The organism is Streptomyces sp. Y7 (assembly GCF_043195415.1).
Classification (GTDB): domain Bacteria; phylum Actinomycetota; class Actinomycetes; order Streptomycetales; family Streptomycetaceae; genus Streptomyces.
The window spans coordinates 569,489-681,009 of sequence record NZ_JBIDDQ010000001.1 but is presented as its reverse complement, the minus strand read 5'-3'; the positions used below and the strand labels follow the sequence as shown (position 1 = coordinate 681,009).

General features: G+C 72.7%; 110 protein-coding genes and 2 pseudogenes (2 of these 112 running past the window's edge). 51 read left to right on the top strand and 61 right to left on the bottom strand.

The window, feature by feature from the left end:
• The 16 genes from ACGFW6_RS02860 to ACGFW6_RS02785 all read left to right on the top strand — a co-directional run.
• Positions 1–1,088, top strand: partial view of a glycoside hydrolase family 27 protein gene (locus tag ACGFW6_RS02860; RefSeq protein ID WP_393503962.1) — the 3' portion only. 1,030 nt of this gene lie to the left of the window's left edge; the window shows 1,088 of its 2,118 coding nt (coding positions 1,031–2,118); its start codon lies off the left edge, out of view; its stop codon occupies positions 1,086–1,088.
• Between the two features lie 114 nt (positions 1,089–1,202).
• Positions 1,203–2,489 carry an ABC transporter substrate-binding protein gene (locus tag ACGFW6_RS02855; RefSeq protein WP_393503959.1) on the top strand — a complete coding sequence of 429 codons (1,287 nt, stop codon included), beginning with the start codon at positions 1,203–1,205 and terminating at the stop codon, positions 2,487–2,489.
• Position 2,490: 1 nt separating this feature from the next.
• Positions 2,491–3,426, top strand: a complete 936-nt coding sequence (locus ACGFW6_RS02850) for a carbohydrate ABC transporter permease (protein WP_393503956.1) — start codon at positions 2,491–2,493, stop codon at positions 3,424–3,426.
• Positions 3,426–4,274 (top strand): carbohydrate ABC transporter permease, encoded by an 849-nt coding sequence (locus ACGFW6_RS02845; RefSeq protein WP_393503953.1) that lies wholly within the window; start codon positions 3,426–3,428, stop codon positions 4,272–4,274. The genes ACGFW6_RS02850 and ACGFW6_RS02845 overlap by 1 nt, the downstream gene beginning before the upstream one ends.
• Positions 4,271–6,361, top strand: coding sequence for an alpha-galactosidase (locus ACGFW6_RS02840; protein WP_393503950.1), 2,091 nt, complete (start codon positions 4,271–4,273; stop codon positions 6,359–6,361). The genes ACGFW6_RS02845 and ACGFW6_RS02840 overlap by 4 nt, the downstream gene beginning before the upstream one ends.
• Positions 6,362–6,425: 64 nt before the next feature.
• Positions 6,426–7,199 carry an SDR family NAD(P)-dependent oxidoreductase gene (locus ACGFW6_RS02835; RefSeq protein ID WP_393503947.1) on the top strand — a complete coding sequence of 258 codons (774 nt, stop codon included), beginning with the start codon at positions 6,426–6,428 and terminating at the stop codon, positions 7,197–7,199.
• 43 nt (positions 7,200–7,242) lie between these two features.
• The gene (locus ACGFW6_RS02830) at positions 7,243–7,983 is read left to right on the top strand and encodes a FadR/GntR family transcriptional regulator (RefSeq protein WP_393503944.1); all 741 of its coding nucleotides are present in this window, start codon (positions 7,243–7,245) and stop codon (positions 7,981–7,983) included.
• Positions 7,980–9,125 (top strand): galactonate dehydratase, encoded by a 1,146-nt coding sequence (gene dgoD, locus ACGFW6_RS02825; protein ID WP_393503941.1) that lies wholly within the window; start codon positions 7,980–7,982, stop codon positions 9,123–9,125. The genes ACGFW6_RS02830 and dgoD overlap by 4 nt, the downstream gene beginning before the upstream one ends.
• 5 nt (positions 9,126–9,130) lie before the next feature.
• A complete protein-coding gene (locus tag ACGFW6_RS02820) occupies positions 9,131–9,976 on the top strand; it encodes a hypothetical protein (RefSeq protein ID WP_393503938.1) in 846 nt (281 codons plus the stop codon).
• Positions 9,967–10,599: a bifunctional 4-hydroxy-2-oxoglutarate aldolase/2-dehydro-3-deoxy-phosphogluconate aldolase gene (locus ACGFW6_RS02815; protein WP_393503935.1), complete on the top strand. Its 633-nt coding sequence runs from the start codon at positions 9,967–9,969 to the stop codon at positions 10,597–10,599. Before ACGFW6_RS02820 ends, ACGFW6_RS02815 begins: the two co-directional genes overlap by 10 nt.
• The gene (locus tag ACGFW6_RS02810; RefSeq protein ID WP_393503933.1) at positions 10,596–11,489 is read left to right on the top strand and encodes an SMP-30/gluconolactonase/LRE family protein; all 894 of its coding nucleotides are present in this window, start codon (positions 10,596–10,598) and stop codon (positions 11,487–11,489) included. The genes ACGFW6_RS02815 and ACGFW6_RS02810 overlap by 4 nt, the downstream gene beginning before the upstream one ends.
• A gap of 157 nt (positions 11,490–11,646) precedes the next feature.
• A complete protein-coding gene (locus ACGFW6_RS02805) occupies positions 11,647–12,666 on the top strand; it encodes a sugar kinase (protein ID WP_393503930.1) in 1,020 nt (339 codons plus the stop codon).
• Between the two features lie 54 nt (positions 12,667–12,720).
• Positions 12,721–13,011, top strand: coding sequence for a hypothetical protein (locus ACGFW6_RS02800; protein WP_393503927.1), 291 nt, complete (start codon positions 12,721–12,723; stop codon positions 13,009–13,011).
• A gap of 104 nt (positions 13,012–13,115) precedes the next feature.
• Entirely contained in the window at positions 13,116–13,625 is a 510-nt protein-coding gene (locus ACGFW6_RS02795; RefSeq protein ID WP_393503924.1) for an SRPBCC family protein, read from the top strand.
• Entirely contained in the window at positions 13,622–14,680 is a 1,059-nt protein-coding gene (locus tag ACGFW6_RS02790) for an LLM class flavin-dependent oxidoreductase (protein ID WP_393503921.1), read from the top strand. The genes ACGFW6_RS02795 and ACGFW6_RS02790 overlap by 4 nt, the downstream gene beginning before the upstream one ends.
• Positions 14,677–15,180 (top strand): winged helix-turn-helix transcriptional regulator, encoded by a 504-nt coding sequence (locus ACGFW6_RS02785; RefSeq protein ID WP_393503918.1) that lies wholly within the window; start codon positions 14,677–14,679, stop codon positions 15,178–15,180. The genes ACGFW6_RS02790 and ACGFW6_RS02785 overlap by 4 nt, the downstream gene beginning before the upstream one ends.
• 16 nt (positions 15,181–15,196) lie before the next feature.
• On the opposite strand, the gene ACGFW6_RS02780 is transcribed toward ACGFW6_RS02785, so the two are convergent.
• Positions 15,197–16,609 carry a M1 family metallopeptidase gene (locus tag ACGFW6_RS02780; protein ID WP_393503915.1) on the bottom strand — a complete coding sequence of 471 codons (1,413 nt, stop codon included), beginning with the start codon at positions 16,607–16,609 and terminating at the stop codon, positions 15,197–15,199.
• Positions 16,610–16,658: 49 nt separating this feature from the next.
• Between ACGFW6_RS02780 and ACGFW6_RS02775 the strand changes: the two genes are divergently transcribed.
• Entirely contained in the window at positions 16,659–17,207 is a 549-nt protein-coding gene (locus tag ACGFW6_RS02775) for a YciI family protein (RefSeq protein WP_393503912.1), read from the top strand.
• Positions 17,208–17,211: 4 nt separating this feature from the next.
• On the opposite strand, the gene ACGFW6_RS02770 is transcribed toward ACGFW6_RS02775, so the two are convergent.
• From ACGFW6_RS02770 to ACGFW6_RS02760, 3 genes are all read right to left on the bottom strand, one after another.
• A complete protein-coding gene (locus tag ACGFW6_RS02770) occupies positions 17,212–18,543 on the bottom strand; it encodes a cytochrome P450 (protein WP_393503909.1) in 1,332 nt (443 codons plus the stop codon).
• A gap of 274 nt (positions 18,544–18,817) precedes the next feature.
• Positions 18,818–20,428 carry an MFS transporter gene (locus ACGFW6_RS02765; protein WP_393505058.1) on the bottom strand — a complete coding sequence of 537 codons (1,611 nt, stop codon included), beginning with the start codon at positions 20,426–20,428 and terminating at the stop codon, positions 18,818–18,820.
• Positions 20,429–20,671: 243 nt separating this feature from the next.
• Positions 20,672–21,268, bottom strand: a complete 597-nt coding sequence (locus tag ACGFW6_RS02760) for a TetR/AcrR family transcriptional regulator (RefSeq protein WP_393503906.1) — start codon at positions 21,266–21,268, stop codon at positions 20,672–20,674.
• A gap of 184 nt (positions 21,269–21,452) precedes the next feature.
• On the opposite strand from ACGFW6_RS02760, the gene ACGFW6_RS02755 reads away from it, so the two are divergent.
• Positions 21,453–22,376: an NAD(P)-dependent oxidoreductase gene (locus ACGFW6_RS02755; RefSeq protein ID WP_393505056.1), complete on the top strand. Its 924-nt coding sequence runs from the start codon at positions 21,453–21,455 to the stop codon at positions 22,374–22,376.
• A gap of 52 nt (positions 22,377–22,428) precedes the next feature.
• Here ACGFW6_RS02755 and ACGFW6_RS02750 read toward each other — a convergent pair whose 3' ends face one another.
• From ACGFW6_RS02750 to ACGFW6_RS02730, 5 genes are all read right to left on the bottom strand, one after another.
• On the bottom strand, positions 22,429–23,649 hold the full coding sequence (locus ACGFW6_RS02750; RefSeq protein ID WP_393503903.1) for an RNA polymerase sigma factor: 1,221 nt from the start codon (positions 23,647–23,649) through the stop codon (positions 22,429–22,431).
• A 7-nt stretch (positions 23,650–23,656) separates the two neighbouring features.
• Positions 23,657–24,010: a YciI family protein gene (locus ACGFW6_RS02745; protein ID WP_393503900.1), complete on the bottom strand. Its 354-nt coding sequence runs from the start codon at positions 24,008–24,010 to the stop codon at positions 23,657–23,659.
• Entirely contained in the window at positions 24,007–24,501 is a 495-nt protein-coding gene (locus tag ACGFW6_RS02740) for a VOC family protein (protein ID WP_393503897.1), read from the bottom strand. Before ACGFW6_RS02740 ends, ACGFW6_RS02745 begins: the two co-directional genes overlap by 4 nt.
• A gap of 125 nt (positions 24,502–24,626) precedes the next feature.
• Positions 24,627–25,268 (bottom strand): response regulator, encoded by a 642-nt coding sequence (locus tag ACGFW6_RS02735; RefSeq protein ID WP_393503894.1) that lies wholly within the window; start codon positions 25,266–25,268, stop codon positions 24,627–24,629.
• Entirely contained in the window at positions 25,265–26,470 is a 1,206-nt protein-coding gene (locus tag ACGFW6_RS02730; protein WP_393503892.1) for a sensor histidine kinase, read from the bottom strand. Before ACGFW6_RS02730 ends, ACGFW6_RS02735 begins: the two co-directional genes overlap by 4 nt.
• Positions 26,471–26,702: 232 nt before the next feature.
• Here ACGFW6_RS02730 and ACGFW6_RS02725 point away from each other — a divergent pair, with 232 nt between their 5' ends.
• From ACGFW6_RS02725 to ACGFW6_RS02705, 5 genes are all read left to right on the top strand, one after another.
• Positions 26,703–27,272, top strand: a complete 570-nt coding sequence (locus tag ACGFW6_RS02725) for a heme-binding protein (protein ID WP_393503890.1) — start codon at positions 26,703–26,705, stop codon at positions 27,270–27,272.
• Between the two features lie 201 nt (positions 27,273–27,473).
• The gene (locus tag ACGFW6_RS02720) at positions 27,474–29,339 is read left to right on the top strand and encodes a serine/threonine-protein kinase (protein ID WP_393503887.1); all 1,866 of its coding nucleotides are present in this window, start codon (positions 27,474–27,476) and stop codon (positions 29,337–29,339) included.
• A 90-nt stretch (positions 29,340–29,429) separates the two neighbouring features.
• On the top strand, positions 29,430–30,284 hold the full coding sequence (locus ACGFW6_RS02715; protein WP_393503884.1) for an ABC transporter ATP-binding protein: 855 nt from the start codon (positions 29,430–29,432) through the stop codon (positions 30,282–30,284).
• Positions 30,281–31,267, top strand: coding sequence for an iron-siderophore ABC transporter substrate-binding protein (locus ACGFW6_RS02710; protein ID WP_393503881.1), 987 nt, complete (start codon positions 30,281–30,283; stop codon positions 31,265–31,267). The genes ACGFW6_RS02715 and ACGFW6_RS02710 overlap by 4 nt, the downstream gene beginning before the upstream one ends.
• Before the next feature lie 4 nt (positions 31,268–31,271).
• Complete coding sequence (locus ACGFW6_RS02705) at positions 31,272–33,338, top strand: iron ABC transporter permease (protein WP_393503878.1); 2,067 nt, start codon at positions 31,272–31,274, stop codon at positions 33,336–33,338.
• Here the strand turns inward: ACGFW6_RS02705 and ACGFW6_RS02700 are convergent.
• The 3 genes and pseudogenes from ACGFW6_RS02700 to ACGFW6_RS02690 form a co-directional block, all read right to left on the bottom strand.
• A pseudogene (locus tag ACGFW6_RS02700) lies at positions 33,336–33,467 on the bottom strand (methyltransferase); the annotation flags it as partial. The gene ACGFW6_RS02705 and the pseudogene ACGFW6_RS02700 overlap by 3 nt on opposite strands.
• A gap of 129 nt (positions 33,468–33,596) precedes the next feature.
• Positions 33,597–35,255, bottom strand: a complete 1,659-nt coding sequence (locus ACGFW6_RS02695; RefSeq protein WP_393503875.1) for an allantoin permease — start codon at positions 35,253–35,255, stop codon at positions 33,597–33,599.
• 150 nt (positions 35,256–35,405) lie between these two features.
• Positions 35,406–36,245 carry a class I SAM-dependent methyltransferase gene (locus ACGFW6_RS02690; RefSeq protein ID WP_393503872.1) on the bottom strand — a complete coding sequence of 280 codons (840 nt, stop codon included), beginning with the start codon at positions 36,243–36,245 and terminating at the stop codon, positions 35,406–35,408.
• Positions 36,246–36,451: 206 nt separating this feature from the next.
• On the opposite strand from ACGFW6_RS02690, the gene ACGFW6_RS02685 reads away from it, so the two are divergent.
• Positions 36,452–36,889, top strand: coding sequence for an ATP-binding protein (locus ACGFW6_RS02685; protein WP_393503869.1), 438 nt, complete (start codon positions 36,452–36,454; stop codon positions 36,887–36,889).
• Between the two features lie 71 nt (positions 36,890–36,960).
• On the opposite strand, the gene ACGFW6_RS02680 is transcribed toward ACGFW6_RS02685, so the two are convergent.
• From ACGFW6_RS02680 to ACGFW6_RS02665, 4 genes are all read right to left on the bottom strand, one after another.
• Positions 36,961–37,245: an ATP-binding protein gene (locus ACGFW6_RS02680; RefSeq protein WP_393503866.1), complete on the bottom strand. Its 285-nt coding sequence runs from the start codon at positions 37,243–37,245 to the stop codon at positions 36,961–36,963.
• A 307-nt stretch (positions 37,246–37,552) separates the two neighbouring features.
• Positions 37,553–37,924, bottom strand: a complete 372-nt coding sequence (locus ACGFW6_RS02675) for a PRC-barrel domain containing protein (RefSeq protein WP_393503863.1) — start codon at positions 37,922–37,924, stop codon at positions 37,553–37,555.
• A 44-nt stretch (positions 37,925–37,968) separates the two neighbouring features.
• Positions 37,969–38,196: a DUF5133 domain-containing protein gene (locus tag ACGFW6_RS02670; protein WP_393503861.1), complete on the bottom strand. Its 228-nt coding sequence runs from the start codon at positions 38,194–38,196 to the stop codon at positions 37,969–37,971.
• 3 nt (positions 38,197–38,199) lie between these two features.
• Entirely contained in the window at positions 38,200–39,045 is an 846-nt protein-coding gene (locus ACGFW6_RS02665; RefSeq protein WP_393503859.1) for a SigB/SigF/SigG family RNA polymerase sigma factor, read from the bottom strand.
• A gap of 371 nt (positions 39,046–39,416) precedes the next feature.
• Here ACGFW6_RS02665 and ACGFW6_RS02660 point away from each other — a divergent pair, with 371 nt between their 5' ends.
• Complete coding sequence (locus ACGFW6_RS02660) at positions 39,417–40,292, top strand: RNA polymerase sigma factor SigF (RefSeq protein WP_393503856.1); 876 nt, start codon at positions 39,417–39,419, stop codon at positions 40,290–40,292.
• 527 nt (positions 40,293–40,819) lie between these two features.
• Here ACGFW6_RS02660 and ACGFW6_RS02655 read toward each other — a convergent pair.
• Positions 40,820–41,290, bottom strand: coding sequence for an ATP-binding protein (locus ACGFW6_RS02655; protein WP_393503853.1), 471 nt, complete (start codon positions 41,288–41,290; stop codon positions 40,820–40,822).
• A gap of 353 nt (positions 41,291–41,643) precedes the next feature.
• On the opposite strand from ACGFW6_RS02655, the gene ACGFW6_RS02650 reads away from it, so the two are divergent.
• Entirely contained in the window at positions 41,644–42,027 is a 384-nt protein-coding gene (locus ACGFW6_RS02650) for an STAS domain-containing protein (protein WP_393505054.1), read from the top strand.
• Positions 42,028–42,275: 248 nt separating this feature from the next.
• Here ACGFW6_RS02650 and ACGFW6_RS02645 read toward each other — a convergent pair whose 3' ends face one another.
• Positions 42,276–42,719, bottom strand: a complete 444-nt coding sequence (locus ACGFW6_RS02645; protein WP_393503850.1) for a MarR family winged helix-turn-helix transcriptional regulator — start codon at positions 42,717–42,719, stop codon at positions 42,276–42,278.
• 197 nt (positions 42,720–42,916) lie between these two features.
• Between ACGFW6_RS02645 and ACGFW6_RS02640 the strand changes: the two genes are divergently transcribed.
• The 6 genes from ACGFW6_RS02640 (at position 42,917) to ACGFW6_RS02615 (ending at position 48,725) form a co-directional block, all read left to right on the top strand.
• Positions 42,917–44,095, top strand: a complete 1,179-nt coding sequence (locus tag ACGFW6_RS02640; RefSeq protein ID WP_393503847.1) for a PP2C family protein-serine/threonine phosphatase — start codon at positions 42,917–42,919, stop codon at positions 44,093–44,095.
• A gap of 62 nt (positions 44,096–44,157) precedes the next feature.
• A complete protein-coding gene (locus tag ACGFW6_RS02635; protein ID WP_393503844.1) occupies positions 44,158–45,054 on the top strand; it encodes an STAS domain-containing protein in 897 nt (298 codons plus the stop codon).
• Positions 45,051–45,473, top strand: a complete 423-nt coding sequence (locus ACGFW6_RS02630) for an STAS domain-containing protein (protein ID WP_393503841.1) — start codon at positions 45,051–45,053, stop codon at positions 45,471–45,473. Before ACGFW6_RS02635 ends, ACGFW6_RS02630 begins: the two co-directional genes overlap by 4 nt.
• Positions 45,470–45,913 carry an anti-sigma regulatory factor gene (locus tag ACGFW6_RS02625; protein WP_393503838.1) on the top strand — a complete coding sequence of 148 codons (444 nt, stop codon included), beginning with the start codon at positions 45,470–45,472 and terminating at the stop codon, positions 45,911–45,913. The genes ACGFW6_RS02630 and ACGFW6_RS02625 overlap by 4 nt, the downstream gene beginning before the upstream one ends.
• Complete coding sequence (locus tag ACGFW6_RS02620; RefSeq protein ID WP_393503835.1) at positions 45,913–46,986, top strand: SpoIIE family protein phosphatase; 1,074 nt, start codon at positions 45,913–45,915, stop codon at positions 46,984–46,986. Before ACGFW6_RS02625 ends, ACGFW6_RS02620 begins: the two co-directional genes overlap by 1 nt.
• Positions 46,983–48,725, top strand: coding sequence for a SpoIIE family protein phosphatase (locus tag ACGFW6_RS02615; protein WP_393503832.1), 1,743 nt, complete (start codon positions 46,983–46,985; stop codon positions 48,723–48,725). Before ACGFW6_RS02620 ends, ACGFW6_RS02615 begins: the two co-directional genes overlap by 4 nt.
• On the opposite strand, the gene ACGFW6_RS02610 is transcribed toward ACGFW6_RS02615, so the two are convergent.
• The 3 genes from ACGFW6_RS02610 to ACGFW6_RS02600 all read right to left on the bottom strand — a co-directional run bounded on the left by ACGFW6_RS02610 (position 48,716) and on the right by ACGFW6_RS02600 (position 51,321).
• Complete coding sequence (locus tag ACGFW6_RS02610; RefSeq protein ID WP_393503829.1) at positions 48,716–49,234, bottom strand: MarR family winged helix-turn-helix transcriptional regulator; 519 nt, start codon at positions 49,232–49,234, stop codon at positions 48,716–48,718. The two genes, ACGFW6_RS02615 and ACGFW6_RS02610, sit on opposite strands and share 10 nt — an antisense overlap.
• 169 nt (positions 49,235–49,403) lie before the next feature.
• The gene (locus ACGFW6_RS02605) at positions 49,404–50,426 is read right to left on the bottom strand and encodes a zinc-binding dehydrogenase (protein ID WP_393505052.1); all 1,023 of its coding nucleotides are present in this window, start codon (positions 50,424–50,426) and stop codon (positions 49,404–49,406) included.
• Between the two features lie 70 nt (positions 50,427–50,496).
• Positions 50,497–51,321, bottom strand: a complete 825-nt coding sequence (locus ACGFW6_RS02600) for an IclR family transcriptional regulator (protein WP_393503826.1) — start codon at positions 51,319–51,321, stop codon at positions 50,497–50,499.
• 50 nt (positions 51,322–51,371) lie between these two features.
• Here ACGFW6_RS02600 and ACGFW6_RS02595 point away from each other — a divergent pair, with 50 nt between their 5' ends.
• Both ACGFW6_RS02595 and ACGFW6_RS02590 read left to right on the top strand, forming a co-directional pair.
• Positions 51,372–53,084, top strand: a complete 1,713-nt coding sequence (locus tag ACGFW6_RS02595; protein ID WP_393503823.1) for an IlvD/Edd family dehydratase — start codon at positions 51,372–51,374, stop codon at positions 53,082–53,084.
• Positions 53,085–53,203: 119 nt separating this feature from the next.
• Positions 53,204–53,710, top strand: a complete 507-nt coding sequence (locus ACGFW6_RS02590; protein WP_393503821.1) for a hypothetical protein — start codon at positions 53,204–53,206, stop codon at positions 53,708–53,710.
• A 56-nt stretch (positions 53,711–53,766) separates the two neighbouring features.
• Here ACGFW6_RS02590 and ACGFW6_RS02585 read toward each other — a convergent pair whose 3' ends face one another.
• From ACGFW6_RS02585 to ACGFW6_RS02570, 4 genes are all read right to left on the bottom strand, one after another.
• Positions 53,767–54,735 carry a nitrilase-related carbon-nitrogen hydrolase gene (locus tag ACGFW6_RS02585; protein WP_393503818.1) on the bottom strand — a complete coding sequence of 323 codons (969 nt, stop codon included), beginning with the start codon at positions 54,733–54,735 and terminating at the stop codon, positions 53,767–53,769.
• Positions 54,736–54,806: 71 nt separating this feature from the next.
• Positions 54,807–55,424 (bottom strand): TOPRIM nucleotidyl transferase/hydrolase domain-containing protein, encoded by a 618-nt coding sequence (locus ACGFW6_RS02580; protein ID WP_393503815.1) that lies wholly within the window; start codon positions 55,422–55,424, stop codon positions 54,807–54,809.
• A 152-nt stretch (positions 55,425–55,576) separates the two neighbouring features.
• On the bottom strand, positions 55,577–56,749 hold the full coding sequence (locus ACGFW6_RS02575; protein WP_393503812.1) for a glycoside hydrolase family 64 protein: 1,173 nt from the start codon (positions 56,747–56,749) through the stop codon (positions 55,577–55,579).
• Between the two features lie 188 nt (positions 56,750–56,937).
• A complete protein-coding gene (locus tag ACGFW6_RS02570; RefSeq protein WP_393503809.1) occupies positions 56,938–57,834 on the bottom strand; it encodes a DMT family transporter in 897 nt (298 codons plus the stop codon).
• A gap of 133 nt (positions 57,835–57,967) precedes the next feature.
• Here ACGFW6_RS02570 and ACGFW6_RS02565 point away from each other — a divergent pair, with 133 nt between their 5' ends.
• From ACGFW6_RS02565 to ACGFW6_RS02555, 3 genes are read left to right on the top strand one after another with little or no spacing between them, the layout of a single operon-like run.
• Positions 57,968–58,684: a FadR/GntR family transcriptional regulator gene (locus ACGFW6_RS02565; protein WP_393503806.1), complete on the top strand. Its 717-nt coding sequence runs from the start codon at positions 57,968–57,970 to the stop codon at positions 58,682–58,684.
• Positions 58,681–60,081, top strand: a complete 1,401-nt coding sequence (locus ACGFW6_RS02560; protein ID WP_393503803.1) for a hypothetical protein — start codon at positions 58,681–58,683, stop codon at positions 60,079–60,081. Before ACGFW6_RS02565 ends, ACGFW6_RS02560 begins: the two co-directional genes overlap by 4 nt.
• Positions 60,078–61,934, top strand: coding sequence for a GMC family oxidoreductase N-terminal domain-containing protein (locus tag ACGFW6_RS02555; RefSeq protein WP_393503800.1), 1,857 nt, complete (start codon positions 60,078–60,080; stop codon positions 61,932–61,934). Before ACGFW6_RS02560 ends, ACGFW6_RS02555 begins: the two co-directional genes overlap by 4 nt.
• A gap of 37 nt (positions 61,935–61,971) precedes the next feature.
• Here the strand turns inward: ACGFW6_RS02555 and ACGFW6_RS02550 are convergent, their stop codons facing one another.
• From ACGFW6_RS02550 to ACGFW6_RS02540, 3 genes are all read right to left on the bottom strand, one after another.
• Positions 61,972–62,286, bottom strand: coding sequence for a DUF4326 domain-containing protein (locus ACGFW6_RS02550; protein WP_393503797.1), 315 nt, complete (start codon positions 62,284–62,286; stop codon positions 61,972–61,974).
• Positions 62,287–62,302: 16 nt separating this feature from the next.
• Positions 62,303–62,830: a PaaI family thioesterase gene (locus tag ACGFW6_RS02545; RefSeq protein WP_393503794.1), complete on the bottom strand. Its 528-nt coding sequence runs from the start codon at positions 62,828–62,830 to the stop codon at positions 62,303–62,305.
• A 96-nt stretch (positions 62,831–62,926) separates the two neighbouring features.
• Entirely contained in the window at positions 62,927–63,226 is a 300-nt protein-coding gene (locus ACGFW6_RS02540) for a putative quinol monooxygenase (protein ID WP_393503791.1), read from the bottom strand.
• 149 nt (positions 63,227–63,375) lie between these two features.
• On the opposite strand from ACGFW6_RS02540, the gene ACGFW6_RS02535 reads away from it, so the two are divergent.
• The gene (locus ACGFW6_RS02535; protein ID WP_393503788.1) at positions 63,376–64,335 is read left to right on the top strand and encodes a GlxA family transcriptional regulator; all 960 of its coding nucleotides are present in this window, start codon (positions 63,376–63,378) and stop codon (positions 64,333–64,335) included.
• Between the two features lie 27 nt (positions 64,336–64,362).
• On the opposite strand, the gene ACGFW6_RS02530 is transcribed toward ACGFW6_RS02535, so the two are convergent.
• Complete coding sequence (locus ACGFW6_RS02530; protein WP_393503785.1) at positions 64,363–65,286, bottom strand: SDR family oxidoreductase; 924 nt, start codon at positions 65,284–65,286, stop codon at positions 64,363–64,365.
• Positions 65,287–65,370: 84 nt separating this feature from the next.
• On the opposite strand from ACGFW6_RS02530, the gene ACGFW6_RS02525 reads away from it, so the two are divergent.
• A complete protein-coding gene (locus tag ACGFW6_RS02525) occupies positions 65,371–65,937 on the top strand; it encodes a TetR/AcrR family transcriptional regulator (protein ID WP_393503782.1) in 567 nt (188 codons plus the stop codon).
• A 27-nt stretch (positions 65,938–65,964) separates the two neighbouring features.
• Here the strand turns inward: ACGFW6_RS02525 and ACGFW6_RS02520 are convergent, their stop codons facing one another.
• A complete protein-coding gene (locus ACGFW6_RS02520; protein ID WP_393503779.1) occupies positions 65,965–66,963 on the bottom strand; it encodes a YhjD/YihY/BrkB family envelope integrity protein in 999 nt (332 codons plus the stop codon).
• A gap of 152 nt (positions 66,964–67,115) precedes the next feature.
• Complete coding sequence (locus tag ACGFW6_RS02515; RefSeq protein ID WP_393503776.1) at positions 67,116–68,516, bottom strand: chloride channel protein; 1,401 nt, start codon at positions 68,514–68,516, stop codon at positions 67,116–67,118.
• Positions 68,517–68,870: 354 nt separating this feature from the next.
• Between ACGFW6_RS02515 and ACGFW6_RS02510 the strand changes: the two genes are divergently transcribed.
• Entirely contained in the window at positions 68,871–69,665 is a 795-nt protein-coding gene (locus ACGFW6_RS02510; protein ID WP_393503773.1) for an SDR family NAD(P)-dependent oxidoreductase, read from the top strand.
• A 37-nt stretch (positions 69,666–69,702) separates the two neighbouring features.
• Here ACGFW6_RS02510 and ACGFW6_RS02505 read toward each other — a convergent pair whose 3' ends face one another.
• Both ACGFW6_RS02505 and ACGFW6_RS02500 read right to left on the bottom strand, forming a co-directional pair.
• Positions 69,703–71,814: a SpoIIE family protein phosphatase gene (locus ACGFW6_RS02505; protein ID WP_393503770.1), complete on the bottom strand. Its 2,112-nt coding sequence runs from the start codon at positions 71,812–71,814 to the stop codon at positions 69,703–69,705.
• Positions 71,815–71,981: 167 nt separating this feature from the next.
• Positions 71,982–72,785, bottom strand: coding sequence for an SDR family NAD(P)-dependent oxidoreductase (locus ACGFW6_RS02500; protein WP_393503768.1), 804 nt, complete (start codon positions 72,783–72,785; stop codon positions 71,982–71,984).
• Positions 72,786–72,869: 84 nt separating this feature from the next.
• Here ACGFW6_RS02500 and ACGFW6_RS02495 point away from each other — a divergent pair, with 84 nt between their 5' ends.
• From ACGFW6_RS02495 to ACGFW6_RS02485, 3 genes are all read left to right on the top strand, one after another.
• A complete protein-coding gene (locus ACGFW6_RS02495; RefSeq protein WP_393503765.1) occupies positions 72,870–73,460 on the top strand; it encodes a TetR/AcrR family transcriptional regulator in 591 nt (196 codons plus the stop codon).
• 136 nt (positions 73,461–73,596) lie between these two features.
• Positions 73,597–74,244: a nucleoside deaminase gene (locus tag ACGFW6_RS02490; RefSeq protein WP_393503762.1), complete on the top strand. Its 648-nt coding sequence runs from the start codon at positions 73,597–73,599 to the stop codon at positions 74,242–74,244.
• Between the two features lie 29 nt (positions 74,245–74,273).
• Positions 74,274–75,008: a DUF1275 family protein gene (locus ACGFW6_RS02485; RefSeq protein WP_393503759.1), complete on the top strand. Its 735-nt coding sequence runs from the start codon at positions 74,274–74,276 to the stop codon at positions 75,006–75,008.
• Positions 75,009–75,297: 289 nt separating this feature from the next.
• Here the strand turns inward: ACGFW6_RS02485 and ACGFW6_RS02480 are convergent, their stop codons facing one another.
• From ACGFW6_RS02480 to ACGFW6_RS02440, 9 genes are read right to left on the bottom strand one after another with little or no spacing between them, the layout of a single operon-like run.
• On the bottom strand, positions 75,298–75,861 hold the full coding sequence (locus ACGFW6_RS02480; RefSeq protein WP_393503756.1) for an HD domain-containing protein: 564 nt from the start codon (positions 75,859–75,861) through the stop codon (positions 75,298–75,300).
• Positions 75,858–76,724, bottom strand: coding sequence for an inositol monophosphatase family protein (locus ACGFW6_RS02475; RefSeq protein ID WP_393503753.1), 867 nt, complete (start codon positions 76,722–76,724; stop codon positions 75,858–75,860). Before ACGFW6_RS02475 ends, ACGFW6_RS02480 begins: the two co-directional genes overlap by 4 nt.
• Complete coding sequence (locus ACGFW6_RS02470; protein ID WP_393503750.1) at positions 76,721–77,962, bottom strand: alpha-D-ribose 1-methylphosphonate 5-triphosphate diphosphatase; 1,242 nt, start codon at positions 77,960–77,962, stop codon at positions 76,721–76,723. Before ACGFW6_RS02470 ends, ACGFW6_RS02475 begins: the two co-directional genes overlap by 4 nt.
• Positions 77,959–78,711 (bottom strand): phosphonate C-P lyase system protein PhnL, encoded by a 753-nt coding sequence (locus tag ACGFW6_RS02465; RefSeq protein WP_393503747.1) that lies wholly within the window; start codon positions 78,709–78,711, stop codon positions 77,959–77,961. Before ACGFW6_RS02465 ends, ACGFW6_RS02470 begins: the two co-directional genes overlap by 4 nt.
• A 5-nt stretch (positions 78,712–78,716) precedes the next feature.
• Positions 78,717–80,570 carry an alpha-D-ribose 1-methylphosphonate 5-phosphate C-P-lyase PhnJ gene (locus ACGFW6_RS02460; RefSeq protein WP_393503745.1) on the bottom strand — a complete coding sequence of 618 codons (1,854 nt, stop codon included), beginning with the start codon at positions 80,568–80,570 and terminating at the stop codon, positions 78,717–78,719.
• On the bottom strand, positions 80,567–81,691 hold the full coding sequence (locus ACGFW6_RS02455) for a carbon-phosphorus lyase complex subunit PhnI (protein ID WP_393503742.1): 1,125 nt from the start codon (positions 81,689–81,691) through the stop codon (positions 80,567–80,569). The genes ACGFW6_RS02460 and ACGFW6_RS02455 overlap by 4 nt, the downstream gene beginning before the upstream one ends.
• Positions 81,691–82,347 carry a phosphonate C-P lyase system protein PhnH gene (phnH, locus tag ACGFW6_RS02450; RefSeq protein WP_393503739.1) on the bottom strand — a complete coding sequence of 219 codons (657 nt, stop codon included), beginning with the start codon at positions 82,345–82,347 and terminating at the stop codon, positions 81,691–81,693. Before phnH ends, ACGFW6_RS02455 begins: the two co-directional genes overlap by 1 nt.
• Positions 82,344–82,778: a phosphonate C-P lyase system protein PhnG gene (locus tag ACGFW6_RS02445; protein WP_393503736.1), complete on the bottom strand. Its 435-nt coding sequence runs from the start codon at positions 82,776–82,778 to the stop codon at positions 82,344–82,346. Before ACGFW6_RS02445 ends, phnH begins: the two co-directional genes overlap by 4 nt.
• 2 nt (positions 82,779–82,780) lie before the next feature.
• Positions 82,781–83,569 carry a GntR family transcriptional regulator gene (locus ACGFW6_RS02440; RefSeq protein WP_393503733.1) on the bottom strand — a complete coding sequence of 263 codons (789 nt, stop codon included), beginning with the start codon at positions 83,567–83,569 and terminating at the stop codon, positions 82,781–82,783.
• Between the two features lie 138 nt (positions 83,570–83,707).
• Between ACGFW6_RS02440 and ACGFW6_RS02435 the strand changes: the two are divergent.
• A pseudogene (locus ACGFW6_RS02435) lies at positions 83,708–83,908 on the top strand (hypothetical protein); the annotation flags it as partial.
• Here the strand turns inward: ACGFW6_RS02435 and ACGFW6_RS02430 are convergent.
• The 7 genes from ACGFW6_RS02430 to ACGFW6_RS02400 all read right to left on the bottom strand — a co-directional run bounded on the left by ACGFW6_RS02430 (position 83,865) and on the right by ACGFW6_RS02400 (position 91,460).
• Positions 83,865–84,491 carry a hypothetical protein gene (locus ACGFW6_RS02430; RefSeq protein WP_393503730.1) on the bottom strand — a complete coding sequence of 209 codons (627 nt, stop codon included), beginning with the start codon at positions 84,489–84,491 and terminating at the stop codon, positions 83,865–83,867. The pseudogene ACGFW6_RS02435 and the gene ACGFW6_RS02430 overlap by 44 nt on opposite strands.
• A gap of 203 nt (positions 84,492–84,694) precedes the next feature.
• On the bottom strand, positions 84,695–85,597 hold the full coding sequence (locus ACGFW6_RS02425) for a hypothetical protein (protein ID WP_393503727.1): 903 nt from the start codon (positions 85,595–85,597) through the stop codon (positions 84,695–84,697).
• Positions 85,598–85,921: 324 nt separating this feature from the next.
• On the bottom strand, positions 85,922–87,100 hold the full coding sequence (locus ACGFW6_RS02420; RefSeq protein WP_393503724.1) for a DUF2306 domain-containing protein: 1,179 nt from the start codon (positions 87,098–87,100) through the stop codon (positions 85,922–85,924).
• A 113-nt stretch (positions 87,101–87,213) separates the two neighbouring features.
• Complete coding sequence (locus tag ACGFW6_RS02415; protein WP_393503722.1) at positions 87,214–87,747, bottom strand: PadR family transcriptional regulator; 534 nt, start codon at positions 87,745–87,747, stop codon at positions 87,214–87,216.
• Between the two features lie 107 nt (positions 87,748–87,854).
• On the bottom strand, positions 87,855–89,621 hold the full coding sequence (gene phnE, locus ACGFW6_RS02410; RefSeq protein ID WP_393503719.1) for a phosphonate ABC transporter, permease protein PhnE: 1,767 nt from the start codon (positions 89,619–89,621) through the stop codon (positions 87,855–87,857).
• A gap of 4 nt (positions 89,622–89,625) precedes the next feature.
• Complete coding sequence (gene phnC, locus ACGFW6_RS02405) at positions 89,626–90,429, bottom strand: phosphonate ABC transporter ATP-binding protein (protein ID WP_393503716.1); 804 nt, start codon at positions 90,427–90,429, stop codon at positions 89,626–89,628.
• A 71-nt stretch (positions 90,430–90,500) separates the two neighbouring features.
• On the bottom strand, positions 90,501–91,460 hold the full coding sequence (locus tag ACGFW6_RS02400) for a phosphate/phosphite/phosphonate ABC transporter substrate-binding protein (RefSeq protein ID WP_393503713.1): 960 nt from the start codon (positions 91,458–91,460) through the stop codon (positions 90,501–90,503).
• Positions 91,461–91,776: 316 nt separating this feature from the next.
• Here ACGFW6_RS02400 and ACGFW6_RS02395 point away from each other — a divergent pair, with 316 nt between their 5' ends.
• The 3 genes from ACGFW6_RS02395 (at position 91,777) to ACGFW6_RS02385 (ending at position 93,730) form a co-directional block, all read left to right on the top strand.
• A complete protein-coding gene (locus ACGFW6_RS02395; RefSeq protein ID WP_393503710.1) occupies positions 91,777–92,169 on the top strand; it encodes a VOC family protein in 393 nt (130 codons plus the stop codon).
• 156 nt (positions 92,170–92,325) lie between these two features.
• A complete protein-coding gene (locus tag ACGFW6_RS02390) occupies positions 92,326–92,724 on the top strand; it encodes an AQJ64_40280 family protein (RefSeq protein WP_393503707.1) in 399 nt (132 codons plus the stop codon).
• A gap of 76 nt (positions 92,725–92,800) precedes the next feature.
• On the top strand, positions 92,801–93,730 hold the full coding sequence (locus ACGFW6_RS02385; RefSeq protein ID WP_393503704.1) for a DUF1353 domain-containing protein: 930 nt from the start codon (positions 92,801–92,803) through the stop codon (positions 93,728–93,730).
• A 175-nt stretch (positions 93,731–93,905) separates the two neighbouring features.
• On the opposite strand, the gene ACGFW6_RS02380 is transcribed toward ACGFW6_RS02385, so the two are convergent.
• The 3 genes from ACGFW6_RS02380 to ACGFW6_RS02370 form a co-directional block, all read right to left on the bottom strand.
• Positions 93,906–94,574, bottom strand: a complete 669-nt coding sequence (locus ACGFW6_RS02380) for a hypothetical protein (protein WP_393503701.1) — start codon at positions 94,572–94,574, stop codon at positions 93,906–93,908.
• A gap of 158 nt (positions 94,575–94,732) precedes the next feature.
• Positions 94,733–96,436, bottom strand: coding sequence for an FAD-dependent monooxygenase (locus ACGFW6_RS02375; RefSeq protein WP_393503699.1), 1,704 nt, complete (start codon positions 96,434–96,436; stop codon positions 94,733–94,735).
• A 72-nt stretch (positions 96,437–96,508) separates the two neighbouring features.
• Positions 96,509–97,399, bottom strand: coding sequence for a PfkB family carbohydrate kinase (locus ACGFW6_RS02370; RefSeq protein ID WP_393503696.1), 891 nt, complete (start codon positions 97,397–97,399; stop codon positions 96,509–96,511).
• A gap of 155 nt (positions 97,400–97,554) precedes the next feature.
• Between ACGFW6_RS02370 and ACGFW6_RS02365 the strand changes: the two genes are divergently transcribed.
• On the top strand, positions 97,555–98,223 hold the full coding sequence (locus tag ACGFW6_RS02365) for a glyoxalase (protein WP_393503693.1): 669 nt from the start codon (positions 97,555–97,557) through the stop codon (positions 98,221–98,223).
• 36 nt (positions 98,224–98,259) lie between these two features.
• Here the strand turns inward: ACGFW6_RS02365 and ACGFW6_RS02360 are convergent, their stop codons facing one another.
• The 4 genes from ACGFW6_RS02360 to ACGFW6_RS02345 form a co-directional block, all read right to left on the bottom strand.
• The gene (locus ACGFW6_RS02360) at positions 98,260–98,691 is read right to left on the bottom strand and encodes a hypothetical protein (protein WP_393503690.1); all 432 of its coding nucleotides are present in this window, start codon (positions 98,689–98,691) and stop codon (positions 98,260–98,262) included.
• Between the two features lie 29 nt (positions 98,692–98,720).
• Positions 98,721–99,560, bottom strand: coding sequence for a DUF1206 domain-containing protein (locus tag ACGFW6_RS02355; RefSeq protein ID WP_393503687.1), 840 nt, complete (start codon positions 99,558–99,560; stop codon positions 98,721–98,723).
• A gap of 78 nt (positions 99,561–99,638) precedes the next feature.
• Positions 99,639–100,541, bottom strand: a complete 903-nt coding sequence (locus tag ACGFW6_RS02350; RefSeq protein WP_393503684.1) for a hypothetical protein — start codon at positions 100,539–100,541, stop codon at positions 99,639–99,641.
• Positions 100,542–100,660: 119 nt separating this feature from the next.
• The gene (locus ACGFW6_RS02345; protein WP_393503681.1) at positions 100,661–101,401 is read right to left on the bottom strand and encodes an SDR family oxidoreductase; all 741 of its coding nucleotides are present in this window, start codon (positions 101,399–101,401) and stop codon (positions 100,661–100,663) included.
• Positions 101,402–101,496: 95 nt separating this feature from the next.
• Here ACGFW6_RS02345 and ACGFW6_RS02340 point away from each other — a divergent pair, with 95 nt between their 5' ends.
• From ACGFW6_RS02340 to ACGFW6_RS02330, 3 genes are all read left to right on the top strand, one after another.
• Positions 101,497–102,048: a TetR/AcrR family transcriptional regulator gene (locus ACGFW6_RS02340; RefSeq protein WP_393503678.1), complete on the top strand. Its 552-nt coding sequence runs from the start codon at positions 101,497–101,499 to the stop codon at positions 102,046–102,048.
• 350 nt (positions 102,049–102,398) lie between these two features.
• Positions 102,399–104,474 carry a SpoIIE family protein phosphatase gene (locus ACGFW6_RS02335; RefSeq protein ID WP_393503675.1) on the top strand — a complete coding sequence of 692 codons (2,076 nt, stop codon included), beginning with the start codon at positions 102,399–102,401 and terminating at the stop codon, positions 104,472–104,474.
• 188 nt (positions 104,475–104,662) lie between these two features.
• A complete protein-coding gene (locus ACGFW6_RS02330) occupies positions 104,663–105,121 on the top strand; it encodes a universal stress protein (protein WP_393503672.1) in 459 nt (152 codons plus the stop codon).
• Positions 105,122–105,132: 11 nt separating this feature from the next.
• Here ACGFW6_RS02330 and ACGFW6_RS02325 read toward each other — a convergent pair whose 3' ends face one another.
• The 5 genes from ACGFW6_RS02325 to ACGFW6_RS02305 form a co-directional block, all read right to left on the bottom strand.
• Positions 105,133–105,669: a gluconokinase gene (locus ACGFW6_RS02325; protein ID WP_393503669.1), complete on the bottom strand. Its 537-nt coding sequence runs from the start codon at positions 105,667–105,669 to the stop codon at positions 105,133–105,135.
• A complete protein-coding gene (locus tag ACGFW6_RS02320) occupies positions 105,666–107,081 on the bottom strand; it encodes a glucose-6-phosphate dehydrogenase (RefSeq protein ID WP_393503667.1) in 1,416 nt (471 codons plus the stop codon). Before ACGFW6_RS02320 ends, ACGFW6_RS02325 begins: the two co-directional genes overlap by 4 nt.
• Positions 107,078–108,937: a glycoside hydrolase family 15 protein gene (locus ACGFW6_RS02315; RefSeq protein ID WP_393503665.1), complete on the bottom strand. Its 1,860-nt coding sequence runs from the start codon at positions 108,935–108,937 to the stop codon at positions 107,078–107,080. The genes ACGFW6_RS02320 and ACGFW6_RS02315 overlap by 4 nt, the downstream gene beginning before the upstream one ends.
• Before the next feature lie 376 nt (positions 108,938–109,313).
• Entirely contained in the window at positions 109,314–109,862 is a 549-nt protein-coding gene (locus ACGFW6_RS02310) for a DUF1062 domain-containing protein (protein WP_393503662.1), read from the bottom strand.
• A gap of 259 nt (positions 109,863–110,121) precedes the next feature.
• Positions 110,122–111,521, bottom strand: the 3' portion of a protein-coding gene (locus tag ACGFW6_RS02305) for an aminotransferase class I/II-fold pyridoxal phosphate-dependent enzyme (protein ID WP_393503659.1). Its footprint extends 82 nt past the window's final position; 1,400 of the gene's 1,482 nt are visible here — the last part of the coding sequence; its start codon lies off the right edge, out of view — the gene reads right to left on this strand; it ends in the stop codon at positions 110,122–110,124.

The window sequence follows — 111,521 nt, the reverse complement described above, 5'->3', positions numbered from 1 at the left end:
GCGTCCGGGTGGCCTCCGACTCCACCGGCGACGTCTACAGCAAGGACCTCTCGCGACCCGGCCGACGCGCGGTCGTCCTGCTGAACCGCTCCGACCAGCCGGCCCGGCGCACCGTGAACTTCGCCGACGCCGCGCTCGGCGGGGTGGTCGAGGTGCGCGACCTCCGGGCCCGCGCCGACCGCGGCACCCACACCGGGTCGTACACCGTCGAGGTCCCCGCGCACGGCACGGCCTTCCTGAAGCTCACCGGCGAGGACGCCCTGCCCGGTACGAGCCTCGGTGAGAAGGCCACCGCGAGCCCGGCCGTCGTACGTTCCGGCGACACGCTCGACACCTTCTTCCGCGGGCCGCGCGGGAACCTCGTCCAGCACACGGCGTCCGCCGACGGAACCGGGACCGCGCGCACGAAGGACCTGGGGGGCCCGGCGGCCGGCAGGATCCTCGGCCAGCCCTCCGTCCACGCCTCCGCGGGCGGCCGGATCGACGTGTTCGTGCGCGGCGCCGACTCCCGTGTCCACCGGCGGGTGTTCGCCGACGGCCGCTGGGGCGGCTGGCAGAACCTGGGCGGGCGGGTGACCGACGCGCCGTCGGTGGCGTTCACCGACCCCGATCACTGGACCATCGTCGCGCGCGGGGCCGACGGGCGGATCGTGCAGCGCGGGCCGGCGTCCGACTGGTCGTCGCCGGGCGCGCCGGGCGACCGGCCGGTCTACGGCAGGCCGTCCGCCGCGGTCGACGCCCAGGGCCTGCTCCATGTCGCCGTGCGCACCTCGGCCGACGACATCTGGACCCGCTCGCGGGACGCCGCGGGGGAGTGGTCGCCGTGGACCTCGCTCGGCGGGACCGTGAGCGGCAGTCCGACCCTGGTCGCCGTCGGGGACGCGGTGGTGCTGTACGCGCGGGCGGGTGACTACACGCTCTGGCAGCAGCGTCACGAAGGCGGCTCCTGGCAGGGCTGGACGAAGCGTCAGGAGTTCCCCGGCGCCGCGTTCGAAGGCGCGCTCGGGGCGGTCGCGGGACCGGGCGGGACGGTCGACGCCGTGTTCCGCGGGGTCGACGGGGACGTCCACCGGACCCAGTTCAAATAAATTAGTAATTAATCTTGACGTGGCGGAAGCGCCACGCGAACCTGGATCCGCCGCGCGCGGGCCCCCTGCCGTCAGGAGGGCAGGCCCGCCGCGGGGATCCACAGGGAGCCCTCCATGTTGAACCCGCACACCAGCCGACGGCGCTTCCTCGCCGGACTCGGCGCCACCGGCACCGCCGCGCTGCTCAGCGGCTGCGTCACCTCGACCTCCTCCTCGAAGTCCTCCTCCGACGGCGCGGTCACCCTCCAGTCCAACCTGTCCGCGCCGCAGGCCAAGGCGGCGATGCAGGACCTGGTCGCCGCCTACGGCAAGAAGGACGCCGGCGACGTCAGCCTCAACACCGTCGCGGCGGAGACCTTCCGCACCCAGCTGCCGACGTACCTGACCTCCGCCAACCCGCCGGACGTCTACACCTGGTACCCCGGCTCGGTGGCGGACGCCTACGCGAAGAAGGACCTGCTGCTCGGCCTCGACGACCTCTGGGGCTCCTCCGATCTCAAGCGCTACTCCAAGGCGCTGAACTCGCTGTGCACGTCGAGCTCCGGCAAGAAGGTCTTCGTCCCGGCCACCTACTACTGGTGGGGCATGTTCTACCGGAAGTCCCACTTCGCCAAGTGGGGCGTGCGCGAGCCGAAGAGCTGGGACGACTTCCTCGACCTGTGCGACAAGCTCAAGAGCAAGGGCGTCGCCCCGATCGGCCTGGGCGCCGGCGGCAACACCGCCTGGGTCGCCTCGGCCTGGTTCGACTACCTGGACATCCGCATCAACGGCGCCGAGTACCACCGTGAACTGCTCGCCGGAAAGCACCGGTTCGACGACCCCGAGGTCCGCAAGGTCTTCGACCGCTGGCAGGAAGTCCTGCCGTACTTCGACCCGAACGGCACCGCCGGCGCCTTCCAGGACGCCACGACCGCCCTGCTCAACGGCCGCAGCGGCATGATGCTGATCGGCACCTTCTTCGCCGACGCGGCCCCCAAGGACGCCCTCGACGACATCGACTTCTTCCGCTTCCCGGTCATCGACCCGAAGGTCCCGCTCGCCGAGGAGGCCCCCACCGACGGCTACTTCGCCAGCGCCCGCACCGGACGCGAGGACGGCGTGCTCGACCTGCTGGGCTACCTCGCCACCGCCGAGGCCCAGGAGATCTACATCAAGGGTTCCTCCGGCACCGTCCTGCCCTGCCACCCCGACGCCAAGGACGCCGGCACCCCGCTGGTGCGCAAGGGCCGCAAGCACATCGAGGAGGCGGCCGAGATCACCCAGTTCTTCAACCGCGACTCCAGCGACGCCCTCCAGCCCACCGCCGACAACGCGCTGACCAAGTTCCTCGCCAAGCCCAAGGAGATCGGGTCCATCCTCACCGACTGGCAGCGCGAAGCCGAGAAGATCTGGAACGCCTGACATGGCCGTCCTGACCGCCCCCCACCGCAAGTCCCCGGTCCCGGCGCCGTCCCGTGGCGGCCGGGCCCGGGGCCCGCGGCGCACACCCCCGCTGGTGCTCGCCTTCGTCCTCGTCCCGCTGCTCGCCGAGGCGGTGTGGGTCTTCTGGCCCGCCCTCCAGGGCTTCTACCTCGCCCTGACCAGCTGGGACGGCGTGTCGGCGCCGAAGTTCGTCGGCCTGGACAACTTCCGCGAGATGGCGGGCGACGACGTCTTCCGAGGAGCCGTCGGCCACACGGTGCTCTGGCTGGTGCTGTTCGGCGGCCTGTCCGCCCTGCTCGGCCTCGCCGCCGCGATGCTGCTCCAGCAGGAGCGGCGCGGCGTCGGCTTCTACCGCGCCGCCCTCTTCCTGCCCGTCGTGTTCTCACTGGTCGCCACCGCCCTGGTCTGGCAGGCCATCTACCAGCCCGACGGCGTCCTCAACCAGCTCCTTCAGTCCGTCGGCCTCGGCAGCCTGCGGCACGCCTGGCTCGCCGACCAGGACACCGCCCTGTACGCGGTCATCGTGCCCGCGCTGTGGCGCCAGATCGGCTATGTGATGGTCCTGTACCTCGCCGGCCTCAAGGGCATCGACCCCGCCCTGTACGAGGCCGCCAAGGTCGACGGCGCGAGCGCCTGGCAGCGCTTCCGCCATGTCACCCTGCCCCAGCTGCGCAGCGTCAACGCGGTCGTCCTGTCGGTCATCATCATCGACTCGCTGCGCTCCTTCGACGTCGTGTGGTCGCTGACCCGCGGCGGCCCCTACCACTCGTCCGAACTGCTGAGCACCTACATGTACTCGACCGCCTTCCAGTCCCTGCGACTCGGCTACGGCTCCGCCCTGGCCGTCGTCATCTTCCTGCTGGCGTTCGGCGTCATCGCCTCCTACCTCGTGCGCGCCTTCCGGGAGGCCGACTGATGTCCGCCAACTCCACCGCGCTGCGCCGCAAGCGGGCCGCCACCGCAGGATTCCACCTCTCGGCCGGCGCCCTCGCCCTGGTGTGGCTGCTGCCCATCGCCCTGGTCGTGGTGACCAGCCTGCGCTCCTTCGACGACATCGCCGCGAACGGGCTGGGCAGTTGGCCCCACTCCTTCACGCTCGACAACTTCGGCCTGGCCTGGGTCGACGGCGGCCAGCAGCGCGCCCTGATCAACAGCCTGATCGTCACCGTGCCCTGCGTGCTGGTGACGCTGGCCCTCGCGGCCATGGCCGCGTTCGCGCTCAGCCGCTACGAGATGCCCCTGCGCCGTTTCCTGCTGCTGCTCATGCTCGGCGGCAACCTGCTCCCGCCGCAGATCCTGCTGATCCCCGTCTCCAAGCTCAGCGAGCTGATGGGCGTCTACGACACCCTGCCCGCCCTGATCGGCGTGCAGATCGGGTTCGGCGTCGGCTTCTACGTCTTCGTCCTGCACGGGTTCATGCGGTCCATCCCCGCCGAGATCCAGCAGGCCGCCGTCGTCGACGGAGCCGGGCCCTGGCAGATCTTCTGGCGGATCATCCTGCCGCTGGCCCGCCCCGCCCTCGCCGCGCTCAGCGCCCTGTCCTTCACCTGGATCTTCAACGACCTGCTGTGGGCCATCACCGTACTGCGCAGCGACACCAAGATGCCCATCACCGCGGCCCTCATCGGCCTCCAGGGCCAGTACGTGTCCATGTGGAACGTGATCGCCGCCGGCTCCGTCATCGCCGCCGCCCCCACCGTCGCCGTCTTCCTGCGCTTCCAGCGCCACTTCGTGGCCGGACTGAACCTCGGAGCAGTCAAGTGACGCCGTACCAGCGCTGGACCCTGCGCACCGAGAACACCAGTTACACGGTGCGGCTGTCCCCGGACGGCCCGTGGGCCGAGCTGGACGCGTGGGGGCCGCACGGCGTGGAGACCGGGCCGTCGGCGCTCGACTGGTCCCACCGCACCCACTTCGTCACGCCCGCCGACGCCGCCCCCGCCGAGTATCTGCCGTACGGGCTGAGGCCGTTCAACGGCGCCGACCTCGTCGCGAGCCGCCCCGGCCACGCACGCGGCAGCTGGTGGACCTTCACCGGCGCCGAGGAGATTCCGGGTGCGGAGGGCGGTGACGGTCTTCGTCTGACCTTCACCGACGACGTCCTGGGCCTGCGCACCACCCTCTGCTACGCCACCGTGCCCGGCACCGACGTCCTGCACCGCTGGACCGAACTCACCTGCACGGGCACCGAGGAACTGCGCCTGGAACGCCTCGACTCGGCGGCCGTGAACGTGCCCGTCACCACCGGGGCACGGCTGACCTACCTCACCGGCCAGTGGTCCCAGGAGTTCCAGCGCACCCAACTCGCCCTGACCCGCGGCACGTTCACCATCGGCAGCACCCAGGGCGTGCCCGGCCACGCCTACGTGCCCTGGCTCGCCGTGCAGGACCTGACCACGGACGACGCCCCCGCCTACGGGGTGGCTCTGGAGTGGCCCGGCAACTGGCACATCACCGCCGAGGCCGAGCCCGGCGGCGCGATCCGGGTCCGCGCGGGACGCGTCCCGCACGAGGGGGCCGTGGTCCTGGACCCCGGCGCCACCCTGACCACACCCCGACTCGCCTGCGCCTTCAGCCCGGACGGACTCGACGGCCTGTCCCGCGTCTGGCACCGCTACGACCGCCACCTCAGCGGCGAGCGCCTGCACCGCACCCGCAAGGTGCTCTACAACTCCTGGGAGGCCACCGGCTTCGACGTCGACGCCGCCGGCCAGCTCGAACTCGCCCGGACGGCCGCCGACATCGGCGCCGAACTGTTCGTCGTGGACGACGGCTGGTTCACCGGCCGCCACGACGACACCGGTGGACTCGGCGACTGGTACCCGGACCCGGCCGCCTTCCCGCAGGGCTTCGACCGGTTCGTCGAGGACGTCCGCGGACTCGGCCTCGACTTCGGCCTGTGGGTCGAGCCCGAGGCGGTCAGCCCCGGCAGCCGACTGCACGCCGAACACCCCGACTGGGTCTACCGCATCGACGACCGGCCCGCCCGGCTCGTGCGCAACCAGCTCCTGCTCGACCTCGGCCGCACCGACGTCCAGGACTTCGTGATCGGCACCCTGGACCGGCTCCTGGGCACCTACGCCATCGGCTACCTCAAGTGGGACATGAACCGGCCGCCCACCGAACGCGGCCGCCCCGGCGCCGGGCGCGTCGACCTGGACGCCGAGCACGTCGCCGGCTACCTGCGCGTCCTGGACCACCTGCGCACCGCCCACCCCGACGTCACCGTCGAGGGCTGCGCCGGCGGCGGCGCCCGCATCGACCACATGACGCTGGCCCGCGCCGACGTCGTCTGGCCCAGCGACAACACCGCCCCGCTGGACCGGCTGAGCGTCCAGCACGGCTTCCTGCACGCCCACGCGCCGCACGTCATGAGCTCCTGGGTCACCGACGCGCCGGGCGTCTTCGACCCGCGCCCGCGCAGTCTCGCGTTCCGCTTCGTCAACGCCATGTGCGGAGTGCTGGGGGTGGGGGCCGACCTGCGCGCCTGGACCCCGGACCAGCTGGCCGAGGCCGCGCGCTGGATCGCCCGCTACAAAGAGGTCCGCGACGTGCTCCACCACGGAGAGGCACGGCTGCTCGGCTCGCCCTCCGACACCACCTGCGGTGTCCAGTACGACACCGGCGCCCGTACGGTCGTCGCCGCGCTGAGCACGGGCCGCCTCGACGGCGCGCCCCTCGTGCCCGGCCGCCCCGACCGGCTGCGGCTGCGGGCCCTGGACCCGGCGGCACGCTATCGGGACACGGCGACGGGAACCACGTACAGCGGCGCCCATCTGCTGCACTACGGGCTGCCGTTCGCCTGGAGCGCCGATCACGACGCGGATCTGGTGGTACTGACACGTGGGTGAGCCGCATATGTTTCCCGGACGGCCACTCTCCGCACCCGGAGCTCACGAAGGAGTCGACCCGACGATGGACCAGTCCCCACGCCGGCCCGGTGACCGGTTCACCGGACGCACGGCCGTGGTCACCGGCGCGGCCTCCGGCATCGGTGCCGCCACCGCCGTCCGCCTCGCCGAGGAGGGCGCCGCGGTGGTCCTCGCCGACATCGCGCAGGAGCACGGCACGGCGGTCGCCGAACGGATCGCGAAGGACGGCGGCCGGGCCCGGTTCGTACGGGCCGACGTGGCGGCCGAGGACGACTGGCGCCGGATCGTGGCCGCCGCCCACGACTTCGGGCCCGTGGACGTCCTCGTCAGCAACGCCTACACCGTCGACGTGGCCCCGGCCGACGAACTGAGCCTGGAGTCGTGGCAGCGGCAGCTGTCCGTGAACCTCACCGCGAGCTTCCTCGGCTTCCGGGCGGTCCTGCCCGACCTGCGGGAGCGGCGGGGCGCGACCGTGCTGACCTCGTCCGTCCACGCGCGCGTCGGCATCCCCGGACACCCCGCCTACGCCGCGTCCAAGGGCGCCCTGCTGTCCCTGTGCGGTCAGCTCGCCGTCGAGTACGGGCCCGAGGTCCGCGTCAACGCCGTCCTGCCCGGGCCGATCCTGACCGCCGCCTGGGACCGCGTGCCGCCCGAGGACCGCGAGCGCAGCGTCGCCGAGACGGCGGCCCGCCGCTTCGGCACCCCCGAGGAGGTGGCTGCGGCCATCGCCTTCCTGAGCGCAGGCGAAGCCTCCTTCATCACCGGCACGAGCCTCGTCGTGGACGGGGGCTGGAGCGTCGTGAAGGCCTCGGCATGACCGCCACCCCCGTCCGCACCCTTCTGCAGAAAGGCTGTACGACATGACGCCCTACGCCCGCCGCGGCGTGCACGGCCAGACCGTGGAGGCCCTCGCCCGCCGCATCCTGGGCGGTCGGATCCCCGAGGGAGCCACACTCGACCTGGTGGCGCTCCAGAGCGAGTTGGACGTCAGTCTCACCGCGCTGCGCGAGTCCCTCAAGGTGCTCGCCGCCAAGGGCATGGTCGACGCCCGCCAGAAACGCGGCACGTTCGTCCGGGCCCGCGCCGACTGGAACCTCCTCGACGCCGACGTACTGCGCTGGCAGTTCGAGGGCGCCGGCGAGGCCACCGACGCCGACCGGACACTGCTGCGCGACCTCTCCGAGGTCCGCGCCATCGTCGAACCGGCCGCCGTGCGGCTGGCCGCCGAACGCCGCACCGACGCCGACCTCGCGGCCCTGGAGGCGGCCCTGGACGCGATGGGCGGGCAGGACGGCGACCCCGGGCAGGCCGTCGAGGCCGACCTCGCCTTCCACCGCGCCCTGCTGACCGCCACCCACAACGAGCTGCTGCAGCGCATGGAGATGGTCATCGAACCGGGCCTCGCCCACCGCGACCGCATCGTGCACAGCCACCCCCACAGCGAGGACCCCGTACCGGCCCACCGCGCCGTCCTGGACGCCGTACGCGCGCGGGACGCGAGTGCCGCCGAGTCGGCGATGCGGGCCCTGCTCGTCCAGGCCGGGCGCGACCTGGACCGCATCGACGGCCCCGACGACACGAAAGGCACCGGCGGCAAGTGAAGATCACGCGCATAGAAACCTTCCTGGTACCGCCGCGCTGGCTGTTCTGCCGGATCGAGACCGACGACGGCGTCGTCGGCTGGGGCGAACCCGTCGTCGAGGGCCGGGCCGAGGTGGTCCGCGCCGCCGTGGACGTCCTCGCCGAATACCTCGTCGGGCAGGACCCGCTGCGCATCGAGGACCACTGGCAGGTGCTCAGCAAGGGCGGCTTCTACCGCGGCGGCCCGGTCCTGTCGAGCGCCGTCGCCGGCATCGACCAGGCCCTGTGGGACATCGCCGGCAAGACCTACGGCGCCCCCGTGCACGCCCTGCTGGGCGGACCGGTCCGCGAACGCGTCCGCGTCTACGCCTGGGTCGGCGGCGACGAACCCGCCGAGCTCACCGACCAGATCACCGCCCAGGTCGAGGCCGGTTTCACCGCGGTCAAGATGAACGCCGCCGGCGCCACCTCACCGATCACCACCCCGGGCGAGACCGCGGCCGTCATCGCCCGAGTAGCCGCCGCCCGCGAAGTCCTTGGCGCGGACCGGGACGTCGCCGTCGACTTCCACGGCCGCTTCACCGCCGCGAGCGCCCGCCGGGTGCTGGCCGAACTCGCGCCACTGCACCCGCTGTTCGTCGAGGAACCCGTCGTCCCCGAGCACGGCCATCTGCTGCCCGGCCTGATCGCCTCGACGCCGATCCCCCTCGCCACCGGCGAACGCCTCTACTCGCGCTCCGAGTTCCTGCCCGCCCTCACCGCCGGCATAGCCGTCGCCCAGCCCGACCTGTCCCACGCCGGCGGCATCTCCGAGGTCCACCGCATCGCCTCCCTCGCCGACACCTACGGCGCCCAGCTCGCCCCGCACTGCCCGCTCGGCCCGATCGCGCTGGCCGCCAGCCTCCAAGTGGCGTTCGCGACACCGAACTTCCTGATCCAGGAGCAGAGCCGCGGCATCCACTACAACAAGGACGCCGACCTGCTGTCCTACCTCGCCGACCCCGCGCCGTTCCGGTTCGTGGACGGCCACGCGCCCCGCAACGACGCCCCCGGTCTGGGCATCACGATCGACGACGCCGCCGTCCGCGCGGCCGACCGCTCCGGGCACGCCTGGCGCAACCCCGTGTGGCGGCACTCCGACGACTCCTTCGCCGAGTGGTGACGTAGGTGCTGACGCTCACCACCGACCCCGCGCACGGCGGGCGCTGGACGTCCCTGCGCTCGCCGTCGCGCGAATGGCTCTGGCACCGCCCGGCACCGGAACGGGACACGGCCGCACCGGGCGACGCGTTCGTGGACGCGGGCGGGCTGGAGGAGTGCCTCCCCACCGTCCGCGGCCTGCCCGACCACGGCGACGTCTGGTCCCGCGCCTGGACCCGCACCGGCGACACCGAACACGTCGCGGGCGAGTCCTTCACCCTGGCGCGGACCCTCCGCGCCACGGCCGACGGGGTGCGGGCCGACTACCTCCTCACCGCACCGGCCGGCTTCCGTTTCGTGTGGGCCGCGCACGCCCTGCTGGACCTCTCCGGGCGGGCGACCCTGCACATGACCGAGGGCGCCCCCACCCGCCTGTTCCGCGAGGCCGCCCCGCTCGTCGACGAGCCCTGGCCCGCCGACGCCCCCTGGATCACCGGCCCGTGGCCGGCACCGCACGGACTGCCGATGAACCGGCTCGGGCCCGACGACGGCACCGCGGTCGGCGCCGTCGTGGACACGCCCCTGGTCTGCGTCCACGACGACCGCGACCGGCTCGCCCTCGAACTGCGGGCGGACGGCCAGCCCGTGTCCATCGCCCTGTGGCGCAACCTCCGCGGCTTCCCGCAGCCGCACCCGTACCGCAGCACCGGCGTGGAACCCATGCTCGGGCGCGTCTTCGACCTCGCCGACGCGGGTCCCGACGATGCCGCGCGGGTACCGCCCTCCGGTGAGGTCCGCTGGCGACTGACGATCACCGGGGCCTGCCGCTGCCCCTCCAACCCCGCACCGAAGGAGCACCGTTCGTGGACCTGACAGCCGCGCTGGCCGCCCACCGCCTGGTCGCGATCGTGCGCGGCGACGACGCCGACGCGGCGCTGCGCACCGTGCTGGCCCTGGCCGAGGAGGGCGTCGAACTGATCGAGGTCTCGCTGTCCGGCAAGGACGCCCTCGCCGTCATCGAACGCGCCCGGCACGCCCTCGGCCCGGACCACCCGCTCGGCGCCGGGACCGTCCTGACCGCCGAGGACGCCCGCGCCGCGCACCGTGCCGGAGCCGACTTCGCGGTCACCCCGGGACTCGGCGACGGCGTGGTCACCGCGCAGGAGCTGGGCCTGCCGGTCCTCGCCGGAGTGCTGACACCGACCGAGATCGTCGCCGCCCGTGCCCTGGGCGTGGCCGCGCTGAAGATCTTCCCGATAGCCCAGTTCGGGGGCGCGGCGTATCTGAAGGCCCTGCGCGGGCCGTTCCCCGACGCGGCGTTCGTCCCCGTCGGCGGTGTCGACGCGGCCACCGCCCGCGCCTGCCTCGCGGCCGGAGCCCTCGCCGTCGGCGTCGGCTCGCCCCTGATCGGCGACGCGGCCGACGGCGGCGGCATCGACGCCCTGCGGGAGCGCGCCCGTCTGTTCCGCACCGTCGTGGCCGAGGGGGCGGCATGACCGCCGCTCCGCGCTCCGCGCGCCCCGACCGCCTCGAACTGGGCGAGGGCGTCCGCTGGACGGGCACGGACGTCGTCCTCGTCGACATCCTCGCCGGCCGCCTCCTGTCCGCCCCGCACGAGCCGACGGCACCCCTGCGCACCCTGGCCCGACTCCCCGTCCCGCTGGGCGCCGTGGCCCCGGTCGCCGGTCACGCCGGCACCTGGATCGCGGCGGCCGGCACCGGCATCGCCCTGCTGCACGGCGACGGCACCCTCGACTGGCTGGCCCGGCCGGAGGACGACGCCCCCGCACCGATGCGCATGAACGACGCCGTCGCCGACCCGTTCGGCCGCTTCTGGGCCGGCAGCATGAGCTACGACGCCGACGAGGGCGCCGGATCCCTGTACCGCGTCGACCGGAGCGGCACGGTCGCCCGCGTCCTGGACGGCATCACCGTCCCCAACGGGCCCGCGTTCACGCCCGACGGCGGCCAGATGTACCTGGCGGACAGCGCCCGGGGCGTGGTCCGGCGCCACCCGGTCGACCCGGTGAGCGGCGACCTCGGCGCACCCGAGGAGTTCGTGACGATCCGCGACGGCAGCCCCGACGGCATGGCGGTCGACGTCGAGGGCGGCGTGTGGATCGCCGTCTGGGGAACCGGCACCGTACGCCGTCACCTGCCCGACGGCACGCTCGACCGCACGCTGCGGCTACCGGCCGAACAGCCGGCCGGCGTGTGCCTCGCCCACGACGTCCTGCACATCACGACCGCCCGCGTGGGACTCGCGGCCCCGGGCCCCGAGGACGGTGCGGTGTTCACCGCTCGCGTGGACACGCCCGGCACCCCGACGCCGGCCTGTCGTCTCGACGCCGTCGGGCAGTCCTCGGCCCCGGGGGTTCCGGCATGACCGGCGCACCGCACATCACGACCGCCCGCGTGGCGCCGGCGGCGCCAGGTCCCAAGGAGGACGTCCTGGTCACCGCCCGCGAGGACACGCCCGGCACAGCCACACCGGCCTGTCGGATCGACGGCGTCCGGTGGACCTCCGCTCTGCGGGGTCCGTCATGACCGGCGCACAGGCGCCTGGGGTGACCACCCCCTGGCGTCCGGGTCCCGGCCCGGTCGTCTGTGTCGGTGAGACGATGGCGGCCCTGGCGCCCGATCCGCCGAGCCCGCTGCTGACCGCGGAGCGGCTGCGGCTGTCGGTGGCGGGGGCCGAGTCGAACGTCGCGATGTACCTGGCCGACCACGGCATCCCCGTCGCCTGGCTCTCCGCCCTCGGGGACGACCCCCTGGGCCACCGCGTCCGAGCCACGGTCGCCGCGTCCGGCGTCGACGTGTCGTACGTGCGCACCGACCCGCACCGGCCGACCGGCCTGCTGGTCAAGGACCCGGGCCCCGCCGGGACACGTGTGCACTACTACCGGCGCGACTCGGCCGCCTCCGCGCTCGGCCCCGGCCTGCTGGACGAGCCGCCGGTGGGCACGGCCGCACTGCTGCATCTGACCGGCATCACCCCGGCCCTGTCCGTGTCCTGCCGCGACCTGGTGGACCGGGCGCTGACCGGCGAGCCCGGCAGCCGGCCGTACGCGGTCAGTTTCGACGTCAACCACCGCGCCGCTCTGTGGCCGGACGGCATCGCCCCGAAGGTGCTGGGCGAACTGGCCGACCGGGCCGACATCGTCTTCGTCGGGCTGGACGAGGCACAGGCGCTGTGGGGTGAGCACCTGACCGCACCGGCCGTACGGGCGCGGCTCCCGCATCCGCGTGTCCTCGTGGTCAAGGACGGGGCGAACGCCGCGACCGCGTTCACCGACGCGGGCACCGTGACCGTGCCGACGCCGCGCACCACGGTGGTGGAGGCGGTGGGCGCCGGCGATGCCTTCGCGGCGGGCTTCCTCGCCGGTCTGCTGCGGGGCGCCGGCACCACCGGCGCCCTGCGGCTGGGGCACATCACCGCCGCGTCCGCCCTCCAAGTCACGGGAGACCACGGCCCGTTGCCCGACCCGGCCGAGACGGAGGCACTGCTCGCCCTGTCGACGCGGGAGTGGGCGCGACGCGCGTCGGCGTCGCCGTCGGCCTGAGCACTCCGGCGTTCGGCGCGCGTCAGCCGATTCACCCGCCTATGCTCCATTTGTGTGACGACTATCTTCCAAGAGCTGGTGGCGAAGGAGCGCGCGGCCGAGCAGGCGCACGGCCGGGTGGAGGAGCTGCGCGGGATGTACGGGCCGCCGACCCAGCAGGGTGGCTGGAGCGCCCGGCAGACCGAGACGTACAACACCGCCCTGCGGGCGTGGCGGGACCTGGCCCGGGAGGTGCAGGTCGCGATGGCCGACTACGCCAGGGAGCGGGGCGAGACGCGCGGTGACGTCGAGAAGCAGGTGCACAACGCGGTCCTGCACACGGACCGGGGCGGTGCCGGGGCGTAGCGGAGCGGGCTCCCGGCGCCCGCCGTCCCTCCTCTTGACGCAGTCAGTCTCGTTACGCAACTCTGGACGTCAATGGCGCTGGGTGCGGAAGGGGTTGGTGCGGGGTGGAGTGGACGGGCGCACGCTATGCGGACAAGCCCACGGTCGAGGTCCGGGCGTGGATCGACGCGCCGCCGGACCGGGTGTGGGAGATCGTCTCCGATGTGTCGCTGATGCCGGGCATGAGCGACGAGCTCCAGTCGGTCCACTGGCTCGACGGCGCGTCCCGGCCCGCGGTCGGCGCCCGCTTCGTCGGCCGCAGCAGGCACGAGGCCCTGGGGGAGTGGGAGACCACCTCGCACGTCATCGAGTGCGACTCCCCGAGCGTCATCGCCTGGGCCGTCGACGACCCGTCCCGGCCCGCCGCCGTCTGGCGCTTCCGGCTGGAGGGCAAGGACGACGGGACCGAACTGTCGGAGTGGATGCAGCTCGGACCCGGCCGGTCCGGGCTGTCCTTCGCCATCGACGAGATGCCGGACAAGGAGCAGAAGATCGTGTTCGTGCGCATGCGGGAGTTCGAGCGCAACATGACCGCCACCCTGGGGCACATCAAGAAGCTGGCGGAGGAGCGATGAGGACCGCGACGACGATCGAGGCGTCCGGGCTCGGTTCCTGGCGAGGGCAGGCGGACTTCGTCGCGGAGGCCGAGCGGCTCGGCCTCGACATCTGCTGGGTCGCCGAGGCCTGGGGCTCCGACGCGCCCTCCGCCCTCGGCTACTACGCGGCCCGCACCGAGCGCATGCTGCTGGGCTCCGGCGTGATGCAGGTCGGCACCCGGACGCCGGTGTCCCTGGCGCAGACGGCGATCACGCTCTCCAACCTGTCCCAGGGACGCTTCCTGCTGGGCCTCGGCCCCTCCGGCCCCCAGGTGATGGAGGGACTGCACGGCGTCCCCTTCGCCCGCCCGCTGGCCCGCGTCCGCGAAACGGTCGAGATCGTGCGGCAGGTCCTCGACGGCGGGAAGATCGACCACTCCGGCGAGGAGTACCGCATCCCGCTGCCCGGCGGGGACGCCGTACCGATGAAGCTGTCGATGCGGGCCGAACACCCCGTGCCGATCTACCTGGCCGCCCTGTCACCGGCCATGCTCCGGCTCACCGGCGAGGTCGCCGACGGCTGGCTCGGCACCAGTTTCGTGCCCGAGGGCGCGGCGGACGCCTACTTCGCCCCCCTGGACGAAGGGCTGGCCCGCGGCGGACGTGCCCGCGCCGACCTGGACGTCTGCCAGGGCGCCGAGGTGGCCTTCGCCCCCGACGAGGAGGCGCTGAGCGCCATGGTGGCCGGCCGCAAGAAGGAACTCGCCTTCAGCCTCGGCGGCATGGGTTCGGCGTCCACCAACTTCTACAACCGCGCCTACAGCCGCCAGGGCTGGGCCGACGTCGCCGCGGAGGTACGGCAGCGCTGGCAGGCCGGCGACCGGGACGGGGCCACGGCGCTGGTCACCGACGACATGGTCCTCGCGACGACGCTGATCGGCACCGAGGACATGGTCCGCGAGCGGCTGCGCGTCTGGCGCGACGCGGGCGTGGACACCGTCCGTCTGTATCCGGCCGGTGCGGATCTCACCGCCCGCCTCGACACCCTGGGCCGCGCGATCGAGCTGGTCCACGAGGTCGGGGAGCGGACATGAGCGCGCGTACGTCCTTCGCGAACTGGCCGTGCTCCATCGCACGCACCCTGGACGTGGTCGGTGACGCCTGGACCCCGCTCGTTCTCAGGGAGGCGTTCTACGGCAGCCGCCGCTTCGACGAGTTCCAGGGCGAGTTGCGGATCGCCCGGAACACGCTCACCGACCGGCTCCGCCGGCTCGTCGAGGCCGGGCTGCTGGAGAAGCGGCTCTACGAGAGCGAGCCGCCCCGTCACGAGTACCTGCTGACGGAGCAGGGCCGGGACCTCTTCCCCGTCCTCGCCGCGATGGCCCGCTGGGGCGACCGCTGGCTCGCCGGCCCCGAGGGACCGCCGATCACCCTGCACCACGACGCGTGCGGCCATGACGCGCACGCCGAGGTGGTCTGCTCCGCGTGCGGAGAGCCGATGCACGCCGACGACACCGTCGCCCGGCCCGGCCCCGGCTACCCGGACCGCCTCAAGTCCCGGCCCGACGTGCGCCGCCGTTTCTCGCTGCCGTGACGGGAGCCGGCCGTCGTCAGCGGATGCGGTGCTGCTCGAAGAAGGGGGTGAGGTCCTGGTCCGTCACGGACCGCGCGGCTCGCTCGAACGCGGCGGTGGTGGAGACGCCGTACCAGTGGTCGCGGGCGTACCGCTTCAGGAGCCGGGCCATGGTGTCCGCGCCGAGCGTGCGCTCCAGGTCCGCGAGGGCGCAGGAGCCGGCCGTGTAGACCAGGTGGTACTCGCCCCGGTGCGCGGCCCAGTACGCCATGGAAGCGGTCAGCGCCGTGCGGTCGCTCGGCCAGTCCACCTCCGACCAGCAGTCCCGGGTGTCCCAGCCGTAGAAGCGCGCGTTGGCGTACTGGGCGAAGCTCTCGTCCAGCCAGGGCGCGCCGTACTCGTCGTTGCCGACGATGCCGTACCACCACTGGTGCGCCACCTCGTGGACGACGGCACTGCCCTCGTCGGTGGTGCCGACCAGGACGAGGCCCGGGTACTCCATGCCGCCGCCGAACCCGCTGGTCATCACCAGGTCGATCTCGCCGTACGGATAGGCGCCGAACTCCCTGCCGAACCGGTCCACGGCGGCGGCGCCGTCCGCACGGGTCAGACGCACGCCCGCGGCGGAGGTCCCCGGCGCCCAGTACGACCTGACCCGCACGCCCCCGGGCGTGGTGTCCACCGCGGTACGGAACGGGCCCGCCGCCCAGGCGAAGTCCCGGACCTGCCGCGCGACGCTCACGGTGAGACTGCGTCCGGGCCGGACCGACCGGGTCGAAGTGCGGCCGGTCGCGGGGACCTTCAGACGCGAGGGGTGGTCGAGGGCGACGCGGAAGTCGCCGGCCAGGGTGTAGAAGCTCTCGCCCGTCGTGACATACGGATCGAGGTGCCACCCCTCGGCGTCGTGCACGGCGAGCACGGGCAGCGCGTTGCCCAGGAAGCGGAAGGCGCCCTCGCGACCGAAGCGGTCGTTGCGTGCGGGAACCGCGATGGCCACGTCGAAGGAGACGGACGCGCGCTCGCCGCGGGCGAGGGGCTTCGGCAGGGCGATCCGCAGCGCCGTGCAGCCGACGGTCGGCCGGCCCGCGGTGCCGCCGCGCACCCTGGACACCCGGACCGCGGGCGGCGCGCCGGTGGCGGTGCCGCACTTGTCCACGCCGTTGCCCCACAGGCGTACGTACACCTCACGCAGGGGAGCGGCGGAGGCGTTGCGGAAGGACACCCGTTGCCGGCCGGTCCAACGCGAGCCGTCCGCGTCGGCGCGCAGTGTCACCTCGTAGCGGGGCCGGTCGGGTGTCGCCGGCTCGGCGGCGCGGGCGCCGGGACCGGTCTGTGTCCCCGGTGCCGTCAGGGCCTCGGAGCCGGTGCCGCCCTGCGTCACGACCAACGCGAGAAGGACGACCAGCAGAAGAACCACGGGCCTTGACTTCCACAGGGGTAACGAGGGCATGACAGCGGATGATGCCACAAGGCGTGAAGTATTGGCCCAGACTGGGGGAATGGAGTTCTTCTGCTACCACCGTGACCGGCCCGACTCCCTGCCACTGCGTGAGCGGCTGGTGGAGGAGCACTGGTCGTACATGGACCTGTTCGACGAGCGGCTGATCGCGCGGGGGCCGACGTTCGCGGCGGACGGCGAGACGCCGACCGGCAGCGTGCACATCGTCGACCTGCCCGATGCCGCCGCCGCCCGCGCGTTCGCCTTCGACGAGCCCAACTACCAGGCCGGCGTGTACCGGGACGTGCTGCTGCGCCGGTGGCGCAACCTGCTGGGGCGCACCATGTGGGACTTCCCCGGCGGCCGCAGCGAAGGCAACCGGTACCTGGTGCTGGGTCTCGGCCCGGACGGGACGTCCGAGCCGGCCGGACCGCCCGAGGACGACGAACTCATCGCCTACGGACCGCTGCTGTCCGACGACGGCACCGTCCGGGTGGGCACGGCGGCGCTGGTGCGCGCGCCGGACGCGTCGACGGCGCGCGCCGTGCTCAAGCCCGACGTGTACGCCGATGTCGAGGTCCACGACTGGGAGTTCGGCGGCCGCCGCTGAGATTTCAGCCGGACCGCGGCAGCAGCGTCGCGGGTGTGGGGCCGTCGGGGCGGACCGTGATGCCGTACTTCGCCTTCGCGGGGGTGGCGGAGAACGCCACGACGTGGGCCGGCAGCAGATGTTCGAGCAGGACGGTCGACTCGCGGAGCGCGAACTGCATACCCAGGCAGGCACGGGGGCCGACGCCGAAGGGGAAGTAGGCACCGGTGTGGGTGGGCCGGCCGTCCGGGCTGAGGAAACGCCGCGGGTCGAAGCGCTCCGGATCCGGCCACAGTGCTGGATCGCGGTGCGTGAGGTACGGCGAGACCAGGAGGTCGGTGCCCGCCTCGACCCGGTAGCCGGCGAGGATGTCGTCCGCGGCGGCGTGGCGGGGCAGGATCCACACGGACGGGTACAGCCGCAGCGCCTCGTGCACCAGTGCCTGGATGGCCCGGCGGCGTTCCTCGGAACCCGCTTCGCCGGCGGCGAGTGCCTCCTCACGGGCCTCGGGGTGCTGATCGAGAAGCAGGTACAGCCATGTCAGGGTGCTGGCCGTGGTCTCGTGCCCGGCCGCGAGCAGCGTCACCAGCTCGTCGCGGATCAGCCGGTCGGTGTACTCGGGCCGTTCGGCGCCGGCCTCGGTCAGCACATGCAGCAGCCCCGGGCCGTCCGGGCCGATCTCCCCGGCCCGGGCGGCCTCGATCGCGTGCCGGGCCACCGCGTCGATCCGGGCGAGGTCGTCGGCGACGGCCGTCCGGGCGTCCTCCGCGTCGGCGGGCAGCGCGGGCAGCGCCGCCCCCACGGCCTCGACGGCCTCCAGCTCACGCTGGGTCTCCTCGTCGAGCGGATGGCCGGTGAGGGAGCGCCAGATGGTGTCCAGGGCGAACCAGCGCATCTCCCGCCCGACGTCCAAGGGCCGCCCGGTGCGGGCGTACTCGGCCCAGCGCTCGGCGGTGACGCGTGCCGCCTCGGTGATGCGCCGGTCGTAGCGCCGCATCCCGGTGCCCGTGAACTGGGACTGGAGCAGCCGGCGTTGCCGCTTCCACGCCTCGCCCTCGGCGGACAGCACACCGTCGCCGACCAGTAGCCGGGCGCGGTGCGAGCGCTTGACGTACTGCTCCGGGTGGCGGGCGAGCACGTGCTGGACGGCCTGCGGCTCGGTGACGAGAACGGTGCGGGCGGGTCCGATGCGGAACGCGGCGACACCGCCGACCCGTTCGCGCACCAGGGCGAGCAACTCGATGAGTTCCCCGCCCTGTGAGTGCCACCGCCGCACGAGCTCCGGTTCGGCTTCGGGCACCGGCCGGGCCGTGCCGGGCGGGTGCGGGAGGGAGCCGGTGCCGGCTTCGGTGTCCATGGTCCATCTCCTGGGTGAGCCGCCGGCAGGGGCGGCGTCGGCGCGGGCTGTCGCCACGGACTGTACGGGAGGCGCCACTTGGGGTGGCCATCGCTCCGGGGGCGGTCGGGAGCGCGGCCGGCCACCTCGGTCAGCCGGCGTCGTTCCCCGCACCTCGCGCCAGGCCCTGCGAGGAAGGCCGGCCGATGTCCCGTTCACTCCTCACGGACGCCTCTGGCCCTGCCCAGGACTTCAGGAGGCGAACTCCTGGGCTCCCGGCAGCCGTTGGACCCGGTCAGGCGTCCGCCTCGTGCGACCGCGGACTCGACCGCGGATGCGACGGTGAGGCCGTCGCCCGGTCGGAGCCCTCCGCGGCCGTCCCCGCCGCGCCCTCCGGCTCCTCCGCCTCCTTCGGCGTCAACGCGCGTCCGCCGGGGTGCCGCACGGCGCACAGGAATCCGACGCCGAGGGCGATGGCCATGCCGTAGAACACCCACTGGTTGGCCTCGGCGAAGTCCATGCGGATCGCGTTCATCGCGTTGCGCGTCACCGTCGCGGCGGGACCCGTCCCCGTGGGCGTACTGGAATCGCCCTGACCCGTGATCGACTCGGTGATGTCGTGGGCGACGTCGTCGGCGACATTCGAGGGCAGGCCCCGCGATTCCAGGGTGTTCACCACGTTGGTGTTGGTGACGTGGGTCAGGATCGTGCCGAACACCGCCAGGCCCACGCTCGCCGCGAAGTTGCGCACGGTCTGGGTGACCCCGGTGACCTCGCCGTAGGAGGGGCCGATGGCCCGGTTCACGGCGTCCGTGGACGCGGGGGCCAGGATGAAGCCGATGCCCGCGCCGGCCAGCGCCGCGTACGGCCACTGGTCGTGCATCGAGAGGTCGGTGAGCTCACCGGCCCACAGGGCGAACCCGACGGCGCCCAGGATCGTGCCCATCTTCAGCGCGGGGCGCGCGCCCTGCTTGTCGAGGATCCGGCCGCCCCACTGCGAGGCGATGGCGAACCCGGCGAAGAAGTACAGCAGGAACAGCGCCGCCTGGTTGGGCGAGGCGCTCAGCGACACCTGGGCGTACACGGACGCGAAGAAGAACAGCGGCACGAAGGCGAGCATCGAGAAGAACAGCACGGCCGCGTCCACACTGAACGCCTTGTCCCGGAACACCCGCAGATCGATCAACGGGTGCCGCACGCCCAGCTCGTAGCGCACGAACGCGACGAGGATCGCCAGACCGCCCGCGATGCAGCCCCAGGTCGCCGCGCTGTCCCAGCCCCAGGCCCACGCCTGTTGGAAGCCGAGGACGCACAGGCCCATGCCGACGGCCATCAGCACGGCGCCGGGTACGTCGAGGGTGCCGGGGCGGCGTCGGTCCGCGATCCGCGCCCAGGCGGTCAGGGCGAGTGCCACGATCGCCACGGGAACGTTGACCCAGAACACCGCGCGCCACGTCCACGCCGTCAGCCAGCCGCCCAACAGCGGTCCCAGGGCGGTCAGCGCGCCCGACAGCCCGAAGAACAGGGCCAGGGCCCGGCCGCGCCGCTCGGGTGGGAACACCGCCACCACCACGGCCAGCGCCGCGGGGAAGAGAAGCGCCGCACCGAAACCCTGCGTCGCGCGGAAGGCGATGAGCCAGCCCTGTGCCGCGTCACCCCCGGGGACACAGCCGCACAGCACCGACGAGATGACGAACACCACCGTGCCGACCACGACGACCCGGCGCGGCCCGTACAGGTCCGCGAGCCGGCCGCCCAACGCGAAGAACGCGGCCAGGGACAGCAGATAGGCGTTCACGACCCACTGCATGCCGGAAGCCGACAGACCCAGTTCGCGGACGATGTCGGGGGCGGCGATGGACACGATGGTCTGATCGATGAACGTCATCGCCACGGCGAACATCATCGCCGCCAGCGCCACGGTCTGCCGTGGTCCCGACCGGGATGCGGACGTGGTCTCGCCACGCCCTGGAGACGTGCCACTCACCCGTCCAGTCTGCGACAGACCTGCAGACGTCGCATCACCAGCCACTCGGGGGCGTGCGAGGCACTCGGTCACGCACCGCCGGCGCCCGCTCGTCGCGGACCGACGTACCGTCATGTCCCGGCGGCGGGCGCGGCCATGGCCGCGAGGGCCCGCCCGCGGGCGTCAACCCGCCTTGCTCACCGCGGCGTCGAGCAGCGGGCCGAGTTCCCGGGAGACGGTCGTCAGCGCCCTCACGTCCCGCTCCGCGCGTGCCATGAGGATCGCCCCCTCCAACGCGCTGATCATCAAGGTGGCGAGCCCCGCGGCCCGTTCCTCGGGCACGCCCATGTCCACCAGCGCGCGGCCCACCGGTCCGGACCAGGTCGCGAACGCGGCGGCCACCGCCTCGCGCGTGGAGTCCGTGGACTTCGCGCAGTCCACCGTGGCGGCCGCCACGGGGCAGCCGCCCGCGAAGCCGGCCGCCTCGTACTCGTCGGTCCACTGGCGCACCATCTGCGCGAACAGCCCGCCGGGCGTCGGCTCGGGCAGCGCGGCGAGGAAGCGGGCGACCCGGTTGCCGGCGTACCGGCCCGCCCACCCGACCGCCTCGTTGACCAACTGCTCCTTGCCGCCGGGGAAGTAGTGCTGGAGCGAGCCGCGCGGTGCCGAGGCGTGCACAGCGACCTCACGCATCCCCGTGGCGGCGACACCGTCCCGCCGGATGAGCTGGGCCGCGCTGAAGACCATCCGCTCCCGCGGCCCCCGTCCGGACACCGCCATCCCGACCTCCGTCCCCGTGCATCCGCGCTCCCGAAGCTGCCCCCACCATCCTATGACGGCGGTCATAGCAGCCGGTACTATGACCGCTGTCATAGCGGAGGTGTCCGCTACGACGCCCGACCTCGGCGTGCGCACGCGGCGGACCGCGAGCACGCCGCAGCGGCAACGGAAGCGGCGGTGCATCGTGTACGTGGGTTTCATCGGCCTCGGCGTCATGGGACAGCCCATGGCGCTCAACCTGGCCCGGGCGGGAACGCCCCTCGTCGTGTGGAACCGCAGCCGCGAGCGCTGTGAACCCCTGCGCGCCGCCGGCGCCGAGATCGCCGCGAGCCCCGCCGAGGTCTTCGAGCGGGCGGCGACCGTGATCCTGATGCTGGCCGACGAGAACGCCCTGGACACCGTCCTCGGCCGCGGCACGCCCCGCTTCGCCGCCCAGGTCGCCGGTCGCACCGTCGTCCACATGGGCACGACCGCGGCCGCGTACTCGGCCGCGCTCCAGGACGCCGTACGGGCCGTGGGCGGCCGGTATGTCGAGGCACCGGTCTCCGGCTCCCGGGGCCCCGCCGAACAGGGCGAACTCGTGGCGATGCTCGCGGGCGACGACGACGCCGTGGCGGCCGTACGGCCTCTCCTCGCGCCCATGTGCCGTGAGGCGTTCGCATGCGGCGGCGTACCGGGCGCGCTGCTGATGAAGTTCTCGGTCAACCTGTTCCTGATCACCCTGGTCACCGGTCTGACCGAGGCGTTCCACTTCGCCGACCGGTACGGGCTCGACCAGCGCCTGCTCCGGGAGGTCCTGGACGCCGGCCCCATGGCGAGCGCGGTCTCCAGGGGCAAGGCGCCGAAACTGCTGGCACGGGACTTCGCCGTCCAGGCGGCGGCGGCCGACGTCCTGAAGAACAACCGGCTGATCGCCGAGGCCGCCCGCCGGGCCGACATGGCGTCCCCGCTTCTCGACGTCTGCCACGCCCTGTTCGGTGAGACCGTCGACCTGGGACACGGCGGCGAGGACATGGTGGCCGTCCTGCACGCGCTGGAGGCCCGGACGGCGGGCGGCCACGCACCGGGAGCGGACCCGGACGCCCGGGGGAGCGGTCTGCCCGCGTGAGCGTACGAGCCGGACGCGCGGCCTTCCGCGGACCGCCGGGCGACCGGTTCCCCTAGGAGGACGCCCGTTCCTGGAGCAGCACGCGTTCGGCGGGGTTGGTGGTCAGGCCGAGCGCCAGCCGGTCCGCGTCGCGGGCCTCCTCCGGGCGGTCGAGGGCGCGCAGCAGGTCGGCCCGGGTGGCGTGGAACAGGTAGTACCGGCCCAGGTCCGGGGCGAGGGCGTCCACCTCGGCCAGGGCGGCGTGCGGGCCCGCGGTGTAGCGCAGGGCGACCGCCCGGTGGAGGCGGGTCACCGGTGACGGCGCCAAGTGGAGCAGCATGTCGTAGAGCAGCACGATCTGCTCCCAGTCGGTGTCCTCCCAGCGGGGCGCCTCCGCGTGACAGGCGACGATCGCCGCCTGGAGCTGGTACGGGCCCGGCCGCCGCCGTCGGATGGCCCGCGCCAGCAGCCCGCCCGCCGCCGCGATCGCCTCGTGGTCCCACACGGAACGGTCCTGGTCCTCCAGCCGTACCAGCGTCCCCTCGGGCGTGAAGCGGGCCGCCGTCCGGGCCCGGTGCAGCCGGATCAGCGCCAGCAGTCCGGCCGCCTCCGGCTCGGTCGGCATCAGCCGGTGCAGCAGGGCGGCCAGCCACTCGGCGTCGTCGGCGAGGTCGTGCGACTGCGCCTGCCCGGCGGTGGCGAGATAGCCCTCGTTGAACAGCAGATAGACGACGGCCAGGACCTGGGTGAGCCGGTCGCCCAACTCCTCGTCGGCGGGCACGCGGTACGGGATGCCCGCCTTGGTGATCTTCTGTTTGGCACGGGTGATGCGCTGCGCCACCGTGGACTCCCGCACCAGGAACGCGCGGGCGATCTGCGCCGTGGTCAGCCCGCACACCACCCGCAGGGTGAGCGCGATCTGCGCCTCCCGGGTGAGGGCCGGGTGGCAGCAGGTGAAAATCAGCCGCAGCCGCTCGTCGGGCACCGACACCTCGCCCTCGTCCGGCGGCCACCGCAGTTGCGCGAGCTTGCGCCGGTAGTTCTCCCGGCGCCGCAGGTGATCGAGCCCGCGCCGCCGGGCCACCGTGAACAGCCAGGCGTCCGGCCGCTGCGGAATGCCGTCCTGAGGCCAGGTGCGCAGGGCCACCAGCACGGCGTCCTGCACCAGGTCCTCGGCGGCGTCGAAGTCGCCGGTCACTCCGATCAGCGCGGCGGCCAGCCGGCCCGCGTGTTCCCGGACCACGCGGGCCAGCCGGTCGTGCGACTCGGCCGCCGGAGACGGCGATGCGGTCACGTCTCGCTCACCTCAGCGGTTCGGTCTCCACCGGGCGGATCTCGACGATCGGGCAGCCCGGCCAGGTCCGCACCATGCGCAGCGCCTCGTCGAGGTCGGCGACGTCGATCTCGGCGTATCCACTGACGACCTCCTTGCCCTCCACGAACGGCCCGTCGACCACGACCGGCTCCCCGTCCCCGAGCCGCACGGTCGTGGCTGTCTGCGGATCGCGCAGCTTCTGCCCGCCCGTGATCCTGTCGGCATGCGTGGCGAACCACTGATTCGCCCGCTCGTACGCCCGCGCCCGCTCGGCCGGGCCCATGGCCTGGAGTTCCCGGGAGAACTTCTCGTCGTCCACGAACAGCAGCACGTACTTCACGCCTGGCCTTCTTCCTGGTCGAGCATGGCGGCCATCCGCCGCTCCATCTCCTCGGGCGCCACGTCCTCCACATGCGAGGCGAGGGTCCACCAGTGCCCGTACGGATCCACGATCGACCCGTCCCGGTCCCCGTAGAACTGATCCTGCGGTGCCCGCTTCAGCGTCGCCCCCAGCTCCACGGCGCGGGCGACGACCGCGTCCACGTCCTCCACGTAGACGAACAGGAACGCCGGGCTGCCGGGCAGACCGCCGGCCGGCGGTGCCTCCGTGCCCATCATGGGCAGGGCGTCCTCGACGATCACGACCGAGTCCCCGATCTCGATCTCGGCGTGCACGATGGCACCTCCGGGGCCCGGGAACCGCATCCGCTCGGTGGCCCCGAAGACCTCGCTGTAGAACTCGAGCGCCTTCGCGGCGCCCTGGACGACCAGGCACGGGGTGACCCGGCGATAGGTGTCGGGAATCGGCTTCGGCGCGGATGTCGATGACATGGTTCGCCTCCTTGTGCGACGCGTACGCAGGGCGGGAATGCCCTGCTGCCAAGAAGACGATCGGCGGCCGGGCGGATACGACAGGCACACCGACAACATTCCCGGCCCGGGTACGCGAGCCGCCCTCAGGGCAGCAGTCGCCGCTCCTTCGCCACGGCCACCGCGCCCGCGCGGGTGTCGACACCGAGTTTGTCGTAGATGCGGCGCAGATGGGTCTTGACCGTGGCCTCGCTGATGAACAGGGCCCGGGCGATGTCCCGGTTGCCGATGCCGCGGGCGAGCTGGGCGAGGATGTCGCGCTCACGGTCGGTGAGGGAGGGGCGGGGCCGGCGCAGGCCCGCCATGACGCGGCCGGCCACCGGGGCCGACAGGGCGGTCCGTCCCTGGGCGGCGGCGTGGATCGCGGCGAAGAGCTCGTCGGGGCGCTCGGCCTTGAGCAGATAGCCCGTCGCTCCCGCCTCGACGGCCCGCGTGACGTCGGCGTCCGTGTCGTACGTGGTCAGGACCAGGACGTGCGTGGAGGCACCGGGGGAGGAGGTGAGCCGGCGGGTGGTCTCGACGCCGTCGATGCCCTCGCCCAGCTGCAGGTCCATCAGCACCACGTCCGGGCTGAGCCTCGCGGCCAGCGCGAGCGCCTCCTCTCCGGTGCCGGCCTCGCCGACGACGTCGATGTCCGGGGCGCTGTCGAGCAGGGCGAGCAGCCCGGCCCGTACGACGGCGTGGTCGTCGCAGACCAGGATGCGCACGGGAGCGGGGTCGGGGGTCATCGGGGCGCCTCCAGGGGGACGGCTGCGGACAGGACGGTGCCCTCGCCGGGCGTGGACTCGACGGTCAGGGTGCCGCCGAGCGCGCGCAGCCGGGCCCGCATGGCCGGCAGCCCGTGTCCGCGTCCGCCGTCGGGGGCGGCGGGCAGGGCGGCGGGGTCGAAGCCGTGGCCGTCGTCGGAGACGTCCAGGACGACCGCGTCGTCGAGGACCGTCAGGGTGAGGGCGGCGCCGCCGGCGCCGGCGTGCTCGCGGACGTTGGCCAGGGCGCCCTGCGCGACCCGCAGCAGGGCCGAGCGGACCCGGTCGGGCAGCTGGGGGAGCCGGCCGTCACCGTCGATGTGGACGCGTACGGTCAGATGGGCGCCGGACTCCCGCGCGGCCAGGGCGCGCAGCGCCTCGTCGAGGCCCTCGCCGCCGGCCAGGTCGGCGGGCGCCAGGTCGTGCACGAACCGCCGGGCCTCGGCGAGGTTGTGCTCGGCGACCGACGCGGCCGTGCGGACATGGGCGCGGGCCTTGTCCGGTTCGGTGTCCCACACCCGGTCCGCCGCCTGGAGCAGCATCCGCTGGCTCGACAGACCCTGGGCGAGCGTGTCGTGGATCTCCATGGAGAGCCGCTGCCGTTCGGCGAGGGTGCCCTCGCGGCGCTCGGAGGCGGCGAGTTCGTGCCGGGTGCGGATCAGGTCGTCGATCAGGACACGCTGGCGTGCGGTGTGCCGTTCCATCTGGAGGAAGACGGCGGTGGCCAGGGCGGCGACGGCCGGCGGCGCCAGCACCAGGTTGGGGTCGAAGCGGCCCGAGAGCTCCACCTGCGCGGCCACCACGAACACGGTCAGGACCGCCACGAGAGCCAGGGCCGCGCGCGGCGGCAGCGTGCGCAGGCCCGTGTAGAACAGCGGCACCGCGCACCACGCGAAGCTGGGCGCGAGCACCACCAGGACCATCCACACCGCGACGGTCAGCGCCAGCCACGCCGTGTGCCGCCCGGTGGGCCGCGGACCGGAGTCCCCGGCTCTCGGCCCCAGCAGATGGAGCGCCGCGAGCACCACGGACAGCGCGATGATCCACGGCGTACGCGGTTCGCCGGGGTGGCGCAGCAGGAAGCGCGCGAGTGCCCCGCCGAGCAGCAGGAAGAACGCCGCGTCCATCACGGCACCGAGCCACCTGGTGTCCACGGTGCTCGGTTCGTACGACCGGTTCCCCATCCGGGGCCGCCTCCCTCCCTGCTCGTCGGCGCTGAACTGGGCAAACACCTCCATTGTGGCCCGGCGCGGCCCCAGGAGGGTCAACCGATCGGATGACCCCCGTGTCGTCCGTCCCGTCACCCCGAGGCAGCCGGAACGCCGACGGTCGGGGGCCGTTTCCGGGCCGAGGGTGGAGACCGGACGAAGCGGGGCGGCAACCGGCCGCCCGTCCACCGAAGGAGTCGACCGACCCATGAACCCCGTGCACAAGAAGTTCTCCCGTCGTGCCCGCGTCGCCACCGGCGGTGCCGTGCTCGCCGTCGTCGCCGTGGCGGGCTTCGGCGCGGTGTCCGCGAACGCCTCGGCACCGGCCACGACCCCCGCGGCCGCCGCCTCGGCGACCGCGCCGGCCCGGGCCACCACCACCTCCACCCACCTCACGATCGACGCCGCCACCAAGGCCGCGCAGGCCGCGCTCGACGCCGCCGAGAAGGAGAACCAGCGCGTCACGGTCGCCGTCGTCGACCGCAACGGCAACACCGTCGTCACCCTGCGCGGTGACGGCGCCGGCCCGCAGTCCTACGAGTCCGCCGAGCGCAAGGCGTTCACCGCGGTCTCCTGGAACGCCCCCACGTCCCAGCTGACCGAGCGTCTCCAGCAGGCCCCGACCCTGAAGGACATCCCCGGCACCCTGTTCCTGGCGGGCGGTGTCCCCGTGACCGCGGGCAACGCCCCCATCGCCGGCATCGGCGTCGCGGGTGCCCCGTCCGGCGCGCTGGACGAGAAGTTCGCCCGGGCGGGCGCGGAGGCGGTCGGGCGCTGACCATCGGTCGCGCGGCGCGTCGATCTCGCGGTGGACGCGGGGCGGAGCACTCTCGGGTGCCCGCCCACCGCCCCTGCCGAGCCTCGACGAAGCTGCCGCGCAGGTCACTTGAGCAGTCCCGTCGAAAGTGACGACCCCCTGGTCCGTGCACCGGCAAGGGTCCGGCGAACGGTGTCGGTGGCGGCCGTTAAGCTCCCGCCCATGAGTGAGGGAGACAGAGGCGCCGGCAGACGGGTTGTCGACGGGCGCTTCGAGTTGGAGGCCCGTCTCGGCGGCGGCGGGATGGGAACGGTCTGGCGTGCCAGGGACCTGGTGCTGCACCGGCTGGTGGCGGTCAAGGAGGTCCGCCCGCCCGACGTGGACCTGGCCGAGTACGACCCCGAGGGCGCCCGGATGCTGCGCGAGCGCGTGCTGCGCGAAGCCCGTGCGCTGGCCCGGCTCGACCATCCGAACGTCGTCACCATCCACCACATCGTCGACGGCGGCGACGGCACCTACCCGTGGATCGTCATGGAGTTGGTCAGCGGCGGCTCGCTGGCCGACCGGCTGGCGCAGGGGCCGATGCCGCCCGCCGAGGCCGCCCGGGTCGGCCGGGGTGTGCTGGCCGCGCTGGCCGCCGCGCACGACGCGGGCATCCAGCACCGGGACGTCAAGCCCGCCAACGTGCTGCTGCGGCCGGACGGCCGGCCCGTCCTCACCGACTTCGGCATCGCCGCGATCCGTGAGACGACGACCAACCTGACCGCGACCGGTTCCATCATCGGTACGCCCGACTTCATGGCCCCGGAGCGCATATCCGGCCACGAGGGCGGTTCCGCCTCCGACCTGTGGTCGCTGGCGATGATGCTGTACACCGCCCTCGAGGGCCACCATCCGCTGCGCCGGGGCACGCCGCTGGCCACTCTCGCCGCGGTCCTCAGTGACGACGTGCCGCCGCCCGTGCGGGGCGGAGCCCTGGGCCAGGTGCTGATGGGCGTGCTCGTACGGGACCCCTCCGCACGGCCGTCCGCCGCCGAACTGGACCGCGCTCTGGCCGAGTTCGAGTCGTCCCCGACCGGCCCGGCGCCCGTGCCGGACCCGCACACCTCCTATCCGCTGAACCCGCCGACGCCGTCCCCCACCGTCTTCCCCTCGAACCCGGGGACTTCGGGGTCGTCCTCCACCGTGTCCCCCGCGTACCCGGGGACTTCGGGGTCGTCCTCCACCGTCTCTCCCTCGTACCCGGGGACTTCGGGCTCGTCCACCACGTCCGCCCCCTTCGGGGCCGCCGCTTCCACGCCGACGGCCGCCCCCGCCGGATTCGGGCCGCCTCTCCACCCCGGGCCGTACGCCCCGTTCCAGCCGGTCACCGCACCCGTGCGGGCACAGGGCCGCCGCACTCCTCACCTGCCCGTCGTGCTGGGCGTCTCCGGGACCTCCCTCGCCGGAGCCCTGGTCCTGCTGTGGTGGCTCCTGCCGCTCGGCGGCGGCTCGGGCGACTCGGGAGACTCGGGCGCCCGAAGCCCGTCCACCACCTCGGCGTCGAGGCCGACTTCGTCGTCGAGCGGTTCGTCGGAGGGGTCGTCGAGTGCCGGGGCGCCGGCCGCACAGCGGTCGCAGGACACGGACTCCGCCGAGGTGCTCACCCCGGAGGGCATCCGCGCCGCCATCAAGGCCCTGGAGAAGGAGACCGGCCGCAACCGGTACGGCGACTTCAGCGTCTACGAGGACTTCGTGTCCGCCGATGTGATGGTGGACGGCAGCGACACCAAGTACGACTCCTACACCTACTACCCAGGACGCGGCGTCGAGAAGGGCATCATCAAGAGCACGCTGGGTGGCGGCGAACAGCCCTTCACCCTCGAGAAGTTCAACTGGGACGCGGTTCCCGCGCTGCTGGCCGAGGCCGACAAGAAGCTCAACGTCAAGAACCCGGACATGCGTTACATCCTGGTGAAGTCGGACAACAGCATCTTCGACACACCGGCCCATCTGGCCGTCTACCTGTCCGACGAGTACGGCGACTCCGGCTACCTGGACGCGACACCGCAGGGCAAGGTGACCGATGTGACGCCGGCGGACGGTTAGCGGCGCGATTCGCCTTTGGCCGAAGTTCCCCTTGCGCTGTGTCACCCCACCTCTCGCGGATCGAATTTAGGTTAGGCTAACCTTTGCCGCGTGCAGGTAGGCGAAGAGACCTCCGCGGTGCGATCCCGCGGTCATGAACTGTCGGCCACGGGCGTCACCGTGGCCTACGAAGGCGTGGACGTCGTCCACGACGCGTCGTTGGCGCTGCGGCCGGGCGAAGTGACCGTGCTGGTCGGCCCGAACGGCAGCGGCAAGTCGACGCTGCTGCGGACGATCGCGCGATTGCAGCGGCCCCGGACCGCCGCGCTCGTCGTCGACGGCACCGACGGGCTGGCGCTGACCCCTCGTGAGTTCTCACGCCGGGTCGCCCTGCTGACGCAGGGGCGCCCCACGCCCAGCGGCCTGACCGTCCGGGACGTGGTCGAGTTCGGCCGCTACCCGTACCGGGGCCGCTGGGGCAGGGCGGACCCGGACGGCCCGGCCGCGGTCGGGCGCGCGCTCGCCATGACCGGCGTGGCGGACCTCGCCGACCGCGGCGCGGAACACCTCTCCGGCGGACAGCTCCAGCGCGTGTGGCTGGCCGGCTGCCTCGCGCAGGAGACCGGGGTGCTGCTCCTGGACGAGCCCACCACCTATCTCGACCTGCGCTACCAGATCGAACTCCTCGACCTCGTCCGTGACCTGGCCGACGACCACGGGATCGCCGTCGGCGCGGTCCTGCACGACCTCGACCAGGCCGCGGCCCTCGCCGACCGCGTCGTCCTGCTCGACGAAGGGCGGATCGTCGCGGAGGGCCTCCCCGAGGACGTACTGACGGCCGAGCGCCTCACCGACGTCTACGGCATCCGCATCGAAGTCGGCACCGACCCCCTCACCGGACGGCTGCGCACGCGCGCGATCGGCCGCCACCACACCCGAAGCGAAAGGCTCAGCACACCCTCATGAGACGCCTGATGATGACCGCGGCGGCCGCCACCGCCGCGGCGCTCGCCCTGACCGCCTGCGGTACCACCGAGCCCGCCGCCGACAGCGCCGACGCGAAGAAGGCCGGCGAAGGCATCACCCTCACCGACGCCTCCGGCGCCGAGGTCCACCTCGACGGACCGGCCAAGAAGGTCGTCGGCACCGAGTGGCACGAGGTCGAGCTGCTGATATCGCTGGGCGTCGACCCGGTCGGCGTCGCCGACGTCAAGGGCTACAAGACGTGGGACCAGGCGGTCCCGCTGAAGAACGAGCCCAAGGACATCGGCACCCGCGGTGAGCCCAGCATGGACACCATCGCCGCCCTGAAGCCCGACCTCATCGTCGCCAGCACCGACCTGCCGCCGGCCGCCGTCAAGCAGCTGCGCGAGGTCGCCCCGGTCCTGGAGGTGCGCTCCGCCAGCGCCGCCGACCCGATCGGGCAGATGACGAAGAACCTCGACATCATCGCCGAGGCCACCGGCACCGGCGAGCGCGCCGAGGAGATCAAGGACGCCTTCGACGCGAAGGTCACCGAGGGCAAGAAGGCCCTCGCGGACGCCGGGCTCGACGGCGCCCCGATCGCCTTCGCCGACGGCTACGACATCTCCCACCAGGTCTCGATCCGGCCCTACACCAGCGGCTCGCTGATCGGCGCCGTCAACGAGAAGCTCGGCCTGAAGAACGCCTGGACCGTCAAGGGCGACAAGGACTACGGGCTCGCCACCACCGACGTCGAGGGGCTCACCAAGCTCGGCGACGACGTGCGGTTCGCCTACATCGGCAACGACGGCGACAAGGGCAGCACCCCCTTCACCGACGCCCTCGCCAAGGACAAGGTGTGGACCTCGCTGCCGTTCGTGAAGAAGGGCGACGTCCACCGACTGCCCGACGGCATCTGGATGTTCGGCGGACAGGAGTCGATGGGCGCGTACATCGACGCCCTCGTCAAGGAGCTGACGAAGTAACACCATGGCCGTCACCGCAACACCTCCCGCCACCCGTCCGCCGACGGCCCCGTCCCGGACCGGCGCGGCCGCGGTGACGGCCGCTCTCGTCCTGCTGGTCGCGGCCCTCGCGGTCGTCGACATCACGCAGGGCACGGCCGCCGTCGGCGCGGGTGAGGTCCTCAAAGCCCTCACCGGCCGGGCCGACACCGCCGACGCCTCCGTCGTCGTCGCCTCCCGGCTGCCGAGAATGACCGCCGGACTCCTCGTCGGAGCCCTGCTCGGCATGGCTGGCACCGCGTTGCAGGCCGTCAGCCGCAACGTGCTCGCCTCGCCCGACACCCTCGCCGTCAACGCCGGCTCCTACCTGGGGCTCGGGCTGGTCGCCGTCACCGGTGTGTCGCTGCCGCTGCTCGCCTCATCCGGCGTCGCGTTCGTCGGCGGCCTCGCGGCGGCGGCCGTCGTGCTGGGCCTGTCCGGGCTCGGTGCGGGCACCGTCCGCCTCGTGCTCGCCGGCAGTGCCCTCGCCCTCGGCCTCACCGCCGTGACCGAGGCGCTGCTCCTGCTCTTCCCGCAGGAGACCCAGGGCCTGTACCGGTGGAACCAGGGCAGCATCGGCCAGAACGGGTTCGACGGCGTGCTCCAGATCGCGCCGCTCGGCGTCGTCGGACTCCTCGGGCTGCTGCTGGTCGCCCGCCGCGTCGACGCCCTGGCCCTCGGCGACGACGCCGCCCGCGGACTCGGCGTCCCGGTGCGGGCCACCCGGGTCACCGCGGTCGTCCTCGCGACGCTGCTGTCCGCGGCCGCCGTCACCCTCGCCGGCCCGATCGGCTTCGTCGGCCTGTGCGCCCCGGCCCTGGTGCGGGGCCTCGCCCGTCGGTTCCACGGGTTCGGGAGGGTGCGGGCGAGCCTGCCGGTCACCGCCCTGACCGGCGCCGCGCTGGTCCTCGGCTCGGACGTGGTGCTGCGGGCCCTGGTGCCGTCGGACCTGGCGGTCGCCGTGCCGACGGGCGTCGTCACCAGCCTCCTCGGCGCCGTGTTCCTCGTCGTGATGGCCACGCGGCTGAAGGACACGGCCGCGGCCGCCGCCCCCGACCGGCTGCGCATCCGCAGCCGGGCCGTCTTCCTGACCACCACCGCCGTCCTGGTGGCGCTGCTCGTCGGCGTGACCGTCGCCGCCGTACTGCTCGGTGACAGCAAGCTGTTGCTGGGCGACGTCGTGAACTGGGCGCAGGGCAGGGCGGGTCGGACCGTCGCGTTCGTCCTGGACACCCGCGTGCCCCGGGTACTCGCCGCGCTCCTCGCGGGCGCCGCGCTCGCCCTGGCCGGCACCCTGGTGCAGGCGGTGACACGCAACCCGCTCGCGGAGCCCGGCGTCCTCGGCGTCTCCGGCGGGGCGGCGCTCGGCGCGGTGCTGTTGGTGACGACCGTGCCCTCGGCCGGATCGTGGGGCGTCGCGGGCGCGGCGTTCCTGGGTGCCGCGATCAGCTCCGTCGTCGTCTTCGGACTCGCCGCGCGCGGCGGGTTCCAGCAGAACCGGCTCGTCCTCGTCGGCATCGGCGTCGCGACGGGCACCACCGCCCTGGTCAGCCTGCTGATCGTCCTGACCGACCCGTTCAACGCGGCCAAGGCCCTGACCTGGCTGTCCGGTTCCACCTACGGGCGGTCCCTGTCCGACGTCGCGCCGCTCGCAGCCGTACTCGCCGTGGGCGTGGCCGTCGCGGCCTTCACGCGCGTGGAACTCGACCTCGTGTCCCTCGACGAGGACACCCCGAGGCTGCTGGGGCTCGGCCTGGCCCGCGGTCGCCTGGGTTTCCTGCTGCTGAGCGTCCTGCTCAGCGCCACCGCGGTCGCCGCGGCGGGCACGATCGGCTTCGTGGGCCTCGTCGCCCCGCACGCGGCCCGGGCACTGGTGGGCCGGCAGCACGCCCGGGTGGTCCCGGTCTCCGTACTCCTCGGCGCCGTCCTGGTGTGCACCGCCGACCTGTTGGGCCGTACCGTGATCGCACCCGCCCAGCTCGGCGCCGGACTGATGACCGCGGTGATCGGCACGCCGTACTTCCTCCACCTGCTGGTGCGCAGCCGCCGCTAGCACGCGGCCGCCCGGCGGCAGCACCTCACGGCAGTGGGCGAGGATCGTGACCGCCTGCGCGTCCGTCCAGTCGTGCAGGATGCTCTTCAACAGATAGAGGCCGGAGCCTGCCGGCACGGAACGGAAGAAGTAGGGCGTCGCCGAGCAGCTCCACCACCCTCAGCCGGATCGCCGCGCGCAGGGTCTGCGCGGCCAGCTCCCGAACGCGAAAGTTCCGGCGGCCCGCCCGACAGGGCCGGCCGCCGGAAGGAGCCGGCGTCAGGCCGTGGCCGGCAGCACGTGGTCACCCGCCTTGTCCGTGCTCAGGCACAGGGAACAGACCACCGCGTCATGACCGGCGCAGGCGGTGAGGTCGGGGCGTTCGTAGGGCTGGTGGCAGACGTGGCAGTCCAGGGTGAGCGCGCTGGGGTTGCCGTCGGTGTCCAGGAGCGGCTCGGCGATGCCGTCGTCGGTGCGGCGCAGGTAGTACCGGCCCTTGGTGACGACGGCCATCAGCGGTGTGAGGACGAAGGCGATCACCGCCGCGGCGACGGGGGAGTACGGCTGGAGGGCGTCGCCCAGGGCGTGGAAGTACATCGCGATGGACAGTCCGGACGCGGCGACGAACGACACCACCCCGACCGGGTTGACGGCGTGGAGCATGCCGCGGCGGAACTCGGGCCGGAGCGGGGAGAGCTTCAGCACGTACTTGTTGACGCCGATGTCGGTGGCGACCGTGACGACCCAGGCGATGGCGCAGTTCGAGTAGAAGCCCAGGATGCTGTTGAGGAAGCTGAACATGTCGGCCTCCATCAGGACCAGCGCGAAGGCCAGGTTGACCAGGACGAAGATCATGCGGCCCGGGTAGTGCCGGGTGACGCGGGTGAAGGAGTTCGTCCACGCCAGCGAACCGGAGTAGGCGTTCGTCACATTGATCTTGATCTGGCTGATGACCACCAGGGCGACGGCGAGCGGGACGACCATCCAGGACGGCATCATCGCGTCGAAGGCGCTGCGGAACTGCTGGATCGGCTCGGGCGCGGCGGCCGGTCCGACCTCGGCGAGGATGTAGACGGCGAGGAAGACGCCGATGGCCTGCTTGAGCGCCCCGAGCACCACCCAACCGGGCCCGGCCATCACCACGGCCGTCCACCAACTGCGCTTGTTCTGCTCGGTCTTGGGCGGCATGAAGCGCAGGTAGTCGATCTGCTCGCCGATCTGCGCGATGAGGGAGAGACACACGCCCGCGCCGAGGAGTACGGACGCCGTGTCGACGCCTCCTTCGCCGTCGGTACCGGCGTAGGAGAGGAAGCGGTCGACGGTGCCGGGGTCGTTGGCGATCAGGTGGACCAGCGGCGCGACCATCAGGATCAGCCAGACCGGGGTGGTCCACACCTGGAGCTTGCTCAGCGCCTTCATGCCGTAGATGACCAGCGGGATGACCATGAGCGTGGACACCAGGTAGCCCAGCCACAGCGGGAGCCCGAGGCCGAGCTTGAGGCCCTGGGCCATGATCGAGCCTTCGAGGGCGAAGAAGATGAAGGTGAAGCTGGCGAAGATGACGCTGGTCAGGACGGAGCCGTAGTAGCCGAAGCCCGAGCCGCGGGTGATCAGGTCGAGGTCGATGTTGTAGCGGGCGCCGTAGTACGCCAGTGGGAAGCCGGTGACGAAGATGACGACGGCGGCCACGGCGATCGCGACGAGCGCGTTGCCGGTGCCGTGTGCCAGGCCGATGCCGGCGCCGATGGAGAAGTCGGCCATGTAGGCGATCCCGCCGAGGGCGGTGGTGGCCACGACCATGGGGCTCCAGCGGCGGTAACTGCGGGGCGCGAAGCGGAGGGTGTAGTCCTCCAGGGTCTCCTTGACCGCCTGGTCGGTCCCGGTTCTCGCCGGGCCGGTCGGTCCTGACGTCGTCACTCGTGACTCGGTCGTGCTCATCACGCCTCCCGGTGGGGCTGGGTGCGGGTGCTGCGGTGAAGGGGCAGCGCCGGTGATCCCACAGCCGGCCACGCTAGAAAGGTGTCGTTACCACCGGGTTTCTCTTGTCGTGAACACGATGTTTCGGAGGGGGTGGAGGCCGCGGCCGGCTCACCGTCGGCGGGACACGCCCAGTTCGATGAGGTAGCGCTTGGTCACCCGCCCGCCGTACCGCCCGTCGATCAGCCCCGCGACGCACTCCAGCAGTCCCTCCCTGGCACCGTCCGCAAGGGCCCGATGGCCGGAGTAGGTCCGCAGCACGTCCAGGTACGCCGACGTCGTGTAGGTGAGGTCCCGCTCGTAGCGACGGAACAGGGTGGGACCGAACCGGCCGCTTCCCGCCACCTCCCGGGCATGGTCCGAGCTGTCGACGTCGGCCGCCGCGGGCGGCCGCAGACCGGGCGGCGTCGCCGGATCGAAACGCTCGTAGCAGCCCTGGACCTCGGCGAAGAACTCCTCGGTGCCGCCGTTCACATGCTGCGTACGCACCACGGCCAGCGTCCCGTCCGGACGCAGTGCGTCAGCGGCCCTCGGCACCCGTACGGCCGGATCGAGCCAGTGGAACGCCGTCGCCGACACGAACACGTCGTACGGCTCCTCCGGCAGCGGCCAGTCCTCGAACCGAGCCGTTACGACGTCCACATCGGGGTACTCGTCGAGGTTGCGGCGAGCGACGGCGGCCATCCGCGCTCCCGCCTCGACGGCCGTGATCCGGCAGCCGCGTCCGGCCAGCGGCACCGTCAGCTTGCCGGTGCCGCAGCCCACCTCCAGCACGCGGCTGCGGGGGACGGTGCCCGCGAGTTCCACCAGGTCGTCGTACAACTGAATCGGATATCCGGGCCTGGCACGGTCGTACAGCTCCGCGTCCTCGTCGAAGGTCCGGCTCAGATGTGCCCGACGGGACTCCTCCGGGCTGTCGTCGCGCCGGCCGGGGGCGGTGTCGTCGGGCATGCACAGCAGGTTAGCGATCCGTGGGCGCGCCGCCCGAGACAGGGCGGGGACACCGCCGGCCGGCACCTGTGGCCCCACCCTGCAGCGGCGCCACCGAGGATCGCACCGGTTTCGTACGCGTAGCCGCGCTCAGCCTGGGAACCAGCAGCGATGGAAGCAACAACTAGTCACCACGGCCACAGCGCAGACAGGCCGAAGAGGGTGTGATGGCGACGGAATCGCGTGGCGGCGGCAAATCGTCGTCCGAGGAGACGCAGAAATGGCAGGCCACATTCGACGGGGGCGTTGGCGATGTGACCAGAGCCCGCCTGAGCGCGGAGCGGTTCCTGATGAAGCTGGAGCGCGCCTCACCACCGGCGACGCCCGAGTACCGGGACGACATCGTGCTGGTCGTCACCGAGCTCGCGGCCAACGCCGTGCAGTACGCGCCGGGGCCGATCGAGCTGACGTTGCGCAGGGCGTTCGACGGTGTACACGTGACGCTCAGTGACACGAGCACGACGGAACCGGCACCGCGGCCCTTCCACCCCGGCACCGGTCGCGGCGGCGGTATCGGCTGGTATCTGATCCAGACCTTGTGCGACGAGGTCACCGTGGTGGTGCGGGCGGACGGCAAGGACGTGCACGCTTTCCTGCCCTGGTGAGCCGCCGCCGGCCCACCGGGGCGGCTCACCGTGCCCGCGTCCAGCCCCGGAGGGCCGCCCGCCCTCCGGGGCTAGACGAGCGGCACGAACACGCTGATCGTCTTGCCGCCCTCACGGCGGCGGTCGATCTGTATCTCGCGGGCGAGCCGGAGGATCAACGGCCATCCGTATCCGCTGCCCTCGTGCGTACGGGGCAGCGTCCCGGGCCCGTAGGCCGCGGAGGGGACGGCCTCGCTGTAGTCGTGCACGCTCAGCCGCACCCCCTCGGCGAGCGGGGTCACCTCGAACCCCGCCAGACCGCCGCCGTGCCGGATCGCGTTGGCGACCAGCTCCGACACGACCAGCAGGAGATCCATGACGGCCGTCTCCCCGGCCGTGCCCGACGCGGGACGCCAACGCTCCTGGACGAGCGACCGCACATAACTGCGCGCGGCCGCCGCACTGGTGATCGGGACAGACCGGTTCCGCGCCGTGGGGTTGTCCCGTTCCGGACGGCGCTCCGCCGGCATCATGGCCGCTCGTCGGTCGGCTGCGGGATGCGCATCAGATGCCGACCGTCCCGTGCGCGCACCAAGTGGACTGCGGGTGCCGTCACTTCACCACTCCTCGCTCACTGTCGCCGCGCGCTTCGTCGTCTCGCCCGTCCGTGCCCATGGCGCTCCGCTACCCGGGCGCGTCCGAATCATGGGGCAACGAGGCATAGTAGCCACCAACGGCGGACAGGTACTCCGGATCGAGGGTCTCCCGGTCGGTGCCGAAACGCGGAGCCGCCTTGGCCTCCGCGCGGGTGCAACTCACCGTGATCACCTGGGTCTCCTCGGTGATGCCGGTGACCAGGCCGGCCGGGATCAGCAGACTCCTGCCGAACACCCAGGCGCCGGTGTCCACGATCAGATGCCGCAGGGGCGTGTCGTCGGCCTGGCGGTCCACATGACCGATGGTCCCGTCGCTCGCCTCGACGGTGTACCCGGTGAGCGTCCGTCCCTCCTGATGACCGCTGCCGGGCCGGTACGACCAGATTCTGTCGGTGCTCACATTCGTTGCCTCTCGGTGTCGTCGGGTTCTTCGCGATGGTCCGGTCAGGCGACGCCGGCCGACTCTCTCGTCGCGGCGAGGAGTTGGCGGGCCCGTTCCAGAGCCTGTCCCACTTCGCGCGTCCCGGTCGACACGCACAGCGTGTACGTCAGGTCCTGCACGCGGACCTGGCGCAGCCGGCCGGCGGCCTCCGGCCCGTCACCCTGGTGCGCCATGAGTGCCTCGTACTCCTCGACGAGTCCGCGAAGCATCGCCGGATGGGGTATCAGCACGGGTCATCCCTCCTGGGGGTGTTCGTCGCAGTCGGCACCGAGCACCTCGTCGCGCACCCGGGCGCAGCACCGGCTGATCAGCCGGGAGACGTGCATCTGGGAGATGCCGAGTTCGTCGGCTATCCGGCTCTGCGTCATGTCCTCGAAGAAGCGCAGGTACAGGATCGTGCGCTCGCGTTCGGGCAGGCGCCGAAGTCCTTCCTTCGCGGCCTCCCGGTCGACGACGACGTCGAACGCCTCGTCGCACTCGCCGATGGTGTCCGAAAGACTGAAGCCGTCCTCGCTCGACGACATCTCGGCGTCCAGGGACAGGGTGCTGAAGCTGTCGAGCGCCTCGAGGCCCGTGTTCACCTCGTCCTCGGTGAGCCCGGTGTGGGCGGCGATCTGCGCGACCGTGGGGTTGGAGCCGTCGGAGGCGGTGAGGTCGCGGCGCGCCACACGGACCTTGTTGCGCAGGTCCTGGACGCGGCGGGGGACCCGCAGGGCCCACATCCGGTCGCGGAAGTGCCGCTTGATCTCGCCGGTGATGGTGGGCACGGCGTAGCTCTCGAAGGCCCCGCGCCCGGGCTCGTACCGGTCGATCGCCTTGACCAGACCGAGGGCCGCGACCTGGCGCAGGTCCTCCAGGGACTCGCCGCGGTTGCGGAAGCGGCCGGCGATGCGATGGGCCATCGGCAGCCAGGCCTTGGCCAGCGCGTCGCGTATCGCCTCCCGCTCCGGCCCGTCGGGCAGGGCGGCGAGGCGCGCGAAGTCGGATCCGGTGTCGGGGGCGTCGTCGTGGACGCGTCCACCGGACACCCGGGAGCGGGTGGGGTGGGAGGAAGCTTGTGCGGACGTCTCAACCAGCATGAGGGAACAACTCCTGAAGCGACGTTCTCAGGGGGTCTCCGTGGGAAACGGTGCACGGGGCTCGCGGCCCCGGAGCGGTCACAGTTGTCGCACCGATTGCGCCTCCTGTCCGAAGCACGAAAACCCGCATGCCCCACGTCCGACGACGCAAACAGGGTGCGGCGAAGGACGGCGTCGACCAGGGGCGTGAGCAAACAGCCCCCCGGTGAGGGGACTTTCGCGTGGGCCATGTCCGGATTGCCCGCGTTCGAGGGCGAATTCAGGGCAGAACCCCTCCGTGTCGAGTGATCCCTGCCACTGAACAGGAGTGAGCGGCGCGAGGCCGGGCAAGCGGGCATGTGACAACTGGTTCCGGTTATGGGGAGGGCGGCATGGCAGCCGTGACGGTGGTGCAGGCGACGGCCACGGCACAGGAGGCGGTCACGACGGGCGAGGCGGAGCTGCCGCTGATCGAGGATCCGACGCGGGTGAGCCCCAAGGACGCACGCGAGCTGTCGCGTCAGTTCTTCGACCGACTGGTCATGCTTGAAGAGGGCACGCACGAATTCCAGTACGTACGCAACACCCTGATCGAGATGAACCTGTCCCTGGTGCGGTACGCGGCGTCCCGCTTCCGTGCCCGCGGGGACTCCCTGGAGGACGTCGTCCAGGTCGGGACGATCGGGCTGATCAAGGCCATCGACCGCTTCGAGGTGTCCCGGGAGGTCGAGTTCACCACGTTCGCCGTCCCGTACATCGTCGGCGAGATCAAGCGGTTCTTCCGTGACACGAGCTGGGCGGTCCACGTGCCGCGCCGCTTGCAGGAGGCGCGCGCGGAGCTGGCCAAGGCGACGGAGGAACTCAGTTCCCGCCTGGGCCGTATGCCGACCACGCGTGAGCTCTCCGAGCTGATGTCGCTGTCGGAGGAAGAGGTCATCGAGGCGCGCAAGGCCTCCAACGGCTACCAGTCCGCCTCCCTCGACGCGGCCGTCACCGGCGACGCCGAGAACGGCGAGTCCGTCCTGGCCGACCTGCTCGGCGAGGAGGACCCGTCGCTGGAACTCGTCGAGGACTTCCACTCGTTGGCGCCCCTGATCGCCGGGCTGGACGAGCGGGAGCGCCGGATCATCCATCTGCGCTTCGTCGAGGAACTCACCCAGGCGCAGATCGCCGAGCGGATCGGCGTCTCCCAGATGCATGTCTCGCGGCTCATCAGCCGCATCCTCAAGCAGCTGCGGGCCGGCCTGCTGGAGCCCGGGGTCGCCTGAGCGACCTCGATCCAAGCAGCGCGACGCAGTCCGAGATCCAAGCAGCGCGACGCAGTCCGAGATCCAAGCAGCGCGACGCAGTCCGAACGGGGCCGCGGCCGAATCGGCCGCGGCCCACCGCTGTACGGGCCACCGGCCCACCGCCGCAGGGGCCACCGGCCCACCGCCGCAGGGGTCACCGGTTCCGCCGTTCGGGCCACTCGTTGCCGTTCGCACGGGGCCACTGCTGTTCAGGCCCCCGTTGCTGTTCGGGCCGGGCCGTCGTCGGAGCCCGCGGCTTCCGACGACGGCCGCTCAGGGCCGCCTGCTGCGCCGACGCCCGCCGGGCTGCACCGACGCCCACCGATCACCGGCTCGCCCATCGGGCACCCGCTCCGCGACCCGGGCACCCGCTCCGCGACCCGGGCACCCGCTCCGCGACCCGGGCACCCGCTCCGCGACCCGGGCACCCGCTCCGCGACCCGGGCACCCGCTCTTCCATTCGGGCGCTGGCGCCACGATCCCCGGCAGCTCACGCCCCGTCGGCGTCACCCGTGTGCCGGCACCCCCGCGGTCAGCGGAATCACCGCGGTCACGCGCTTGCCGCCGCTGGGCAGGTCCGACACCAGTACGGTGCGGGACAGCCGGCACACGATCGGCCAGCCGCGGCCTCCGCAGCGGTGCCGTCCCTGCCGGTCGACCGGGTCCAGCGCCACCGGCCGCCGTCGCTCGCGATCACTTACGGACAGATACAGGTTCTGGTCCACGACCTCGGCGTCGAAGCCGGTGATGCCGCCGCCGTGCAGCATCGCGTTGGTCGTCAGTTCCGACGCCACCAGGAGGGCGTCCGAGAGGGTGTCGGGCGCGCAGTCGGCGCCCCGGGTCCGCGTCTGCTCGGACAGGACCCGTCGTACGGTCCCGCGTGCCTCGGCGGGAGAGACCGGACTGCCCGGTTCGTGCCGCCCACGGCCCACGCCCGCCGAGCTCTCGGTGACGCCGGTCCGGTAGTTCTCACTCATCCCTTCGCTCCCTGACAAAAGCGGGGAAGCGGAAGGACCCGCCGCGTGGCCTTGACGACCCCCGACCGGGCCCGAGTCCCCTGTACCCCTTCCCGTCGTGTGAGGTTTTCTCCCTGTTCGCGTGACCGCTGAGCCGGTCGGCAAACCGCCCCACCCGCATCAGGGCGCGAAAAGCGGTCGGAGATCCAACGGCTTACGGCTCGTTCGCACGTGCCCTGTGTGCTGGGGAGGTTCGGGGGTAGGCGGGCGAACGCATCGACGGAGCCGCCCCGAGAGATTTGCTCGCGCCGGTGAGGCATCGAATCTCGCCGCCGGGGCACCCGTCACTGTCGCCCGAGCCTGTGGAGGTACTTGTGTCCGTTGCCCAGAATCCCTTGTCGATCAAGGTGGAAGTGCCCCGGGAGGATGCCGTTCTGCTGACTGTCGAGGGTGACCTGGACATGGATACGGCGACCGAGTTGCAACACCACCTGGCCAACCAGCTCCACCATGGCCGCCGACATTTCCTGCTCGACATCGCCGGGGTCCCCTTCATGGACTCGTCCGGTATGAACATCGTCCTGCGGGCCTATCAGGAGGTGCGGGAGATTCCGGGAGGGGTGTACGTCATCTCTCCGACGCCCGCCGTCCGGCGGATCATGGATCTCACCGGTGTCAGCATCACGGTCCCGATCGTGGGAAGCCTCGAAGAGGCGCTCGCGACCGCGGACGCCCAGCCGACGGACCCGGAGCCGTAGGCCGCGGCGACCGGCCCCCTTCCCGGAAGCGAAGACAGCTTCGCGAAGAGGCAGTTCACCGAACGAGACCCGCACCCGCACCGAGAACAGTTGCCGTTTGACAACTATGGCCATGAGGCAACAGAGTGAGCGGGTCAAGCGCGGGAGGGGTGTGAAACGTGCCGGTCAGCAACGAGGACGGCCCGCGTCGTGGGGCAGCGGTGCGGACGCCGTACCGCCTCGGCGCCGAACGGCGGCGCGGGAGTGTCTCAGGCACTCCTGGCGCCGGCCGCCTCCTCGCTCTCGTCGCCTTCGTGGATCTCCGCGGCCGCCGCGGCGCAGAACGCCTCCAGCCCCTCCAGCAGTGCGTCGCGCTTCGTGGCGGGCATCTGCTCCAGCACGGACTGCAGCGCGGCCTCGCGCCGTGCGCGCAGCTCCGCCAGGAAGGTCCGTCCGCGCCGGCTCAGATGCAGCCGCAGCTCGCGGCGGCTGGAGGTGCTGGGCGCGCGCTCCACGAACCCCACCGCCTGGAGGCGGTCGCACAGCCGGCTGGTCGAGGGCGGCGTGGACCCGAGGGCCTCGGCGAGCATGCGCAGGTTGATGCCGTCGCTGTGTTCCAGGATGAACAGCACGCGGATCTGGGAGGCGGACACCGGCGCCGTCGACGCACGGCCCCACAGGACCTCCAGCAACTCGGCGGCCTCGGAGGTCACACGCGCCACCTCGTCCGGCCGCGGTTGCGAATACGGGGAAGTCACGGCTCCACTCTTCCAGGCTTCGCGGGCACTGTCAGCCCACCGGTTCGGGCAATACGTACAGAACACTAGATACGGACAAGAAGGACCGACGGACGGCTCCGCAGCAGCGGGTACCACGCCGTCACTGTGACAAGAATGGCGTATCCAACATCGTGAACAGATTCGTGGCAGCCGAGCGGGCGCTTCGCTCCGCGGCCCCGCACCAATTGGTGGACGCGGTGCGCGATGCCCTGTGCAACGACTACGCGGCGAAGTCCGTCCAGCTCCTGCTGGCAGACTACGGCCTGGCCACGCTCCAGCCGGTCCATCCGGCCGCGAGCGCGCCCGGCTCGGTCCCGGCGCACGGCAACAACCCGGCCGGACGGGCCTTCGGTTCCCAGGAACCGTTCGTCGAGAAGCTGACCGACGGCGAGGTGCGCCTGCATCTGCCGGTGACCGTGCGCGGCGACCGGCTCGGCGTCCTCGTCGTCACGATGCCCTCCGCCGAACGGGCCGAGGAGTGTCTGGACGAGCTCACCGACGTCGCCCAGGTACTGGCGCACGAGGTGATCGTCGCCGACCGGGACACCGATCTCTACCTGCGGGCACGCCGGACCGACCGGCTCACCCTGGCCGCCGAGATGCAGTGGCAGCTCCTGCCGGGCCGGGCCTGCGCCCGCCCCGAGTACGCCCTGGGTGCCCAGCTGGAACCCGCCTACGCGATCCACGGAGACAACTTTGACTGGTCGGCGTCCGCCGACCGCCTGATGCTCTACATCACCAATGGCATGGGCGAGGGCATCGAGGCGTCCCTGCTGACCAATCTGTGCATCAACGCCCTGCGCAACGCCCGCCGCGCCGGCCTGTCCCTCGCGGACCAGGCCGCCCTCGCCGACCAGGCCGTCTACGGGCAGTACCGCGGGGACGCCTATCTCTCCGTGCTCCTGCTCGACCTCGACCTGAGCACCGGCCGGCTCCAGGTCGTCGACGCCGGCTCCCCGCGGATGCTGCGGCTGCGCGGCCGTGGCGTGGACGCCCTGGACATCGAGGCCCAGCTCCCGCTGGGCATGTTCGAGGAGACGGACTACGTCGCCCATGAGCTGGAGATCGATCCCGGGGACCGGCTCCTCTTCGCCAGCGACGGGGTGTACGACGTCATCGCGCCCGGCGGCGAGCGGTACGGGGAGCGCGCGCTGGCCCGCGCCATCATGTCGACCAGCCTGCTGCCCGCCGCCGAGGTCCCGCGTGCCGTCCTGAGGGAACTGGCCGGTCACCGCGGCACGCCCGTGGCGGACGACGACGCACTCGTCGTCTGCCTCGACTGGTTCGGGCCGGGGCGATCGCCTGAGTGAACCGTCCAGGCGCTGCCCCGAAGGACCGTGGCGGCGCGCACCACGAAGAAGGAGGGAAGCAAGTGCCGGAGCAGCAGACGGCAGAAGGCCGTACCGGCCCGGCGGAGGAAGTGGGGAACTTCCTGCGGCTGCGTCGCGAGCAGATAGCCCAGCGCTGGGCCGATGCCGCGGTGTTCCGCACCGTGTTCACCGTCTCCCGCGACGAGGCCGTGGAAGCCGGCCGGGCCGTGGTCGAGGCGCTGGCCGCGGTGGCCGCCTCGGGGCGCGTGGAGGACTCGGAGGCGGACGGCTTCACCGTCGTACGCGAGCAGTTGGCGCGCACGGCGCACTCACGGGCCCGCGCGGGAGCCACCATCGGGCAGATCTCGGCGGAGATCGACGCGCTGCGCCCGCCCGTCACCGACCTTCTGCTCGAGGAGCTCAGCGGCATGTCCGCCGAGTACCGGCGGGAGTGCGCCACGACCCTCGTCGTGCTGATGGGCACGCTGCGCCTGGTCACGCTGGAGACGACCACGGTCTCCGGGCAGGAACTCATCAACCGCCAGCGGCTCGAAATGCTCGAGATCGCCACTCCCGTCATCAAGTTGTGGGAAGGTATCGTCGCCGTACCGCTGATCGGCACGCTCGACAGCGCCCGCAGCCAGGTGGTCATGGAGACGCTCCTGGACGCCGTCGTCGAGCAGCACGCCCGTATCGCGATCCTGGACATCACCGGGGTGCCGACCGTCGACTCGCTGGTGGCGCAGCATCTGATGAAGACCGTAGCGGCGGCGCGGCTGATGGGGGCGGAGTGCATAGTCTCCGGGATCCGGCCGGCGATCGCGCAGACCATCGTCCATCTCGGCATCGACCTGAGTTCGGTCCTCACCCGCGCCAGCCTCGCGGACGCGCTGGCCTACGCCCTGCAGCAGCAGGGCGCGCACATCGTGCCGAACGCCGCCTTCGCGGAGCCCCGGTGACCGGCGCCGCCGTCTACCCGCACGAGGGTCATGTGCCCGTGCTGCGGCTGGGCAAGGTCCTGCTGGTCACCCTCCAGGGCGACCTGTACGACAGCACGGCCGAGCGGCTCCGGCAGGACATCGGCGAGACGGTCTCCGACAGCGCGATCAGCGGAGTGGTCATCGACCTCTCCGGCGTCGAGATCGTCGACTCCTTCATGGGCCGGGTGCTCAGCGACGTCGCGGCCATGACCCGGCTGCTGGCCGCGCAGACCGTGGTGGCGGGCATGCGCCCCGCGGTGGCCATCACCCTGGTCGAACTCGGCCTGACCCTGCCGGGGCTGCGTACCGCTCTGCACACCGAGGAAGCTCTGCGCCTGCTCGGCGCGGAGGTCGCGACCCTGCCTCGCGACGGGCGCGCACGCCGGGAGAGCCCGTGACCCACAGCACCGGCAGCGTCTCGGCTCGCCTGCCGATCCACTCGGACCTCGACCTGGTCCGGGTGCGCCAGCATGTGCGGCAGATGACGGCCCGACTCGGGTTCGGTCTGGTGGAACAGACCAAACTCGTCACCGCGGCCAGTGAGTTGGCGCGCAACGCCCTCGTGCACGGTGGCGGGGGCCGGATGGAGTGCATGGAGGTCACCAGCGGCGGACTCCGCGGACTGCGGCTCGTCTTCAGCGACGAGGGTCCTGGCATCGCCGACCTGGAGCAGGCCCTGTCCGACGGCTACACCTCGGGCGAGGGGCTGGGGATGGGGCTGGGCGGCGCCCGCCGTCTGGTCCACGAGTTCTCCGTCGACAGCCATCGCGGTGAAGGCACCACCGTGACAGTGACGTCCTGGCTCTCCGGGCCGCCCCGCCCGCGCGGGGCGCTCTGATGCCGCGCGTCTGGGAGGTTCCGGTGCACGACTCGACCCGTGTACGCGACGTCCGCGTGGCGGCCCGGGACGCGGCCCGCCACGCCGGGCTCGCCGACGACCGGGTCGCCTCGGCCGAGCTCGTGGCCACCGAACTCGCCACCAACCTGCTCAAGCACGCCGGTGGCGGGCAGGTGCTCCTCGACCTCGTGGGCCCGCCCGTGCCCGTCCAGAGCGACGAGCGGATCCTCCTGCTGCAGATCATGGCCATCGACCACGGCCCCGGCATGCCCGACACCGACGCCGCCGTGCGCGACGGATACACCACGGCCGCCTCCCTGGGGGCCGGTCTCGGCACCTGCCTGCGCACCGCCGACGACTTCGGCCTGCACAGCATCCCGGGACGGGGCACGACGGCGATGGCCAGGATCGCCCCCCGCCGCGACCACGACACCGCGGGCTCGCGCCAGGGGCCGCCTCCGTTGCGGGCCGGCGGAATCAACATCCCCCTCGCGGGAGGGGAGTTCTCCGGCGACGCGTGGGCCTGCGTCCGCGCGGCCGACCGCGTGACGCTCATGCTGGCCGACGGCCTCGGCCACGGCCCCCAGGCGGCCCGCGCCTCCTCCGCCGCGGTGGCGGCACTGCGGTCCGCACCCCATCTGGCCCCGGCCGACCTGCTGCGACGCATGCACACCGTCCTGCGCGAGACCAGGGGAGCGGCTGTCGCCCTGGCACAACTCGACCTCGGCACCGGGCAGTTGGACTTCGCGGGAGTGGGCAACGTGGGGGCCCGGCTGCGCACCGGGGACCACTGGCGGGGGCTGGTGTCCTTCCCCGGCATCGTCGGCGCCCACCTCCCCGCGCGCCTGCCCCAGCACCGGGAGCACTGGAGGCACGACAGCCTCCTCGTCCTGCACAGCGACGGCCTGCCGAGCCGCTGGACTCCGGGCCCGGCCGCCGCGACCCCCTCGGCCCTCGACCCCGCGGTGATCGCCGCCTCGATCGTGCGGGACGCCAGCAGTCCGGCCCGGCCGGTACGCGACGACACCGCCGTAGCCGTACTCGGCTCCCTCGCACCGGACCGCCCCTCATGACCCGCACCTGGAACGTCCGTACCGTCACGGACGCCGCACAGGTCCGCATCGCCGCGGCCCGACTGACCGCCGCCTGCGGGGTGACCACCGTCGAGCGCACGCGTCTGGTGACGGCGCTGACCGCCCAGCTGCGGCAGTGCCTCACCAAGGGAGGCGAGTGGCGGGTCGACGCGCGGGCGGACCTGTCGCCCCTCGGGGGCGAGTTCCACATCGAGGTGGCCCCCGCGAGGCGTCGCCCGGACGACCGGCAGCCTCCCTGGCGCGCCTCCGTCCCCTGCGCCGAGGACGCGGACATCTCGCGGACCGAGCCCGCCGCCGACGACGCGACGGCCCTGGCCGAAGCCCTGTTCGGCGCCGACGAGGACGCCGCCCTGCTGCTCGACCGCCTCGACGAGCAGGAGTCGCTCGTCGCCTTCCACCGCGAGGAGCTCCACCAGACCAACCAGGGCGTCCTCGCGCTCCACGCCGAACTGGACGCCGCCGGCCGGGCCCAGCGCGAACTCTTCGACGCCGAGCAGAAGGCCCGCCAGGAGGCGGAGAAGGCCCGCGGCCGGCTCACCTTCCTGGCCGATGCCAGTGCCGCCCTCACCGCCTCCCTGAACCACGAGGCGATCGTGCGGCTGCTTCCCTCGCTGCTGGTTCCGCGCTACGCCCGCACCGTCGACGTCTGGCTGTTCGACGACGTGGACGACGCGCTGCGCGGCGGACCCCGACCGGCCGCCGCCGTCCTCGCGGCCCGCCGCGGCCGCCCGCAGTACGCCGCCGACCACCCCGGCGGCCTGCCCGGCGTCGACGACCAGCCGCCCTCCGCCCTCGACTCCGGCCGGCCCCTGCTCTGCATCCCCCTGCAGACACGCCGGGCACCCCAGGGCGTCCTCACCCTGTCGACGCCGACCCGGCGCTGGGACGCCGACGACGCCGTCATGCTCATCGAGCTCACCCGGCGGGCCAGCATCGCCCTGGAGAACGCCCGGCGCTTCGAGCACAACCGGGACATCGCCGAGACCCTGCAACGCGCCCTGCTCACCGAGTTGCCCACGACGGCGGGCCTGAGCCTGGCCGCGCGCTACCTCCCGGCCACCCGGGGCCTGAACATCGGCGGTGACTGGTACGACGCCATCCGCCAGCCCGACGGCAGCCTGATCACCGTCGTCGGGGACGTCACCGGGCACGGGCTGCACGCCGCGGTGATGATGAGCCAACTGCGCACCGCGCTGCGCGCCTACGCCGTCGACGGCAGCAGCCCCGGCCGGCTCCTCACCCGGCTGCACGAGTTCCTGCACCGTCTGCGTCTGGACCTGTACGCCACCGCGGTCATAGCCCGTATCCACCCGCAGGGGGACACGCTCACCTGGGCCGCCGCCGGTCATCCGCCACCGGTGCTGCGGGGCCCCGACGGCCGCGTGCACATACTCGACGCCAAGCCGGGCGCCATGCTGGGCATCCCGCTGAAACAGGAGATCGACGACCACACCGTGGACCTCCCGCCCGGGTCGACGCTCGCGCTCTACACCGACGGCCTGGTGGAGCGCCGCGCTCACGGGATCGACCCCGGCATCCAGCGCCTCGCCGAGGAGCTCGGCGGCTTCGACCGGGCCGAACTCGACGACGACCTGGAGGCTTCGGCCGACCGCCTGCTGCACCCGCTGCTGCACGACTCCGAACACGACGACGACGTATGCCTGTTGTTGTGCCATGTGCACGACGAGGTGGGTCGGCAGCGGGCGCCTCAGACCTGAGCGGGGTCCTCGCCGTCGGCACCGGACCCGTGACGCAGGTCCGTGCCGGGCGTCGCGGGGCCGGGCGTTCCCGCCTCGTGGACGGCGCGCAGCACCTGTTCGAGCCGCTGACGCCTCTCCGGCGGAACGGCTTCCAGAGCGTCGGCCAGGTGCGCGGACAGCCGCTCGGTGACCTCCGCGAGGAGTCTGCGGCCCTGCTCCGTGACCTCCAGGCGGACCTCACGCCGGTCGCCCGGGCGGACGTACCGCCGCAGCAGGCCCGCCGCTTCGAGCCGGTCGCACAGGCGGCTGGCGCTCGGCAGCCCCATGCCCAGGTGCTCGGCCAGGCCGGTGACATTGAGGGAGGGGCGTCGGGCCACGGCCTCCAAGGCGCGTATCTGCCGCGCCGGAAGGCGCGGGCGCACGTCGTCGACGGCTGAGAACCAGAGCGCCACCAGGTTCTTCACGGCCTCGGCGAGCTGCCGGCCCACGACGTGGGAGGGGCTGTCGGGTTCCTGTTCGCGGCACATGGTCCGTCATCCTTCTGAGACCGCGGTCAACTCCGGCCTGAGCTGCATCAGTGCAGGGGCCTACCCGAAGCGATGGAGAGTACACGGACTTAATACGACGGGCTGTCGGCCGGAGACCACACCACGGCGGGATCTATCGACTGTCGATGGATTATGATCGCTTTTCGGTTCAACCGGCGGCGGTGCTGGGGTCCACGTGAATCTTGGGGCCCGAGCCGGCGCCCTGCGGCCGCCCACCCGCCAGGACCGGGCCGACCTCGGCGAGGCTCACGGTGGCCGCCACGAGGGGCCGGGGATCGACCGCTCCCGACGCGTACGCCCCGATGGTGGCGTCCAGTCCGGGAGAGGCGGACAGGACGCCCACCGCCGTCACGTCCTTCAGGACGAGCGCGCGGGTGTCGATCCGGCTCGGCGCCGAGGCCAGCCCGATGTACACGAGCCGACCGCCCGGCTCGACCAACTCCAGTGCTCTGCCCGGCAGATGGGCGGCGTTCGAGGCGTCGACGACCGCGTCGAACGGCAGATCCGGCAGTGAGCCCTCGTCCCACACATGCGCGAAGCCCAGGGCATGGGCGAACGCGGGGGAGTGCCCGGTACGGTCCAGCAGATGCACCTCCGCGCCCGCCGCCCGCAGGAACATCGCGGCCAGCAGACCGATCGTCCCGGGCCCCAGCACGAGAACACGGTCCCCGTCGCGGGCCGCCGTCGCCCGCGCGGCGCGCAGCGCGTTGCCGCCCGGCTCCACGAGGGCGCCGAGCACGGCGTCGACCGCGTCGGGAAGGGCGTGCAACGAGGACGCCGGCACCGCGAGTCGCTCCGCCAGGGCGCCGTCCCGCGCGCCGCGGATCCCGACCTCCTGGCGCCGGTCGCACACATGCATGTCACCCCTGAGGCAGCGGCGGCAGCTGCCGCAGCCGAGCATCGTGTCACCCATGACACGCCGGCCCACCCACCCCGGGTCGACACCCTCGCCGACCGACACCACCCGCCCGGCCCACTCGTGCCCCGGCCGTATCGGATAGGCCGAATGCCCCTGGTGGAGGTAGGCCATGGCGCCGGTGAAGAACTCGACGTCGGTGCCGCACAGCCCGACCCGTTCGACCTCGACCACGGCTTCCCCGGGCACCGCGACCGGCACCGGGACGTCCCGCACCTCGTACGCGCCGGGGGCGGTCAGGACGAAGGCGCGCATGAGGTCCACCAAGGTGCTCTCCAAGCGGGTGCAGGGTACGGCGGGTGAAGCCGGTCGGGTCCGGGCCGGGTCAGCGGTACGGCTCGCCGAGCGGACCGAGCAGACCGCGGATCTCGTCGAGCGCCTCGACCAGGGCCGCGAGCGGGGTCCGGTACGCGAGCGCACTGACGCTCACCGCACCGGAGGGGGCGGTCGGAGAGGTCGGATAGACGGGAAGGGCAAGGCAGTTGACGCCCCACTCGTTCTCCTGGTCGTCGAGGCCGTACCCCCTCTCGCGGGTGACCGCCAGTTCGCGGTGCAGGGCGGCGGCCGTAACCGGCGACCGGGGCGTACGGCCGTCCAAGGGCCGGTCGCCGATCCATGCCGCCACGTCGTCCACACCGCGCAGCCGCCGGGCGAGCAGCAGCTTGCCGACGGCGGTGGTGTGGGCGGGGTTGCGCCCGCCGATCGTGGACGTCAGCCGCACGGCGCCGGTGGGCGGGTCCACCTTGGCGCGGTAGACGATCTCGCGGCCGTCGAGCACCGCGTAGTGCGCGGTCTCGCCGAACCGGTGCGCCAGCGCTTCGAGCACGGGGTGCAGCCGCACCTGTTCGGGGCGGGCCTCGTGGTGCGCGAAGGCCATCCGCAGGAACTCGTCGCCCAGTACGTAACGGCCGCGCGCCCCCTGATCGGCCAGCCCGGCCCGACGCAGGGCCCCGAGCGCCCGGTGGACCGTCGGCTTGGGACTGGCGACGACCCGGGCCAGCTCCTCCAGCCCCACCCCGTCGGGATAGCGGGCGAGCTGCCTCAGCACCGCGAGCACCCGGTCCGAGCCCACAAGGCGGTTGCCGTCGGCGGCAGTTGATCCGTCCTCGCCGAGGGCTGTCGATCCGTCGTACGTCTGCGTATGCTCCATGGCGTTCCAGACTGTAGACCTCCGTACCGACTGCCGGAAGAGGTCCCATCGTGAGGCTGCGCAGCGCACAGTGGTACGAGGGTCAGGACCGCAACGCCTACATCCACCGGGCGTGGATGCGCAGAGGTGTTCCGGGTGACGCCTTCACCGGCCGGCCGCAGATCGCCGTCGCCAACACGGCCTCCGACCTGACCCCCTGCAACGCCCATCTCGACGACGTCGCGGCCTCGGTGCGCAACGGCGTGTACGAGGCCGGCGGCATCCCGCTGGAGCTGCCGGTGGTGTCGCTGGGCGAGACGAACGTGCGGCCCACCGCCATGCTCTGGCGCAACATGGCGGCCATGGCCACCGAGGAGATGCTGCGGGCCAACCCCGTCGACGGCGTGGTCCTGTTGGGCGGCTGCGACAAGACGATCCCGTCGCTGCTGATGGCCGCCGCCTCGGTGGATCTGCCCGCGGTGGTGGTGCCCGGCGGGCCGATGCTGACCGGGACCTTCCGCGGTGCGCCGCTGGGCTGCGGCACCGACGTGTGGCGGCTGTCGGAGGAGGTGCGCGCGGGCACGCTGTCGCAGGAGCAGTTCACCCGCTCCGAGTCGGCGATGATCCGCAGCCGGGGCCACTGCAACACCATGGGCACCGCCTCCACCATGGCCCTGGTCGCCGAGGCGCTGGGCACGGTCGTGCCCGGTGTGGCCGGAACCCCCGCGCCCGACAGCCGCCTGCTGGAAGCCGCCCACCACTCCGGCCGGCTGGCGGTGGACATGGTGAGCGCCGACCGCCGGCCCGGCACGTTCCTCACCAAGGCGTCCTTCCACAACGCGATCGTCGCCCTGGCCGCGGTCGGCGGCTCGACCAACGCGGTCGTCCACCTCCTGGCCATTGCGGGCCGGCTCGGCGTCGACCTCTCCCTCGACGACTTCGACCGCGTCGGCTCCCGCGTCCCGGTCCTGGTCGACCTCCAGCCCGCCGGCCGCTTCCTCATGGAGGACTTCCACCGGGCCGGAGGGCTGCTCGCCGTTCTGCGCGAGGTCCGCGACCTGCTCGACCCCGATGCCCTGACCGTCACCGGCAAGCCGCTGGTCGACGCGCTCGGCGACGCCCCGATCTGGGACGGCGAGGTCATCCGCACCCGGGCCGAGCCCTTGGTGGCCGAGGGCGGCATCGCCGTGCTGCGCGGCAACCTCGCGCCCGACGGCGCCGTCATCAAGCCCGCCGCGGCCTCCCCGCACCTGCTGCGCCACCGTGGCCGTGCCGTGGTCTTCGACTCCATCGAGGACTTCCACGCGCGCATCGACGACCCCGCACTCGACGTCGACGCCGACTCCGTGCTCGTCCTGCGCGGCTGCGGACCCAAGGGCTATCCGGGGATGCCCGAGGTGTCGAACATGCCGCTGCCGAAGAAGCTCCTCGCGCAGGGGGTGCGCGACATGGTGCGCGTCTGCGACGGCCGCATGAGCGGCACTGCGTACGGCACGGTCGTCCTGCACGTGGCCCCCGAGGCCGCCGCGGGCGGCCCCCTCGCCCTCGTGCGGACCGGCGACGTCGTCACCCTCGACGTGGCGGGCCGCCGCATCGACATCGACGTGACCGCCGACGAACTCGCCCGCAGAACCCCGAGCGAGTCCACGGTCACCGCCTACGCCAACCCGCGGCGCGGCTGGGAGCGCCTCTACGTCGATCACGTCCTGCAGGCCGACACCGGCGCCGACCTCGACTTCCTTGTCGGGTCGAGCGGTTCGGAGGTCACGCGGGAGTCGAACTGAGCCGGCGCCGCAACACACCTGTCCGGAGTTGGCGTACAACCCCGGAGCCGGGTGAGTGGTCTCTACCACCGTACGAACCAATCAGACCTTCGGTACAACTCGGTTCAACGGGGGACCACATGAGCCTGTCCAGCACCTACCGGCGCAACCGCACCGCACGCGCCGCCACGGCCGCCGTCACGCTCCTCATGGCGGGCGCGCTCGGCGCCGCGGGGGCCGGTACGTCCAACGCCGGTACGTCCAACGCCGGTACGTCCAAAGCCGGCACGCCCGACTCGGGTGCGGCGGCGCCGCAGACGCGGCAGATCGCCTCGTCCGTCCTCGGCGGCGACTACAAGATCACACTTACCGCACTGCGCTCGCCCGAGGACGAGTTCGCCGCATCCGTGCGGCTGCAGGTCTTCACCCAGAGCGGCGGCGCCTGGAAGGAGTCCGACCGCGTCACCGTGGGCGACGTCGACGGCTGGTTCTGGTACCCGCTCACGGGCAAGGGCGCCGTCTGCGAGTTCGCGACCGCGAGCACCGAGCCGGCCCCGCTGACGGTGAGGCTGCTGATCACGCCCTCCATCGGCTGCTCCGACCCGGTCCACTACCAGGTGAGGGAAGGCCGGGTGTACGCCGGCTGACGGTCGGGAACCGCCACGGGGCGCGTCCCCGCCCCGTGGCTTGCCGCGTCCCGTCGTCAGCCGCTCGTGACCGTGGCGTGCTCGGACTCGTCGACGTGGAGGGCGAAGACGTCGGGGCGGGCGTAGTGGCCGGTCGGGTCGAAGTCGAAGCGGGCGCGGGCGAGATCGTCCAGGTCGAGTGCCGCGGTCAGGATGCCCTCCCCGTCACGCAGCGGACCGGCGAGGACCTCGCCCAGCGGCGAGACGATGACCGAGCCACCGCCGATGAGGACGGTGTCCGGCTCGTCGCCCTGAACGGGACGGAGTTCGGCGGGCAGCGCGTCGCGGCGCAGGAACTGACCGGCACTCAGCACGAAACAGCGGCCCTCCAGGGCGATGTGCCGCATCGTGGCCTGCCAGGCGTCGCGGTCGTCCACGGTCGGCGCGCACCACAGGTCGACCCCCTTCGCGTACATCGCCGTACGGAACAACGGCATGTAGTTCTCCCAGCAGATCGCCGCACCGAGCCGGGCGGCGCCGGTGTCGACCACCGGGAGGGTGGAGCCGTCGCCCTGCCCCCACAGAAAGCGTTCCGCGGCCGTCGGCATGAGCTTGCGATGCAGGCCCAGGTAGCCGCCGGGGCCGAAGAAGAGCGCCACGCAGTAGAGCGTGCCGCCCCGGCGCTCGACGGCTCCGACCACGGCGTGGCAGCCCAGTTCCCGGGTGAGCGCGGCCAGGGCGTCCACTTCGGGCCCGGGGACGTCGACGGCGGCGGCGTGGTAGCGCCGGAACAGCTCACGGCCGGCCGGTGTGCGGCTGCCGACGGAGATACCGAAATCCAGGCCCTTGGGGTAGCCGCCGAGGAACGCCTCGGGGAGCACGACGACGTCCGCTCCGCGGCCGGTGACGGCCTCCCGGACGAGCTCCTCGGCACGGCTCAGCGCGGCCTTCGTGTCGAACAGCGGGGCGGCCGCCTGGACGACGGCGGCGGTCAGCGTGGGGCGGGACGCGCCGGCCGCGGCGGTGGAGGGGCTCGTGGAGGTCATGGCGTCGACCCTAGGAAGCCGCTGATCGTCCAGCAAGCGGATCGCCCTGACCGCACCGGCGCCCGCTCAGGTCACAGGCCGGCGAGGAGGTCGTCCAGCGGTGCCGGTACGCCGTCGGCGTCGAGGGCCTCGACGAGTACCCGGCCGTAATGGATCTTGCGGCCCTTCTTCGTGCCGAGGAAGCGCCGCAACTGCTGCTGCGCGGGACGACCCTGCTGGGCCGGCTGGCACAGGAACGTGCGCAGGGCGCGCAGATCGCCCTCCGCCCGCACGAGTTCCCGCACCCGGCCGACGCCGAGCGCGCGGATGAGCTCGTCCTCCAGGTCCGCCGCGCAGACGAAGAAGTTCGGTCGGGGGCCGTCGGCGTCCGCCAGCCCCCGGCTGTAGAAGGGACGCTCCCGCTCGTCGCACAGCCCCGTCAGACGCAGGCCCAGGCCGGACGGGCCGAGGAGGCGGGCGTAGCGTCCGATGCTCATCGCACCGCCCATGGCCAGGACGCAGACTCCCTCGGCCGCCAGGTCGCGGCCGCGTCGCCGGGCGAGTGCGTCGACCGCCGCCACGTCGCTGGGGCCCTCGAGCAGGACGGCCGCGCGCACGGGCAGCTGTGCGGCCAGTGCGCGGGCGGGGCCTTCGGGGCCGCCCGCCGCCCACGCGGTGACCGCCTGCCGGAACGCCCCCATGTCAGCCATGGAACGAGTCTCCGCCCCTTTCCGGCCCTCACGCCAGGGGATTTCCTCAGGGACCCCCGCCGTCTCCGACGGGCTCCTCCCTGTCCGCGCCGACCGTGGCCCGCCCGTCACAGGTCGGGCGGACCGCCGGTCGGTGTCCGGATTCGCTCAGCTCAGTTGAAGGGATCCAGCGTCAGATACGCCTGCTGCGGATTGCCGTCATGGACGAGCGACTCGTGATTGCCGACGTCGTCGAAGGCGAACGCGTACGCCTTGCCGTCCTGCATCTGCGCGTGGATGACCCGGGCGTAGTGGTTGGTCACCCCGTCCTGGTAGAAGTTCGCGGCGGACGTGTCGGGCTGGTTGGCGTTCGACAGCAGGGTCGAACGGTTCAGGCCCGCGCACAGCGTGCGGGAGATCGGGCCGCGGACCGCGTCGTTGGGAGCGTCGAGCAGCTTGTGGCAGCCGAAGATGCTGTCCGCGTCGGGCTTCTGGAAGCTCGTGACGACCGCTCCGGAGCTGTTGGTGAAGTTCATGACGTTGCCCGAGACCCGGCCGAAGTACTTGGTGTTCGGCTGGTCGGTGAACGGCGTGACCGTCAGCGTCGTCGTGGCGTACTTCTGCCAGACCCGGTTGACGTAGTCGTTCATCACGGACGCGGGCAGGGCGCCGCTCTCCAGTCCGTGGCCGGGGGACAGGGCCCGCAGCACGGTGCCGTCGGACCGCGTCTGGATCAGACCGGCCCACCCGCCCGGCTGGGAGCGCAGTCCGTTGAGGACCGCGTTGTAGCCGCCGGACTTCAGATGGCCGGTGGTCGCCGTGCTGCCGTCCGCGCGCTGCACCCCGACCGCGTACGGCGCGGAGAACATGTCGACCTGCGTGCTGTTGAGCCACAGCCCGGCGTCGTTGAGCGTGTACTCCGACCAGTTGAACAGGATGTCGCGGTTGGGATCGCTCGGGTTCTGCACGGCCGGCTGCACGAGACCGCCGGTGGTGAGGCGGAAGTCCAGCTTGCGGCCGTAGGAGAAGTAGATCCGCCCCGAGAACTTCGGGATCCGGATCGTCGCCGACTGCCCGGCGGCCGGCCCCGTGATCGACGCGTCCGGCGCGGGCGTCGGCGGATTGCCGCCGGCCGGCCAGGCGTGGAAGGTGCCGCCCGCGTCGGCCCAGCCCTGCCGGCCGGACGAGAGCTGGGTGCCGAGGTTGTAGACGTAGACCGGCTCGTTGCGGCCGGAACTGTTCGTGATCTTCAGCGGGATGGTGTCGGGCACGGCCGCCCGTGCCGGCGTCGGCGCCGCGAGATTGAGCAGCCCGCCCAGCAGAGCGGACGCCGCTGCCGCGGCCACGAGGGGTTTCCTGAGTCTCCGTAACACTCTCGACCTCCGTGTCAGTGGGGGGACGGAGCCTGGCTGCAGTGCGTTTGAGAGCGCTCTCAAGCGTCGCGCCGAGTCAAGGACATGTCAATGAAGTGGACGCGGTTGAATGAATTGCGTACGACCGCCGGGAACGGCCGGTGCCGCTGCCGGGCGGGCGGTCACACCGTCCGGCTCTCCTCGTCCGGCGCCACCAGCGACCGGGTCAGCGGGATCCTTGACAGCGCGAGGACCCCGGCGGCGATCAGTGCCACGCCGGCGAGCTGCGGGAGCAGCCACCATCCGGTGCGGATCTCCTCCTCGTACAGGGTGATGCCGAGGGCCAGGCTCACCAGCGCGTCGCCGAGGGTGAGCGCGGGCTGCGAGGCGACGAGCGGGCCGGCCTGCATGGCGTGCTCCAGGAGGAACAGCGCGCACACGCCGGTCGCCGCGAAGCCGTACGTCTGCCAGGCGGAGAAGAAGCCCACCAGCCCCTGTTCGTCGAGGATGTGCGTGGAGGTCTTCATCAGGGCCGCGGTCACCGCGTAACTGATCGCCGTCGCGGCGCCCAGACACGCCGCCCGGGCGCGGCCCGCGGGGCGCCGGAAGGCGGCCAGGGTGAGCGCGACGACGACCCCCGCGCACACCGCGAGCGCGGGGATCCAGCGGTCCAGCTCCACATGGGTGCGATTGCCCGTGGGGGAGGCGGCGGCCAGCGCGACCCCCAGGCCGGCCACCACCACGGCCACGGCCAGCCAGCCCCCGCCCGGCAGATGACGGCGCATCAGCAGCGAGGCCACGATCAGGGTGAGCGGCAGCTCCAGCACGAACAGCGGCTGCACGACCGTCAGCGGTCCGGTCACCAGCGCCAGCGCCTGGCAGACGGCGGCCGCGATCACTGCGAGGATCCCGGCCAGCCAGACCGGGCGGCGCAGCAGATCCAGCAGCAGCCCCGCCCGGAACCCCTGGGACTGCGGCACGGTGAGCGCCGCCTTGCGTTGCAACACCGTGGCGACGGCGTTGCCCGACGCGGCGCAGAGCGCGAAGACGACGGAGAGCGTGATGTTCAGTGTGGCCACCCTTGGGATCGGTGGACGTGGGACACCGGCCGAGCATGCCGTGAACGCTCGCCGAAGCCAGGCTTATTGACGCGATGTCACTCCAGTGGTTCAGTGGCTCAGTCACTCAACCACTCAGAGTCCGGGAGCCGGGATGGAAGCACTGCCGCGCGAGACGACCGTCGATGTCCTGGAGAAGCGGCTGCGCGAGGACATTCTCGCCGGGCGCCATCCGGCCGGGAGCATGCTGCCGCCCGAACGTGAACTGGCCGACCGGTTCGGGGTCAACCGCACCACACTGAAGCACGCCTTCGGCCGGCTGGTGCACTCCGGGCTGCTGGAGACACGGCACGGAGTGGGTACCCGCGTACGGGACTTCCTGCGGCTCGGCGGGGCGGATCTGCTGCCGATGCTGGTGCGCCACAGCCCCGACTGGATCGGTGAGATCTTCGAAGTGCGCCGCAGCATCGGCGCGTTGATCGCCGAGCGCGCCGCCACCCGTGCCACGGCCGCCCAGATCGCCGAACTGCGGACCCTGATGACGGCCGTCCGGGATGCGGACGGCGGGGAGGACGTACAGCTCGCGGACGCCGAGGTGCACCGCGCGCTCGCCCGCGCCACGGGCAACCGGGTCTACGTCCTGCTGACCAACACCCTCTTCAACGCCTACCTGCCCGTCCGCGCGGCACTGGTCGAGCCCTTCGTCGACGCCCTGGCGGCGCACGACCGGCTGTCCCCGGTCGTCGAGGCCGTGGCCGCCGGCGACGAGGAAGCGGCCCGCGTCGCCGCCGGCGCCTACCTGTCGGCGACGGAACGCATCATGCTCGAAGGACTGGCGGCCTCCCGCGAACGCCGGGACGGTGCCGAGTGACCTCGCGCGGGACGCAGTTCCAGGAGACGATGCTGGGCCGGGCGCGGCTCGACGACGAGGAGCGCGAGCGGGCCGTACGCCTGGACCTCGTGGTCCGCGCCGACGCCGTGCTGCTGCCGCACCGCACCACGCGGGCGCGGGTGACCGGTCGGGTGCGCATCGCCGGGCGCGCGGAAGACGCCGAGGCCATGGGGGAGATGGAGATCTCGCCCCTGGCCAACCGCAGGATCCGCTACCGGATCGCCTTCGCCCTGGAGGGCCGGACCCTGGTGCTGGACGGCTGGAAGTCCGTCTCGCCCGCGCGGCCGCTCGCCTCGCTGACCGTGCTGCCGTACACGGTGTACGAGGACGGTGAACCCGTGGGCGAGGGCACCCTACGCTTCCCACTCACCACCGGCCTGCTGCCGTTCCTCGCGAGCTTCCGCTTCCCCCGCCCGGCCGGAGCCGGAGCCGTCGGCGACGGGCATCTGGCACCCCGCTGGGACGGGAAACCGGGGCGCACGGAGGTCTGGTACACCACCCTCACCGACCCCGCGACCGGCAGCGGGGTCTGGCTGCACCACGAAGTCGTCGCCCCCACCGACGGATCCGACGCCTACGCGCACGGCTGGGTCGCCGTCTTCCCCAAGGACGGCCCCGCCGAGCACACGCGCTTCGGCCCCGTACCGTGGACCGAGCAGTCACAGGGCTTTGCCGCCGACGGCATCGAGGCCCGGCCCGGCCGACTCGCCGGCTCCGCGGGACCGTTCACCTGGTCGCTCACCGAGAAGCCGCGCGGCGGGCCCCTGCACACCTTCCCCCGCTGGTCCTGGCGCCGCCCCTGGCTGCCCGCCAGCCAGATGCTGCCCGCCGCCCGTTGCCACTACGACGGGACCGTCCGGTACGGCGACAACGAACTGCGGCTGGACGACGCCGTCGGCGCGAGCGCCCGTATCTACGGCCACGGCAACGCCCGACGCTGGGCCTGGCTCCACGCCGACCTGGGCGGCGGTGACGTCCTGGAGATCGTGGCCGCCGTCTCCATGCGCCGCGGACTCGACCGCCTTCCGCCCCTGGTGTTCCTGCGCCTGCTGCGCGAAGGGCGCACCTGGCCCCGCCGCGCCGAGCGAACCGCTGTGGGCTGGGCGGGACTCGGCCGGTTCCGGGCGGACATCGGCCTGCCCGAGTGGCGGGTGACCGGCCGCGCGGGCCGGCACCGCATCCGGGTGACCGTGACCCAGCCGCCGGAGCGGACCCTGGCCCTGGACTACACCGACCCCGACGGTTCGCCCGCGGTCTGCCGCAACAGCGAGAGCGCCGACGCGGTGGTCAGCCTGGAGCGCTGGTGGGGCACCTGGCGACAGGAGGCCACCTGGCGGCTCTCCGGCACGGCCCACGCGGAGGTCGGCGACCGATGAGCACCTCGACTCCCCCCGGCCTCACGGCCCTTGCCGAGGCGCTGCTCGCCGACGACGGCACCGCCGAGTGGACCCGGGCCGTGCCACGGCGGGTCGAGGCACTGCTGGACGCCATGCCGGCCCACACCCGCACGGCGATACGCGGCGCGACCACGGCGATCAACGCCTACGCCCTGGCCCGCACCGGCCGCCGCCTGCCCGCGCTCCGCGCCGCGGAACGTGAGCGGGTCATGGCGTCACTCGCCTCCCACCGGGCCCTGCTCCCCCTCCTGGACGCGGTGAAGGTACCGGTCCTGCTGGCCGCCGGCACCGCACGCACCGCGTTCCAGGGACCCGCGTCCGCCGCGCCCGCTCCCGACGACCCGCCGCTCGACTGCACCCCCTCCCGCGACTGGCCGACCCGTTCCACCGCCGACGCCGTGGTCGTCGGATCCGGCGCCGGGGGCGCCATGGCCGCCCGGACGCTGGCCCGCACAGGTATGCGCGTCGTCGTCCTGGAAGAGGGGGAACACCACACCACGGCGTCGTTCGCGCGCCGGGCGCCGCTCGACCGCTTCACCGACCTCTACCGGGACGGCGGCGCCACGATCGCCCTCGGCAACCCGCCGCTGGTCCTGCCCGTCGGCCGCGCGGTCGGCGGCACCACCGTCGTCAACTCCGGCACCTGCTACCGCACCCCGGACCAGGTCGTCACCCGCTGGCGGGACCACCACGGCTTCGACGTCGCCGACGGCTTCGGCGCCCACCTCGACGAGGTCGAACGCACCCTGCGCGTGGCACGTCAGCCGCTGGACGTCCTCGGGAACAACGGACTCCTCGCACTCGCCGGGGCGAAGGAACTCGGCTGGGCGGCGGCGCCCCTGCGCCGCAACGCCCCGGGCTGCCGCGGCTCCTGCCAGTGCGTCGTGGGCTGCCCCACCGGCGCCAAGCAGAGCGTCCAGCTGTCCGTGCTCCCCGACGCCTGCGCGGCCGGCGCGGCGATCGTGACGGGCGCCCGCGTCGTGCGGATCCTCACCGACCGCGACCGGCCGGGCGGTCCGCGGGCCGCCGGAGTCCTCGTGCGCCGGCCCGACGGCAGCCGACTGGAGATCCTCAGCCCGCTGGTCGTGGTCGCGGCCGGCGCCCTGCAGGCCCCGCAGTTGCTGCGCCGCTCGTCTCTCGGCGGGCATCCCGGTATCGGACGGAACCTGAGTGTCCACCCCGCCATCAGCGTCGCGGGCCGCTTCAGCGCTCCGGTCACCGGCTGGAAGGGGGTCCTGCAGAGTGTCGGGGTGGAGGAACTGCACGCCGACGGCATCCTGATCGAGGCCACCGCGGCGCCCCCGGGCATGAGCTCGTTCGTCCTGCCGGGCGTCGGACGCGAACTGCGACGCGAGATCGACGGCACGGAGCACCTCGCCACACTCGGCGCGATGATCGCCGACCGGCCCTCCGGACGGGTCCTCGGCCGCGACCGCACCCTGCTCCGCTACGACCTCGCACCGCACGACGCCCACCGGCTGCTGCGTGCCCAACGGGCCATGGGCCGCCTGCTGTTCGCCGCCGGGGCCGAGGAGGTCCTGACCGGTGTCCCGCACGCCCCACGCGCCCGCGGCAGGGAGGAACTGGACGCGCTGCTCGACACGGTGACGGCTCGTCAGCTCCATGTGTCCGCGTTCCACCCCACGGGCACGGTCGCCGCGGGAGCCGACCCCGAGCGGTCCCCGGCCGACCCCACGGGACGGCTGCGGGGCGTGCGGGGCGTACTGATCGCCGACGGGTCCGTACTGCCGAGCTGTCCGGAGGTGAATCCGCAGCTCAGCATCATGGCGGCGGCCCTCGGGGTGGCCCGGTGTTCCTCGGCGGACGAGTGAGGGCGGTTCACGACGGGACCGTCTCCCGGGCCGGGCGCTACGCCTCGGTCGAGTCGGCCAGTTCGGCGACGACCTCGGCGTGGCACGCCAGCGGGACGCACCAGCAGCCGAGCCGGCGGCCGCGCAGGGCGGGCAGCAGGGCGAGCAGGTCGGGACGGCTCAGCAGGTGGGCACGGTACATCTCGACCACCTCTTCCCTGGTGCCGTCCCGGCCCGGCCGGAAGGGACTCGCGAGCGGAGAGCCCGCGAGGTCCCAGCCACCGCGATGCATCGCGCGGCCCACGTAGACGACGTCCGCGTAGTCCGGGTCGTCCCGATGACCCTTCATGTTGACGACCGTGGTCCGGTTCATGCCGTTCATGGTGCCGTCAGTTCCCGACGGGGAGCGCGAACACGGCGCAGGTGGCGGTGGCGTGCGCGTACACCCGGCCGTCGGCCGCCCCGACCAGCCGGGCCTCGGCGGTGGCGGTGGTACGGCCGACATGGACCGTCCTGCCCTCGCAGCGCAGCGTCGGCGTGGTGGCGAGCACCGGCCTGACCAGGTGCACGCCGAGCTGGACGGTGGTGTAGGCGCGGCCGGCGGGCAGGGCGGTCAGCACGGCGGTGCCGAGCGCGGAGTCGAGGAGGGTGGCCATGTAGCCGCCGTGGACGGTGCCCATGGGGTTGAAGAGGTGTTCCCCGGGCTCGCCCTCGAAGACGGCCTGCCCCTCCTCGGCCGCGACCAGGCGGAAACCGAGGGTTCCGCAGATCGGGGCCTCGGGCAGGCGTCCGTCGAGGCTCATCCGGGCGAGTTCGAGGCCGGTACGCGAGCCGGCGTCCGCGTAGCTCGTCGGGGGCTGCCAGGTGTGGGTGCGCGAGCGCGATCCGGGGTGGGTCTGTGCGGCGGGCTGTGCCATGGCCTGTCTTTCCTCGGGCGGCCCGTGCGGGCCGTGGTCGACGGGTGGGGCGCCGGGCGCCGGCGCGGGTCGCCGCGCTGCCGCCCGGCGGTGGGATCAGGGAAGCTTGACCGCCAGCAGGTCGACCGGCCGGATGTCCGGTGCCTCACTGAGCATGGTCCCGGCGGCCTCCGTCAGCGCCGCGGCGATCCGCCCCTGGAGGTGCCCCTGCCGTCCCTCCTCGTCCTCGAAGGTGTCGAAGACGCCGAAGGTGGTGTCGCCCTGCCGGAACGCGAACCAGGTGACGGTGTGGTCCTCCTGCCGCGCCAGCTCCAGGGCGTCCCGCAGCAGGCCCTCCACCTTCTCGGCGTACTCCGGCCTGGCCTCGATCCGGGCCAGCAGTCCCAGCTTCGTCATGGCGCACTCCTGTCTGTGGTCATCGGTGAACGGGGTGAACGTGCGGTGCTGGTACCGGGCACCGGCTGTCGTCCGGACACCGAGAAAGCTATGCCGCCCCACGAGGCCCGCCCAGTGTCGGAAACGACGCTTCCGATATCGTTTCCGACATGGATGTGGCTGTGCTGGCGTACGACGGCGTCTTCGACTCCGGGCTCTCCGCCCTGCTGGACGTGCTCGACGGGGCGAACGCGATGCGCGGCGAGCTGCCCAAGCCCCCGCCCGCCTGGCGGGTGTCCACGATCGGCTTCCGCCGCCGGGTGCGGACGGGAGCGGGGCACCTGGTCGAGACGCTCCCCGTGGACACGGCGAAGGAGACGGACCTGCTGCTGGTGCCCGCGCTGGCCGAACGCCGGCCCGACGCCCTGATCGCCCATGTCTCCGGTCCGGACGCCGAACCCGTACGGCAGCTGGTGGCCGCGGCGCGCGCCCGGCACACCCCCGTCGCGTCCGCCTGCACGGGCACGTTCCTGCTGGCCGAGTCGGGGATCCTGGACGGGCGCCGGGCCACCACGAGCTGGTGGCTCGCCCCGTACTTCCGTAAGCGGTATCCGGCGGTCACGGTCGACGAGAGCCGCATGGTCACCACGTCGGAAGGGGTGACCACGGCGGGAGCGGCGTTCGGGCACGTCGACCTCGCGCTCGCGATCGTCCGGATGGGCAGCCCGGCGCTCGCGGATCTGGTCGCCCGCTATCTCGTCGTCGACGAGCGCCCGTCGCAGGCGGCGTACACGATCTCCTCGGCGCTGGCACAGACCGATCCGACCCTGGCCGCCTTCGAACGCTGGGCGCGGCTGCACCTGGACCAGCCGATCTCGATCGCCGACGCGGCACGGGCGGTCGGCGTCAGTGAACGCACGCTCCAGCGCGCCGTGCGCCGCACGCTGGGCACCTCACCTGTCCGCTTCGTCCAGGACCTGCGCGTCGAGCAGGCGTCCCACCTGCTGCGGACCACGGGGCAGCCCCTGGAGGTCATCGCCCGCAAGGTCGGCTACGAGCACCCCAACACCCTGCGCGTCCTGCTCCGCGAGCGCACCGGGGAGACGGCGAGTTCGCTGCGAGGGCGATGACCACCCGGCCGCGGCGGTCGGCCGCGGTCAGGAGGCGGTGACGGGGGCGCTGAAGTAGTGCCCCTTGTCCAGGTCCTCGAGGAGGCCCGGCCGGGTCGGCCGCCAGCCCAGCGACTCCTGCGTCAGGGCGCTCGACGCCGGCGCGTCGAGTCCGAGGAAGGTGCCCAGCCAGCCGAAATGTTCGGGCGCCGCTTCCGGGGCCACGGACGTCACCGGCACGTCCAGGTGACGGCCGATCACTTCGGCGATGTCGCGCAGGGCGACGCCCTCCTCGGCGGCGCCGTGCAGCACGGCGCCCGCGGGGGCCTTCTCGACCGCCAGCCGGAACAGCCGTGCGGCGTCCAGGCGATGGACGGCCGCCCAGCGGTTGGCGCCGTCGCCGATGTAGCCGGAGACGCCTCGGGCGCGGGCGACGCCCACGAGCGTGGCGACGAATCCGTTGTCCCCCTCGCCGTGGCAGGTCGGAGAGAGACGCACCACGGCCGAGCGCACGCCGCGCGAGGCGAGTTCGAGGGCCGCGGTGGCGGTGGCCGCGCGGAGGGACGTCGGTGAGCCGTCGATCGAGGGCAGGTCCCGCTCGGTCGACACCTTCCCCGGCTTCAGGCCGGCCAGCCCCGAGGCGAGGACGAAGGGGCGGTCGCTGCCGGCCAGCGCGTCGCCGAAGGTGTCGACGGCGCGGCGGTCGGCCTCGGCGGCGCCCCGGTAGTCGCCCGTGAAGGCGACGTCGTGCTTGAACGCGAGATGGACGACCCCGTCCGAGGCGGCGGCGGTCGCCCCCAGGACGTCGAGGTCGTCCACGGTGCCGCGGACCACCTCGGCGCCCGCGGCGACGAGGGCGTCGGCGGAGGCGGTGGAGCGCGCGAGCCCGACGACCTGGTGGCCCGCGTCGATGAGTTCGGGAACGAGGGCGGAGCCGATCCAGCCGGACGCGCCGGTGACGAAGATGCGCATGGGAGAGTCCCTCAGGGTTGATGTCAGTGACTGTCATCGACGCTACCACTGATGTCAGTGACTGTCATCGCGTAGGATCTGCGCATGGGTAGATGGGAGCCGAACGCGCGCGAACGCCTGGCGAAAGCGGCGTTGGAGCTCTACAGCGAGCGGGGCTACGAGCAGACGACCGTGGCGGAGATCGCCAAACGGGCGGGCCTGACCGAGCGGACCTACTTCCGGCACTACGCCGACAAGCGCGAAGTGCTCTTCGACGGCTCCGGCGCGTTGCAGGAACTGTTCGTGAACGCCGTCGCCGAGGCCCCCGGGTCCGCGGCGCCGATCGACGCGATGGCGGCCGGTCTCGAGGCCGTGTCCACGGTGTTCGTCGACCGCCGCGAACACTCCCGGCGGCGGCAGGCCGTCATCGTGGCGAACGCCGAACTCCAGGAACGCGAACTCATCAAGCTGTCCTCGCTGTCGGCCGCGCTCGCCGACGCCCTGCGCCGACGCGGCGTCGGCGAACCGGCCGCGAGCCTGACCGCCGAAGCCGGCGTCGCCGTCTTCAAGGTCGGCTTCGAGAGGTGGACCGCGGCGTCCGAGGACCTGACGCTGGGCCAGGCGATGCGGGAGTCCCTGGAGAAGCTCAAGGCGGTGACCGCGGGCGCCTAGCCGGCGGCCGGCCGAGCGGGGGCGCGGTCAGGGCTCGCGCTCGTCCCCGGCGGGGCCGGGAGGCGACGTCGGTGTTCCCAGGTGCCGCCTGAGGAACGGCTCCTGGGACAGGACGGCGCCCACGCTGAGGCCGATGGCGACGGCGACGCACACCACGATCAGCCAGGACAGCAGGACGAAGACCGAACCGGCGGGGCCGTACCCGGTCAGCGCCCGGTCGAGGGCGCGCGGCATGTAGAAATGCGCGGTCACGGACAGGGCGCTGACCGCGATCGCCGTGATGACGGCGCCCGGCAGGAGGGGCTGCCAGCGGATGGCGCCGCCCAGCAGCAGATGCTGGGTCCACCACCACATCGCCATCTGGATGACGAGGATGACCGGGGCACCGAACTCCGCTCCCCGGCCGAACCCGTTGTGCAGCAGCCCCTGCAGGACCAGCGCGCCGAGCCACAGCACGATCCACGCCAGCCACCGCCACGGAGCGACCCTGGCCTCCGCCCGGGACAGCAGCCAGACCCGTCTGCACAGCCGCTGCACCGCCCGGCTCACCGCGGTGGCCGACAGCAGCACCATCAGCGCGCCCACCAGCCCGGTCGCCTGGCGCAGATCGTCGGTCGAGGGCTGAAACGCGTGCTCCACCTGTGCCTTCGCCTGCCCCGTCAGGCCGAAGACCCTGTTGACCGAGGTGATGACCTGGTCCTGCACCGCCTCCGGCGCGTACGCGCCGAGCACGAACAGCAACGGAACGGCCGTCAGGAAACACTGCGCGGCGATGCGGGTGGCCGAGTCGAAGATGTTCACGGACACCAGCCGGTCGACGAGTCCCGTGATCACCGGAAAGCGGCGCTCCAGGCGCGCGTGCAGCGCGTGCAGCCGGGCCGTCAGCCGTTGTGCACGGTCACCCCACCACTCGGCGCGCAGCGGGGAGCGCGTCCGAGGACGGGCATTCTCCTCGGCCCGTACGTCATCGGGCCGGCTCGACGGCGCACCGGAGCCGGAACCCTCGTCCCTGCCCCCGGGTTTCATCAGACGCCGGTGCGGGCGCACCCGCGGCAGGAAGCCGGGACCCGGGCCCCCACCGTCGACGGCACCCCTGCCGAAGTCTTCATCGAGCCGCTCCTTCCCACCTCAAGAGTGCGCGCGGAACCCGGCCACGGCACCCCCGGCCCCTCGGACGGTCAGGTGGTTTCGGGGCGGTCGCCCGGCGTGACGGAGGGCCGTTCGGGCGGCGGTTGCGTCGGCCGGCCCGGCACGGGCACGGCCGGGCCCGGCGGCAGCATCTGGACCGTCACGAAGGCCACCACGGCCGACAGCATCACCACCGGAGTCATCGCGGCACTCCCCATCACCAGGACCACCAGCACCGCACTGCTCACGGGCAGCCGCAGCGCCGCGGCGGCCGCGGCCGCCATGCCCGCCGCCAGTCCGGGCACGACGCCCAGCCCGGGCAGCGGCGCGAGCAGCACGCCGGCCGCGCCCCCCAGGAAGAGCGCAGGAAAGATCGGGCCACCGCGCAGGCTCCCCAGGCACAGCGCGTACGCCACGGCCTTGAACAGCAGTACGGCGATCAGCGCGCCGACGCCCCAGGAGTGGGGGTCCTGGGCCAACTGGCCCAGCGTGGACTGGCCGGACGACGCCACGTCCACCGGCGACCGGTCGGTGATCAGCGTGTACACCGCCGCGCACGCTCCGGCGGCCAGCGCGCAGGCCGTCGTACGGACGATTCTCCGCTGCGAGACGAACAGCGCTGTCAGACGCCCGGTGTTCATGACCAGGTGCAGGACGACGCCGATCGCGACGGCCATCAGCACGGACCAGAACACGTCCCCGGTGTCGAGCCGGGGTGTCGGCTCGCTCAGGTCCAGCGACAGACTGCCGGTCGAAAGGCCGGTCCAGCGGCCGAACCCGGTGAACACGAGCGAGCCGATGCCGCTGGACAGCAGCGCCGGCAGCATGACGGCGAACAGTTGCGGGCCGCCGACTCCGGCCACCTCGATGAGGAGCACCGCACCGATCAGCGGGTTGCCGAAGATCGCCGGAAGCGCCGCGGCGGCACCGGCGGCCGCGAGCAGCGGGGTGCTCTTCGGTGTCACCGGGGCGCGCGCCAACTGCCCGAAGAGCAGGGCCAGACCGCTGCCGAGCGCGATCAAGGGGGCTTCGGGGCCGAGGGTGGCGCCGAGCGGCAGGCTGGCGAAGGCCGCGATCACGACCCCCGGCAGCGCCGACGCGCCCTGCCCCGGAGCGTGCAGACCGGCGGCGGGGACATGGCCGCCGGCGCCCGGCAGGTACTTGACCACGAGACCGACGGCGACACCGGCGACCGCCAGCAGCGGGAACGGCCACCACCAGGGCGGTGTGTCCCATCCCCACTCCGAGGGCAGATCGGCCCACAGGGCGTGCTCCAGCTCGTGCACGGCGGCCAGGAACCAGAACGCGATCAGGGAGACCGGGACACCGATCAGCGCGCAGAGGACGAGGGCCTTCTGGTAGGCCGGGCTCCGCAGCAGTTCACGCAGCCGGTCGGCCTCCTCCGGCTGGGTACGGGCAGCCGGCGCGGCCGCGGACCCCGCGTCAGGCACGGCCCCGTTCCTCCTGTGTCCGCCGCCGTCCCGGGGCCGCTCTCCGGCCCCACGCTCCCGTCTCCTGGTGCATGGCCACTCCTCAAGCGTGGTGTCGGACCCGGTCGCCTGCCTCACCGGGCGTCGAACGCCCGTGCCACCGCGGGAGGAACGGTGTCCTGAGACATTGCAGCACCGGGCACGGCAGCCTGCACGTTCGCGAAGGGCCATTCGGCTCGTTCCGTGCCACGGGGGCAATGAGGCGCGTACGGAGAATGACGGCGTCTGCCTGTAGAGCGCGTATGCATGCGATCTCCCGGGTACCCAGGAAGCACATCCACCCGTGCGATCGCACGCGAAAGGGGCTGCTTGGGCATGCAGATCGATCTGAAGGGGCGCACCGCGCTGGTCACCGGATCCACTCAGGGCATCGGTGCGGCGATCGCCGCGGGACTCGCCCGTGCGGGTGCCCGCGTGGGCGTCAACGGCCGCAGTCCCGAGCGTGTGGAGCAGAGCGTCGCCGGACTGGCCAAGGAGGTGCCGGGCGCCACATGGGTGCCGGTGGCTGCCGACGTGACCACGCAGGAGGGCGCGGACCAGGTCGCCGAGATGCTCCCGGACGTCGACATCCTCGTGAACAACCTCGGCGTCTTCGGCGCCGCCGATCCCCTGGAGATCAGCGACGAGGAGTGGCGCCGCTACTTCGAGGTGAACGTGCTCTCCGCCGTACGGCTGACGCGGATGTACCTTCCGGGCATGACCGGGCGCGGCTGGGGCCGGGTGCAGTACATCGCCAGCGACTCGGCGATCGTCACGCCGGCCGAGATGATCCACTACGGCATGTCCAAGACGGCGCTCCTCGCGGTCAGCCGGGGATTCGCCAAGCAGGCCGCCGGCACGGGGGTGACGGTGAACTCCGTCATCGCCGGGCCCACCCACACGGGCGGCGTGGAGGACTTCGTCCGCGAACTGGTCGACCGCGACCTGCCCTGGGACGAGGCCCAGCGCGCCTTCATGCGCCGGCACCGGCCGCAGAGCCTGCTGCAACGGCTGATCGAACCGGAGGAGATCGCGCACATGGTGGTCTACCTCAGCTCCGACCAGGCCTCGGCCACCACGGGAGGCGCGCTGCGGGTGGACGGCGGATACGTCGATGCGATCCTGCCCTGAGCGCCCGGCCCCGGCGCCTCCCGCCGGCCCCCGTCGCTCACGACTCGGCGAGGCGATTGGGCTGGAGCAGGAGCAGGGCGATGTCGTCGATGGGCTGGTTGGTCCGGCGGGTGTGGCGGACCAGGCTGTCGGCGAGCTGGTGCAGCGGAAGGTCGCCGGACTCGCCGAGGTGGCGGGCGAGGTCGTCGATGGTCCGGGTGATGTCGGTGCCGGGATCCTCGACCAGGCCGTCGGTGTAGAGGGCGAGGAGCGTCTCGGGAGGCAGGGGCAGCCTGGTGACGGGGTACGAGGGGACGCCCGCGCCGATGCCGAGCGGGGGACCGGGACTGATGTCGACGACCTGGGCCCGGTGGTCGGCGTGCCGCAGCAGCGGGGGAGGGTGCCCGGCGCTGGCGAGGGACACCTCGTGCCGGGCGAGGTCGAGGTGGGCGTAGAGGCAGGAGACGAAACGGCTGGCGTTGAGGTCGGTGAGGTCGCGGTCCGTGCGGATGAGGACCTCGTCGGGCGCGGCTCCGGCCGTGGCGTGGGAGTGGACGGCCATCCGGACCTGGCCCATGAGGGCGGCCGCCATCATGTCGTGTCCCTGCACGTCTCCGATGACCGCCGCGGCGGTGGTGCCGGTCAGGCGGATGAGGTCGTAGAAGTCGCCGCCGATGTTCATGCCCTGCCCGGCCGGGAAGTAGCGGGCGGCGACCTCGAGACCGGTGACGCTGGGCAGGGACTGGGGCAGCAGGGTCTGCTGAAGGGCGAGCGCGAGCCCGTGCTTGGCGTCGTACAGACGCGCCCGGTCCAGCGCCTGGGCGATGAGACCGGCGAGCGGCGTGAGGATGGAACGCTCGGCGACCGGGAACGGGTGCGGGTGGTTGTAGGCCAGGAGAAGACAGCCGATGGGGCGTCCCGAGCTGAGCAGCGGCAGGAACGCCCAGGCCTGTTTGTCGCTGAGCTGCGGCGCCTTCGGATAGAGGCGGTCCAGCTCGTCGCGGTCGGCGAAGAACGAGGACGCGCCGGTGGCCAGCGCGTGGCCGGCGGGTGTGAGGTCGGCGTCCGTGGGCAGGCCGTCGAACTGGTCGATGAGGTGCGGCTCGTAGCCGCGGTACCCGATGATCCGGATACGGCCGGCGTCCGCGGTCGACATGATCATCCCGTGGGCGCCGAAGACGGGCAGGATCTGGTCGCCGACCAGATCCACGACGTCCTGGACGCCGACGGTCTCCGTCAGTGCGGCGGCCAGGCCCATCAGGAGATGGATACGGCTGTCCGGCGGGGCGCCGGTGGAGGCGGGCCGGGTACCGATGGGCCTGGACGAGTGGTCGGGCGTGACCAGGATGCTGGTCCCGGTGTCGTCCGCGTGGAGCCGCAGGTCGAGCCACTGGTCCGGTGGGCGCAGGACGGTCAGACTCAGCGACTCACGGCTGCTCATCGCGATGCGGTACGCGTCCATGTACGCGATGTTGTCGAGCCACGGCAGCGACATCCACGGCTCGGTCCCCAGCAACTGCTTCGCGGGGCTGCCCAGCAGGCTCGCCGCGGCGGCGTTGACGTAGGTGATGCGTCCCGCGTGGTCGAGGGAGAGTGTGCCGACGGGGAGCCGTTCGACGAGGGTGGCCGCCTCGTGTGCGGACTGGGCGCTCGTGTCCGGGCGGTGGGGGCGCACGAAGCGAGGCCGGTCCGGGATGTCGGGAGGGGAGGATGCCGCGTTCAGCACCCGGGTGAGCCGCCGAGCGGCGGAGGCCAGTCGTCCGCGCTCACGGGGACCGAGACGCGGGGACCGGTCGGGGCCCCACAGCAGCAGCATCGTGCCCCGGCAGTGCCGGACCCCTCTGAGCGGGACGAGCGCGAACGCGATCTCGTAGGGGAGGCTCGCCGCCACGCGCGGGTAGCGCCGCGCCAGCTCCTCGAGGGAACTCACCCAGACGATCCGCTCGGTGCGCACCGAGTCCTGGGCCGGACCGTGGGCGGCGTACGCGGTGCGCCACCAGGGCGCGAAGGCGTCGATCGGTATCCCGCACAGCGCGATGAGCCCCAGCACTTCCTCGGCCGGGTCCAGTACGTAGACGCCCCCGTACCTGGCACCGGTGCGGTGTACAGCCGCAGCAAGGGCCTCATCGAGCGGATCAGCTGCACCTGGCGTCTCACCGGCCCTGGTCATGCGGCGCAGAACCTAACGCCCATATCAAGAACGCTAAGCCCGAGTGGGGGGTAGGGCATGTGGATCAGGGACGCAGAGGCGCCGCGGAGCGGCGTGTCCGCGCGGCGAGGCACGGACACCACCGACCCGCCGCGCCCCCGTGACGGCCGGGGCGTTCCCGCCGACCGTCATGCCCCCTGAGCGGTGAGCCGCCCGATGACCCGGATCACCTGGCGTCGACTGGCCAGGCGGCGGGCGAGGAACGCCATCGTTCGGTTCAGCCGGCCGGCGATGACGCTGGGGGGCGGGTTGCGTCGGTCGAGGGCGGTCAGCGCGGTGCGGACGACGTCGGCGGGTGAGGCGAGACGGCTTCCTCCGGCCGCCTGCATGGTGCCCACGACGTCGAAGAACTCGGTCCGGGTGGCGCCGGGGGAGAGGGCCAGCACCCGCAGGCCCGAACCGCGCGACTCCTCCCACAGGGCCTCGGTCAGGCTCAGGACGAACGCCTTCGTCGCGCCGTAGAGAGCCATGCGCGGGTTGGGCTGGTACGCGGCCATGCTCGCCACGTTGACCAGCACCCCGCGCCCCGCCGTGCGCAGCGGCTCGATGAAGGCGCGGCTGATGTCGGCGACCGCCGTCACATCGACGGCGATCTCCTTGCGCAGCCGCTCGGGGTCGGCCTGGTGGAACGGGCCGAACGTGGCGAACCCGGCGTTGTTGATCACACTCGTGACCTGCAGGCCGAGCTGCTCCACCCGCGCCGCCAGCCTCTGCCCCGGGTGGTCCGCGGCCAGGTCCATCTCCACCACGTGGACCCGGACCCCGTGGGCCGCCCGCAGTTCGGCGGCCAGTTCCTCCAGGCGGTCCATGCGGCGGGCGACCAGTACGAGGTCGGAGCCGCGAGCGGCGAGGTGGCGCGCGAACTCGGCGCCCAGACCGGCACTGGCGCCGGTGATCAATGTGGTCTGTCCGTGATAGTCGACGGCTGACATCGCATGCCCCACTTTCAGTTGCTGCCTAGCTGGCAGTTAATGCCAAGTAGGCGGTCGCTGTCCAGAGGAGGTAGCCTGACGCCCATGACGACCTTGTGGGACCGCTCGCGGCAGGTGGCCGTCGAGGCGATCCTGGACACGGCGGTCCGTCTGTTCACCGAGCAGGGCTACGAGCGGACGACGATCGCCCAGATCGCGCGGGAAGCGGGGATCTCGCAACGCTCCCTGTTCCGCTACTTCGGCACCAAGGAGGACCTGGTCTGCGGTGACCAGGACGCGCTGGGCGAACTCCTGCGGCAGACCGTCGAGCAGCAGCCCGCCGACGTCTCCGCCTGGGACGCCCTGCGTGCCGGATTCGAGGTCGTCCTGACGGCACGTCACACCCCGGAGCGGGTCCTGGAGTTGTCCCGCCTCATCTTCGACACGCCGTCCCTGCATGCCCGCTACATCGAGAAACGGCTGCGCTGGCAGGCCGAACTCGTCCCGGTCGTCCGGAAAAGGCTCGCCGCCGGCACCTCCGCCGAACCGAGTGCGGACCCCCGCGCCAAGGCGATCGTCGCGACGGTCTTCGCCTGCGTCGACACGGCGTCCGAGGTGTGGGTCAGGCATGACGGACGACTCGACCTGGCCGACCTCTACGACCAGTGCCTCGCGGCCGTCCGGGGCGCCGGCTGAGGGCCACTTGCGCCATGCCCGGTCGGGCGCACCGGCCTCCCGGCTCGCCGGAAGCATGGGAGCGCCACACCCTGGACACCATCTGTGATGATCCACTCACGTCGTGGAGCCAACGGTGTCGGGCGAGGAGAAGCACATGGATGCGGGCAGGCCTCAGTTCCTCGGCAGGTGCGCAGTCGTGCTCTCGGGCGCCGCGGCGCCGCTCGCGCTGCCGCAGGACATGCTCCAGCGGGGGCACGCCCTCCCCGAGCCCGGCGCCGGGGCGGGCGCCGCGACGGAACGGCCGACCGGCGCCGGGCACGAGCGGTTCATGTGGCTGGCCGTCGAGCAGGCACACCGGAACCCCAAGTGGCCGTTCGGTGCGGTGATCGCGCACACCCGCACCGGCGAGATCCTGGGGAGCGGGGTCAACACGGGAACGGACAGCCCGCTGTTGCACGGCGAGGTGGTCGCCATGAACGACTACGTGCGCCGGCAGGGGAACCAGGGCTGGGCCGACGCCACCCTCTACACCACGGGCGAGCCGTGCTCGATGTGCATGAGCGCGATGGCGTGGGCGAACCTGCGACGCGTCGTCTGGGCCAGCTCGATCGACGACATCCGCGCCACCGGGGTCGTCCAGATCGACCTGACCGCACGTCGGGTGGCCGACGCGGCACGTTCCTTCTACGCCCCCGAGCTGCTGCTGGGCGGTGTCCTCGCGCACCACACCAACCGCCTCTTCCGGGAGGCTCAACGGCTGCGCGAGAGGCTGCCGGACGCGCCGGGGACGATCTACGGGTAGCCGCGTACGGATAGTTATCCTCGGGCACTGTGAGTGACAAGCGCCGAGGGCGGGCCGGTGAGCGCCCGGTACGGCCCCCCACGGAACCAGGGGTGGCGCTGCACCTCGCCCTCGTCCTTCTGGTGGCCGCGTCCGGGGCGGTGGAGACCATCTCCTTCATCGCCCTCAAACACGTCTTCGCCGGAGTCATGACGAGCAACCTCGCCCTGCTCGGGATGGCGATCGGCCGGGGACAGGAGACGGGCGTCACCGCGGCGGTGCTCGCGCTGACGGGCTTCGCCCTCGGCGCCGGCGTGACGGCCCGGCTCACCCGAAGGAGCGTGGAGACGGGTACGCGTTGGCCGCCGCCGGTGATGTTCTGCCTGGCCGGCGAGGCGGTCGTACTGGCCGTGGGCGCGGTGACCTGGGCCGCCCTGCACGGAACACCGGGGCAAACGGCCCGGGACGCCTTGCAGTTCGGAGCCGCCGCCACGATGGGAGTCCAGTCGGCGGCCATGGTGGCGGCCGGCCGGGCCGCGTCACCGACCACGTATCTGACCGGCACCCTCGCCACGTTCATCGTGCGGGGCGTGGGAGCGGGCCGCGCGAACCGCTGGGTGCCCGCCCAGCTGGGCGCGCTGATGGTGGGAGCGGGGACCTCCATGCTGCTGCTCCGGAAGGCGCCCGAGTGGGCGGGCGTACTGCCCGTGGTGCTGGTGGTGGCCGCCATGCTGACCGCCGTCGCACCGGTGATCCGGATGCGCCGCCGCTCCGGCGGCAGTTGAGGGGCGAGCGCGCGCACGCAGGGGGCGTACGCGTGCGGGGCGGTGGCGGCGCCGCTGCCCGCAGGGAGCCCCTGCGTTCGGCCTCATGGGCCCACTCGACAGGCCGCGGCATACGCGGCAAGTCCCACTCGACAGGCTGCGGCATACGCGGCAAGTCCCACTCGACAGGCTGCGGCATGCGCGGCAAGTCCCACTCGACAGGCTGCGGCACAGCGCGACTTGAGGTCCCCACTCGATGAGCGCGGAGCGGGCCGACCGGCCGACCGGCCCGCCCGCTCCGCGCCACCCGTCAGACCTCCCGCGCGGCGACACAGCGGGCGTGCGCCCCCAGCAGGGCCGGCAGCGGCAGCAACGGGCCGTCCGGGTCCTTCGCCGCGTCGTCCCAGCGACGCAGCGCCACCGCCTCCGCGGCCAGCGGATGGGCCGCGAACTCGGCCACTTCGCGCTCGTCCATCGGGCCGCCCTGGACCTTCAGCGACGCGACGGACACCGGGCTGAGCAGGGCGTGGTACGCCGCGTCCGTCGCCACCAGATAGCGCTTGGCCGGCACGTGCTGCGCGATGACCCACGCCGCCCGCTCGCTCAGCCGGCGCCGGGCGAACGCCGCGCCCGCCAACTCGTGCGGGAGCCCCGGGTGCTCGGCTCGCACGGCGCGGGCGCGGCCGATGTCGTGCAGCGCCGCCGCGACCACCAGCTCGTCGTCCGCGCCCGCCTCCGTCGCCAGCCACGCCGTCTGGAGCGCGTGCGTCCGCTGGTCGACGGCCTCACCGTCGTACGGCAGGCCCGCGAGCCCGTCGACCAGCGCCGTCAACTCCTCACCGGTCAGCGGGTGGTGAGAGTCAGGGGACGTCATCGTTCCTCCGTTCCGCGGATGGTCTCCGCCAGTTCCTCGGCGAGCTGCGGCGTCGCCGCCACCACGCCCGACCAGCGCCGGGTCAGGTCGGGGTCGATCTCCAGCGGGCGGCCGTGCACATCGATCACCGCGCCGCCCGCCGCCGGCACCGTCACCATCGCGGCGGCCAGATCCACGATCCGGTGCGTGTCGGAGCCGGCGTCGGCGAAGGCGTCCGTCGAGCCCTCGGCCACCAGCGCCGCCTCCAGGCAACTCGTCGACAGGATGCGGATCCGGGCGGCCCGCGTCGCCACCCGCCACCACGCCTCGGCGATGCGCGGCTGGGGACGGAGCAGACTGACCGCGGCACCGTCCAGTTCCGTACGGCCGTTCGTGCGGTACGGCGACGGCTGCCCGGCCACCGTGTGCCAGCAGCGGCCCGTGTCCAGCCAGCAGGTCAGCGCCTCCGTCGGCACCCCGTCCAGCGCGATGACGCCCGCGAAGGCGGACAGCGGGACGCCCGCGGCGGCGTTCGCCGTGCCGTCGACCGGGTCGGTGACGAGGGTGACGGCGGAACCGTTGTCGATGTGCCCGAGTTCCTCGCTCAGCAGGTTGATCCGGTGGGCGTCCACGACCTCGGCGAGCGCGGTGTCCACCAGGATGTCCAGCCGCATCGTCGGCGTTCCGTCCGCGCCTTCCTGGACCTTCTCGGCCAGTTGCGCCCGGTCGTACGTCTCGCGCGCGCTCCGGAAGGCGGTCACCGCCGCCCGCGTCGCCGCGGCCAGCGCCGGGTGGACGCCGGAAGGCAGGTGCGGTTCCGGCACCGGCCACGGGATACGGCCGCTTCCGGGGACCGGCCCGCCCGCGGAGAAGGAGCCGCTCACGCCGCCTCACCCCCGGACGCCGCGCGCAGCACCGCCGCCACGACCGGCCAGGGGCGTCCCGGCTCCGCCAGCACCAGGTCCGCCCGCAGCCCCGCCTCCAGCCGGCCACGGTCCCGGAGCCCGGCGACGTCGGCGGCGCCGCCGGTGACCAGACCCACCGCCTCGGGCAGCGACGCCAGTCCCTCCTCGGCGAGCAGCAGCGCCGCCCCGAGCAGCCCCGAGGGCAGATAGTCCGAGGCGAGCGCGGTGACCAGGCCGCCGGCGACCAGCTCGCGGCCGGAGGCGTTGCCGTTGTGGGAGTGGCCGCGCAGGACGTTGGGCGCGCCCATCACGACCGGCATGCCGTGCTCACGGGCGGCCTTCGCCGCGGCCGTGGTGGTGGGGAACTCCGCGACGGAGCCGCCCCGTGCGCACAGCTCCTCGATCTCGCGCGGTGAGCTGGGGTCGTGGCCGAGCAGCCGGATCCGGCCCGCGCGGGCCTGCTCGCCGAGCCACTCCAGCGCCTCCTCGCGGACGTCGAGGCGGCCGTCGCGGTCCACGATCAGCCGGTCGACGTAGGCCCGCGCCGCTTCCTCGGTGACGCCGCGGGTGCCGACGAGGTAACGCTCGTAGTAGGCGCGGTCCGCGTACTGGCCCTGACCCGGGGTGTGGTCCTCGTGCGACACCAGGACCGGCCCGTCGGCCGTGTCCCCGATCTCCGCCAGCCGCTGCCGCAGCCCGGCCAGGCCCTCGGGGCAGCGCACGTCCAGGCGGTGCAGGACGCGGTGCTCCACCAGCCCGTCGTCGCCCCGGGCCGCGACCGCCGCACAGATCCGGCGCGCGTTCTCCAGCGTCCGGCGCATCCCGCGCCCGCCGCTCTCCTCGAACGCCGCGCCGTGGAACGCGGTCGTCACACCGGCCGCGCGCAGCTTGCCCTCGAAGGACAACAGGGCGAATTCCAGGGGCAGTTCCGCCCCCGGCCGGGGCAGCTGCTCCTTCTCCAGCCCGTCGCTGTGCACGTCCACGAGCCCGGGCAGGCACAGCATGCCCTGGCCGTCGACATCGGCCTCCAGCCCGGCCGGGTGCGGTTCGACGGCGGCGATCCTGCCGTCCCGCACCGCGACGAGGGCGTCGTCGAGCACCCGGTCGGGCAGCACCGCCCGGACGTGCCCGAGCACGTAGTCCGCGGGCGGACCGCCCAGTGTCCAGCCCTGCGCGGGCGCCTCGGCCTGCTCCCTGCTCGCCAGTCCCGTGCTCATGCCGCCGCCTCCAGCATCTCCGCCGGTGCGCCCTGGCGCGCGATCCGGCCGTCCCTGACGAACACCACCCGCGACGCCAACTGCCGTATGGCGTCCATGTCGTGGAAGACGGCGAGGACGGCGACGCCCTGCCCCGCCAGTGCGTCGATCAGCTCCAGCGCCGCCTCCCGGTTGGCCGGGTCCAGCGCGGACACCGGCTCGTCGAGGAGCAGCAGCCGCGGCGGCTGCACCGTGCCCGCCGCCAGGTTCACCCGCTGGCGCTCACCGCCGGACAGGACACTGCAGTCGACGTCCCAGAGCGTCTCGTCGAGGTTCAGGCGGCGCAGCGCGTCCGCCGCGGCCTCGCGCGCCTCGCCCCGGTCGAGCCCGCGCCGCCGGGCGGTCGCGGCGACCACCTCCAGCGGGCCGGTGCGCGGCGGAGCGGCGAGGAACTGCGAGACATAGCCGAACTCCCGGCCCCGCAGCCGGGCCATCTCCCGGTCGGCCAGCGTGGTCAGCTCCACCGGCCCGGCCGCCGTACGCAGCCGTACGGATCCGGAGTCCGGCAGGTACGTGCGGTACACGCAGCGCAGCAGCGACGACTTGCCCGCCCCGCTGGGCCCCGCGAGGGCGACGTGCTCACCGGTCGCCACGTCGAGGTCGACGCCGTGCAGCGACGGCACGGTCCGGCCGTCGATGCTGTGCAGGGTGAAGGACTTGTACAGGGCGCGTACGGACAGTACGGCGTCCTGGGCTTCGGATGTGCTCACCGGGCTCACCTCCGGGCGGCGGCGACGAGCCGCTGGGTGTAGGGGTGGTGGGGATCGTGGAAGAGCTGGTCGGTCAGGCCCCGTTCGACGACCCGGCCGGTCTGCATGACGAGCGTGCGGTCGGTCAGCGCCTCGATCACGGAGAAGTCGTGGCTGACGACCACGGCGGCGACGTCCCGCTCGGCGAGCAGGCTGCGCAGCAGGTCGAGCACACCGGCGGCGACGGAGGCGTCGAGTCCGGTGGTGGGTTCGTCGAGCAGCAGCACGGGCGGCTCGGTGGCCAGGGCCTTGGCGATCTGCACGCGCTGGCGCATACCGCCGGAGAAGGTGTGCACGGGGTCGTCCATGCGGGACAGCGGCACCTCGACCCGGTCGAGCAGCTCCGCCGCGCGGCGCCGGATGGCGTGGTAGCCGCGCCAGCCCGCGGCCGTCAGCCGCTCCGCGATGTTGCCGCCCGCGGAGACCCGCAGATCCAGTCCGGCGGCCGGGTCCTGGTAGACCACGGCCATCGAGTCGACGCGCAGCCGCCGCCGTACGGGCGCGGGCAGCGCGAGCACCTCGGAGGCGCCGCCGTCCACCGTGGCGAGGTGGACCCGGCCGGCGGTGGCCGGTTCGTCGCCGATGACGCAGCGCAGGACGGTGGACTTGCCGGAGCCCGACTCGCCGATGAGGCCCAGGGCTTCACCCGGTGCCACGTCGAAGGAGACGTCCCAGGCGGCGACCACGGCGCCGGTGGACGGGCTGATCGCGGTGCCGTGCTCGGGACCCGTACCGGGTACGGCCGCGGCCCCGCCCGCGCCGTGCACCTTGCCGATGCCGTCGACGCGTAGGGCCCATTCGGGGCCCGCGGAAGGGGACCTGCGGCTGGGTGCGGGGGCGCCGTCCGCGGTCGCCCGCGAGGCCACGGGCGTCGCACGACGTCCCGCACGGGCTCCCGGGTCGGGCAGCAGGGCGAGCGGCGCGCGTTCCCGGTGGGCGACGGTGTCGGCGTCCCCCGCCTGGACCCGCGCGCACCACTCGGTGTCGCTGCACGCGAAGGCGCCCTCGGTCCCGGCGTTGACGAGATAGACGTCGTCGCTGCCGCAGAACCTGCAGCGCCCGCCGGGCTCGTGCTCGACCTCGAAAGGCACGTCGTCGAAGGTCAGCGGTGTGACCTCGGTGTGCGGAGGCACCGCGTAGATCCGCTTCTCGCGGCCCGCGCCGAAGAGGTTGAGGTGCTCGGCCCGGTGGAGGCGCGGCACGTCCCAGCGGGGGATGGGGCTGGTGGCCATCACATAGCGGCCGCCCACCAGCACCGGGTAGCCGGTGCTCGCGGTGATCATGCCGTTGCGGACGATGTCCTCGTACAGGCTGACCCACATCGCGGAGTAGTCGCCCTCGGCGTGCATCCGCGCGCATTCGGCCACCGACTTCTGCACTCCGCGCAGCGGTTCGGGCACCGGCACCTGGTAGACCAGCACGTGCCCCTCGCCCAGGGCCTCCTCGGGGATGCGGTGCCGGGTCTGGACGACCGTCGCCTCCCGGGTGTCGGCGGACTCCTCGCACCCGGTGGTCCGCGCGATCATCCGGCGCAGATTGGTGGCGTTGACTCCGGCGTCGTCGCCCTGGTCGATCACCTTCACCGTGTCGCCGGCCCCGATGACCCCCAGGGTGACCTGGAGGCCGCCCGAGCCCCAGCCGCGCGCGACCGGCATCTCCCGCGAGCCGAAGGGGACCTGGTAGCCGGGTACGCAGACCGCGGCGAGGGAGGCCCGGCGGATCTCCCGCTTGGCGTCCTCGTCGAGGATCCCGGCGGGCGGGCGGCCCGCGTCGGCCTCGGCGACGAGCGCACTGACGGTGGCCTGGTGTGCCGTACTCATCGGCAGTCCTTTCCAGCGGGCTCGGCGGCCCGGGCCGGCGGGTCCTCGCCCGCGTCGGCGGCGGCCCGCATGGCCTGCTTGCGCTCGACCATCGAGCGGAACGTGACGTAGTGGGGGAGCTTCAGGTGCTCCAGGAAGCCGCCCGAGTCGAGGCCGTCGAGGGTGAGCAGCAGCAACTGCTCCAGCGGCCCGCTGCGGCCGAACCGGCGGTTGGCGACGTCCAGGTTGGCCATCGCGATCGCCTTGCGCTCGTTGTGGCCGAAGCACAGGCCGTAGCCGATGTCGAAGCGGGTCCGGTCCTCGTCCGCGCCGTCCAGGTCCTCGATGGCCTCCGCCTCGGTGACCCGGAACTCGCCGACGGCGACGGGGTTTCCGGTGTACGGGTGGCGCACCCGCAGCGGCAGACGGCCGTGCCGCAGCTCACCGAGGGTGATCTCGTGCACGTCGCCGTCCGGCCCGAGGATCGAGCGGTACCACAGGGCCATCAGCGCGCCCGACTCGGCGCGCGCCATGGCGGCCAGCACGGCGGACCGGTCGGCGGGCGGCCGGGCCGGCCTGCGGGTGATGTCGTGCGGCTCCGGATCGTCGCCGCCGCGGCCCTCCGCGACCAGTTCCCACTTGCGCAGCAGGTCGAGGAACCGGCGCGGACTGCGCTGCTCCCGCGTGCGCTCGGCGACGCCCACGGTGTCCTCGGCCTCGGACCGCTCGGCCTCCGGCGGTCCCTCGGGCCGCTCCAGGAGCCGGCCCGTGTAGTCGGAGGTACGGCCGAGGAGTTGCGGGCCGTCGGGCTCGCGGAACGCCGGCACGATACGGCGCAGCACGGTCATCTCGCCCGGGTCGACGGGCTCGCTGACCGCCAGCCTCGGCAGGGTGGACCGCTGGGCGCGCAGCAGGTGCGAGGCCTCCAGCGTGTCGCCCTCGGCCTGCCGGAAGGCGTCGGCCGCGGTCGGCTCGTCGTACAGCCCGGCCTCGCCCATCACCCGGTCCACGGCCAGCCGGAACCGTGCGGTGATCTGCTCGGTCGACGCCCAGGGCGCGGGCGCGTGGTCACGCTTGCGGCGGACGAGGTCCTCGGCGGCGAGAATCGCCTCCAGCCCTCCGCGTGCTCCCGAGTACCCCATCAGCTCTCCTCCTCGGACATGCCATCGGCGACGACGGTGACGGTGGTGCTGCGCGGCAGCCCCATCAGGCGGCCGTCGGGTGCGGCCAGCAGCAGATCGACCCCCGCGGGGAAGCCTCCGACCGCCTCCGCGCGCGCCTCCACGAACCCGGCCGGGAGCCCCTGCGGGGCCACCTCCCGCTCGCCCGGGACACCGGGGCCGGACAGCCGCCAGACGCCCGGTCCGCCTTCCAGGTCGGTCACCGGCAGGCACAGCACGGCGCCGTCCTCGGGCGCGTCGGCCGAGCCCCGGGCCGGCCGCAGGATCTCCGCCGCGGCGACGGGCCGTACGGCGGCCGCGAGGCGGGCCTTCTCCAGCGGCACCACGGGGGAGTTGGTCGCCACGCTCACCACGTCCGACCAGCGCGCGGCGCCGTCCGCCTCCAGGACGCAGACGCCGGTGCCCAGGTCGGCGAGCGCGAGGACGGGCAGCAGCGCGGGCGGCACCTCGGCGGGCGCGTCCGCGGGGAAGCGGGTCACGGTACCCGGCCGCGCGAGGGCGTCGAGCACCGCGCGGTAGACGCCCTGGGCCTGCGCGGGGCGCAGCTTGGCCGCCCGCACCAGTTCCGCGGTCCCCGGGGCCCCGACGGGGCTCGGCATGGTCTCGACGGCGGTCACGTCAGCTCCTCGAACTCGACGACGGTCGGGGCGAGTTCCGCCCACTCCTGGCTCTCCCGAAGCTCCCGGCGCCCCGCGACCCGCTCGCACAGCAGGTCGACGTCGGCGGCCCGCGGGCGCCCGGCCTCCACCTCGGCGTCGAGCACCGCGGCGGCCAGCACGGCCGCACGGTCGTCACCGAGGCGCATGGCCCAGCCGCGATGCCCGCCGAGCTCGACCTCCGCCCGGCAGGCCAGGACGTCACCGAGCAGGAAACGCTGCTCCAGGACCGGTTCGCGCACCTGCGCCGTCACACAGCCCACCTCCGGCGCCACCAGGACCCGTACCTGGGCGCCGTCGGCGATGCAGGCGTCGGCCAGTTCGATCAGTTCGGCCCTGTCGGCCTCGGCCAGCAGGGCACAGCGTTGCTCCCTGCTCAACTCTTGTGTCACCACTACTCCCAGTTCCTTGCGGTGATCGCTTGCTGTGGCACCGGAGCGCTCCGCGATGCCGTGCTCTCGTCGCCGGCGGCCGGTTCGTCGAGCTCGACCACGACGCGCACGGCGTCGGCGCGGGTCCAGGTCCGGCTGCACATCAGGACGTTGCCGGCCGCCTCGTCGCGGCTGACGCTCTCGACCAGCCACGCCGGCAGGCTGCTCTCCACGCGCAGGGCGCGCAGGACCTCCGCCGGCGGGACGTCGATGCTGACCCGGCACCAGGCCCGTGTCGGCCGCACCCGCACCATCTGGCGCAGCACCAGGTCGACGGAGTCGACGGCGTGCAGCGCCAGATCCAGGTCGGGCACCTCGTCCACCGGGATCCACTCATGGACCCAGGAGGCGAGGAGGTCGTCGATGTAGAACTCACGCTCCACCTCGTGCACGGGCGTGCCGGCGGGCCGCTCGAACCGGTCCGCCAGAAAGGCGGGCAGGGGGATCCTGCGCACCGACTTGACCAGGGCACGAGGTGTGGCGCCGGCGGCCGAGATCGTCGCGGACCACGACGGCGGAGCGCTGCGCGAGATGACGTAGTCGATGCGCCGGTTGACATACGTGCCGGACCCCTGGGTCCTGCGGACGACGAAACGGCGTTCCAACTCCTGCACGGCCGCCCGTGCGGCGGCCCGGCCCACGCCGAACCGCCGGGCGATCTCAGCCTCGCTGGCGACCCGGGTGCCGCGGGGGCACTCGGCCAGCTCGGCGGACAACTGCTCCGCGATGTCCAGATACCTGGTCGCACTCACATGAGGAACTCTGGTCGGCCGAGTCGTCCGGACAACTTGCAGCCGACCAACGCCTCCGACCGGGAGTGTGAACAGCCGTGTCAGTTGTTTTGCGGTTCGAAACGGCTTTCTGCCTTGGATTCCATGGTGCGGCGGGGTGCGATCACTGTCGCAGCGGCGGCAGCACTTCGTGAGGTGGGGGCGTCGAGCGCGGTCGTCCGCGCGGCGAGCTCGAATGCACGCGCCGTCGCCACCTACAGGTCAGCCGGTTTCGAGCCGCGCCCCGAGGTCCGGGACCGGTGCCGGGGCGCCGCGCCTAGGCGGGTGTCTTGTCGGTCAGGCGGTAGCCGCCCTCGATGACTTTGGAGCCTGCGGCAGGTGCCATGCACGTGCTCAGCAGTGGCTCGTCGGCCTCCGTGCCTCCGGAGAGTCCGATGCGGCTGGGGCCGCTGCCCTCGCCCCCACTCACGTAGAAGCTGATCCCCATGCGGACATGCCGCTTCAGGTAGTCGTCCCAGGCGCCGACGTTGCCTCCGGTGCGCACGAGCCGTCCGGTCACGGTGGCGGTGGGGCCGCCGCTGGTCAGGCAGTCCACCTCGAAGTCGCCCCAATTGACCGGTGCGGGCTCGCCGGCGGCCGCCGGCATGCGGTGGAAGATGCGGAAGGTGCCCCACGCCCGGTCGGGCTCGGTCCAGCCCTCGCCCTTGAAGGTGGCGTGGGCGTCGACGGTGACCCGGATGTCGTGGCCGGGGTCGGGGTAGTCCATGCGGCCGCGGCCCTTGAGGCTGGAGACGAGGGTTCCGGGCGAGGCCGAGGCCCGCGCGGTCCTGTCAGGTGCGGACGCGGGTGCCGTCGACGCCGAGGCGATCCCCGCGGTCGCCGCCGGCACGGCGGTCGCGGTGAGGAACGTGACGGAGCGGTGGGGCAGCTTGGACCAGGGCATGGTGGAACTCCCGTCGAGGGGTCGTGGAACAGAAGCCGCGGAACGCGGAAACCTCCGCTCCGCCACGACCGATCCTGCTCAACACCCGTCCCGCACACGTCGGTCACGGGTCGGGATCCTGCCCGCCGTGCGGATGAGTCCGCCACCGGAGTCGTCCCACTCGCGGGGTACGAGGCGGTGTCGACCGCCCGCGCCACGTCGCGTCAGTCGCGGGGAGCGGCGGACCCGCGCAGCAGGACATGTCCGCTCACGCCCGCGCACAGCAGGCCCGCCACCATGCAGACGAGGCCGATGGCCGGGCCGGAGCCCCACTCGATGTGGGCGGCGCGGGCGGCCAGGACGACGGTCATGGCGGCAGCGGTGCCGGGCAGGGCGAGCAGGGCCGGGCGGGTGCGCGTCAGGTCGTCCTCGGCGAGGGAGCCGAGGACACCGACCCCGAGGGCCAGAGCCCAGACGCCGAGCGCCTGCGCGTCGAGGCGGTTGGTGTGCCAGGGAATGAAGTCGGCCCAGAAGCCGGGCCGGATCAGCAGGCCGGTGCCGATGCCCAGCCAGGCCGAACCCAGTACGGCCAGGGGCGGTTTCGACCAGCCGGGCAGCGGCGCGACGGACGCGCCACGCCGCTGGCGGGCGGGGGCGGGGACGCGGTGCTGCGCGGGGACGCGGTGCTGCAGAGCCAGTGCGATCACGGCCCACACGCAGAGCAGGCCCAGGACGAAGATCCAGCCCAGGCTGAACAGGACGGACAGGACGGGGCCGCCCTCGGCGAGGTAGAGGCCGCCGGCGTTGAGCAGGGTCACGGTGAACAGGCCGACCAGGACGACGGCCGTGGGGTGGAGCAGGGTGCGCGCTTCCTCCCAGTGCCGCGCCCGGCCGACCGCGAACAGGGCCGGCGCGGTGCCCAGCATGGCGGCGCCGACCAGGCCGGGGTTGACCGACTCGGGGGAGGGCCAGGCGCCGAAGACATGGCCGGTGAGGCTCACCGCCGCGAGGAGTCCGCCGACGAGAAGGCTGGTCACCGCCACCGCGATGGCCAGCATGGCGACGCCGGCGGTGAGCGGGCGTCCGTCGGAGACGGTGGGGGAGGGGACGTCGGCTGCCTGTGTCATGAGGATTCCGTTTCCGGGCGGGGGCCTGGGCGCGTACGTCGGACCGGAGACCGCCCACCGCGGCGGCGGGCGGTTGAGAGGTGGCTGTCGGTCAGGGGCGGGGACGAGTCGAGGTGGCCCTCGCCCGGGGGACCCGGACGGGTCGAGGCGGCCGTCGATCAGGGACTGGGGCGAGATGCGGTGGCCGTAGGTCAGGGGCGGAGGCGAGATGCGGTGGCTGTCGGTCGGGGACTGGGACGAGATGCGGTGGCTGTCGGTCAGGGGCGGGGGCGAGATGCGGTGGCCCTCGCTCAGCGGACCCGGAAGAGTCGAGGTGGCTGTCGGTCAGGAGACGGGGGACGAGATGCGGGAGGCCGAGGAGGTGGGCGCCGCGGTCGAACGGCTGCGCACCTCGCGGGCGTACATCACGCGCAGGCTCACCACCGCGGTCGCCGCCGTGGCGAGGACGCCGCAGCCGACGGCGAGGCCGGCGGCCAGAGCCGTGTGGTGGTCGAGCCCGAGGGTGCGCTCGAAGACCGGGGTCGCGCCGGCCGACAGCACGGGGGCCAGACACAGAGCCGCCAGGTGCAGCCGCCACTCCTCACGGGCCCAGGTGCGCCCCTGCCGCGCGGCACGCCGCGCGCTGACGGCCATGACGGCGTAGGTGACGGCGTACGGCAGCAGATAGCCGGCCAGCAGGCGCTGCCCGACCGTCCCGAAGTCCAGGTAGCCGTACACGATCCAGGCCAGAGCGGCGGCGCCGGCCAAGTGGGCGGCGGCCAGCACCGGCAGCGGGGCCCACGACCCCGACACCCCGTCGACCTCCGCGCGCCGGTCGAGCGAGCGCGAGGCGATGAGCGCGCCGAAAGCGACCACCGACCCCAGATGCATGATCGCCACCTGGTTGATCTCCGCCATCGACAGGCCCGGCAACAGCAGCGGCAGACCGCCCCACTCCAGGCGCAGCAGGGGAGCGGTCAGCAGAAACCCGTAGCAGAGCAGCATCCAGCGCTGGTGCAGGTCCGGGAACCCGCCGACGGCGGCGAGGATGCCGAAGGTCACGCTCAGCACGGTGCCCACCAGGATGGTGGCGAGCACGATCCAGAACGCCGCCCCGCTGAACGCGTCCTCGGGCGCGGTGCGCGCCAGGTACAGTCCGGCGCCCGCCATCGAGGCGTACACCGTCACCGCGAACACCACGCCGAGCACGCGGTGCAGCCGCATCCGCCGCCGGGCCGCCGTGAGCAGCTGCGCGGGCCCCAGGAGCATCAGCAGGCCGCCGAGCACCGAGTGCACGATCATCGGCACCAGGCTGTGCCGGTACGGCTCGATGCGGGTGGCCAGCGCGTCCGCGACATAGCGCGGTGAGACGAGCTGGGACATCAGCCACTCGCCGAACGCGGGTGCGCCGGGGCTCGCGTACGGCCACAGTTCGGTCATCGCGACCGGCGCGTACGCGACGCACATGACGGTCACCGCGATCATGGCGCCGCGGCGCCAGGTACTGCTCGTCGGACGGCCCACGGCGATCTCCTGCTCCTGGCCGCTGCACGGCCGAACCGATAGTCCAGGCTGGACTATCGAGAAGGTAGAGGGACCCCATGCAGAGGTCAACGGTCCGTGGCGGTCGGAAATCGTCAGGAATCCGTGGACGTGCGGTCCCCCCGCTGCCGCACCCAGGCCCAGAAGTCGACCATCATCCGCTCGTACCGGATCCCGAACTCCAGCGCCTCGCGCTGCCCGGGGGTCAGCAACTCCCCCACCTCGTCGGCGAGTTCCTGGTACGACCGCAGGGTGCGCCGGTGCTCGTCCACCTGGACGGGGGCCAGCACGTCCGGCCGGCCCCCGAACCACAGCTTGAGGATGCCGCGTTCCCTCGCCTCCACGGGCACGAACTCCGGGTCCCCGAGCCATTCCCGAAGGGCGGCGCGCCCCTTGTCCGTCAGCGCCAGCACCCTGCGGTTGCGCCCGCTCTCCTGCCGTACCTGCGCCAGGAGTCCCGCCTCCAGCAGCCGGTCGCACTGCGCGTACACCTGCGCGTGCGGCACCGACCAGAACGGCGCCACCGTCCGTGCCGCCTCCCCCTTCACGTCGTACGCGCTCGCCTCACCCAGCTTGTCGATGATCCCGAGTACGAGGTAGGAGGAGGTCGTCAACCGCACGTCAGCCATGAGGCGACCGTATCGCCCGGCTGACGGCGGAGAGTCACACCTGTCGGCGGCAGGCGGCCGTCAGCGCACGATCCAAGGTGTCCTCAGCGCACCGTCCAAGGCGTCCGTCAGCGCACGACCCGGCGCAGCCACACCGCGAGCAGTTCCACGGTGAGGACGGTGGCGAACACCATCAGCAGCACGGTGGTGACGACCCCGAAGTCCAGTACCCGCGCCGCGTTGAGGAGGTCGAAGCCGATGCCGCCGGCGCCGACGATGCCGAGCAGGGTGGCGGAGCGGATGTTGACGTCGAGCTGGTAGAGGACGTGCCCGACGAACGCCGGCGCCGCCTGCGGAAGTGTCGCCGAACAGAACACCTGCAGACGTCCGGCACCCGTGGCCCGCACCGCGGCCTCGACTCCCGGGTCGACCTCCTCCAGCGAGTCGGCGACGAGCTTGCCGAGCAGCCCCACCGCGCCGACTCCCAGGGCGAGCGCGCCCGCCACCGCGCCGAGGCCGGTGATCACCACGAAGACGATGGCGAGGACGAGTTCAGGAACGCCGCGGACCAGCACCACCACGACCCGGAACGCGGTGGCCGTGGCGGGTGACGGGGCGACGTTGCGGGCCGCCAGCGCGCCGACGGGCAGCGCCAGCACCGCGCCGATGAGGGTCGCCGCGAAGGCGATCTTGATGGTGACGAACAGATCGGCCAGCAGATCCGGCATGATCCCGCCGGTCTCCGGCGGCCAGAACAGCCCGAGCGTACGGCCGATGTCGCCGAGCGCCCCGAAGAACTGCTCCGGCGCGAGACCCGCGCCCCACACGGAGGCGGCCGCGGTCAGGACGGTGACGGCCGCGTAGGCCGTGCGGCGCAGGCGGCGGGGGTTCCAGGGCGGGCTGATGCGGGGCGACTCCGGCCGGCGGACGCCGTCGCCCGACCTGCCTTCGGCTCCCGGCGTCGGCGGCACCGCGGTGAGCGCGGGCTTTCCGGCAGGTGGGACGGCGCCCTTCTGGCTCCGCGTCCGCCCACCCCCGTCCGCTGTCCGCAGCAGCGCCCGGCGAATGGCGCCCGAGAGCAGCTCCACCAGGACGCACAGCGCCAGCACGACCAGCGCGAGCGCCATGCCCCGCCGGTAGTCCAGGGCGTTCAGGGCTCCGGCGATCTCGAAGCCGAGTCCGTTCACGCCGACGAAGCCGAGGACGACCGAGATCCGGAGGTTGATGTCCAGCCGGTGCAGGGCGTTGGCGACCAGCGAGGGCAGCACCTGCGGCAGCACCCCGGAGACCAGCTGCTGGAGGCGACCGGCGCCGGTGGCGCGTACGGCGGTGCGCGGACCCTCGTCGATCTGCTCGATGGCGTCGGCGTACATCTTGCCGACCATGCCGACGGAGTGCAGACCCATGGCGAGCACACCGGTCAGCGCACCGAGCCCGAAGACCCGGAAGAAGATGATCGCCAGCACCACGTCCGGCACGGCCCGGGCCAGCACGATGACCCCGCGCGCGGCGAACCGGGCGCTCGGGTGCGGGGTGGTGTTGCCGGCGGCCACGACCGCCACCGGGACGCTGAGCAGCACCGACAGCAGCGTCGCGCACACCACCACGGCCATCGTCTGCCCGCACAGCCGCAGCAGTTCGAGGGCGGGCGGGAAGTCGAGCGGGAACATCCGCCCGGCGAAGTCCGCCGCGTTGGCGGCACTGTCCACGAGGGTGGCGGCGTTGAGCCGGAGGTCGGCGAAGGACCAGCAGGCGAAACCGGCGAGCGCGGCCATGACGAGCAGCGCGGCGATCCCTCCTGCGCGGGGCCGCGGCACCGTCCGGGGTGCCTCGGCGGGGCCCTGCGCCGAGGTGGGGGAGGGCGGAGTCGGAGCGGGCGCGGTCGACACGGTCACCGGCTCAGCCCGCCGTCGCCGCGAGTACCGCCGGGGCCACGGCACCCAGACGTGCGTACACGGACATCACTTCGTCCCGCGTCAGACCGGGCACGGGGCTGTCCATCAGGACCCGGCCGGCCCGCAGGCCGATGATCCGGTCGCCCCAGGAGAGCGCCAGGTCGACCTGGTGCAGGCTGCACAGCACGGTGAGCCGTTCCTCCTCGCCGATCTCCTTGATGAGTCGCATGATCTGCGCCGACGACTCGGGGTCGAGAGAGGCCACCGGCTCGTCGGCGAGCAGGATCTCGGGGCGCTGCATCAGGGCCCGGGCGACGGCGACGCGCTGCTGCTGGCCGCCGGAGAGGGTGTCCGCGCGCTGGAAGGCCTGGTCCAGCAGACCCACGCGTTCCAGATGGCGCAGCGCCTCGCGCCGCACCGTCCGCGGATAGGTGAGCAGCCCCAGCCGGGGGCCGCGCAGCCGGCCGAGTGCGCCGGTGCACACGTTCTCCAGCACCGTGAGGCTGCCGACGAGATGGAACTGCTGGAAGACGAAGCCGATACGACGCCGGAGCCGGCGCAGTTCCGCCCCTTTGGCGCGGCCCACGTCCGTACCGAGGACGGTGACCGTGCCGTTGCTCGCCTGCTGGAGGCCGTCGACATGGCGCAGCAGGGTCGACTTGCCGGATCCGGAAAGCCCGAGCAGCACGACCATCTCCCCGGCGCGCACACTCAACGACACCTCGTCGAGAGCGCGCACGTCGGAATCGAATTGTTTGCTGACGCCCTCGAACCGCACTACGGGCTCGGGGAGATGGTCCGTGGTCATGGGTGGCTCCGACTCTCTCGGTGAACGAATCGCCCTGCGGAGGCGAACTCAATTGCCTTGGGGAAGAGGGGTCAGGACTCCACGCACTGCTTGTCCTTCGTGATCTCGCAGACCTTGCGGACGCCGTCGTAGTCGGCGTCCTCCACCGCCACGTAGCCCCAGTCGCCGGCGTCGTCGACCTCGCACTTCCCGCTGCCGGTGCAGTAGCCGTTGGCCTTCAGGTAGTCGACGTTGGCCATGGTCCGGAAAGCCTGCGTGATCTTCTGCTTGAGCTCGGCGTCCAGATCGTCGCTGATCGCGACGGGCGAGCCGGGAATGAGGTCGGACTTCCAGACGGTGCTGATCTCGCCCGTTTCGACCTGACCCTTTTCGACCAGCTGCTTGTCGACCATGGTGTCGTAGGCGAACCCGGCCTGGCACTGCCCGCTCTTCACGGCGAGCACGGACGCGTCGTGGCCACCGGCCATCACCGGGGTGACGCCCTTGTCCACGTCCACTCCGGCATCCATCAGCCCGGATCGCGGGTAGAGGTAGCCGGAGGTCGAGTTCGGGTCGACGAAACAGACCTTCTTGCCCGCGAAGTCCTTGAGGTCCTTGATCGGGGAGCCGGCCTTGACGATTCCGTAGGACCGGTAACCGGGCTTGTCGCCCTTGTTCTCGACACCGGCGGCGACCGGCGTCGCCTTCACGCCGGAACTCTTCGCCTGCACATAGGAGAACGGCCCGTACGCGGCGATCTGGATTTTCCCGGAACGCTGTCCCTCGATCACGGCGGCGTAGTTCGTGGCCTTCTGGAATTCGATCTTCCTGCCGGTCTCCTTCTCCAGCATCTTGATCACGCCGGCGTAGGACGCCTTGAGGTCGGTGGAGTTCTCGGCCGGAATGGCGGCCATCACCAGGGCGTCGCCGCCCTTTCCGGCCGTGGACGTCTCGGATTTCGACGCCGCGCTCTCACCGCAGCCGGCCAGGACGAGAACAGAGGTGGCACCGAGGGCGAATACGCCGAGATTGCGCCGGATCACAGGAAACATCGTTCGACTTCTCCTCAAACGGCCGCAGTGGTGCCGCCGGAACGGGTTTTGAACGGGACCCAGGCTGAAACCAGGGCATGCCGTGGCGAAGAAGCGATGGTTACGACCGGCCGAACGGGGCCGGTCTCTTGCGGCGGGCGGACCGGACGACTCCGGCGCCGGGCAGGGGCGGTTGCCGGGGCTTCCGTGAGGGTGTTCGGGAGGGTGAACGAGGCACGACCATCCGGACGCCACCCGCGTGGCGCGGGTGGAACCGATGGCAGGCGTGGTGTGCCCTGAAGTGTCAGGACGGCCCACCCGTGAAGGAGAACACGGCATGCTCGGACAGTCGCAGGCATTCAGCGGCTTCTCGGTCGACGACCTCGACGAGGCCCGCCGGTTCTACGGCGAGACGCTCGGCCTCCAGGTCGAGGAGACCGGCGAGGGGGACATGCGCATGCTCACCCTCAGGCTCGGCGGCGGCACGCAGGTCTTCGTCTACCCCAAGCCGACGCACACCCCGGCGACCTTCACGATCCTCAACTTCCCGGTGGACGACATCGAGGCCACCGTGGACGAACTGCAGCGACGCGGGGTGACCCTGGTGCGCTACCCCGGATTCGAGCACGACGCGAAGGGCGTCGTCCGCGGGGGCAACGGCGGTCCCGCGGCGATCGCCTGGTTCACCGACCCGGCCGGGAACGTCCTGTCCTTGCTCCAGGAACACTGACCGGCCACCCGCCGCTCACACCCTGACGCTCCGGTTCGAGCAACCTCCGCGAGCGTCGGGCGGTCTTGCCGTATGCCGGCGCCGCGGCGGTACTCCGCGCCGAAGCGGCGGAAACAGGCACAGGACGCCTTGCCGAGCGGCTGACCGAGGGTGGATATGACGAGTCCGGACACCGTGGTGACGTGGGTCGACGTACGCGACGGGCTGCCGCGGAGCGGTATGCCGGTGGCGGCGGCGATCACCGGCAGGTATCCCGCCGAGGACGCCACTGAACCCGACCCTGCGACGGGGGAGGAGTTCTGGCTGGTGAGGCCGATGGTCTTCACCGCCCTGCACTGGAGCGAGGACGGCGCGGAGCACAGGGACTGCTTCGTCGACTCCGACGGTGTCGTCCGGCTGCCGCACGGCCGCGACAGCGACGAAACCGTGACGCACTGGGCCGAACTGCCCACCCTGCCGGGCGGAAGCACGCACGGCGTTCTCGGGGCGGACGTGCAGCCGGCGCTCCACCACGCCTGGGGCACCCGCCCCCCGCCCCGACCCCAGGGTGATTGACGGCCACGAGGACGGATAACGGCACCCCCTCGCCGGAACAAAAGGGGTAGGACCCCTGGGCGAGAGGGAGGCAGGCATGGCCGACGCCGAGAGCCCGGTCACCGAACAACCGCGACGGTTCTACGACGGCGGCGTCGACGCCGCCGCGGGGCAACCGGAAATCCCGCCCGACCCGGGCAAGGACGCCCGGATCGAACTCGTCCGGCATGTCCTGGGCGGCCAGGAGCAGTTCGCGATGCGGCGCCGCATCGCCTACCGCGACCGCCACCTCGGCGAGCTGCTGGTGCCCCGGACGACCGCCGACTTCCGCACCGACCTGACCTCCGTCCCGGCCTTCTTCACCTGGCTCGTGCCCAAGACCGGCGACCACCTGCCGGCCACGCTGCTGCACGACGGACTCATCCACCCTCCCGGCGCTCCCACGTACACCTCGACCGAGGGCCGCGTGGTTCTGCGCGTGGAGGCCGACCGTGTCCTGCGGGACGCCATGGCGGATGCCGGGACCGCGCTCGTGAGGCGCTGGCTGGTCTGGTCGGCGGTCACGACGGCGACGATGCTGGACGGCGGCGGAACGGGCTGGACGAAGGGCCGGGCCCGGTACCACCGCCTGGTCGCGGCGCTGACCGTCGTACTCATCCTGACGCTCGGCGTCCTGGCCACCGTGGACCTCTTCGACGTCAGGGTCCCGTTCAACCCGACCCGGTGGTGGATGGGCGACCGGCCGTGGTGCGTCGAGATCGTCAACGGTCTGTCGGCCGCGATCGTGATCCCGCTGGTGCTCGCCCGCCTGTTCTGGGGCAGGAGCCTGTGGATCGCCGGCGCGGTCGTCGGGGTCAGCCTGTCGGTGCTGCTGCACGTCACGGTCGCGGTGCTCGCCGTCACCGGGCTCTACCAGGTCATCGAGCGCCTCACGCGGAGCCTGCCCCGTGCGGCGGGCGTACTGGCGTGGGCGGGGATCGCGGCTTCGGCGGTGTGGTTCCTGGTCGCCCTGTTCGTCACGGGGTGAGGAACACGGCGTACGGGTTTCCCGGGAGGCACAAGTATGTCGGGTATCCCGGGAGGCACAGGTACGTCGGGTATCCCGGGAGGCACAGGTACGTCGGGTATCCCGGGAGGCACGAGTACGTCGCACGGGGTGCCCGGCGGGAAACCGGGCACCCCGTGCGACGTATGAGGCCGTGTCAGCGCCGCACGGGCGCCGCCTCGGCCGCGACCGTACGCCGGGTGGTGCTGCGGTACGTGGAGATGCCCAGGGCGAGCAGCCAGTAGCTGAGGATCGCGCCCATCATCGCGGTGGTGCCCCAGCCGTTCGCCGCGTAGAAGTTCGCCGGGGTGTTGCCGAAGAACAAGGACGGCACGAAGAGCAGATTGAGACCGGCCAGGGCATACGCCGAGCGGACGGTCCAGCGGGGCAGCAGGCCGGTACGGGAGATGGCGTACCCCACCGAGGCCAGGAACAGGGCCAGCAGCAGACGTCCGATCGATCCGTAGAGGATGTACGTCCCGCTGACGGCGATGGTCGGGTCGATGGAACGGTCGGCGGCGATGACCGCGCCGGCCTCCAGCCCGCTGGAGACCAGCGTGACCGTCGTGTAGACCAGTCCGCCGGCGAAGGCCAGCGAACCCACCCACTCGTACGCCGGGTTCACCGCCTTCACCAGCTCGCGGAAGGCCGTCACGAACACGATCAGGCCCGCCAGCGCGACGATCGCGATCAGCAGCCGGGCCAGGACGTTGGCGTCCGGCGGCGGGCCGGAGTAGACGAAGTAGAGCGGCACCTCGATGATCAGCGCGGCCGCGGTGCCGATGCCGGCCAGGCCCGTCAGGCGCCTGGCGTGGGTCTCGTTCATTGGGGTCCCCCGAGAGTCCGTCGATGGATTCCTCGTCGGTCCGTTTCCGACGTCATGAATCCTGCCGCCCGAGACGCGGCCCGTCCCTGGGCGTGGACACCCGATGAAAGGGTGGCCCTGTCGACACCCCTCGGGACTCCCCAGCCCCCCGAGCGGCCCTACGGCAGGCGGAAGACGCGTCCGAGAGCGTCGGACAGAGCGGCCGCCGCCCCCGGACCGGTCAGCGGTGACACGCGGGCGCCCACATGGCCGTCCGGGCGGATGAGGAAGGCCGTCGGGCCTCCGACGCCGTACAGCCGCCTGAACTCCGCCGCGCCGTCCCGGAAGACAGGCACGCGCACCTCGGCCGGTCCGCCGCCGGCTTCCGGCGTGACGTCGTCCCGGGTGACGACGAACGCGGTCAGGTTGCCGCCGGTGAGCCGCTGACCGGCAGCGGCGGCCTCGCGGCACGAGAGGAGGGCGTCGGCCGAGTCGGCGTAGAGCACCAGGACATGACCCCGGTCGCGCAGCAGGTCGTACAGGCGCAGGGGCGCGGCGGCCACGCCCGCGGCGAGACCGGGACAGTCGGGCGCCCGTTCACCGGCCCGCGGACCGTCCCCGGGGTCGCCGCCGCCGTCCGCCGCCACCAGGGGACTGTCCGGGTAGGCGACGAGCAACTGGGCCTCCCGCAGCATCATCGTCGTCATGTCGTCCCGCGCCGCCCGGAACCCTTCGGTGGCGTGCTCGACCGTGCGTCCGACCACCTCCTCGCCGACGGGCCGACGCTCGGCGTGATAGCTGTCGAGCAGCCGGGGACGGGCACCGCCCTCCAGCACGAGCGCCAGCTTCCAGGCGAGGTTGTAGGCGTCCTGGATGCCGGTGTTCATGCCCTGGGCGCCGGTCGGCGGATGGATGTGCGCGGCGTCGCCGGCCACGAAAACGCGGCCCACGGAGTACCGGTCGACCAGGCGATGACTGATCCGGAAGACGGACGACCAGCGCATCGCGGACGCGGTCGTGGGCTGCGGGGAGAGCCGGTCGAGGACGGCCTGGATGTGCCCGAGTCCGGGCGCCCGCCCACCTTCCAGTCCGTGGGCCACCGAGTCCCGCGGCGCATCCTCGCGAACGGCCGACAGCTCGGGGGGCACCAGCATCGACACGCGGTACCGGCGATCACCGGGCAGCGGAATGCAGACCAGGACGTCGTCGACGCGGCCCTCCTCGTCGTGGTGCAGGGCGCGCACCCCGTAGCCGGCAGGAAGGCTCCAGTCCACCTCGACGTCGGCGAGCATGTACTCCTCGGGGAAGGCACCTCCCTCGAAGGAGAGCCCGAGCCCCTTGCGGACGGTGCTGTGCGCCCCGTCGCAGCCCACCAGGAAACGCGACCGCACCTCCTGTTCGGCACCGGACGCCACGACGATCCGGCTGACCACCCCGTCCTCGTCCTGCGTGAACCCCACCAGTTCGGTGTCCCGCTCGATGCCGGTGCCGAAGCGGGCGAGCTGCTCCTCGATGATCCGCTCCGTCTCGTACTGGGGCAGGGCCGCGAAGAGGTACGGCACCTCGGGCGGCAGCCGCAGCTCGATGCGCCCCCGCTCTGCTCCGTCGGCGTACATCAGCTGCCCGCGCAGCGGTACGGCGACCTCCAGAGCGGCACGCACCATGCCCATCCGGTCCCAGATCTCCAGCGTCCTCGGCTGCACGCCCACGGCCTTCGCGTACGGCAACCGGGCCGGAAGTCTGTCGATCACACGGCAGGCGACCCCTTGCCGCCGCAGCTCCGCCGCCGCGGTCAGGCCGACCGGTCCGGCACCCACGATCAGCACGTCCGTGTCCACCACAGGCGTCTCCCGCCACGGGCCCCCCTTGCGGCCTGCCTCCATCGTCCACCGGCGGGAACGGCACAGCGACCCAGCGGGACGTTCGGCCCGGCGGCTGCCCGAGCGGCCGGGGAGTCAGAGCATCCAGGCCCGGGTGCCGAACGAGGCGCACGCCCGCGACGCCACGAGCGCGGCAGCGTGCAGGGCCCGCAGGAAGCCCTGCTCGGTCAGAGGCCGCCGGGCGGCGAGGTGGTAGGTCAGAGCGCCGTGCAGGACGTCCCCCGCGCCCAGCGTGTCCGCCACCGGCACGGAGGGCACCTCGACGGTCCCGCTGCCGTCGGGGCCCGCCCACACGATGGGCCGCGCACCCCCGGTGACCGCGGTCCAGACGACTCCCTGCCCCTGGAGAAAGCGCAGGGTGTCGGAGGGGGTGCCGGTTCCGGGCGGGTGGAAGTCGGCGGAGCAGACCGCCACGTCGATCCACGGCAGCAGATTCCGCGTGCCCGGCTTCCAGCTCCCGCCGTCGAGGACGGTGACCTTCCCGGCGGCCCGCGCGGCGCGGGCGGCGGCCATGGCCAACTCCATGTGATGGCCGTCGAGCTGGACGATGTCACAGTCGGCGACACGTGCGTCGAGATCGTCGGGCGGAGTGAGCCGGTGCGCGGTGGCGTTGGTCGAGGCCACGGCGCGTTGCCCGGTGGCGGCGGTGACCAGGATGGAGGAGACCGCGGGCGGATCGGTCGCCCGGGCCGCCAGGTCCGACACGGTCACGCCCGCCCGGTCCAGGTCGGCGGTGGCCGCGAGCGCCAACGGGTGGCAGCCGACGGCGGTGAGCAGCCCGGCCGCGCCACCCAGATGCGCGAAGGTCACGGCGGCGTTCGTCGCGGGCCCGCCGGCGGCCACGGTCTGTTCGCGGGCGGTGAGCTTCTCGTCGGGTCCGGGTACGCGCTCGACGAGTTGGATGACGTCCACCGTGCACAAACCGACGAACAGCCCCGCGGGCCGTCCGCCCGCTGCTGTCTCCATCCAGGTGCACCTCCTCGACGGGTCCCCGAGATCACGGGGCGGGCCTCTTCAACCGTGCCCCGCACCACCCCGGTCCACCCCTGCGCACCCCGGCCGACGAGACCGGTCAGGAATCGAGAAGCCCCCACTGCCGGGCCGCGCCTAGCGTGAAGGACATGGAAACCACCGCATCCACCACGTCCCTCGCATCCGTCACCCTCGAGGTCACCGACGTCGAGGCCGCCCGCCTCTTCTACGCCGCCTTCGGAGTGGACCAGCACATCCGCCTGCGGGAGTCCGGGGCGCACTCCACCGGATTCCGCGGCTTCACCCTCGCGCTCACCGTGTCGGGGCCGGCCACCGTCGACAGCTTCCTGAGCGCTGCCGTGGACGCCGGCGCCACCGTGCTGAAGCCCGCCGCGAAGTCGCTGTGGGGCTACGGCGGCGTCGTCCAGGCACCCGACGGCACCCTCTGCAAGGTCGCGACCTCCGCGAAGAAGGACACCGGCCCTGCCACCCGCGAGATCGACGAGGTCGTGCTGCTGCTGGGCGTCGAGGACGTGAAGGCGAGCAAGCAGTACTACGTCGGCCGGGGCCTGACCGTGGCCAGGAGCTTCGGCGGCAAGTACGCCGAATTCGCCGCCGCCGACTCCAGCCCCGTCAAGCTGGCGCTCTACAAGCGTCGGGGCCTGGCGAAGGACCTCGGCGTCCCCGCCGACGGCACGGGTTCGCACCGCGTCGTCCTGGGCAGCACCGCGGGCGCCTTCACGGACCCGGACGGATTCGCCTGGGAGGCGGCCACGCGCTTCGACGCGGCCGCGTCCGGGGAGTCGGCCGTGTCCTGATACGGCCGGCCCCCTGGCGACGCTCGGATCTGCCGCTCAGAAGTCCGTGGGCAGCCCGCTCGCCTCGGCGATACCGCGCAGCTCCTCCGTCTGCCGGTGCCGCTCTCTGATGTAGTCGGCGATCTCGCCGAGACGGTCGGGGTCGGAGGCCGTGGTCGCGTCGGTCACGATCCGTACCGGACCGGTGTCGTCGACGTCGATCTCGACCACTTCGTTGTCCAGGCGGCCCGTGACCGCGGTGGCGATGACAAGAGCGGCCTCGTCACGAACCTGCTGCGGCAGGTCGTCGCCCTCCGAGTCGAGCGCGAAATCGAGGGTGGACAGGCGTTCCTCGTCGATCGCCCTGAGGACCGGTTCCACCACACGCAGCAGGAGCCGGTAATCCTCTGTGTCCATCCGGATACGCAGGAGGTCCAGGTACACCTCCACGGGCTGGCCGTCGCCTTGCGGAACCTCGTATTCGCTCATCCACCCCGTGTTCCCCACTTGGCCACGGCTCAGACGTGCTGCCAGCGCGCCGCGGCGAAGGAGAACAGACCGAACAGCACCAGCCCGGCCGCCACGCAGACCAGCAGCGATGGGCCGAGCGGGGTATCGGCGAACGTACGCAGAGCGTCGTCGAGGCCCTTGGCCTGGTCGGGTTCGTAGTCGACGGCCGCGCGGACGGCGAACGCGCCGATGACCGCGAACACCAGCCCTCGGGCGGCACCGCCGACCACGCCGGTGACATCCACCACCCGGCGCGTCCGGCGGCTCATCCGCCCGAGCTGGAGATCGTCGTGATACTTGCGCCGGATCGCCCGTACGCCGATCCAGACGCCTGCCACGGCGACGCCGACCCCGGCCGCGCCGACCAGCCACTGGCCCGCGGGCAACTCCAGGGCCCGGGCGGTGGCGTCACGGGACTGCTGGTCGCTGGAGCCACCGCCGCCGGGGCTCCGGTTCACCGCGAACGACAGCACGGAATAGGCGACGAAGACGTAGACCGCGAAGCGGCCGGCGGCCAGCAGCCGCTTGCGCGCTTTGCGGCCGTCCTTCCCGACGGAACCGAAGAGCGCCTCGGACAGCCGCCACACCGCCATGCCGACGAGTCCGATGCCCAGCGCCCACAGCAGTACGGCGCCGAACGGCTTCTGCGCCAGCTCCTCCAGGGCCCCGCCCCGGTCGGCCTGCTTGCTGGTGTCGCCGAACGCGACCTGCAGCGCCAGTGCGCCGACCAGCAGATAGATCACGCCCCGGGCCGCGAGTCCCGCCCGCGCCGCCCCCTCGGTGACCGAACCCCGCGCCACCCGCCGGGCCCGGTATCGCCCGGTCCCTGCCCACGCACCCGTGTTCATGTAGACCTCCCGGACATCCGGATGCCCCGACCCGGCCGCCACACACGCGGTTTCCCGGCGCCGGCCTCCCGCCGTGCCTCACCCGCGTGCTTTCCTCCGGCGCCGACGGTACGGCGAGGGAGCCCAACGGAGCCGGACGCCGGTGACACGGGCGATGGCACGCAGATGCGGCCCCGTGTTCCCGATGAACCAGATCGAACGATCCGCGTGGGACCAGGCGTAGGCCGGCACACCGTCGTCCAGGAGGGACGTCAGCCGCGGTTCGGCGAGTTCCTGAGCCGCGAACTCGTAGAGCGCGGGGAGGCGCGGGGCGATCAGCCCGTAGTCGAGCATGCGGGCGAGAGCGTGTTCGGCGAGGACGACCTCCTCGACGGAACCGACCACCGGGTAGTTCTTCGGAAACGACCGAGCGAGGTCGAGGAACAGCTTCACGCTTCGGTGCCGGGGATCCACCAGACGTGGCCCGGGGAAGGACAGCGGCCCGAGCGCGAGTCGCGGATTCGCCACCATCGCATGGGTGTAGACGACCCGAAGAAGCGCGACGTTCATCATGAACCGCTCGACTTTGAGTTCCTGTGCGGCCAGGTCCTCGTACTGCAGATATCCCGCGACGATGCTCGCGTTATGGGCCCGGTACCAGCGCGTCGGCGACGGTTCACGAAGGAAGTCGATCCAGCACTGGACACCGTGACTGCTCGGATTCCCCGAAGCGCCCTCGGCCATGAGGCCGGCCTCGACCTTGTCCCGCAGCAGCACTTCGTTCACGCTGCGCCACCAGGCACTGCCGGCCGGATTCGAGGACTCCGGCTCCAGCACGCCCCGGGCGGCCGACCAGCGCATGAAGCTCAACTCTGCGTGCCCGTACCGATGAACGCGCCCTGACGCGGAGTCATAGAAATCCCGCGCCAGCGCCAGCCGCCCGGTCGTGTCGTTCCGCACCCGCTCGACCCGCTGCATGGCGCGAGCGGCGGCGTCAGCCACGGTGACCCCATCGGATCGGCGTCATTCGAGAACCTCATCAACGCGAGGACTGGACACGGGGACTCACGGTACCGCGACGCCTACGGCTTCCGAGTGGGGAGGCGAGGCGGCGGTGAGTCTCATGCCTGGACGGTGGGGCGGACGTTGATCTCGCCGATTTCCACGTCGTCGGGCTGCTCGACAGCGAAGGCCACGGCACGGGCGACGGCGGCCGGAGGGATGCCCATCGCGTCCATGTTCTCGCGCGTCCGGTCGCGGAGGCCGGGATCGGCCATGGAGTCCGCGAGGTCGGTACGGATGTACCCCGGCGAGATGGCCGTCGTACGCACCACCCCGTCCGTGGACTCCGTGCGCAGCCCCTCGTGGACGGTGCGCACCGCGTTCTTGGTCGCGGCGTAGACGGCCATCGAGGGGGACACGGACAGGCCGGCCACGGAGACGATGCTGACCAGGTGGCCCTTCCCCTGCTCGCGGAAGACGGGCAGCGCGGCGGCGACGCCGTTGAGCATGCCGCGGAGGTTGACGTCGATCATGGCCGACCAGCTCGCGGTGTCGAGGTCGGCCAGCGGGCTGATCGGGGCGATGCCGGCGTTGTTCACCAGCACGTCGATACGGCCGTACCGCTCGACGGTCGTGGCGACGAGGCGTCGCAGGTCATCGGCCCGGGTGACATCGACGACGCACGTGGTGGCCCGGCCTCCCCGCTCCTGGATGTCCCGCGCTATGGCGTCGATGCGCTCGCCGCGGCGCGCCGCGAGGACGACCGCGGCGCCGCGCTCGGCGAGCAGACGGGCCGTGGCCTCGCCGATGCCCCCGCTCGCTCCGGTGATGGCGACGATCTTGCCGTGCAGAGAAAGCATGGCTGCCTCCCAGTAAAGTGGACACGTGTCCGGTCTGCTGTCCAGCGTACCGGACACGTGTCCACTTGTCGGAGGCGAACGTTCGGGAGAGGCCCATGAGCGGGTCGGCACGCAGACAGGACGCGGTGGAGAACCGGAACCGCATCGTGGAGGCCGCCCGCGCGGCGCTCGCCGAGTCCGACCGCGTCCATCTCAACGAGATCGCCAAGCGCGCCGGGGTGGGGCAGGGCACGCTGTACCGGAACTTCCCCAACCGCGACGCGCTCCTCGCCGAGGTCTACCGGCGCGACGTCGACGAGCTCGTGACCGCCGCCTCCGATCTGCTGGCGGAACACGCGCAGGAGCCCCTGGAGGCCCTGCGGCGCTGGCTCGACCGGGTGATCGACTACGCCGAGATCAAGCGCGGCGTCCTGGCGGCGCTGGAGCCGGCCGCGTGGCAGGACCTGGTCGCCCACAGCCACAGCCCCATCGAAGGGGCCCTCGGACAGCTCCTGGGCGCCGGACAGGCGGCCGGATCCCTCCGCACGGACGTGGACGCCCACGGGGTTCTCACCCTCGTCGCCTACCTCGGCCGTCTGGACCGGGACGAGTGGGAGTCGACGGCCCGGCCCCTGATGAACGTCATCCTCAATGGCCTGCGCCGGTGAGTCCCGGGCGGATGAGGAACGGCGAGTGCGGGCGTGACCCCCGACGCCGGGACTTGGTCGCCCGTCCGAGAGGCGTGTGACCCCCGACGCCGGGACCCGGTCGCCCGTCCGAGAGGCGCGTGACCCCCGACGCCGGGACCCGGTCGCCCGTCCGAGAGGCGCGTGCCGCTCGACGCCCGGCCCCGGTCACTCCTCCGAGTCCGAGGCGCGTGGCCCTCGACGCCCGGCCCCGGTCACTCCTCCGAGTGGCGCTTCAGAGCCCTCCCGGAAGAATCGGAGGAGGGCCCATAGCGTGATGGAGGTGCCCGGCCGGGCCGGGACAGGTCGTCGGCGTGTGAGGGGAGCATGTCGTGCCGGGAGCAGAGCGGCACCCGGCGGGCGATGACGTCGCCCTGCCGCATGGCCCACGACACGCCACGTCCGCTGAACAGGCGCGGGGTCCGACGCTCACGGCGCTCGACGACGGCCTGGCCGTCGCACTCGTCGACCCGGCGGGCCGTATCAGCACGTGGACCTCCGAGGCGCAGGCGCTGACCGGCCACCACGCCTCCGAGATCGTCGGCCGCGATCTGTCCGTGCTCGCGGACGGCCCCGCCGCCGAAGGACGGATGCTGGTCGAACGGCTCGTCCGGGCCGGGGGTGGAGTCCGTACGGACTGGCTGCGCTGTTTCGACGGCAGCAGCCGCAGCGTCAGGTGGCGTGCCGTGCCTGTGCCGCTCGATGGCGGCACAGGACTGCTGGCCGTCGCCGGCCACGGCTCCCAGCCGCCCGACCGGTGCGACCTGGCGGCGACCGAGCTGCTGCTGCGTTCCTCACCGATCGGCCTGGCCGTCCTCGACAAGGATCTGCGATACCGCTTCGTCAACGACGCCCTCGCGCGTCTCAACGGTCTGCCCGTCGCCGCGCACCTGGGCCGCAGCATCCTGGACGTCCTGGACCTCCCCGATCCCCGGGCGTACGAGGAGATGCTGCGCCGCGTGACCGACGACGGCGAGACGATCGGCAACCTGCACGTGGCGGCGATCCGGCCGGACGGCACACCGTACGCGGGCGTGGGAACCCTCTTCCCGCTCCGGGACGCCGACGGCCGCATCGTGGGCCAGGCGGGCGTCGTGCACGACCTGGGCGGCACGCGGGCAGAACTGCTGGACACCGCCCGCAACCAGCGCCGGCTGGAGCTGCTCAGCCGGGTCGGCGCCGGCTTGAGCCAAGGGCTGGACGTCGCCGGCGTGGCGTCCCGGCTCACAGCGGTCTGCACCCCGGCCTTCGCCTCGACCGTCACCGTCGATCTCCTGGAGGCGGCAGTTCGGCGGGACGGGGACGCACGGATGCGCACGGTGCTGCGGGAGCACGGCCCGGACGGCTCCGACGGACCCCGCGTGCACCCGCTGGGCGCCGCCGCCGACAGCGGACTCGCCGCACCGGAACGGGACTTGCCGCCGTCCCGTGAGGCGTCGGTCCCGGTCGGTCGGTGCATCCGCTCGGCCGACGTCGTCGCCTTCCGCACCGGCGAGGAACACGAACAGGGGCAGCACGGAGTCGCTCTGCCGCTGCTGGCCGCCGGACAGGTCCTGGGGGCGATCACCTTCACCGGCCCCGACGGGTTCGGCACCGACGACGTGCTCACCATGCGTGACATCGCCGCTCGCACCGCCATGGCGATCGAGAACGCGCTGCTCTACCGACGGGAACGACTGGCCACACTGGTCCTGCAGCGCCGTCTGCTGCCCGCACGCCTGCCGGACATCCCTTGGGCGAAGTCGGCACACCGCTACCTCCCCGCCCAGGACGGGACCCTGGCCGGCGGCGACTGGTACGACGCCGTGCGGCTGCCCGGCGGGCGTATCGGACTGAGCGTCGGCGACGTCATGGGACACGGGCTGGGTGCGGCCGCGGCCATGGGCCGGTACCGCTCCTGCGCTCGCGCCCTGTTGGCTGTGGGCCTGGAACCCGGCCAGTTGCTCACCCGCCTGGACGGGCTGAAGGACGAGGCCGACAACGACCTGCCCGCCACCTGCGTCTGCGCTCTCTACGACGGGGCCACCGGGGACCTCCGGCTCGCGCTGGCCGGTCACCCGCCGCCCGTTCTGGTCCGCCCGGACGGGTCCGCGGACATCCTGTCGGCCGACCCCGGGCCGCCCATGGGCATGGGGCTCGACCACGTGTACGAGAGCACCCACTACGCCGTTCCGGCGGGCAGCCTGCTCGTCCTCTACACGGACGGCATGATCGAGGACCGCAGCACCTTCCTGGACCTCGACCAGGGAATCGCCATGCTGCGCCGGGCGGTTCACCACACCGGGACACCCCTGGACGAGATCTGCGACGCGCTCCTCGCCGTACGCCCCACCGGCTCGGAGGACGACGCCACCGTGATGGTCACGCGACTGGCCCGCCTCCAGCCCCGGGCTCGGGCCGACGACTGACGTCCTGCGCCCGACGGCCGCGCCGGATGCTCCACAGGGAGTCGTCGACATCCCACCGACCCTGCCGGCGGTGTGTCCTGACGTTCGATCGGCCCGCGCGTCCGTCTGGACCTCCCGGGCTGCGGGTGCGCCGGCGCCGGCATGAGGCTGGAGTCGCGGCCGTGCCGGGGTCGAGCTGAGGAGGAAGCGTGGGTGACCAGCGCGAGGAGACGGGACCCGTCGTCGTGGGGGTGGACGGTTCGGACTCGTCCAAGCAGGCCCTTCGCTGGGCCGTGCGGCAGGCGCAGTTGACCGGAGGCACGGTGGAGGCCGTGACGGCCTGGGACATCCCTCAGTTCCACGGATCGCTCGCCTGGCTGCCGCCGTCCAGCAGCGACGAAGGGGCCCTGGAGGCCCGGGCACGCCAAGAACTCGACGATGCCGTCGAGGACGCCGTCGGATCCCGGCCACCGGTGGAGGTGCGGACCGTCGTGCGCTACGGCACCCCGGCGAGCGTGCTGCTCAACGCGGCCCGTGAGGCGTCCTTGCTGGTGGTCGGCAGCCGGGGTCTCGGCGGATTCGCCGGGTTGATGCTGGGATCGGTCGCCCAGCACTGCGCCCAGCACGCCGCCTGCCCGGTCGTGGTCTTCCGTGAGGGGACGGATTAGGGCGTCATCCGTCACCCGTCGGTCGGCGGCGGCAGCAGGGCCAGGGCACGCGCGGCGACCGTTTCGGGCGCAGGCCCGGCGTCCAGTACGGCTCCGGGCTCGTCCGGGGCCAGGGGCTCCAGGGTCGCCAGCTGCGAGGCGAGGAGCGACTCCGGCATGAAGTGCCCGGTGCGGTGGCCGATCCGCTGCTCCAGCACCTCCTCACTCACCGTCAGATGGATGAAGAAGACCCGGGGTGCGGCCTCCCTGAGCATGTCGCGGTACTGCCGTTTCAACGCCGAGCACGCCACCACGCCGCCGCTGCCCGTCACGGCGTGCTCGTGCAGCCACCGGCCGACGGCCCGCAGCCAGGGCCGGCGGTCGGCGTCGTCGAGCGGGATGCCCGCGGACATCTTGGAGACGTTGCCGGGCGAGTGGAAGTCGTCCGCCTCCGCGAAAGGGATGTCCAGGCGCCGCGCCAGCAGACGCGCCACCGTGGTCTTGCCGGTGCCGGAGACACCCATCACCACGACGCACGGGCCGCTCGTCCCGGCGCTCCGCGACGTCACGGCGCCCCTCGGGGACGTGCGGTCGCCGCGCGACGAACGGACCCCGCACGGCCGTCCGGCCCCGGCCCGTCCGAACCGGCCGCGTACTCGTCGAGCGGAACGACCCCCCTCGACCAGGCGGACAGCACCGGCTCGAAGACCCGCCACGCCTCCTCGGCCTCGTCACCGCGGATGGACAGGGCCGGATCGCCGTTGAGGACGTCGAGCAGCAGCCTGCCGTAGGCGGGGAGTTCGGGCGGATCCATCCGCGCCGTCAGTTCGAGCGGGACGAAGGTATGGGCCCGGGAGCCGATGCCCGTGATGTCCAGGGTCAGGCCCTCCGGGTCGAGCCCGAAGAACAGCGAGTTGGGCAGCGCCACACCGCCGTGGCCGAACGGCAGGTGCGGGACGGCGCGGAAGTGCACGGCCACTTCCTTGCGATCCGCGCCGAGGGCCTTGCCGGTGCGGAGCCGGAACGTGGTGCCCGACCAGCGCCAGCTGTCGAGTTCCAGCTCGACCTCGGCGAAGGTCTCCGTCCGCCGCTCGGCGTCCACGCCCTCCTCGTCGGCGTACGCGCGGACGTCCCGGTCGCCGATCCGTCCCGCGAGGTAACGTCCGCGGCGGGTACGGCGTACGACGTCGTCCTCGGACAGCGGCCGGATCGACCGCAGCACATCGACCTTGCGGTCGCGCAGGTCGCGTTCGCCGAGGGTGATGGGCGGCTCCATCGCCACCAGGCAGAGCAGTTGCAGCAGGTGGTTCTGGAGCATGTCCTTGAGCGCGCCGACACCGTCGTAGTAGCCGGCCCTGCCCTCCAGGGCGAGGGTCTCGTCCCAGACGATCTCCACCTCGGCGATGTGGGTGCTGTTCCAGATGGGTTCGAGCACGCGGTTGGCGAGCCTGCTGCCGAGCACGTTCTGGACGGTCGTCATCGCCAGGAAGTGGTCGACACGGAACACCGACTCCTCCGGCAGGGTGTCGGCCAGCAGCCGGTTGAGCGCCACCGCGTCGGCGAGCTGTTCACCGAACGGCTTCTCCAGCACGATCCGGCTGCCCTGCGGCAGGCCCGCCCGGTGCAGGGCGGTCACCACGGACGGAAAGAGCGCCGGCGGCAGCGCGAGATAGACGGCCAGGGGCTCGTCCGTGGCGACGAGCGCCGCGACGTCGGAGGGGTCCGTGACGTCTGCCCGTCGGTAGTGGGTCGCGTCCACGACGGCCTGGCGTGCGTCGGCGGGGCTGGTGGCGCCGTGACGGTCGAGCTGCGTGGCCGCCCACTGCCGGAACCGTGCGTCGTCCTGCTCCTCGCGCCCGGCCGCGGTCAACCGGAAGCCGTCGTCGAGGTGCCCTGCCGCCCGCAGGGCCGCCAGGGCCGGCAGCAGGTAGCGCGCGCTGAGGTCGCCCGTCCCGCCGAGGACGATGAGATGGTTGATCATGACACCACCCCGGGCCGTGCGCCGGACCGCGTCCGCTCGCGTGCGCGCGCGAGGTTGACGCCGCTGGCGATGATCCCGATGTGACTGAACGCCTGGGGAAAGTTGCCCATGAACTCTCCTGTGGACGGGTGGATCTGCTCGGACAGCAGACCGAGAGGACTGGCCCGGGCGCACAGTGAGGCATAGAGCTCCTCGGCCTCGTCGACCCGGCCCTGCGCCGTCAGGTTGTCGACCAGCCAGAAGCTGCACAGGACGAACGCGCCCTCGTCGCCCGCCAGCCCGTCGGGTGACTCCTCGTGCAGATAGCGGTGGAGCAGGCCGCCGCCGGCCGAGAGGCGCTCCGCGACGGCCGCGCAGGTCGCCACCATCCGCGGGTGGTCCGCGGGCACGACCTCACGCAGCGGGAGGGCCAGCAGGCTGGCGTCCAGGGCGCCACCGCCGTCGAGATGGGCGCTCAGGGTGCGCGCGTCCTCGTCCCAGGACTGTTCCAGGATGTGCCGGCGCAGCCGTTCGGCCGACTCCCGCCAGTGCGCGACCCCGCCGGGCAGGCCGAACTGCTCTCCGATGGTCGCCGCCCGGTCCAGGGCCACCTGGCACATCGCCGCCGAGTACGTGAAGGTCCGGCCCTCGCTGCGGACCTCCCAGATCCCCTGGTCGGGCTGCCGCCACGCCTGCTCCGCGCTGTCGGCCAGCCGTGCCAGCCCGCCCCACAGCGCGGGCTGCACCTCCCTGCCGGTGCGCAGCCACTGGGCGGCGCAGTCCAGGATCTCGCCGTACACGTCGTGCTGACGCTGGTCGGTCGCGCCGTTGCCCCAGCGCACCGGGGCGGAGCCGCGATACCCCTCCAGCTCGGGGTCCCGCACCTCATCGGGTACGGGGAGCCCGTCGAGGTCGTACATGATCCGTGGTCCGTGGCTCTGCTCGAACGCGTCGAGGACCCAGCCGAGGAACGCGTCCGCCTCGCTTCCGAAGCCGATGCGGCGCAGCGCGAACACGGCGAAGGCGGCGTCGCGGATCCAGGCGTAGCGGTAGTCCCAGTTGCGGATGCCGCCGATGGGCGCGGGAAGGGACGAGGTGGGCGCCGCGACGAGTGCGCCGCTGGCCCAGTCGTCGCACAGTTTCAGGGTGATGGCCGAGCGCCGGACCAGCTCCTCCTCGGGGCCGGCGTACGCGAAGTGCTTCATCCAGCGCCGCCACGCGTCGGCGGTGTCGCGCAGCATCGCGTCCGCGTCGAACCGGTGGTGGCGGTGGAAGCGGCCCCAGGACAGGACGACGTCGAGCCGTTCTCCCTGTGTCAGGTCATGGACGCTGTGCGCGCCGGTGACGGGACGGTTGGAGCGGAGGTGCAGGCGCAGGTCCGGACGCCGTGCGGGGCGCAGTTCCAAGCCGCTGAAGAGTTCCCTCGTCCGGCCGCCCCCGCGCGGTTCCAGGTCGACGCGCAGTCGGACGTGCCCGTCCAGGACGACGGCCGACCTGACGAGTTCGCCGCGGCCGGCGGGCGCGTCGTCGGTGAGGTCGGCGCCGGACCGCACGACGAGCGCGTCGGTCAGGCGTACCAGCCCCGTGGCGCACCGCATCTCGGTGACCAGGACGCCGGTGTCGGGCTCGTAGTGCTGGCGGGCTTCCGTGAGGTCCTGCGGAGCCATGGTGAAGTGCCCGCCGCGGGCGTGGTCGAGCAAGCCGCAGAACACGGGCTCGGAGTCGAATCGCGGGAGGCAGAGCCACGGGATGGAACCGTCCGGACCGACCAGCGCCGCCGTCGCACCGTCACCGATGAGGCCGAGATCCTCCAACGGCAGGTACCCGTCCCGCCGTCGCGGCGGCCTGAAGGGCGTACCGAGACCGGATGCCTTCATCGACACCGTCCCTCCTGCTGACTCCCGAAATCCCGTCGTCCCGCGCCGGTGGTGGGTCGCTTCGCATCCGGTCTCACCATCTCAGAGGTGAAACTTGATCGCGATCGGTGACCGGAGGCGGGCGGCACCGTGGACGCCAGGGCGAGGACAGGAGCGAGCGCGATGCCGAGCACAGCGCGGGACTGCGTGGTCATGGGCATGCCCCCGGGCAGGGCGCATCCATTGCCGCGGACTCGCCGAACTGTTCGATCAAGCCGGCGCGGCGTATTTCAGCCAAGATCGTCCCGTACGGGGGACTTCCCTCGCCCTGGTCAGGGTCACCTTCCGGGCCCTGCCCGGCGGAGATCCGCCGGGCAGGGCCGCGCCGCGAGGACGGTCAGCGTTTGAGGGTGAAGGTGAAGTCGCCGGAGAGCTTGCCGGTGAGCCGGACCGCCGAGACGAGCTTTCCCTCCGCGATCAGGCGCTCGACCTCGGCGCGTGACAGACCGCAGCCCTCGGCGATCAGCCGTACCGGCCGGACGGGAACCCGCGCGGCGAAACGGACCGACACGTCGATCACCTCACGGTCCAGGTGATCCGATCCGCCGGTCTCCAGACGCCAGGCGTTGTCCCAGTCCAGCGCGATGTGGTTGCGGCGCCGCACGACCGGGTCCTGGAGCAGCTCGGCCGCCAGGCCGGGGTCGTTGGCGTGCATCCGGTCGAGCAACTCGGGCCGTACGGCGCGCACATGCATCCGCTCCAGGACCGTGAGCTTCGCCGTGTCCCCGCAGGAGGTGCAGAGTACGAGGAGCCAGGCGTCGAGGAGTTTGTGGTTCGCGTTGACGCGAAACTTTCCGTCGGCCCGGAAGCGCTCGGACGCGCAGGCGTGGCAACGGCGGCGAACGAGGGGCAGGCAGGTGGGCATGACCACCCAGCTATTGAGCACAGAAGTACACCGGTTCCAGTGAGAAGTCCGCAGCAGAAAGCAGCGCGGCGCGGCTTATGCGCGACGCGCGACAGAACAGCGCTCGGGAGGCCTCACACGGTGTACAACGGCACGTCCTTGCCTCGACGACTCCGGTCGGCAGCACGGTAGTTGGACCGTGCGGTGCCGTTCCACCGGTTTTCGGGCGCGGACCCTCTCGCCGGCCGGACGTCCGCGCCCTCACGCCCCGCGGAGCACCCGGACCCGCCCGGCGGACGCCTCAGGCGCCCGCGTCCTCCTCGACGACCCGCACCGTGTCCAGGTTCCGGTCGGCCGCGTCAGGGAGGAACATGCCGGCCCGTACGCCTGTCGTCAGGTACTCCAGCACCGGCTTCGTCAGGCGTTCGCCGGGCAGGGCGACAGGGATGCCGGGCGGGTAGGGAGTGATCATCTCGGCGGCGATCCGGCCGGCGGCCTCAGCGACGGGGACGTCCGTGTGACGGTCGAAATAGGCGTCCCGGGGCAGCCGTACCTGCTCCAGCCGTAGGTCGGACGGGGGCGGGACGGAGACGGCGGGTGCCCTCCGCAGCCCGGAGGCATGGGCGGCGAGATCGCGCAGCGCGGCGACCAGGCGGTCCGCCGTCTCCTCGTCGTCGGCGTGGGTCAACTGGGCGCCGATGCGGCGGTGGTCGTTGAGGTGGATGTCGATCCGGTGGTGGGTGCGCAGCCAGTCGGCCGCCCGGTAGCCGCTCGTGCCCAGGGCGGTGGTGTCGATGACGACGGGCAGCGGGTCGAAGTCCGCCGCGAGCGCGGGACCGCAGAAGTCGTCCGCGTCGTTGACGTGGAACCCCTCGATGCCCTCGATGGCCTTGCGGGTGCGTGCCGCCAACTCCAGTGCGCGGCCCATGAGTTCGTGGCCCTGCTGTGCCATCTGGCGGCGCCAGGCGTCGATGCCGGCGTAGATCAGGACGTTGGGGCTGGTCGTGCCGAGGAGATCGGCCCGTGAGGCCAGTTCGGCGGGGTCGATGAGATCGCCCTGGAGGTGGAAGACGGAGCCCTGCTCCAGACCGCTGCCCATCTTGTGGATGCTGGTCACGCAGATGTCGGCGCCTGCGTCCATCGCCCAGGACGGCAGATCGTCGTGGAAGGGCAGGTGCGCACCCCAGGCCTCGTCCACGATGAGCGGCTTCCCGCGGCGGTGACAGACCTCGGCGATGCCCGTGAGGTCGGCCGCGGAGCCGTAGGGCGTGGGGCTGGTGACGAGAGCCCCGTCGGCGTCGGGATGGGCGGTGAACGCCGCTTCGTACGCGGCCGCGGAGGGCGGGTGGGCCAGGTGCCGGGCGGCGTCCCACCGGGGATCCACCCAGACCGGTTCGACGCCGGACAGGATGAGTCCCGCGATCACCGACTTGTGGGCGTCCCGTCCCACGAGCAGCCGGTGGCCGGGGCAGGTCACCGCCAGCATCGCCGCCTTCACGGAGAGGGAACTGCCGCAGGTCGAGAAGTACGTGTGCTCGGCGTGCACCGCGTCGGCCATCAGCGCCTCGGCCCGCTCCAGGACCCGGCTGCGGGCGTGCCGGTCGTCCAGTCCGCCGGTGGCCAGCACGTCCCCGAAGAAGACGGCGTCGCCCAGCACCGCCCGGGCACGCGGATCCGCGCCACGCGCCTGTTTGTGGCCCG

Coding starts and splice junctions, on each gene's coding strand:
- ACGFW6_RS02785 (WP_393503918.1), top strand. CDS start 14,677: ATGAGCGCGCGTACGTCCTTCGCGAACTGGCCGTGCTCCATCGCACGC.
- ACGFW6_RS02555 (WP_393503800.1), top strand. CDS start 60,078: ATGAGCACCTCGACTCCCCCCGGCCTCACGGCCCTTGCCGAGGCGCTG.
- ACGFW6_RS02735 (WP_393503894.1), bottom strand. CDS start 25,268: ATGACCCCCGACCCCGCTCCCGTGCGCATCCTGGTCTGCGACGACCAC.
- ACGFW6_RS02385 (WP_393503704.1), top strand. CDS start 92,801: ATGGCCGACGCCGAGAGCCCGGTCACCGAACAACCGCGACGGTTCTAC.
- ACGFW6_RS02495 (WP_393503765.1), top strand. CDS start 72,870: ATGACGACCTTGTGGGACCGCTCGCGGCAGGTGGCCGTCGAGGCGATC.
- ACGFW6_RS02380 (WP_393503701.1), bottom strand. CDS start 94,574: ATGAACGAGACCCACGCCAGGCGCCTGACGGGCCTGGCCGGCATCGGC.
- ACGFW6_RS02665 (WP_393503859.1), bottom strand. CDS start 39,045: ATGCTGGTTGAGACGTCCGCACAAGCTTCCTCCCACCCCACCCGCTCC.
- ACGFW6_RS02855 (WP_393503959.1), top strand. CDS start 1,203: ATGTTGAACCCGCACACCAGCCGACGGCGCTTCCTCGCCGGACTCGGC.
- ACGFW6_RS02365 (WP_393503693.1), top strand. CDS start 97,555: ATGGAAACCACCGCATCCACCACGTCCCTCGCATCCGTCACCCTCGAG.
- ACGFW6_RS02600 (WP_393503826.1), bottom strand. CDS start 51,321: ATGGAGCATACGCAGACGTACGACGGATCGACAGCCCTCGGCGAGGAC.
- ACGFW6_RS02775 (WP_393503912.1), top strand. CDS start 16,659: ATGGAGTTCTTCTGCTACCACCGTGACCGGCCCGACTCCCTGCCACTG.
- ACGFW6_RS02770 (WP_393503909.1), bottom strand. CDS start 18,543: ATGGACACCGAAGCCGGCACCGGCTCCCTCCCGCACCCGCCCGGCACG.
- ACGFW6_RS02580 (WP_393503815.1), bottom strand. CDS start 55,424: ATGGCTGACATGGGGGCGTTCCGGCAGGCGGTCACCGCGTGGGCGGCG.
- ACGFW6_RS02530 (WP_393503785.1), bottom strand. CDS start 65,286: ATGCGCATCTTCGTCACCGGCGCGTCCGGCTGGATCGGCTCCGCCCTC.
- ACGFW6_RS02780 (WP_393503915.1), bottom strand. CDS start 16,609: ATGCCCTCGTTACCCCTGTGGAAGTCAAGGCCCGTGGTTCTTCTGCTG.
- ACGFW6_RS02340 (WP_393503678.1), top strand. CDS start 101,497: ATGAGCGGGTCGGCACGCAGACAGGACGCGGTGGAGAACCGGAACCGC.
- ACGFW6_RS02535 (WP_393503788.1), top strand. CDS start 63,376: ATGGATGTGGCTGTGCTGGCGTACGACGGCGTCTTCGACTCCGGGCTC.
- ACGFW6_RS02710 (WP_393503881.1), top strand. CDS start 30,281: ATGAGACGCCTGATGATGACCGCGGCGGCCGCCACCGCCGCGGCGCTC.
- ACGFW6_RS02400 (WP_393503713.1), bottom strand. CDS start 91,460: ATGTTTCCTGTGATCCGGCGCAATCTCGGCGTATTCGCCCTCGGTGCC.
- ACGFW6_RS02540 (WP_393503791.1), bottom strand. CDS start 63,226: ATGACGAAGCTGGGACTGCTGGCCCGGATCGAGGCCAGGCCGGAGTAC.
- ACGFW6_RS02345 (WP_393503681.1), bottom strand. CDS start 101,401: ATGCTTTCTCTGCACGGCAAGATCGTCGCCATCACCGGAGCGAGCGGG.
- ACGFW6_RS02740 (WP_393503897.1), bottom strand. CDS start 24,501: ATGTCATCGACATCCGCGCCGAAGCCGATTCCCGACACCTATCGCCGG.
- ACGFW6_RS02725 (WP_393503890.1), top strand. CDS start 26,703: ATGAACCCCGTGCACAAGAAGTTCTCCCGTCGTGCCCGCGTCGCCACC.
- ACGFW6_RS02480 (WP_393503756.1), bottom strand. CDS start 75,861: ATGACGTCCCCTGACTCTCACCACCCGCTGACCGGTGAGGAGTTGACG.
- ACGFW6_RS02655 (WP_393503853.1), bottom strand. CDS start 41,290: ATGAGTGAGAACTACCGGACCGGCGTCACCGAGAGCTCGGCGGGCGTG.
- ACGFW6_RS02370 (WP_393503696.1), bottom strand. CDS start 97,399: ATGGAGACAGCAGCGGGCGGACGGCCCGCGGGGCTGTTCGTCGGTTTG.
- ACGFW6_RS02425 (WP_393503727.1), bottom strand. CDS start 85,597: ATGACACAGGCAGCCGACGTCCCCTCCCCCACCGTCTCCGACGGACGC.
- ACGFW6_RS02390 (WP_393503707.1), top strand. CDS start 92,326: ATGACGAGTCCGGACACCGTGGTGACGTGGGTCGACGTACGCGACGGG.
- ACGFW6_RS02585 (WP_393503818.1), bottom strand. CDS start 54,735: ATGACCTCCACGAGCCCCTCCACCGCCGCGGCCGGCGCGTCCCGCCCC.
- ACGFW6_RS02810 (WP_393503933.1), top strand. CDS start 10,596: ATGACCGCCGCTCCGCGCTCCGCGCGCCCCGACCGCCTCGAACTGGGC.
- ACGFW6_RS02460 (WP_393503745.1), bottom strand. CDS start 80,570: ATGAGTACGGCACACCAGGCCACCGTCAGTGCGCTCGTCGCCGAGGCC.
- ACGFW6_RS02500 (WP_393503768.1), bottom strand. CDS start 72,785: ATGTCAGCCGTCGACTATCACGGACAGACCACATTGATCACCGGCGCC.
- ACGFW6_RS02620 (WP_393503835.1), top strand. CDS start 45,913: ATGCCGCGCGTCTGGGAGGTTCCGGTGCACGACTCGACCCGTGTACGC.
- ACGFW6_RS02705 (WP_393503878.1), top strand. CDS start 31,272: ATGGCCGTCACCGCAACACCTCCCGCCACCCGTCCGCCGACGGCCCCG.
- ACGFW6_RS02720 (WP_393503887.1), top strand. CDS start 27,474: ATGAGTGAGGGAGACAGAGGCGCCGGCAGACGGGTTGTCGACGGGCGC.
- ACGFW6_RS02845 (WP_393503953.1), top strand. CDS start 3,426: ATGTCCGCCAACTCCACCGCGCTGCGCCGCAAGCGGGCCGCCACCGCA.
- ACGFW6_RS02565 (WP_393503806.1), top strand. CDS start 57,968: ATGGAAGCACTGCCGCGCGAGACGACCGTCGATGTCCTGGAGAAGCGG.
- ACGFW6_RS02765 (WP_393505058.1), bottom strand. CDS start 20,428: ATGATGTTCGCCGTGGCGATGACGTTCATCGATCAGACCATCGTGTCC.
- ACGFW6_RS02680 (WP_393503866.1), bottom strand. CDS start 37,245: ATGGATCTCCTGCTGGTCGTGTCGGAGCTGGTCGCCAACGCGATCCGG.
- ACGFW6_RS02520 (WP_393503779.1), bottom strand. CDS start 66,963: ATGAAACCCGGGGGCAGGGACGAGGGTTCCGGCTCCGGTGCGCCGTCG.
- ACGFW6_RS02830 (WP_393503944.1), top strand. CDS start 7,243: ATGACGCCCTACGCCCGCCGCGGCGTGCACGGCCAGACCGTGGAGGCC.
- ACGFW6_RS02610 (WP_393503829.1), bottom strand. CDS start 49,234: ATGTGCCGCGAACAGGAACCCGACAGCCCCTCCCACGTCGTGGGCCGG.
- ACGFW6_RS02455 (WP_393503742.1), bottom strand. CDS start 81,691: ATGGGGTACTCGGGAGCACGCGGAGGGCTGGAGGCGATTCTCGCCGCC.
- ACGFW6_RS02730 (WP_393503892.1), bottom strand. CDS start 26,470: ATGGGGAACCGGTCGTACGAACCGAGCACCGTGGACACCAGGTGGCTC.
- ACGFW6_RS02660 (WP_393503856.1), top strand. CDS start 39,417: ATGGCAGCCGTGACGGTGGTGCAGGCGACGGCCACGGCACAGGAGGCG.
- ACGFW6_RS02685 (WP_393503869.1), top strand. CDS start 36,452: ATGGCGACGGAATCGCGTGGCGGCGGCAAATCGTCGTCCGAGGAGACG.
- ACGFW6_RS02415 (WP_393503722.1), bottom strand. CDS start 87,747: ATGGCTGACGTGCGGTTGACGACCTCCTCCTACCTCGTACTCGGGATC.
- ACGFW6_RS02695 (WP_393503875.1), bottom strand. CDS start 35,255: ATGAGCACGACCGAGTCACGAGTGACGACGTCAGGACCGACCGGCCCG.
- ACGFW6_RS02430 (WP_393503730.1), bottom strand. CDS start 84,491: ATGCCCTGGTCCAAGCTGCCCCACCGCTCCGTCACGTTCCTCACCGCG.
- ACGFW6_RS02590 (WP_393503821.1), top strand. CDS start 53,204: ATGAGCCTGTCCAGCACCTACCGGCGCAACCGCACCGCACGCGCCGCC.
- ACGFW6_RS02690 (WP_393503872.1), bottom strand. CDS start 36,245: ATGCCCGACGACACCGCCCCCGGCCGGCGCGACGACAGCCCGGAGGAG.
- ACGFW6_RS02790 (WP_393503921.1), top strand. CDS start 13,622: ATGAGGACCGCGACGACGATCGAGGCGTCCGGGCTCGGTTCCTGGCGA.
- ACGFW6_RS02470 (WP_393503750.1), bottom strand. CDS start 77,962: ATGAGCACGGGACTGGCGAGCAGGGAGCAGGCCGAGGCGCCCGCGCAG.
- ACGFW6_RS02850 (WP_393503956.1), top strand. CDS start 2,491: ATGGCCGTCCTGACCGCCCCCCACCGCAAGTCCCCGGTCCCGGCGCCG.
- ACGFW6_RS02545 (WP_393503794.1), bottom strand. CDS start 62,830: ATGGCACAGCCCGCCGCACAGACCCACCCCGGATCGCGCTCGCGCACC.
- ACGFW6_RS02360 (WP_393503690.1), bottom strand. CDS start 98,691: ATGAGCGAATACGAGGTTCCGCAAGGCGACGGCCAGCCCGTGGAGGTG.
- ACGFW6_RS02835 (WP_393503947.1), top strand. CDS start 6,426: ATGGACCAGTCCCCACGCCGGCCCGGTGACCGGTTCACCGGACGCACG.
- phnC (WP_393503716.1), bottom strand. CDS start 90,429: ATGACCACGGACCATCTCCCCGAGCCCGTAGTGCGGTTCGAGGGCGTC.
- ACGFW6_RS02490 (WP_393503762.1), top strand. CDS start 73,597: ATGGATGCGGGCAGGCCTCAGTTCCTCGGCAGGTGCGCAGTCGTGCTC.
- ACGFW6_RS02605 (WP_393505052.1), bottom strand. CDS start 50,426: ATGCGCGCCTTCGTCCTGACCGCCCCCGGCGCGTACGAGGTGCGGGAC.
- ACGFW6_RS02355 (WP_393503687.1), bottom strand. CDS start 99,560: ATGAACACGGGTGCGTGGGCAGGGACCGGGCGATACCGGGCCCGGCGG.
- ACGFW6_RS02510 (WP_393503773.1), top strand. CDS start 68,871: ATGCAGATCGATCTGAAGGGGCGCACCGCGCTGGTCACCGGATCCACT.
- ACGFW6_RS02320 (WP_393503667.1), bottom strand. CDS start 107,081: ATGATCAACCATCTCATCGTCCTCGGCGGGACGGGCGACCTCAGCGCG.
- ACGFW6_RS02525 (WP_393503782.1), top strand. CDS start 65,371: ATGGGTAGATGGGAGCCGAACGCGCGCGAACGCCTGGCGAAAGCGGCG.
- ACGFW6_RS02615 (WP_393503832.1), top strand. CDS start 46,983: ATGACCCGCACCTGGAACGTCCGTACCGTCACGGACGCCGCACAGGTC.
- ACGFW6_RS02505 (WP_393503770.1), bottom strand. CDS start 71,814: ATGACCAGGGCCGGTGAGACGCCAGGTGCAGCTGATCCGCTCGATGAG.
- ACGFW6_RS02375 (WP_393503699.1), bottom strand. CDS start 96,436: ATGGAGGCAGGCCGCAAGGGGGGCCCGTGGCGGGAGACGCCTGTGGTG.
- ACGFW6_RS02760 (WP_393503906.1), bottom strand. CDS start 21,268: ATGGCGGTGTCCGGACGGGGGCCGCGGGAGCGGATGGTCTTCAGCGCG.
- ACGFW6_RS02395 (WP_393503710.1), top strand. CDS start 91,777: ATGCTCGGACAGTCGCAGGCATTCAGCGGCTTCTCGGTCGACGACCTC.
- ACGFW6_RS02550 (WP_393503797.1), bottom strand. CDS start 62,286: ATGAACCGGACCACGGTCGTCAACATGAAGGGTCATCGGGACGACCCG.
- ACGFW6_RS02315 (WP_393503665.1), bottom strand. CDS start 108,937: ATGAAGGCATCCGGTCTCGGTACGCCCTTCAGGCCGCCGCGACGGCGG.
- ACGFW6_RS02805 (WP_393503930.1), top strand. CDS start 11,647: ATGACCGGCGCACAGGCGCCTGGGGTGACCACCCCCTGGCGTCCGGGT.